General features: G+C 67.0%; 103 protein-coding genes, 1 tRNA gene and 5 pseudogenes (2 of these 109 running past the window's edge). 44 read left to right on the top strand and 65 right to left on the bottom strand.

Annotation, left to right across the window (positions count from 1 at the left end):
• Positions 1-805, top strand: partial view of a DUF808 domain-containing protein gene (locus tag CDOO_RS05290; RefSeq protein WP_018022287.1) — the 3' portion only. The gene continues 182 nt to the left of window position 1, outside the view; 805 of the gene's 987 nt are visible here — the last part of the coding sequence; its start codon lies off the left edge, out of view; the stop codon is at positions 803-805.
• 1 nt (position 806) lies between these two features.
• On the opposite strand, the gene zupT is transcribed toward CDOO_RS05290, so the two are convergent.
• Positions 807-1,607: a zinc transporter ZupT gene (gene zupT / locus CDOO_RS05285; RefSeq protein WP_020384644.1), complete on the bottom strand. Its 801-nt coding sequence runs from the start codon at positions 1,605-1,607 to the stop codon at positions 807-809.
• A 43-nt stretch (positions 1,608-1,650) separates the two neighbouring features.
• Between zupT and lplB the strand changes: the two genes are divergently transcribed.
• Entirely contained in the window at positions 1,651-2,709 is a 1,059-nt protein-coding gene (gene lplB, locus CDOO_RS05280; RefSeq protein WP_018022289.1) for a lipoate-protein ligase small subunit, read from the top strand.
• 11 nt (positions 2,710-2,720) lie between these two features.
• Here lplB and CDOO_RS05275 read toward each other — a convergent pair whose 3' ends face one another.
• Both CDOO_RS05275 and CDOO_RS05270 read right to left on the bottom strand, forming a co-directional pair.
• Positions 2,721-3,644, bottom strand: coding sequence for an AEC family transporter (locus CDOO_RS05275; RefSeq protein WP_018022290.1), 924 nt, complete (start codon positions 3,642-3,644; stop codon positions 2,721-2,723).
• 11 nt (positions 3,645-3,655) lie between these two features.
• Entirely contained in the window at positions 3,656-5,560 is a 1,905-nt protein-coding gene (locus CDOO_RS05270) for a BCCT family transporter (protein WP_018022291.1), read from the bottom strand.
• Between the two features lie 147 nt (positions 5,561-5,707).
• Here CDOO_RS05270 and CDOO_RS05265 point away from each other — a divergent pair, with 147 nt between their 5' ends.
• Together CDOO_RS05265 and CDOO_RS05260 are read left to right on the top strand one after the other, a co-directional pair.
• Complete coding sequence (locus tag CDOO_RS05265) at positions 5,708-8,032, top strand: ATP-binding cassette domain-containing protein (protein ID WP_018022292.1); 2,325 nt, start codon at positions 5,708-5,710, stop codon at positions 8,030-8,032.
• Between the two features lie 4 nt (positions 8,033-8,036).
• Positions 8,037-8,759 carry a hypothetical protein gene (locus CDOO_RS05260; RefSeq protein ID WP_018022293.1) on the top strand — a complete coding sequence of 241 codons (723 nt, stop codon included), beginning with the start codon at positions 8,037-8,039 and terminating at the stop codon, positions 8,757-8,759.
• On the opposite strand, the gene CDOO_RS05255 is transcribed toward CDOO_RS05260, so the two are convergent.
• The 4 genes from CDOO_RS05255 to CDOO_RS05240 all read right to left on the bottom strand — a co-directional run bounded on the left by CDOO_RS05255 (position 8,710) and on the right by CDOO_RS05240 (position 12,431).
• Positions 8,710-9,276 (bottom strand): mismatch-specific DNA-glycosylase, encoded by a 567-nt coding sequence (locus CDOO_RS05255; RefSeq protein WP_018022294.1) that lies wholly within the window; start codon positions 9,274-9,276, stop codon positions 8,710-8,712. The genes CDOO_RS05260 and CDOO_RS05255 overlap by 50 nt on opposite strands.
• Positions 9,276-11,042, bottom strand: a complete 1,767-nt coding sequence (gene selB, locus CDOO_RS05250) for a selenocysteine-specific translation elongation factor (RefSeq protein WP_018022295.1) — start codon at positions 11,040-11,042, stop codon at positions 9,276-9,278. Before selB ends, CDOO_RS05255 begins: the two co-directional genes overlap by 1 nt.
• Positions 11,043-12,320, bottom strand: a complete 1,278-nt coding sequence (selA, locus tag CDOO_RS05245) for an L-seryl-tRNA(Sec) selenium transferase (protein WP_018022296.1) — start codon at positions 12,318-12,320, stop codon at positions 11,043-11,045. It abuts the gene before it with no gap.
• A 16-nt stretch (positions 12,321-12,336) separates the two neighbouring features.
• A tRNA-Sec gene (locus CDOO_RS05240) sits at positions 12,337-12,431 on the bottom strand.
• 37 nt (positions 12,432-12,468) lie between these two features.
• Here CDOO_RS05240 and selD point away from each other — a divergent pair.
• Both selD and CDOO_RS05230 read left to right on the top strand, forming a co-directional pair.
• Positions 12,469-13,464 carry a selenide, water dikinase SelD gene (gene selD, locus CDOO_RS05235; RefSeq protein ID WP_018022297.1) on the top strand — a complete coding sequence of 332 codons (996 nt, stop codon included), beginning with the start codon at positions 12,469-12,471 and terminating at the stop codon, positions 13,462-13,464.
• Positions 13,465-13,621: 157 nt separating this feature from the next.
• A complete protein-coding gene (locus CDOO_RS05230; protein ID WP_018022298.1) occupies positions 13,622-15,043 on the top strand; it encodes a dicarboxylate/amino acid:cation symporter in 1,422 nt (473 codons plus the stop codon).
• Here the strand turns inward: CDOO_RS05230 and CDOO_RS05225 are convergent.
• On the bottom strand, positions 15,040-15,684 hold the full coding sequence (locus CDOO_RS05225; protein WP_018022299.1) for a biliverdin-producing heme oxygenase: 645 nt from the start codon (positions 15,682-15,684) through the stop codon (positions 15,040-15,042). The two genes, CDOO_RS05230 and CDOO_RS05225, sit on opposite strands and share 4 nt — an antisense overlap.
• A 389-nt stretch (positions 15,685-16,073) precedes the next feature.
• On the opposite strand from CDOO_RS05225, the gene CDOO_RS05220 reads away from it, so the two are divergent.
• The 3 genes from CDOO_RS05220 to CDOO_RS05210 all read left to right on the top strand — a co-directional run bounded on the left by CDOO_RS05220 (position 16,074) and on the right by CDOO_RS05210 (position 19,741).
• Positions 16,074-17,495: an IS1380 family transposase gene (locus tag CDOO_RS05220; RefSeq protein ID WP_038573261.1), complete on the top strand. Its 1,422-nt coding sequence runs from the start codon at positions 16,074-16,076 to the stop codon at positions 17,493-17,495.
• 190 nt (positions 17,496-17,685) lie between these two features.
• Positions 17,686-18,969, top strand: a complete 1,284-nt coding sequence (locus CDOO_RS05215) for an NRAMP family divalent metal transporter (RefSeq protein WP_018022678.1) — start codon at positions 17,686-17,688, stop codon at positions 18,967-18,969.
• A gap of 7 nt (positions 18,970-18,976) precedes the next feature.
• Entirely contained in the window at positions 18,977-19,741 is a 765-nt protein-coding gene (locus tag CDOO_RS05210; protein ID WP_026159460.1) for a putative hydro-lyase, read from the top strand.
• A 137-nt stretch (positions 19,742-19,878) separates the two neighbouring features.
• On the opposite strand, the gene CDOO_RS05205 is transcribed toward CDOO_RS05210, so the two are convergent.
• The 3 genes from CDOO_RS05205 to CDOO_RS05195 are packed head-to-tail and all read right to left on the bottom strand — an operon-like array spanning position 19,879 to position 23,580.
• Positions 19,879-20,913 carry an ABC transporter ATP-binding protein gene (locus tag CDOO_RS05205; protein ID WP_018022676.1) on the bottom strand — a complete coding sequence of 345 codons (1,035 nt, stop codon included), beginning with the start codon at positions 20,911-20,913 and terminating at the stop codon, positions 19,879-19,881.
• A gap of 1 nt (position 20,914) precedes the next feature.
• A complete protein-coding gene (locus CDOO_RS05200) occupies positions 20,915-22,522 on the bottom strand; it encodes an ABC transporter permease (protein WP_018022675.1) in 1,608 nt (535 codons plus the stop codon).
• A gap of 11 nt (positions 22,523-22,533) precedes the next feature.
• On the bottom strand, positions 22,534-23,580 hold the full coding sequence (locus CDOO_RS05195) for an ABC transporter substrate-binding protein (RefSeq protein WP_018022674.1): 1,047 nt from the start codon (positions 23,578-23,580) through the stop codon (positions 22,534-22,536).
• Between the two features lie 263 nt (positions 23,581-23,843).
• Here CDOO_RS05195 and CDOO_RS05190 point away from each other — a divergent pair, with 263 nt between their 5' ends.
• Positions 23,844-24,623: a spermidine synthase gene (locus CDOO_RS05190; protein WP_018022673.1), complete on the top strand. Its 780-nt coding sequence runs from the start codon at positions 23,844-23,846 to the stop codon at positions 24,621-24,623.
• A 6-nt stretch (positions 24,624-24,629) separates the two neighbouring features.
• On the opposite strand, the gene CDOO_RS05185 is transcribed toward CDOO_RS05190, so the two are convergent.
• From CDOO_RS05185 to CDOO_RS05175, 3 genes are all read right to left on the bottom strand, one after another.
• On the bottom strand, positions 24,630-25,058 hold the full coding sequence (locus CDOO_RS05185) for a hypothetical protein (RefSeq protein WP_020384671.1): 429 nt from the start codon (positions 25,056-25,058) through the stop codon (positions 24,630-24,632).
• A gap of 178 nt (positions 25,059-25,236) precedes the next feature.
• Complete coding sequence (locus tag CDOO_RS05180; RefSeq protein WP_245616262.1) at positions 25,237-27,402, bottom strand: LamG-like jellyroll fold domain-containing protein; 2,166 nt, start codon at positions 27,400-27,402, stop codon at positions 25,237-25,239.
• A 153-nt stretch (positions 27,403-27,555) separates the two neighbouring features.
• On the bottom strand, positions 27,556-30,906 hold the full coding sequence (locus tag CDOO_RS05175; protein WP_018022670.1) for a proline dehydrogenase family protein: 3,351 nt from the start codon (positions 30,904-30,906) through the stop codon (positions 27,556-27,558).
• A gap of 109 nt (positions 30,907-31,015) precedes the next feature.
• Between CDOO_RS05175 and CDOO_RS05170 the strand changes: the two genes are divergently transcribed.
• The gene (locus CDOO_RS05170) at positions 31,016-31,306 is read left to right on the top strand and encodes a DUF2316 family protein (RefSeq protein WP_018022669.1); all 291 of its coding nucleotides are present in this window, start codon (positions 31,016-31,018) and stop codon (positions 31,304-31,306) included.
• Here CDOO_RS05170 and CDOO_RS05165 read toward each other — a convergent pair.
• The 3 genes from CDOO_RS05165 to CDOO_RS05155 are packed head-to-tail and all read right to left on the bottom strand — an operon-like array spanning position 31,303 to position 34,119.
• On the bottom strand, positions 31,303-32,304 hold the full coding sequence (locus CDOO_RS05165; RefSeq protein ID WP_018022668.1) for an alcohol dehydrogenase catalytic domain-containing protein: 1,002 nt from the start codon (positions 32,302-32,304) through the stop codon (positions 31,303-31,305). The two genes, CDOO_RS05170 and CDOO_RS05165, sit on opposite strands and share 4 nt — an antisense overlap.
• Positions 32,304-32,969, bottom strand: coding sequence for a phosphonatase-like hydrolase (locus CDOO_RS05160; protein WP_018022667.1), 666 nt, complete (start codon positions 32,967-32,969; stop codon positions 32,304-32,306). The genes CDOO_RS05165 and CDOO_RS05160 overlap by 1 nt, the downstream gene beginning before the upstream one ends.
• 28 nt (positions 32,970-32,997) lie before the next feature.
• Positions 32,998-34,119, bottom strand: coding sequence for a TIGR03364 family FAD-dependent oxidoreductase (locus CDOO_RS05155; RefSeq protein WP_018022666.1), 1,122 nt, complete (start codon positions 34,117-34,119; stop codon positions 32,998-33,000).
• Positions 34,120-34,427: 308 nt separating this feature from the next.
• Between CDOO_RS05155 and CDOO_RS05150 the strand changes: the two genes are divergently transcribed.
• Positions 34,428-36,047: a thiamine pyrophosphate-binding protein gene (locus tag CDOO_RS05150; RefSeq protein ID WP_018022665.1), complete on the top strand. Its 1,620-nt coding sequence runs from the start codon at positions 34,428-34,430 to the stop codon at positions 36,045-36,047.
• A 5-nt stretch (positions 36,048-36,052) separates the two neighbouring features.
• On the opposite strand, the pseudogene CDOO_RS05145 reads toward CDOO_RS05150, so the two are convergent.
• Positions 36,053-36,991: pseudogene (locus tag CDOO_RS05145) on the bottom strand (aldehyde dehydrogenase family protein); the annotation flags it as partial.
• Here CDOO_RS05145 and CDOO_RS05140 point away from each other — a divergent pair.
• Positions 36,975-38,240, top strand: a complete 1,266-nt coding sequence (locus CDOO_RS05140) for an FAD-dependent monooxygenase (protein ID WP_425389144.1) — start codon at positions 36,975-36,977, stop codon at positions 38,238-38,240. The pseudogene CDOO_RS05145 and the gene CDOO_RS05140 sit on opposite strands and share 17 nt — an antisense overlap.
• Before the next feature lie 75 nt (positions 38,241-38,315).
• Here the strand turns inward: CDOO_RS05140 and nrfD are convergent, their stop codons facing one another.
• The 4 genes and pseudogenes from nrfD to CDOO_RS05115 form a co-directional block, all read right to left on the bottom strand.
• Positions 38,316-39,416: an NrfD/PsrC family molybdoenzyme membrane anchor subunit gene (gene nrfD, locus CDOO_RS05135; protein ID WP_018022662.1), complete on the bottom strand. Its 1,101-nt coding sequence runs from the start codon at positions 39,414-39,416 to the stop codon at positions 38,316-38,318.
• Positions 39,416-40,423, bottom strand: coding sequence for a 4Fe-4S dicluster domain-containing protein (locus CDOO_RS05130; protein WP_018022661.1), 1,008 nt, complete (start codon positions 40,421-40,423; stop codon positions 39,416-39,418). The genes nrfD and CDOO_RS05130 overlap by 1 nt, the downstream gene beginning before the upstream one ends.
• A gap of 141 nt (positions 40,424-40,564) precedes the next feature.
• Positions 40,565-43,741, bottom strand: a pseudogene (gene fdnG / locus CDOO_RS05125) (formate dehydrogenase-N subunit alpha); the annotation flags it as partial.
• A gap of 111 nt (positions 43,742-43,852) precedes the next feature.
• Entirely contained in the window at positions 43,853-45,415 is a 1,563-nt protein-coding gene (locus CDOO_RS05115; RefSeq protein WP_020384670.1) for an aspartate:alanine exchanger family transporter, read from the bottom strand.
• Positions 45,416-45,550: 135 nt separating this feature from the next.
• Here CDOO_RS05115 and CDOO_RS05110 point away from each other — a divergent pair, with 135 nt between their 5' ends.
• A complete protein-coding gene (locus tag CDOO_RS05110; RefSeq protein ID WP_038573695.1) occupies positions 45,551-46,495 on the top strand; it encodes an alpha/beta hydrolase in 945 nt (314 codons plus the stop codon).
• Here CDOO_RS05110 and CDOO_RS05105 read toward each other — a convergent pair.
• Positions 46,492-47,010, bottom strand: a complete 519-nt coding sequence (locus tag CDOO_RS05105) for a DnaB-like helicase N-terminal domain-containing protein (RefSeq protein ID WP_018022655.1) — start codon at positions 47,008-47,010, stop codon at positions 46,492-46,494. The genes CDOO_RS05110 and CDOO_RS05105 overlap by 4 nt on opposite strands.
• Positions 47,011-47,054: 44 nt before the next feature.
• On the opposite strand from CDOO_RS05105, the gene CDOO_RS05100 reads away from it, so the two are divergent.
• Entirely contained in the window at positions 47,055-48,389 is a 1,335-nt protein-coding gene (locus CDOO_RS05100) for a Fic family protein (RefSeq protein ID WP_018022654.1), read from the top strand.
• Here CDOO_RS05100 and CDOO_RS05095 read toward each other — a convergent pair.
• From CDOO_RS05095 to CDOO_RS05085, 3 genes are all read right to left on the bottom strand, one after another.
• The gene (locus CDOO_RS05095; RefSeq protein ID WP_018022653.1) at positions 48,386-49,273 is read right to left on the bottom strand and encodes an alpha/beta fold hydrolase; all 888 of its coding nucleotides are present in this window, start codon (positions 49,271-49,273) and stop codon (positions 48,386-48,388) included. The genes CDOO_RS05100 and CDOO_RS05095 overlap by 4 nt on opposite strands.
• Positions 49,274-49,362: 89 nt before the next feature.
• The gene (locus CDOO_RS05090; RefSeq protein WP_026159458.1) at positions 49,363-50,802 is read right to left on the bottom strand and encodes a GuaB1 family IMP dehydrogenase-related protein; all 1,440 of its coding nucleotides are present in this window, start codon (positions 50,800-50,802) and stop codon (positions 49,363-49,365) included.
• Positions 50,803-50,870: 68 nt separating this feature from the next.
• Positions 50,871-51,395 (bottom strand): O-acetyl-ADP-ribose deacetylase, encoded by a 525-nt coding sequence (locus CDOO_RS05085; RefSeq protein WP_018022651.1) that lies wholly within the window; start codon positions 51,393-51,395, stop codon positions 50,871-50,873.
• Positions 51,396-51,437: 42 nt separating this feature from the next.
• On the opposite strand from CDOO_RS05085, the gene CDOO_RS05080 reads away from it, so the two are divergent.
• Together CDOO_RS05080 and CDOO_RS05075 are read left to right on the top strand one after the other, a co-directional pair.
• On the top strand, positions 51,438-52,064 hold the full coding sequence (locus tag CDOO_RS05080; RefSeq protein WP_018022650.1) for an MBL fold metallo-hydrolase: 627 nt from the start codon (positions 51,438-51,440) through the stop codon (positions 52,062-52,064).
• Between the two features lie 15 nt (positions 52,065-52,079).
• Positions 52,080-52,634 carry a protein-L-isoaspartate O-methyltransferase family protein gene (locus CDOO_RS05075; protein ID WP_018022649.1) on the top strand — a complete coding sequence of 185 codons (555 nt, stop codon included), beginning with the start codon at positions 52,080-52,082 and terminating at the stop codon, positions 52,632-52,634.
• Here the strand turns inward: CDOO_RS05075 and CDOO_RS13235 are convergent.
• The 7 genes from CDOO_RS13235 to CDOO_RS05040 all read right to left on the bottom strand — a co-directional run bounded on the left by CDOO_RS13235 (position 52,618) and on the right by CDOO_RS05040 (position 58,487).
• Positions 52,618-53,673 (bottom strand): GNAT family N-acetyltransferase, encoded by a 1,056-nt coding sequence (locus tag CDOO_RS13235; protein ID WP_018022648.1) that lies wholly within the window; start codon positions 53,671-53,673, stop codon positions 52,618-52,620. The genes CDOO_RS05075 and CDOO_RS13235 overlap by 17 nt on opposite strands.
• A 93-nt stretch (positions 53,674-53,766) precedes the next feature.
• Positions 53,767-54,270 carry a pyridoxamine 5'-phosphate oxidase family protein gene (locus tag CDOO_RS05065; RefSeq protein WP_018022647.1) on the bottom strand — a complete coding sequence of 168 codons (504 nt, stop codon included), beginning with the start codon at positions 54,268-54,270 and terminating at the stop codon, positions 53,767-53,769.
• A 40-nt stretch (positions 54,271-54,310) separates the two neighbouring features.
• On the bottom strand, positions 54,311-55,240 hold the full coding sequence (locus CDOO_RS05060) for a DMT family transporter (RefSeq protein WP_026159457.1): 930 nt from the start codon (positions 55,238-55,240) through the stop codon (positions 54,311-54,313).
• Positions 55,241-55,331: 91 nt separating this feature from the next.
• Positions 55,332-56,510 carry a PQQ-dependent sugar dehydrogenase gene (locus CDOO_RS05055; protein ID WP_018022645.1) on the bottom strand — a complete coding sequence of 393 codons (1,179 nt, stop codon included), beginning with the start codon at positions 56,508-56,510 and terminating at the stop codon, positions 55,332-55,334.
• A 54-nt stretch (positions 56,511-56,564) separates the two neighbouring features.
• Positions 56,565-57,329: an SDR family NAD(P)-dependent oxidoreductase gene (locus tag CDOO_RS05050; protein ID WP_018022644.1), complete on the bottom strand. Its 765-nt coding sequence runs from the start codon at positions 57,327-57,329 to the stop codon at positions 56,565-56,567.
• A gap of 79 nt (positions 57,330-57,408) precedes the next feature.
• Positions 57,409-57,825 (bottom strand): VOC family protein, encoded by a 417-nt coding sequence (locus CDOO_RS05045; RefSeq protein ID WP_018022643.1) that lies wholly within the window; start codon positions 57,823-57,825, stop codon positions 57,409-57,411.
• A gap of 59 nt (positions 57,826-57,884) precedes the next feature.
• Entirely contained in the window at positions 57,885-58,487 is a 603-nt protein-coding gene (locus CDOO_RS05040; protein WP_018022642.1) for an HhH-GDP family DNA glycosylase, read from the bottom strand.
• An 88-nt stretch (positions 58,488-58,575) separates the two neighbouring features.
• Between CDOO_RS05040 and CDOO_RS05035 the strand changes: the two genes are divergently transcribed.
• Positions 58,576-58,776: a hypothetical protein gene (locus tag CDOO_RS05035; protein WP_018022641.1), complete on the top strand. Its 201-nt coding sequence runs from the start codon at positions 58,576-58,578 to the stop codon at positions 58,774-58,776.
• Positions 58,777-58,817: 41 nt separating this feature from the next.
• Here CDOO_RS05035 and CDOO_RS05030 read toward each other — a convergent pair whose 3' ends face one another.
• Genes CDOO_RS05030 through CDOO_RS05010 form a run of 5 tightly spaced genes read right to left on the bottom strand, consistent with a single transcriptional unit; the run spans position 58,818 to position 64,362 of the window.
• Positions 58,818-60,431 (bottom strand): ABC-F family ATP-binding cassette domain-containing protein, encoded by a 1,614-nt coding sequence (locus tag CDOO_RS05030; protein WP_018022640.1) that lies wholly within the window; start codon positions 60,429-60,431, stop codon positions 58,818-58,820.
• 45 nt (positions 60,432-60,476) lie between these two features.
• The gene (locus CDOO_RS05025) at positions 60,477-62,159 is read right to left on the bottom strand and encodes a cation:proton antiporter (protein ID WP_018022639.1); all 1,683 of its coding nucleotides are present in this window, start codon (positions 62,157-62,159) and stop codon (positions 60,477-60,479) included.
• 46 nt (positions 62,160-62,205) lie between these two features.
• The gene (locus CDOO_RS05020) at positions 62,206-63,027 is read right to left on the bottom strand and encodes an SDR family NAD(P)-dependent oxidoreductase (RefSeq protein WP_018022638.1); all 822 of its coding nucleotides are present in this window, start codon (positions 63,025-63,027) and stop codon (positions 62,206-62,208) included.
• A 22-nt stretch (positions 63,028-63,049) separates the two neighbouring features.
• Positions 63,050-63,754 carry an SCO1664 family protein gene (locus CDOO_RS05015; RefSeq protein ID WP_018022637.1) on the bottom strand — a complete coding sequence of 235 codons (705 nt, stop codon included), beginning with the start codon at positions 63,752-63,754 and terminating at the stop codon, positions 63,050-63,052.
• Positions 63,751-64,362, bottom strand: coding sequence for a histidine phosphatase family protein (locus CDOO_RS05010; protein WP_018022636.1), 612 nt, complete (start codon positions 64,360-64,362; stop codon positions 63,751-63,753). Before CDOO_RS05010 ends, CDOO_RS05015 begins: the two co-directional genes overlap by 4 nt.
• Before the next feature lie 37 nt (positions 64,363-64,399).
• Here CDOO_RS05010 and CDOO_RS05005 point away from each other — a divergent pair, with 37 nt between their 5' ends.
• Complete coding sequence (locus CDOO_RS05005; RefSeq protein WP_018022635.1) at positions 64,400-65,776, top strand: sigma 54-interacting transcriptional regulator; 1,377 nt, start codon at positions 64,400-64,402, stop codon at positions 65,774-65,776.
• Positions 65,777-65,853: 77 nt separating this feature from the next.
• Here the strand turns inward: CDOO_RS05005 and CDOO_RS05000 are convergent, their stop codons facing one another.
• Positions 65,854-66,615, bottom strand: a complete 762-nt coding sequence (locus tag CDOO_RS05000; protein ID WP_018022634.1) for a DUF429 domain-containing protein — start codon at positions 66,613-66,615, stop codon at positions 65,854-65,856.
• A gap of 197 nt (positions 66,616-66,812) precedes the next feature.
• On the opposite strand from CDOO_RS05000, the gene CDOO_RS04995 reads away from it, so the two are divergent.
• Positions 66,813-68,780 (top strand): vWA domain-containing protein, encoded by a 1,968-nt coding sequence (locus CDOO_RS04995; RefSeq protein WP_018022633.1) that lies wholly within the window; start codon positions 66,813-66,815, stop codon positions 68,778-68,780.
• On the opposite strand, the gene CDOO_RS04990 is transcribed toward CDOO_RS04995, so the two are convergent.
• Positions 68,777-69,208: a hypothetical protein gene (locus CDOO_RS04990; protein ID WP_018022632.1), complete on the bottom strand. Its 432-nt coding sequence runs from the start codon at positions 69,206-69,208 to the stop codon at positions 68,777-68,779. The two genes, CDOO_RS04995 and CDOO_RS04990, sit on opposite strands and share 4 nt — an antisense overlap.
• Before the next feature lie 105 nt (positions 69,209-69,313).
• Between CDOO_RS04990 and CDOO_RS04985 the strand changes: the two genes are divergently transcribed.
• Positions 69,314-69,580 carry a hypothetical protein gene (locus tag CDOO_RS04985; RefSeq protein WP_018022631.1) on the top strand — a complete coding sequence of 89 codons (267 nt, stop codon included), beginning with the start codon at positions 69,314-69,316 and terminating at the stop codon, positions 69,578-69,580.
• A gap of 22 nt (positions 69,581-69,602) precedes the next feature.
• On the opposite strand, the gene CDOO_RS04980 is transcribed toward CDOO_RS04985, so the two are convergent.
• Both CDOO_RS04980 and CDOO_RS04975 read right to left on the bottom strand, forming a co-directional pair.
• A complete protein-coding gene (locus CDOO_RS04980; protein WP_018022630.1) occupies positions 69,603-70,565 on the bottom strand; it encodes a hypothetical protein in 963 nt (320 codons plus the stop codon).
• Positions 70,566-71,091: 526 nt separating this feature from the next.
• Positions 71,092-72,033 carry a GlxA family transcriptional regulator gene (locus CDOO_RS04975; protein WP_018022629.1) on the bottom strand — a complete coding sequence of 314 codons (942 nt, stop codon included), beginning with the start codon at positions 72,031-72,033 and terminating at the stop codon, positions 71,092-71,094.
• Positions 72,034-72,140: 107 nt separating this feature from the next.
• On the opposite strand from CDOO_RS04975, the gene CDOO_RS04970 reads away from it, so the two are divergent.
• A complete protein-coding gene (locus CDOO_RS04970) occupies positions 72,141-72,452 on the top strand; it encodes a putative quinol monooxygenase (protein WP_018022628.1) in 312 nt (103 codons plus the stop codon).
• Positions 72,453-73,084: 632 nt separating this feature from the next.
• Positions 73,085-74,410: an ISL3 family transposase gene (locus CDOO_RS04965; RefSeq protein WP_026159455.1), complete on the top strand. Its 1,326-nt coding sequence runs from the start codon at positions 73,085-73,087 to the stop codon at positions 74,408-74,410.
• A 281-nt stretch (positions 74,411-74,691) separates the two neighbouring features.
• Here the strand turns inward: CDOO_RS04965 and CDOO_RS13230 are convergent, their stop codons facing one another.
• Both CDOO_RS13230 and CDOO_RS04955 read right to left on the bottom strand, forming a co-directional pair.
• Entirely contained in the window at positions 74,692-75,330 is a 639-nt protein-coding gene (locus CDOO_RS13230; protein ID WP_018022626.1) for a hypothetical protein, read from the bottom strand.
• A 53-nt stretch (positions 75,331-75,383) separates the two neighbouring features.
• Positions 75,384-75,875: a DedA family protein gene (locus CDOO_RS04955; protein WP_018022625.1), complete on the bottom strand. Its 492-nt coding sequence runs from the start codon at positions 75,873-75,875 to the stop codon at positions 75,384-75,386.
• Positions 75,876-76,012: 137 nt separating this feature from the next.
• Here CDOO_RS04955 and CDOO_RS04950 point away from each other — a divergent pair, with 137 nt between their 5' ends.
• On the top strand, positions 76,013-76,567 hold the full coding sequence (locus CDOO_RS04950; RefSeq protein ID WP_018022624.1) for a DUF488 domain-containing protein: 555 nt from the start codon (positions 76,013-76,015) through the stop codon (positions 76,565-76,567).
• On the opposite strand, the gene CDOO_RS04945 is transcribed toward CDOO_RS04950, so the two are convergent.
• A complete protein-coding gene (locus tag CDOO_RS04945; RefSeq protein ID WP_018022623.1) occupies positions 76,564-77,034 on the bottom strand; it encodes a mycothiol transferase in 471 nt (156 codons plus the stop codon). The two genes, CDOO_RS04950 and CDOO_RS04945, sit on opposite strands and share 4 nt — an antisense overlap.
• A 351-nt stretch (positions 77,035-77,385) precedes the next feature.
• On the opposite strand from CDOO_RS04945, the gene CDOO_RS04940 reads away from it, so the two are divergent.
• Entirely contained in the window at positions 77,386-78,540 is a 1,155-nt protein-coding gene (locus CDOO_RS04940) for a DUF4185 domain-containing protein (protein WP_155861374.1), read from the top strand.
• A gap of 99 nt (positions 78,541-78,639) precedes the next feature.
• Positions 78,640-79,305 (top strand): DUF4230 domain-containing protein, encoded by a 666-nt coding sequence (locus tag CDOO_RS04935; protein ID WP_018022621.1) that lies wholly within the window; start codon positions 78,640-78,642, stop codon positions 79,303-79,305.
• 18 nt (positions 79,306-79,323) lie between these two features.
• Here the strand turns inward: CDOO_RS04935 and CDOO_RS04930 are convergent.
• Positions 79,324-79,803 (bottom strand): annotated as a pseudogene (locus tag CDOO_RS04930) (peptide-methionine (S)-S-oxide reductase).
• A gap of 10 nt (positions 79,804-79,813) precedes the next feature.
• Positions 79,814-80,827, bottom strand: coding sequence for an NADP-dependent oxidoreductase (locus CDOO_RS04925; RefSeq protein ID WP_018022618.1), 1,014 nt, complete (start codon positions 80,825-80,827; stop codon positions 79,814-79,816).
• Positions 80,828-80,939: 112 nt separating this feature from the next.
• Between CDOO_RS04925 and CDOO_RS04920 the strand changes: the two genes are divergently transcribed.
• A complete protein-coding gene (locus tag CDOO_RS04920; RefSeq protein WP_018022617.1) occupies positions 80,940-81,425 on the top strand; it encodes a hypothetical protein in 486 nt (161 codons plus the stop codon).
• Between the two features lie 431 nt (positions 81,426-81,856).
• Here the strand turns inward: CDOO_RS04920 and CDOO_RS04915 are convergent.
• Positions 81,857-82,978: pseudogene (locus tag CDOO_RS04915) on the bottom strand (low temperature requirement protein A).
• 156 nt (positions 82,979-83,134) lie between these two features.
• On the opposite strand from CDOO_RS04915, the gene CDOO_RS04910 reads away from it, so the two are divergent.
• The 3 genes from CDOO_RS04910 to CDOO_RS04900 are packed head-to-tail and all read left to right on the top strand — an operon-like array spanning position 83,135 to position 85,280.
• Positions 83,135-83,596 carry a substrate-binding periplasmic protein gene (locus CDOO_RS04910; RefSeq protein ID WP_018022614.1) on the top strand — a complete coding sequence of 154 codons (462 nt, stop codon included), beginning with the start codon at positions 83,135-83,137 and terminating at the stop codon, positions 83,594-83,596.
• The gene (locus tag CDOO_RS04905) at positions 83,596-84,570 is read left to right on the top strand and encodes a cation diffusion facilitator family transporter (protein ID WP_018022613.1); all 975 of its coding nucleotides are present in this window, start codon (positions 83,596-83,598) and stop codon (positions 84,568-84,570) included. The genes CDOO_RS04910 and CDOO_RS04905 overlap by 1 nt, the downstream gene beginning before the upstream one ends.
• 8 nt (positions 84,571-84,578) lie before the next feature.
• Positions 84,579-85,280: a type 1 glutamine amidotransferase domain-containing protein gene (locus tag CDOO_RS04900; RefSeq protein ID WP_018022612.1), complete on the top strand. Its 702-nt coding sequence runs from the start codon at positions 84,579-84,581 to the stop codon at positions 85,278-85,280.
• On the opposite strand, the gene CDOO_RS04895 is transcribed toward CDOO_RS04900, so the two are convergent.
• From CDOO_RS04895 to CDOO_RS04875, 5 genes are read right to left on the bottom strand one after another with little or no spacing between them, the layout of a single operon-like run.
• Entirely contained in the window at positions 85,259-85,759 is a 501-nt protein-coding gene (locus tag CDOO_RS04895) for a 2'-5' RNA ligase family protein (RefSeq protein WP_018022611.1), read from the bottom strand. The genes CDOO_RS04900 and CDOO_RS04895 overlap by 22 nt on opposite strands.
• Positions 85,756-86,361, bottom strand: a complete 606-nt coding sequence (locus tag CDOO_RS04890) for a hypothetical protein (RefSeq protein ID WP_018022610.1) — start codon at positions 86,359-86,361, stop codon at positions 85,756-85,758. The genes CDOO_RS04895 and CDOO_RS04890 overlap by 4 nt, the downstream gene beginning before the upstream one ends.
• Before the next feature lie 13 nt (positions 86,362-86,374).
• The gene (locus CDOO_RS04885) at positions 86,375-86,581 is read right to left on the bottom strand and encodes a hypothetical protein (protein ID WP_038573318.1); all 207 of its coding nucleotides are present in this window, start codon (positions 86,579-86,581) and stop codon (positions 86,375-86,377) included.
• A gap of 17 nt (positions 86,582-86,598) precedes the next feature.
• Entirely contained in the window at positions 86,599-87,786 is a 1,188-nt protein-coding gene (locus CDOO_RS04880) for a type II toxin-antitoxin system HipA family toxin (RefSeq protein WP_018022609.1), read from the bottom strand.
• A complete protein-coding gene (locus tag CDOO_RS04875) occupies positions 87,783-88,034 on the bottom strand; it encodes a helix-turn-helix domain-containing protein (protein ID WP_018022608.1) in 252 nt (83 codons plus the stop codon). Before CDOO_RS04875 ends, CDOO_RS04880 begins: the two co-directional genes overlap by 4 nt.
• Before the next feature lie 176 nt (positions 88,035-88,210).
• Here CDOO_RS04875 and CDOO_RS04870 point away from each other — a divergent pair, with 176 nt between their 5' ends.
• Complete coding sequence (locus CDOO_RS04870; protein ID WP_038573682.1) at positions 88,211-89,242, top strand: NAD-dependent epimerase/dehydratase family protein; 1,032 nt, start codon at positions 88,211-88,213, stop codon at positions 89,240-89,242.
• Here CDOO_RS04870 and CDOO_RS04865 read toward each other — a convergent pair.
• From CDOO_RS04865 to CDOO_RS04835, 7 genes are all read right to left on the bottom strand, one after another.
• Positions 89,239-90,225 (bottom strand): IS481 family transposase, encoded by a 987-nt coding sequence (locus tag CDOO_RS04865; protein WP_038573315.1) that lies wholly within the window; start codon positions 90,223-90,225, stop codon positions 89,239-89,241. The genes CDOO_RS04870 and CDOO_RS04865 overlap by 4 nt on opposite strands.
• Before the next feature lie 121 nt (positions 90,226-90,346).
• Positions 90,347-90,703 (bottom strand): hypothetical protein, encoded by a 357-nt coding sequence (locus CDOO_RS04860; RefSeq protein WP_018023022.1) that lies wholly within the window; start codon positions 90,701-90,703, stop codon positions 90,347-90,349.
• 12 nt (positions 90,704-90,715) lie between these two features.
• Entirely contained in the window at positions 90,716-90,970 is a 255-nt protein-coding gene (locus CDOO_RS04855; RefSeq protein WP_018023023.1) for a DUF3072 domain-containing protein, read from the bottom strand.
• A gap of 46 nt (positions 90,971-91,016) precedes the next feature.
• Positions 91,017-93,143 (bottom strand): YhgE/Pip domain-containing protein, encoded by a 2,127-nt coding sequence (locus CDOO_RS04850; RefSeq protein ID WP_018023024.1) that lies wholly within the window; start codon positions 93,141-93,143, stop codon positions 91,017-91,019.
• Positions 93,140-95,680 carry a YhgE/Pip domain-containing protein gene (locus CDOO_RS04845; RefSeq protein ID WP_018023025.1) on the bottom strand — a complete coding sequence of 847 codons (2,541 nt, stop codon included), beginning with the start codon at positions 95,678-95,680 and terminating at the stop codon, positions 93,140-93,142. Before CDOO_RS04845 ends, CDOO_RS04850 begins: the two co-directional genes overlap by 4 nt.
• 256 nt (positions 95,681-95,936) lie before the next feature.
• Complete coding sequence (locus tag CDOO_RS04840) at positions 95,937-96,242, bottom strand: helix-turn-helix domain-containing protein (RefSeq protein WP_018023026.1); 306 nt, start codon at positions 96,240-96,242, stop codon at positions 95,937-95,939.
• 5 nt (positions 96,243-96,247) lie between these two features.
• Positions 96,248-96,598, bottom strand: coding sequence for a type II toxin-antitoxin system RelE/ParE family toxin (locus tag CDOO_RS04835; RefSeq protein WP_018023027.1), 351 nt, complete (start codon positions 96,596-96,598; stop codon positions 96,248-96,250).
• Between the two features lie 333 nt (positions 96,599-96,931).
• Here CDOO_RS04835 and CDOO_RS04830 point away from each other — a divergent pair, with 333 nt between their 5' ends.
• The 5 genes and pseudogenes from CDOO_RS04830 (at position 96,932) to CDOO_RS04805 (ending at position 100,886) form a co-directional block, all read left to right on the top strand.
• Complete coding sequence (locus CDOO_RS04830) at positions 96,932-98,449, top strand: molybdopterin-dependent oxidoreductase (protein WP_018023028.1); 1,518 nt, start codon at positions 96,932-96,934, stop codon at positions 98,447-98,449.
• An 8-nt stretch (positions 98,450-98,457) separates the two neighbouring features.
• Positions 98,458-98,703 carry a hypothetical protein gene (locus CDOO_RS04825; protein ID WP_020384702.1) on the top strand — a complete coding sequence of 82 codons (246 nt, stop codon included), beginning with the start codon at positions 98,458-98,460 and terminating at the stop codon, positions 98,701-98,703.
• Positions 98,704-98,714: 11 nt separating this feature from the next.
• Positions 98,715-99,158 carry an RpiB/LacA/LacB family sugar-phosphate isomerase gene (locus CDOO_RS04820; RefSeq protein WP_018023030.1) on the top strand — a complete coding sequence of 148 codons (444 nt, stop codon included), beginning with the start codon at positions 98,715-98,717 and terminating at the stop codon, positions 99,156-99,158.
• Positions 99,159-99,275: 117 nt separating this feature from the next.
• Positions 99,276-99,620: pseudogene (locus CDOO_RS04815) on the top strand (helix-turn-helix domain-containing protein); the annotation flags it as partial.
• Positions 99,621-99,693: 73 nt separating this feature from the next.
• A protein-coding gene (locus CDOO_RS04805) for an IS3 family transposase (RefSeq protein WP_156111866.1) occupies positions 99,694-100,886 on the top strand; the annotation gives its coding sequence in 2 pieces (ribosomal slippage) (positions 99,694-99,978 and positions 99,981-100,886; 1,191 coding nt in all).
• A 319-nt stretch (positions 100,887-101,205) separates the two neighbouring features.
• Here CDOO_RS04805 and CDOO_RS04800 read toward each other — a convergent pair.
• On the bottom strand, positions 101,206-102,627 hold the full coding sequence (locus CDOO_RS04800; protein WP_038573261.1) for an IS1380 family transposase: 1,422 nt from the start codon (positions 102,625-102,627) through the stop codon (positions 101,206-101,208).
• 382 nt (positions 102,628-103,009) lie between these two features.
• Between CDOO_RS04800 and CDOO_RS04795 the strand changes: the two genes are divergently transcribed.
• Positions 103,010-103,903 carry an RCC1 domain-containing protein gene (locus tag CDOO_RS04795; protein WP_018021804.1) on the top strand — a complete coding sequence of 298 codons (894 nt, stop codon included), beginning with the start codon at positions 103,010-103,012 and terminating at the stop codon, positions 103,901-103,903.
• Positions 103,904-104,010: 107 nt separating this feature from the next.
• On the opposite strand, the gene CDOO_RS04790 is transcribed toward CDOO_RS04795, so the two are convergent.
• Positions 104,011-104,499, bottom strand: coding sequence for an HXXEE domain-containing protein (locus CDOO_RS04790; protein ID WP_018021805.1), 489 nt, complete (start codon positions 104,497-104,499; stop codon positions 104,011-104,013).
• A 128-nt stretch (positions 104,500-104,627) separates the two neighbouring features.
• Entirely contained in the window at positions 104,628-105,707 is a 1,080-nt protein-coding gene (ychF, locus tag CDOO_RS04785) for a redox-regulated ATPase YchF (RefSeq protein ID WP_018021806.1), read from the bottom strand.
• 63 nt (positions 105,708-105,770) lie between these two features.
• Here ychF and CDOO_RS04780 point away from each other — a divergent pair, with 63 nt between their 5' ends.
• The 3 genes from CDOO_RS04780 to CDOO_RS04770 are packed head-to-tail and all read left to right on the top strand — an operon-like array spanning position 105,771 to position 108,918.
• Positions 105,771-107,198, top strand: coding sequence for an AI-2E family transporter (locus tag CDOO_RS04780; protein WP_425389149.1), 1,428 nt, complete (start codon positions 105,771-105,773; stop codon positions 107,196-107,198).
• A gap of 36 nt (positions 107,199-107,234) precedes the next feature.
• Positions 107,235-108,314: a DNA recombination protein RmuC gene (locus CDOO_RS04775; RefSeq protein ID WP_020384597.1), complete on the top strand. Its 1,080-nt coding sequence runs from the start codon at positions 107,235-107,237 to the stop codon at positions 108,312-108,314.
• Positions 108,315-108,336: 22 nt separating this feature from the next.
• Complete coding sequence (locus CDOO_RS04770; protein WP_018021809.1) at positions 108,337-108,918, top strand: DUF6542 domain-containing protein; 582 nt, start codon at positions 108,337-108,339, stop codon at positions 108,916-108,918.
• A 52-nt stretch (positions 108,919-108,970) separates the two neighbouring features.
• Here the strand turns inward: CDOO_RS04770 and CDOO_RS04765 are convergent, their stop codons facing one another.
• Positions 108,971-109,936 carry a 4-hydroxy-3-methylbut-2-enyl diphosphate reductase gene (locus tag CDOO_RS04765; protein ID WP_018021810.1) on the bottom strand — a complete coding sequence of 322 codons (966 nt, stop codon included), beginning with the start codon at positions 109,934-109,936 and terminating at the stop codon, positions 108,971-108,973.
• 87 nt (positions 109,937-110,023) lie between these two features.
• On the opposite strand from CDOO_RS04765, the gene xseA reads away from it, so the two are divergent.
• A complete protein-coding gene (gene xseA, locus CDOO_RS04760) occupies positions 110,024-111,274 on the top strand; it encodes an exodeoxyribonuclease VII large subunit (RefSeq protein ID WP_018021811.1) in 1,251 nt (416 codons plus the stop codon).
• A 24-nt stretch (positions 111,275-111,298) separates the two neighbouring features.
• A complete protein-coding gene (locus CDOO_RS04755) occupies positions 111,299-111,559 on the top strand; it encodes an exodeoxyribonuclease VII small subunit (protein ID WP_018021812.1) in 261 nt (86 codons plus the stop codon).
• Between the two features lie 5 nt (positions 111,560-111,564).
• Here CDOO_RS04755 and CDOO_RS04750 read toward each other — a convergent pair whose 3' ends face one another.
• A complete protein-coding gene (locus CDOO_RS04750) occupies positions 111,565-112,131 on the bottom strand; it encodes a DUF4245 domain-containing protein (RefSeq protein ID WP_018021813.1) in 567 nt (188 codons plus the stop codon).
• A 181-nt stretch (positions 112,132-112,312) separates the two neighbouring features.
• Between CDOO_RS04750 and glpX the strand changes: the two genes are divergently transcribed.
• Both glpX and CDOO_RS04740 read left to right on the top strand, forming a co-directional pair.
• On the top strand, positions 112,313-113,329 hold the full coding sequence (glpX, locus tag CDOO_RS04745; protein ID WP_018021814.1) for a class II fructose-bisphosphatase: 1,017 nt from the start codon (positions 112,313-112,315) through the stop codon (positions 113,327-113,329).
• Positions 113,330-113,404: 75 nt separating this feature from the next.
• Positions 113,405-114,242, top strand: partial view of a class II fumarate hydratase gene (locus tag CDOO_RS04740; RefSeq protein WP_018021815.1) — the 5' portion only. 563 nt of this gene lie beyond the right edge of the window; only the first 838 of its 1,401 coding nucleotides appear in the window; its start codon is at positions 113,405-113,407; its stop codon lies off the right edge, out of view.

Genomic DNA, 114,242 nt, shown 5'->3' with positions numbered 1-114,242 from the left:
GCCGATGATCTGGCGCATCACCAAGGGCTCCCTGCGCAACAAACTCATCATCATCCTGCCGATCCTGCTGCTGCTCAGCTGGCTGGCACCGTGGTCGCTCACCCCGATCCTCATGATCGGCGGCACGTACCTCTGCTACGAGGGCGCGCACAAGGTCATCGGCCTGTTCACCGGGCACGGTTCCCACGACACCCCGGTGCAGGAGTCCGGCGAGGAGGCCGAGGACAAGCTCGTCCGCGGCGCCATCACCACCGACCTCATCCTCTCGGCGGAGATCATGGTGATCGCCATGAACGGCATCGTCGAGGAGGCGTTCTGGACCCGGGTGATCGTGCTCATCCTCGTGGCCATCGTCATCACCATCGCCGTCTATGGCGCGGTGGGCCTGCTGGTCAAGCTCGACGACATCGGCCTGGGCATGATCAAACGCGGCAACGCCCCGGGCCTGGGCCGCGGGCTGGTCAAGGCCATGCCTATCATCCTGGGGACCATCGGCATCGTGGGCACCTTCGCCATGCTGTGGGTCGGCGGGCACATCATCGTCCAGGGTGTCGACACCGTGGGCCTGTGGTCCTGGCCGTACGAGACGATCCACCACTGGGAGGAGGCCGCCGGCGGCGGGGCGCTCGGCTGGCTGGTGAACACGGGCGCGTCCCTGGTGGTCGGCCTGCTCTGGGGCCTGGTCGCCTACGCGGTCATCGAAGGGGTCAAGGCACTGCTGCCCGGCAAGAAGGCCGACGGCGAGCACGCCGCCAACGCGGCGGTGGGATCGGGCTCGGGCTCCACCGCGGCCAGCTCGAACTGACTCAGATAAACAGCAGCAGCGACACCGCCATGAGCGCCATTCCGCCGATCAGCCCGTAGATCGCGGTGTGGTGGCTGCCGGATTTCACGGCGGTGGGCAACAGCTCGTCGAGACAGATGAACACCATCACGCCGGCGACCGCGGCGAAGGTCAGCCCCAGCGTGGCCGGGCCCATGAAGGGCATGAGCAGCAGGAATCCGATGAGCGCGCCCGCGGGTTCGGCGAAGCCGGAGAGCGTGGCGATCCAGAAGGCCTTCTTCCGCGAACCGGTGGCCTCGCGGATGGGAACGGCCACGGCGATGCCCTCCGGAATGTTGTGGATGGCGATGGCCACGACGATCGGCAGGGCCACGGAAAGACTGGTGAGGCCGGAGACGAACGTCGCAAAGCCCTCCGGGAAATTGTGGATGGCCAGTGCGATCGCGGTCATTATTCCGGCCTTGGCCATGCGCGCCTGCCGCTCGGCGCCCTCGGTGGTGGACGGCTCGTGGGGATTGATGGATTCGGGAACCAGCCGGTCAATGACCGCGATGACGGCGATGCCCAGGAAGAAGGCCCCGTACGCGGCCCACGTGCCACCCCGCTCGCCCCACTGTCCCGTGAGGTCGTCGAGCCCCTGCGGGAGGATCTCCCCGAAGGAGACAAACAGCATGACGCCCGCCGAGAAACCCAGCGCGCCGGCGAGGAAGTTGCGCCCCGGATGCTGCCGCATGATGCCGATGTAGCCGCCGATGCCGGTGGCCAGGCCCGCGATGAGGGTGAGTGTGAAGGCAAAGAGAACCTGCTGCGGATCGGTCGTCATGCAGCGCATCCTAGTACCCCCTCCGCGGGCTATCGTGGTCCCCATGTCGCACCACTTCGCCATCAAGGTCCCCGGCGGCAAACTCGTCGTCGCCGACCTCGAGACCACCGACGGCCACATCTCCCACGCCAGCATCTCCGGCGACTTCTTCCTCGAGCCGGACGAGGCATACGCGGTGCTCAACGAGGGGTTGCTCGGGGCGTCGACAAGCGAGGACACCGCACAGCTGCAGGCCCGGCTCGATCAGGCCCTCTCGCGTTTCGACGACCTCTCCCTACGTGGTTTCTCCACCCACGACGTCGCCGTCGCCGTGCGCCGCGCACTCACCGGCGCTACCGACTTCACCGACCACTCCTGGGAGGTCATCCACTCCCCCGTGCTGCCCACGCCGGTCAACGTCGCGCTCGACGAGGTGCTCACCCGCCAGGTCGCCGCCGGGGAGCGCGGACCGACGCTGCGGTTCTGGGAATGGGAGGACCGGGCGGTGGTCATCGGCTCGTTCCAGTCCTTCCGCAATGAACTCGAACCCGCGGGCGTGGCGGAGCACGACGTCACCGTGGTGCGGCGCATCTCCGGCGGCGGGGCCATGTTCATGGAGGGCGGCAACTGCGTCACCTACTCGCTCTACCTGCCGGAATCGCTCGTGCGCGGGCTGTCCTACGAGGCGAGCTATGCGTACCTCGACCAGTGGGTGCTCGACGGGCTGAAGGCGCAGGGTGTCAACGCCTGGTACGTGCCCATCAACGACATCACCTCCGACGGCGGCAAGATTGGCGGCGCGGCGCAGAAACGCATCGGTTCCGCGGTGCTGCACCACGTGACCATGAGTTACGACATCGACGCCGACAAGATGGCCGAGGTGCTGCGGGTGGGCAAGGTCAAACTCGCGTCCAAGGGGCTGCGCAGCGCGAAGAAACGTGTCGATCCGCTGCGTCGACAGATCGGTGCCCCGCGCTCCGAGGTCATCGACGGCCTGATTTCGACGTTCACCTCGCGTTACGACGCCTCCCCGGCCGAATTGTCGGACGCCGACCTCTCCGCCGCCCAGGCGCTGGTGGAGGAAAAGTTCGGCACCGAGGAGTGGACGCACCGGGTGCCCTGACGGCTGCGCGCCTAGACCAGCAGCACGGAGATGAGCACCAGCACCGGGAAGGACACCAGCGTGGACACTACCCCGGTGTCGCGCGCCATGGTCTCGGCCGTGCGGAAACGCAGCGCGTAGGTGTAGACGTTCTGCGCGGTCGGCAGCGCGGCGATGACCACCACGGTGAGCAGCGCGTGACCGCCGAGGCCAAACGCGGTGCCCACCCCGAGGGCCACGAGTGGGTGCAGGAGGTTCTTGAACAGCACCGCCAGCCACACGTCCCGGCGCGCGACCTCACCCTTCTGCAGCACCCGGGTGCCGGCCAGCCCCATGCCGAAAACCACCAGGGCGACGGGCACCGCCGCGCCCGCGAGAAGACTGATGGGCTGCTCCACCAGGCTGGGCACGGGAAGGCCGGTGAACAGGACAAACAGCCCCGCGATCGCCGAGAGGATCATGGTGTTCTTCAGCGGGGAGATGACCAGGTTGTGCAGCAGGCTGGGGTTCTTGGAGGTGAGCAGGTCCTGGATCGTCGTAGTCACCGGCGCGTAGAAGGCGACCTGGAAGAGGATGAGCGGAATGGCGGCCGCGGCGTCGCCGAGCACGTAGGCGGCCAACGGGATACCCAGGTTGCCGGCGTTGGCGTAGGAGGCGCAGAGCATGCCCACGAGGGAATCGGCTGGCGAACGACGCAGCACAAGGTAACTGAGGGCGGCGAAGGAGAGGCCGACAAGGAGCGTCGATAAGCCGGTGATGAGAAGGTTGCGCGAGAACAGTTCCGCGGCGGAGCTGTGGGTGACGCGGTCGAAGAGCAGGGCCGGGGTGGCCACGTAGTAGACGAACAGGCCCATGGAGCGGCCCGCGCCCTCCCCGAGCACGCCGGTGCGGCCCAGGACGTAGCCCACGGCGATGACGGCGAAGACGACCACGAAGCCGCTGAGCACGCTCACCATGTTGTGTCCCTCTAGTTGTCTTCCAGGTATTCGCCGGTCTCGTAGTCGAAGGCCACGGGATTGCCGTCCTCGTCGGTGCGGCGGTACCAGCCGGTGTTCTCCTCCGCGGTGGAGTCGAACTCGGCGCCGGCGGCGAACTGGTCACCCTCGGGCGTCTCCTCCACGGTGAGATGGAAGTTGTCACCGTAGCTGGTCACACCCTCGCGCACCGCATTGTAGACCGCGCTCCGGGCGTAGTGCTGCCGGATGACAAACGGGTCGTTGCGCAGCTCGCGCACCAGCGCCACACACTTGGCGAGGATGATGAACGCGAACGGCAACGCGGTGACGGTGATGAAGTTCTGCAGCCCCTGCAGGGCGTTCTGCCCGCCCGAGACGAGAATGACCACGGCGATGCCGGCCATGCAGATCGCCCAGAACGCCGTGACCCACCGCTTCGGCTCGGGGTTGCCCTGCTGGGAGAGCTGGGAGTTGACCAGGGACGCGGAGTCGGCCGTGGTGATGAAGAAGACCGCGAGCATGACGATCACCAGCGGGGCCACAAACTGCGCGCCCGGCAGGTGGTCGAGCACGACAAAGAAGATCTCCTCCGGGGCCGGCAGCGAGTCGGCGGTGCCGTCGGGCGCGATCGTGCCCTCGGTGCGCTGGAGCCAGATGGATGTGCCGCCGAGGATGGTGAAGGCCGTGGTGATGATCGCGGAGGGAATGAACAGCACGCCGAAGATGAACTGGCGGATGGTGCGCCCGCGGGAGATCTTGGCCACGAAGATGCCCACGAACGGTGCCCAGGAGATCCACCAGGCCCAGTAGAAGGTGGTCCAGCTGGACAGGAAGGTCTGCATCTCCTCGCCCTGGCCCATGTTGGCCGAGAGCATCTCCGGCAACGACCCGAGGTAGTCGATGATCACCGCGGGCAGCATGTTGGCCAGGAAGGCGGTGGGGCCGACGACAAAGAAGAACAGGGCCAGGCCCATGGCCAGCACGAGGTTGATGTTGGACAGCCAGCGGATGCCCTTGGCCACCCCGGAGACGGCGGAGAGGATGGTGCCGATGGTGAGCACCACGATGATGCCCAGCGCGAGGGTGTTTCCCTCGGGCGACCAGCCGGACACAACCTCGACGCCGGCGGCGATCTGCAGGGCGCCGATGCCCAGCGTGGCGGCGGTGCCGAACAGCGTGGCGATAATGGCCAGGCCGTCGATGATGCGCGCCGGTGCCGACGTCGATCCGCCCCCGCCGATGAGCGGCATGAGAATCGAGCTCATCAGCGGCACCCGGCCGCGGCGGTAGGAGACGTAGGCGACGGACAGGCCGACGATGGCGTAGATCGCCCAGGCGTTGATGCCCCAGTGCAGGGAGGCCTGCGACATCGCCCCCATGACGGCCTCGTCGCTGGCCGCCTCGTACGCGCCGGGCCGGGGGTTGAGGTAGTACGTCATCGGCTCGAAGGGCCCGAAGAAGATGATGCCGATGCCGATCCCGGCGGCGAAGAGCATCGCCGCCCAGGAGAGCGTGGAGTAGGCGGGTTTGTCGTCGTCAAGCCCCAGCGGGATGTTGCCGTACCGGGACACGGCGAGGACGAGCAGGAACACCAGCAGACCGGCGGCGAGCACGGTGAAGATCCACCCGAGGTTGACCATGACCCACGCCAGCGCCGCCGAGGAGACGTCGAAGACCTGCTGGGGGCGCAGGATTCCCCACGCCACGAAGGCGGCGATGAGCGCGCCCACCACCCCGGTGATCGGCCGGTCCACCCGGTAACGCACCCGCTGGTCGTCGATGGACACGCCGGGGACGACGGCGGGGTGGGTCTCGTGCGGGTACGGCCAGGTGGACACGAACTCCCTGGTGCCCCGGCGGACCCGTTGGCCCGAGCGGCGCAGGATCCCGGCGGTCTCGTTCTCATGGTCGGTCATGGGGGCGGTGACTGCCTCTCATCTATTCAGGATTCTGCATCGAAACGCCCAGTGTCGACCCCTTTTCCCGCCGTGTCCACCTGCCCCACCCGACCGGGCCGCCCGGGAATCGCACTCGCCGACGCGTGCGATCTAGGATCGGGCACCATGAGCTTCGATCCCCATGACGTCATCCGCGTTCGCGGCGCCCGCGTGAATAACCTGCGGGCCGTGGACGTGGACATCCCCAAACGCCAGCTCACGGTGCTCACGGGAGTGTCCGGCTCCGGCAAGTCCTCGCTGGTGTTCGACACCATCGCCGCGGAGTCGCAGCGCCTGATCAACGACACCTACTCCTCCTTCGTCCAGGGGTTCATGCCCTCGCTCGCCCGCCCGGACGTCGACGAGCTCGGCGGTCTGACCACGGCGATCATCGTCGACCAGGCGCCGATGGGCTCCAACCCGCGCTCTACGGTGGGCACCGCGACGGACGCCACCGCCCTGCTGCGGGTGCTCTACTCACGCATCGCCGAGCCTCCCGCGGGCGGGCCGGGCGCGTACTCCTTCAACGTCCCCAGCGTCTCCGGCGGCGGCGCGATCCAGGTGGGCAACCAGAAGAAGGTGGTCAAGGAGTACAAACGCACCGGCGGTATGTGCCCGACCTGCGAGGGCACCGGCCGGGTGTCCGACGTCAAGCTCGAGGAGCTGGTGGACTTCGACCTCTCGCTGGACGACGGCGCTCTGACCATCCCCGGATACAAGACCGGCGGCTGGGGTTACCGGATGTACACGGAATCCGGGTTCTTCCCCGCAGACAAGCCGGTGAAGGACTTCACGGAGAAACAGCGCGAGGATCTTTTCTACAAGGAACCGACGAAGATGAAGATCGCCGGCATCAACATGACCTACGAGGGTCTGGTGCCGCGCATCAAGTCCTCCATGCTGGCCAAGGAACGCTCCGCGATGCAGAAACACATCGGGGAGTTCGTCGACCGCGCCGTCACCTTCGTCGCCTGCCCGGACTGTGAGGGGACCCGCCTGGCCGAACACGCCCGGGTCTCGCTCATCGACGGCAAGTCGATCGCCGACCTCTGCCGCATGGAGGTCTCGGAGCTGGCGGAGTGGTTCGGCGACTTCGAGCACCCGGAGGTGCAGCCGCTGACCGACGCGATCCGGGAGACGCTGGCCAACTTCATCGCCGTGGGCCTGGACTACCTCACCCTGGACCGGCCGACCTCCACGCTCTCCGGCGGCGAGGCGCAGCGCGCGAAGATGATCCGCCACCTCGGCTCGGCGCTGACCGACGTCACCTACGTGTTCGACGAACCCTCCGCCGGCCTGCACCCGGACGACGTCGACCGGATGAACCAGCTGCTGCTGCAGCTGCGGGACAAGTCCAACACCGTGCTCGTGGTGGAGCACAAACCGGAGACCATCGCCATCGCCGACCACGTCATCGACATGGGCCCGGGGGCCGGCACCAACGGCGGCGAGGTCACCTTCACCGGCACCTACGAGGAGCTCACCTCCTCGGACACCGTCACCGGCCGCCACCTCAGCGACAAGGTCGCCGTGAAGGACGAGGTGCGCGAGGCCACCGGGGCGATCGAGGTCCGCGGGGCGGGCCTGAACAACCTCCGCGACGTCGACGTGGACATCCCGCTGGGCGTGCTCACCGCCGTGACCGGCGTGGCGGGGTCGGGCAAGTCCTCGCTCATCAGGGAGATGCCCAAGGACGACACGGTCGTCTACATCGACCAGTCCCCCATCTCCGGCTCGCGGCGCTCCAACCCGGCGACCTACACGGGCGCGCTGGAGCCGATCCGCAAGGCGTTCGCCAAGGAGAACGACGTCAAACCCGCCCTGTTCTCCCCCAACTCCGAGGGCGCGTGCCCGAACTGCAAGGGTGCCGGCGTCGTCTACGTGGACCTGGGGTTCATGCAGGGCACCGACACCCTCTGCGAGGTGTGCGAGGGCCGGCGCTTCGACTCCGCCGTGCTGGACTACACCTTCGGCGGCCGCTCCATCGCCGACGTGCTGGACATGCCGGCCGCCGAGGCCGCCGAATTCTTCACGGACAACAAGGTTCCCGCCGCGGCCAAGATCTGCCGCCGACTCGCCGACGTCGGCCTCAGCTACATCACCCTGGGCCAGCCGCTGACCACCCTGTCCGGCGGCGAGCGCCAGCGCCTCAAGCTGGCCGCGAAGCTCGGGGACAAGGCCGAGGTGGTCATCCTCGACGAACCCACCACCGGCCTGCACCTGGCGGACACCCACGTCCTGCTGGACCTGCTCGACGCCATGGTCGACGCCGGCACCTCCGTCATCGTCATCGAACACAACCTCGCGGTCGTCGCCCACGCCGACCATGTCATCGACCTCGGCCCCGGCGCGGGCTCGGGCGGCGGCGAGATCGTGTTCACCGGCACCCCCCGCGAGCTGGCCGGCGAGGACTCCCCCACCGGCCGCCATCTCGCGGCCTACCTGGGTTAACACCATGGCGCTGCGTACCTACCCCCTGGTCTCCTCCGCACTGGGCAGCTCCCACGCGGTCGAGTTCACCGAGATCGCCCAGGCCGCCGCGTGGGCGCTGGACACGTGGGATCTCCGCGTGACCCTGCGCATGAGCGGGGACGGCTGGCTCGTCCACGGCCCCGGCGGTTACCTCGGGCTGATCCCCACCGCGGTGACCACGCGTTACCCCGATCTCATGCGGGTCTTCCACTCGGGTCTGGCGCCGGGGGCCTCCGCGCGAATCCGGCCCGCCGAGGACGGATCCGGGCGCATGCTCGGGTCGGTGGATCTGCCCGCGCCGCCGTTTGTCGTGCCGGTGGGCCGGGTGGACTCTCCCGTGCTTGGCCAGGGCGGTCGCCTGGAGCTCGACCTCTCCGTGGATGTGGCGGCTCCCGCGCAGGTGCTCGTCGAGCTCGACGCGGTCGGCGACGCGGTGGTGGCCAGATTCCACGGCCGGCTCCTCGGCGCGGTCCACTCCACCCCGGCTTCGCTTCTCGACACCCTCTCCACCCGTCCGTTGGCCGCCCGCGCCTTCGTCGCCGACGGCCGCGCCGCGCTGGACGTCGGGCCGGAGCTCGCGGCCGAGGAGATCCCGGCCCTCAGCGCGCCCGAGCCGCAGATCCTGCGCGTGGGGGCGGCACACGAGTCCTTCCCGCTCATTCCCCTTGATCAGGCGTGGCTGGACTCTCCGGAGAAACGCCGCTGATTCCCGCCGCGTGGGCGATGTCTCCGTAGATGCGTGCGAGGTCCGCGGGTTTGTAGTGCGCGTTGAGGCCGCTGGGGTTCGGCGCGATGAACAGGCGCACGCCCTCCCACGGGCTGTCCTGCTCGCCCATCGCCACGTGGCGGTCCCCCGTGGCCTCGCGCCAGGCGGTGACCCCGAGGACGGCGACGGCCGCGGGCCGCACGCGGTCGATCTTCTCGCTGAGCTCGGCGAATCCCGCGCGTAGCTGCTCCCTGGTCAGCTCGTCGGCGCGCCGGGTGGCTTCGGGCACGATGTTGGTGATGCCGATGCCGCGCTCGTGCAGGTGTGCGCGGTCGGCGGCACTCATCCCGTCGGTGGTGCGGATGCGTCGGTCGACGATCCCCGCGGCCTGCAGCGCGGGCCAGAACCGGTTGCTCGCGCCGGCGAAGTGCGCGCCCACCTCCCCGGAGCGCAGCGAGGGGTTGATGCCCACGAACAGCAGTTTCAGGTCCTCGGGAAAGTCATCGGCGACACGCATCAGCGGACCTCGCGCAGGGAGCCGTCGATACGCCGGGTCAGACCCGCGGTGTCGAGGTGTTCGAGCAGGGGTATCGCTACTCGACGTGTCGTGTCCAGCACCTGCCTGGCGGCGGAGGTGGTGAAGGGCTGGTCGAGTCCGCGCAGGCGGGCCAGGGCGATCCGCGGGGCGTCGGGGAGCAGCACCACGCCGTCTCCGAGGCGCAGGAGCCGCCCGGCGCGCTCGGCCGCGGCGAGTTCCCGGGTGCCCAGGCCGAGCTCCGTCAGGTCATCGGCCTCGGGGGCGGCGAAGGGCACCACACGCAGGCGTTTCTCCAGCGTGGCCACGCCCCGCTCGGCGTCACCGAGGTCGACCGGGCGGCCCGGTCGGCGCAGCACACCGTCACCTTGTTCGAGTTTGGCCGCGGCGACGACGAGCCCGAGCAGGTTCTCGTCCGGGAGATTCAGGGCGGTGAGCGCCGCACCGCGGCTGAGCCCGGGCGACAGCGGCTCCGCCCCGACATGCTCGTCGAGGGCATTGGCCAGCACGTCGCGCCACCGCAGGAGGGTCACGGCGTGCACCCAGAAGTCGCGGAAGGCGACGATGCCCTTCGGCGGGTCCGCGGGCACGTCGATGCCGAGCCGGACGATGTCCGCGCGCCGCATCGCACCCCGGCGGGTGACCTCGTGGGCGGCGTCGCCCGCGGGGTTCATCCCGGCGAGTTCCGTGGCCCGGCGGGCACCCGCCCCGCGGCGGCCAAGCTCTGGCGGGTCGACGTCGAGCACCTGCACCCCGGAGTAGACGCTGCGCTCGCCGGGTTTGCGCAGGACGAGGCGGTCGCCGACCTGCAGCGGCAGGGCGCGGGTGAGAGTGAGGCGGGCGTGGCGGTCACCCAGGCGTCGAAAAGCGGCCTCCACCGCGGCGGTGCCGATGTGGACGACCACCTCGCGCGGGGGGTTGTCGAACCCGGAGCCGGCGACATCGAGCGTGTCGGTGATGATCCAGGCGCCCGGGGTGACCAGGACCTCGCCGCGGGCGATCTGGTCCGCGCTGCGGCCGCGGAGGTTGACGGCCACACGCGCGGCCGGGGTCATGCTGGTGGCCTGTTTCTCCTCGGACTGCAGACCGCGGACCTGCACGGAGACCCCCGACAGGTCCAGGGTGTCGCCGACGCTGACCGTGCCCGCGCCGAGGGTGCCGGTGACGACGGTGCCGGCGCCCCTGATGGAGAAGGAGCGGTCGAGCCAGAGCCGGAGCCGGGCGTCCGGGTCCGGCGTGGGGGCCAGCTCCAACAGTGTGTCCAGCGCGCGGCGCAGGTCGTCCAGGCCCTCCCCCGAGTGCGCGGACACCTCGATGACGGGCGCGTTCTCCAGGGTGGTGCCGGCGACCTCGCGGGCGATCCGGGCGCGGGTCTGCTCCCGCTGCTCCTCATCGGCCCGGTCGGCGCGGGTCATGGCGATGACCACGTCGGTGATACCGAAGGCGTCGACGGCGTCGCGGTGATCGTCGGACTGCTCCTGCCAGCCCTCGTCCGCGGCGACGATGAACATCACCGCGGGTGCGGGGCCGACGCCGGCGAGCATGTTGCCCAGGAACTTCTCGTGGCCGGGGACGTCGACGAACGCAAGGTCCCGGCCGGACGGCAGGGTGGTCCACACAAAACCCAGGTCGATGGTGAGGCCGCGGCGTTTCTCCTCGTCCCAGCGGTCGGGTTCCTGGCCGGTCAGCGCCTTGACCAGCGTGGACTTTCCGTGGTCGACGTGGCCCGCGGTGGCGACGACATACATCTACTTCCCCGCCCTTTGGATCGCGTCCGCGACCTCGCCGTCGCGTGACTCGGGCACGCAGCGCAGGTCCACCAGGCACGCACCGTCGTGGACCCGGGGCAGAACCGCGGGCGTGCCGGTGCGCAGCGCGGGCGCAAGCTCGGCCGGGAGGCGAACGGCGAATCCGGGCAGCGGGTACTCCGGCGCCCCGCCGCCGCCGACCCGGCCGTCGTGGTCGACGACCTCTCCGCCGACCGCCGCGGCCAGTGCCTCGGTGCGGGCGCGATAGCGGGCCGGGTCGAGGTGCAGTGCCGCGGCGACCGGGGTGTCGGGCCCGGCGACGGTCGCCTCCAGTGCGGCGAGGCGCAGCTTGTCCATGCGCAGGGCACGGGCCAGCGGGTGGCGTTTCAGCCGGGCGATGGCGTCCGCCTTACCCAGGAGGATTCCCGCCTGCGGGCCGCCGAGCAGCTTGTCCCCCGAGGCGATGACCACGTCCGCGCCCGCGGTGAGCTGGGCGGCGATGTCGGGTTCGGTGGGCAGGGCGTCGTCGTGTCGCAGCAGCCCCGAGCCGAGGTCCACGATGAGCGGCACGTCCAGCCCGCGCAGCTCCGTCACACCGACGGAGCTGGTGAACCCGGTGATGAGGTAGTTCGAGGGATGCACCTTGAGGATCGCCCCGGTGTCCTCCGAGATCGCGCCTGCGTAGTCCGCCAGGTGTGTGCGGTTGGTGGCGCCGACCTCGCGGAGAGTCACCCGCGCGGACTCGATGAGCTCCGGCAGGCGGAATCCCGCGCCGATCTCGATGAGCTCGCCGCGGGAGATGATCACCTCGCGGTTCTCCGCCAGCGCCGTCGTGGCCAGCAGCAGTGCGGCGGCGCCGTTGTTCACCACCAGCGCGTCCTCCGCCTCGGGCACGGCGGCCAGCAACGCGTCGCGCGCGCCGGCGCCGCGGTTCTTTGACCGCTGCCCCATGGCCAGGTCCATCTCCACGTCGGCGTACCCGGCGGCGTCGATGAGTGCGCGCTGCGCCTGCTCCGAGAGCGGCGCGCGGCCGATGTTGGTGTGGATGATCACGCCGGTGGCGTTGATGACCGGGGTCATCGACGAGGCACGCTCGGGCAGCGAGGCCACGACCTGCGCGGCAACCTCCTCGGGGGCGATCTCCAGGGCGCGGGCACGGGACTGGGCGGCGTCGATAAGCGATCTTTTCCCCGCCTCGGACAGCGCCGCGGCGCGGACCTCCGGGAGGTCCAGCAGCACGTCGGTGCGCGGGATTCTGCGCCGTGGATCGCTCACCATTTACCTCCAGAGATTGTGGCGGAGACGGACGGGAATCGAACCCGCCAAGCCGAGATGCTCGGCTTCACCGGTTTTGAAGACCGGGGCGCCCACCAGGACACGTACGCCTCCGAGCGTGACAATAGCAAAAGCGGTTAGGGTCGAATCCATGAGCGAACTGTTGGACCGGTACAAGATGACCTCGTACGCGCACGGCGGCGGCTGCGCCTGCAAGATCCCGCCGGGCGAGCTGGAGGAGGCCGTGCGCGGCCTGGTCGGGCACGCGGACCCCAATGTCATCGTCGGGCTTGACGACGGCGACGACGCCTCGGCCGTGCGCATCGCCGACGGCCTGGCCGTCATCTCCACGGCGGACTTCTTCACACCCGTGGTCAACAACGCCTACGACTGGGGCCGCATCGCCGCGGCCAACGCGCTGAGCGACGTCTACGCCATGGGCGGGCGCCCCGTCACCGCCATCAACCTGCTCGGCTGGCCCCGCGAGGTGCTGCCCACCGAGCTCATGAGTGAGGTGCTGCGTGGCGGGCTGGACGTGGCCACCCAGGCGGGCATCTCCGTCACCGGCGGGCATTCCATCGACTCCCCCGAGCCGACCTACGGTATGGCCGTCACCGGCGTGGCACATCCGGACAGGCTCATGCGTAACGACGCCGCCGCAGCCGGGCTGCCCATCACCCTCACCAAGCCCATCGGCGTGGGCATCCTCAACAACCGGCATAAGTCCACCGGGGAGGACTTTCCCGAGGCGGTGGAGCAGATGGTCGCACTCAACCGGGAGGCCTCCGAGGCGGCGCTGGCCGCGGGTGTCCGGGCAGCGACGGATGTCACCGGCTTCGGGCTGCTCGGCCACCTGTACAAGATGATGCGTGCCTCCGGGGTGTCGGCCGTGCTCGACTCTTCCGCCGTGCCGGCCCTCGAGGCCGCGGTGTCCTCCATCGCCGAGGGGTTTGTCTCCGGAGGTTCCCAGCGCAACCTCGCATGGGTGCGCCCTCACCTGGTCGCCGAGGGCGTCGCCGAGGAGACACTCATCCTGCTCGCGGACGCGCAGACCTCCGGCGGCCTGCTGGTGGTCGGCGAGGTGCCGGGGTACCCCGTGATCGGCGAGACGGTGGCGGGCGAACCGGGGACGGTGACGGTGCGCTAACCGGGCCACTTCTATACTGGTCGGTCTACTCTCCCCCGCACAGGCCGGTGCGGGGTTACTGGTATCACCTTGCTTTCCCAGGTGATACCTGCCATTATTCGACATGTTCCGCCAGTTTCCTGGCATACCTCTCTGTCTAGAAAGACGAGGAACGGTCATGTCGACCCCCCTCAACACCGAAACTTCCTCCCCTGAGCAGACTGAGCAGACCCGGCATACCCGGCAGTCCCGGCTGCCCGGGTGGCTCACCGGATTCGGCACCCAGGTCACCATCGGCCTGGTCATCGGCCTCGCGCTGGGTTTTCTGGCTCGCGCGCTGGACGCCGACCTGGTCGGCGAGGACACCAGCTGGCTCACCGGGCTGCTCACCTGGGTGGCCTCGGCCTACGTCCAGTTGCTGCGCCTGCTCATCCCGCCGCTGATCTTCACCGCCGTGGTCACCTCGGTGGCCAACCTGCGCAAGGTCACCAACGCCACCCGTCTGGCGGTGTCCACCCTGGTGTGGTTCGCCGTCACCGCGCTGGTGTCCGTGGTCATCGGCATCGTGGTCGCACTGGTCATGCAGCCGGGCAACACCACCTCCGTGAGCGCCGACCAGGCCTCCGAGCCGCACACCATGGGCTCCTGGCTGGGATTCATCGACTCCGTCGTCCCCGTCAACTTCCTGGGCCTGAGCGCCGCCGCCAACTCCGACGGCGACATCAACGTCACGTTCAACGTGCTGCAGATCCTCGTGCTCTCCCTGGCCATCGGCATCGCCGCGGTCAAGGCCGGCAAATCTGCGGAGCCCTTCCTCCACTTCGCCGAGTCCCTGCTCAGCGTCATCCAGGTGGTCCTCTGGTGGATCATTCGCCTGGCACCCATCGGCACGGCGGCCCTCATCGGCCGCGCCGTCTCCACCTACGGCTGGGAGGCCCTGGGTTCCCTCGGTCAGTTCGTCCTGGCCATCTACGTGGGCCTGGCGCTGGTCATGTTCGTGGTCTACCCGGCGGCGCTGGCGTTCTCCGGCATCCCGGTCGGCGGGTTCTTCAAGCGGGTGTGGCCGGTGACGAGCCTGGGCTTCTTCACCCGTTCCTCCATGGGCGTCATGCCCGTCAACCAGCGTGTCGCCGAGCAGTCCATGGGCGTGCCGCGCGAGTACGCCTCCTTTGTCATGCCGCTGGCCGCGACCTCCAAGATGGACGGCTGTGCGTCGGTCTACCCCGCCGTCGCCGCGATCTTTGTCGCCCAGTTCTACGACATCGACCTGAGCCTCACGCACTACCTGCTCATCGTCATCGTCTCGGTCCTCGGCTCCGCCGCCACGGCGGGCACCACCGGCGCCACCGTCATGCTCACCCTCATGCTGTCCACCCTGGGCCTGCCGCTCGCCGGCGTGGGTCTGCTCCTGGCCACCGAGCCGATCATCGACATGGGGCGCACCGCGGTCAACGTCACCGGTCAGTCCGTGGTGGCCACGATCGTGGCCAAGCGCAACGGCATCCTCGATCAGGACACCTGGGACGCGGCCGAGGACGGCGAGGGCGCCCTCGCGCCGAAGGACACCGCCGCCTCGATGACTGAGCGCGCCACCGTCTAGAGCGCCGGCTCCCCGGCGAGGTCCGCGAACACGTCCGAGTTCAGGGCGAAGGCCAGCTCGGCCTCGTCGGTCAGCGCCGCCGCCTGCGCGTCGGTGAGGTCCAGCCCGTCGAGTGCCGCGCGGTAGTCGTCCCGGAAGGGTTTGATCTTTCCCAGTGCGGAGAAGTCGTAGAAGCTCAGGCCCTCGGGCGAGACTCCGTAGAGGCGCTGCATCATCGTCGCGATGACCTGCCCGCCGGCGACGTCGCCCAGGTAGCGCACATAGTGGTGGCCGATCACCCCGATCTCGTCCGCCTCCTCCAGCCGCTCGACGTAGCGCCTCGTGGCCGGCAGCGGCGTGATCTCCTCCCGCCAGCCGGGCCCCAGAAGAAACGCCAGGTCGGTGGCGATCGCGTCTCGACGCTCTAGCCGGGCGTCGTAGATCTGCCCGGCCCAGACGCTCTCACGGTGGCGGCGCATCGCGGCCTCCAGGGCGTCGTAGACGTAGTAGAGCTGCGCCGTCAGAGCGGTGAAAGCCTCTGGCGTAGCGTCGCCGCCGAGCAGACTGGTCATGAAGTCGGAGCCTTCTGCGTGTTCGTGCGCCTGGGCCGGGCACTCGCGGAGACGGATGGACAGCGGTTGTACCAGGGCCGGGGCACACATCACGGGGGTTCCTATTTGAGGTAAGGCTAACTTTAATTGCAGCTCAGCTTAGGGCCGGGAAACTTCCACCGACAAGGACCGCTTTGCAAGATCAATCTAAGGGTCACCCCCGGGCAGGGGATGGCCATGCGGCGCGCCGCCGGGGGCGTTGGGTGGGCGTCGCAAAGCCCCCCGCCCTACCCCCGCACCCCCGTGACCTTTCTTCGATTGTTCAACAATGTCTACACTGGCCGCATTCCATGTGGACCATGACTTAGGTCACTAAACCTTGATCCACCGATGCGAGTATCCGGATCAAGCCGCGCATGAAATGGAAATGCCCCCTCTGAAATGGGAAAATGATGATGTTCTAAGTCAACCAATCCCGCCCAGAAAGGGGCACCTCTCAGGTGCTATTCAACCACACACCCGCGTCTGCGTCCCATTCCTTCGACGATGAGAACCTCACCGCAACCACCGGGCTGGTCCCGATCATGGCACTGGCCCAGAAGGCAGGCCTGCCAGCCCTCGCCGAAGACCGTCTGACCGTGACCACAACCGGGGCGGACAAAGGCGCGAACCCAGCACCGAAACTGGCCACCCTGGTCGCAGGAATGGCTGCCGGGGCCGACTCGATCGATGACATGAACATCGTCCGCCACGGCGGCATGAAACACCTCTTCGACCGCGTTTACGCCCCTTCGACACTGGGCTCGTTCCTCCGCTCGTTCGCCTTCGGCCACGTCAGACAACTCGACGCCATCTCCTCCCGCTTCCTGACCAACCTCAACGCGCACACACCGCTGCTGCCCACGAACCAGGACAGTGCACAGGCGTCAATGATCTTCGTCGATGTCGACGACACCGTCATCGACGTTCACTCCGCGTCGAAGCAGGGAGCCGGGTTCGGCTACCAAGGTAGTCGCGGGCTCAACGCACTATTGGCGACCGCATCGACTGCCAGTTCCGGCCAAATCATCGTCGGTCAACGCCTGCGCAAAGGCTCAACCTCCTCAGCCCGGGGTGCTGACAAATTCGTCTCCGACGCTCTGGCCACCACAACCCGGATCAACTCTGGCACTTCGGTGTTGGTGCGCGCTGATTCGGCATACTACTCATCAGGCGTCGTCAAAGCCGCCCACGACGGCGGGGCTCATGTGTCGATCACGGTACGCATGGACAAAAGGGTCAAAGCAGCGATCGGAATGATCAGCGATGACTCCTGGACTGGCATCGAATACCCCGAAGCGATCTACGACGAAGATTCCGGGGCATGGATTTCGAAGGCCGAAGTCGCTGAGATCCCATTCACCGCGTTCACCTCAAAGAAGAAGGCACTGCAAACGACGGGGCGTCTGGTGGTGAGACGCATCCCGGAACTCAACGAAACAAAACGGGCTGCCGGGCAAGACCCGTTGTTCAACTTGTTCCGGTACCACGCGTTCTTCACCACCGTCGATCAGGATCGTTTCGACACTGTCGCTGCTGATCACATCCATCGCAGACACGCGATCATCGAGCAGATCAATGCGGAGCTGAAGAATGGTGCCCTGGCGCATATGCCCTCCGGGGTGTTCAACGCCAACGCCGCTTGGCTCGCAGTCGCAGCGATCACGCACAACCTGCTGCGGGCTGCTGCCGGAGTCGTTGGTGGACGGATGGGCAAGGTGCGCGCCCAGACGCTGCGAACACGGATCATCAGCGTCCCGGCCCGGATTGCTCACCGGGCTAGGAAACTGATCCTGCATCTGCCGAGAGCCTGGCCGTGGGCGACGGAGTTCTCACGACTCTGGCAATCGGCGTTGGGACCACCCCGGACAGTGTCGATCTGACCAATTCGCCTCTGAAAGGGGGGCCCGAGACCGGAGTTATGGAGGAGCCTCCGGGAAGCTCAGTGTGGAAGAGACCGGTGAGAGACCGGGACACTACCTCCTGCCCGCTCATCGTGTCCGAGCTCAAATTCGAGTGAGCCCCCGGACATCAAGCAGATCGGTGGATCAAGGCTAAAAGACAGGACTCGTGATGAGCGATAACACCACGCCCGGTAGCAGTACCGCGGCCTCCCAGGTGGACGGTGTGGACACCACCACCGACGCCCCCGTGGCCGAGGCGCTGAAGTCAGGAGCCAAGCGCTCCGCGATCTTCGGCGCCATGTTCCTCATGGCCACCAGCGCCATCGGTCCGGGCTTCCTCGCCCAGACCTCCACCTTCACCGCCAAGATGGGCGCGGCCTTCGCCTTCGCCATCCTCGTGTCCATCCTCGTGGACGTGGCCATCCAGCTCAACGTCTGGCGTGTCGTCGGCGTCTCCGGCCTGCGCGCCAACGAGCTGGGCAACCGCGTCCTCCCCGGCCTCGGCTGGGTCATCGCGGTCTTCGTCTTCATCGGCGGCGCCGTGTTCAACATCGGCAACATCGCCGGCACCGGCCTGGGCACCGACGCCATGTTCGGCCTCGACCCGCGCATCGGTGGCGCAGTCTCCGCGGCCATCGCCATCTTCATCTTCCTGTCCAAGCGCGCCGGCGTCGCCGTCGACCGCCTCGTGGTCGCACTCGGCGCCATCATGATCCTGCTCATGCTCTACGTCGCCATCGTCTCCGCTCCCCCGGTCGGTGAGGCCCTCAAGCAGTCCGTCCTCCCGGATGACGTGGACATCACGGTCATCATCACCCTCATCGGCGGCACCGTCGGCGGTTACATCACCTTCGCCGGCGCCCACCGCATGATCGACGCCGGCCTCAGCGGCCCGGAGCACGTCAAGGAAGTCACCCAGGCCTCCGTCCTCGGTGTCATCGTCACCGGCATCATGCGTGTCCTGCTCTTCCTCGCGGTCCTCGGCGTCGTCGCCGGCGGCGTCGTTCTCTCCACGGACAACACCGCAGCGGACGCTTTCCACCACGCAGCCGGTGAGATCGGCCTGCGCCTGTTCGGCCTGGTTCTTTGGGCCGCCGGCCTGACCTCGGTCATCGGCGCGTCGTACACCTCGATCTCCTTCGTCACCACGCAGCAGACCAGCGCTCGTACCCGCAACCTGCTCACCGTCGCGTTCATCACCGTGTGTGCCGTCGTCTACGTCCTCCTCAACCAGGCTCCGCAGGCACTGCTCATCTTCGCCGGCGCGTTCAACGGCCTGATCCTGCCCATCGGCTTCGCCATGGTCCTCTGGGTCGCCACCTTCCGCACTGACCTACTGCGCGGTTACAAGTACCCGAAGTGGCTGATCGTCATCGGTGTCCTGGTCTGGCTGCTGACGCTCTACCTCGGTTACGACGTCTTCTCCACCAACATCGGCAAGCTCTTTAACTAGGACTGACATGACCCCGCTCGAAGCACGCGAGCATTTCCGGACCGAAGCCCGCCCTACAGCGGGCTTTGCCCGTGGATATGCCCAGGCAAACCTCATGATCCTCCCCCGCGAGGACGCCTTCGACTTCCTGTTGTTCGCCCAGCGCAACCCCAAACCCTGCCCGCTGCTCGGCGTGCTCGAACCCGGCCAGGTTTCGTCTGACCTGTTGCAGGGTTCCGACATCCGCGACTGCGTCCCGCGTTACCGCGTGTTCGAGAATGGATCACTTGTCGACGAACCGGTGCAGGTGTTCGATTATTGGCGCGACGACCTGGTCACCTTCATGATCGGCTGCTCCTTCACCTTTGAGGACGCACTGCTGGAGAACGGCGTCCCCGTCGCCCACATCGAAAACGACTGCAACGTGCCCATGTTCCGCACGAACGTGGCCACGGAACCGGCCGGCCAGTTCTCCGGCCCGCTTGTGGTGTCCATGCGGCCTATCCCGGCCGGTCAGGTCGCCGACGCGGTGCGCATCACCTCGCGTTACCCGGCCGTCCACGGCGCACCCGTGCACGTGGGTGATCCTTCCGCGATCGGGATCTCCGACCTCATGTCCCCGGACTACGGCGACGCCGTTCCCATCCCGGACGGCACCATCCCCGTGTTCTGGGCCTGCGGTGTCACGCCGCAGGCGGTGGTGGCTGCGTCGAAGCCGTCGTTCGCCATCACCCACGCCCCGGGCCACATGCTGGTGACCGACGCACGGGATCTCGAGTACCAGGTGCCTTAGCCGGCTGCGGCTCCGGAAAACCAACAGTGAGAAAGCGCAAGCCCTTTTGCAAACCTTCAGCGGTGGTGTGCAAAAGGGTTCGTCCTTTCTCACTTTGTCTTTTCCGCACGTCGTTTCTCTCTGACGGCGACAGCCGGCTACCCCGCATAGACGAGCGGTCGGCGAATCACCAGCCCTACACGCTCCCCTATCTCCGGGCGCCAGTCACTCACCCAGGCGCGGAAGCGGACGCCGGCCGCCTCGACGGTGAGGCTGTACCGGTCGGTCATGAACAGGCTCGAGGTGACCTCGGCGTCGATCGACCCAGGAGTCCCCACCGGGTGGACACTCACACCGGAAGGCAGGACCGCGACCTCGACCCGCTCACCCGAACCCGTGACTATCTCGGATTCCGCGAGCGGCAGGGTGATACCGAGGGAATCGATGGTGACGGAGGGACCGTCGATACGCGCGGGCAGGACGGCGGCGTCGCTGATGAAGCTGGCCACCTCCGCCGTCGTCGGCCGCTGCAACAACTCCTGCGGCGTGGCGATCTGCTGGATCCTCCCGTCACCTAGGACGACGACCCGGTCAGCTATGGCCAGCGCCTCGGCGCGGTCGTGGGTGACATGCACGGTGGTCAACCCCTGCCGACGGCTCAGACCGACTAGCTCGCGTCGCAGGGTGTCTCGGCGAGGCTCGTCGAGGGCGGAGAGTGCTTCGTCGAGAAGCAACACTCTGGGGTGGGTGACCACGGCGCGCGCAAGGGCGACACGCTGCCGCTGTCCGCCGGAGAGGCTGTCGGGCCGGCGATCCTCATAACCTGCGAGTCCCACGAGCTCGAGGGCGTCAGAAACTGTCTTGGCGATCTCGCCGCGGGGTACGCCCGCCCGTTTGAGCGGGTAGGCGACATTGCCGGCCACGCTCATGTGCGGCCAGACTGCGTGCTGTTGGAACACCATGCCGAGGTGCCGTTTCTCCGGCGGGACACGAGTCATATCCTGCCCGTCGATGGCCAGCCGGCCCGAGGACGGGGTGAGGAAACCCGCGATGGTACGTAGCAGCGTGGTCTTGCCAGAGCCGGATGGACCGACGAGCACGACAAATTCCTCGGCAGCAACGTCGAGGTTGATCCCGCCGAGTCCGACAGTGCCGTCGGGGAAGGTGACCGAGAGGTCTTCGAGGGTGATCACGTCACTTGCTCCTTACGGGAGATTTCGGCGCCCGGACGGTCAGCGCAAGCGCCACGACCCCAATGAGGGCGAACATGAGAGAGAGCGCGGAGGCCTGGTTATAGTTGCCGGCCTGCTGGAGGTTGAACACCTGCACTCCCAGGGTGGTGGAACCGGGGGCGACCAGCAGCACGGACACGGTCAGCTCGCGGACCGCGGTCACGGCGACGAGCACCGCTCCAGAGACGGCGGCGGGGACGGCCATGGCGCCGGTGGTCTCCACGAGAGCACGCAACCGTCCAGCACCGGAGATCTGCGCGGCCTCCTCCACCGCCACCGGTGTCTGACGCAGCGGCGCGCGCACGGCCTGCAGGACCAGGGCGGTGAAAGCACACACGTACGCCAGGAGGATCAGCCACCGCGTGTTGTAGAGATCGGTGTAGCGGCCGAGGATGAGCCAACCGACACCGATGATGAGCCCGGGGACCGCGGTGGGCAGTAGCACCACGAGTGTCATCGGGGTATTGGACCACGAGCGAGTGCGTGTCACGAGCAGGCCTATTACCCACCCGAGCACCCCACACAGGATCATCGCGCCGCCCGCGAGCATCGCCGAATTGGTGAACCCCTCGATCACCCGCGGATTACTCACCGAGCGGGTGAAGTTGTCCAGACTGATGTTCCCCAGCGTGAAGGGTACGCCGGGCGCGGGCAACAACGCGCGGTACGCCAGCCCCAGGATCGGGCCGACGGTGACACCGAGCGCGAGGGCCCAGGAGACGGCGGTCACGGGGATACGCCCCGCCCCGAGCCGGAATCGCGCACTCACGCCCGTGTCCTCCAGGCTTGTCGACGCCCGCAGGGAAACCACGTGGTCCGCGATGACCGCTCCGATTCCGAGCAGGAGGAGAACCACGCCGATCGTCGACGCGACCTGGAGTGGATTGGCCACGGTTGCCGAATCGACGAAGCGGTAGACCATCGTGGCCAGGGTCTCGAAACCCGCAGGAGAGCCAATGATCGCCGGGATTCCGAAGTCTGCGAGGTTGGCCACAGCCGTCAATGTGAAAGCGCTCAGCACGGCGGGCCGCAGCAGCGGCAGGGTCACCGTCCACAGCACCCGCGCTGCGCCGGCTCCGGCAACCTGCGCCGCCTGCTCCAGGTCAGAAGGGATCTGCCGCAGCGCCGCCGCGATGATGACGTACACGATCGGATAGGAGTGCACCGTGAGCAGGAACGTCACCCCGTCACCGCCGTAGATGTTCCAGATCTCCGTACCGAAGAAACGGTTGACGCCTTGATTGGTGCCGAAGAGCTGGAGCCACGCAATCGCACCGACGAATGGTGGGATGAGTAGTGGCGACAGCAGGAAGAGTCGCAACCCCCAGGAACCGCCGACATCGGTGCGGTCCACGAGGATCGCCACCGCCGTTCCCACTATCACGGCTCCGACAGCCGAGATCACCGTCGTGAACAGGGAGTTAGACGTCGCCTGGCCCAGCCCCTGGTTCAGCAGAACGGGGATCTGGTTTCCGCCCAGGGCGAGACTGACCACCAGGGAGAGCGGCGCGATGAACAGGCCGGTGACGATGAGCCAGGTGCCGAGCCGGAGAGAGAGGATGGACTTCACGAAACGCGGGGTCAGCGCACAGCGTTCTGGAACTTCTCGACAGCCTCAGCCTGGCCCTTGGTGATGGCGTCCAGGTCGAGGTCCATGAGCTTGGTGTCGGAGAGTTCGGGCGCGCCGTCCGGGGTGCCCACGTCCTCACGGACCGGCAGGTAGTTCTGCTCGACAGCCAGTTCCTGGCCCTTCTCTGAGAGCAGGAAGTTGATGTACAGCGCGGCCGCGTCCTTCTGGTCGGAGTCCGCGAAGATGGCCGCCGGCTCGGTGATGTACGGGGCTCCATCCTCGGGATAGATGACCTCGACGGGCGATCCGGCCGCAGCCAGGTCACGGACGAGGTAGTCGACGACCACTCCGAGCGGGTGCCCGCCGCCGGCGATCTCCTGCGAGGTCGGGCCGTTGGACTGTGCGATCATCGGCTGGTTCTCACCGAGCGCATTGAGCCACTCTTCTCCGAGGTCATCGTTGTCGAGCCATGCCGAAGCGTTGAAGGCGGCAGCGCCGGAAACAGCCGGGTCGGGCATGACGATCTGACCGCGGTACTGCGGGTCAGCGAGGTCTTCCCAGGACCCGGGCAGGCGATCCTGCTCCATTACATCGGTGTTGTACGCAATGACGGTGGGGATGATGCGGGTGCCAACGTAGTAGTTGTCCTCGCTGATTGCCTCGTCGATGACATCGTCGGTGTCCACGCCCTCGAGCTCGGCCAGGTCATCCTCGGCAACGTACTTCTCGAAAGTCGGGGCATCCGCGGCCCACAGAATGTCCGCCTCGATCTCACCCGTCTCCTTCTCCGTGGCGATGCGCGCGTTGAGGTCACCCGTTCCGGCACGGAACACCTCGACATTGATATCCGGGTTCTCCTCCATGAAGGCCGCATTGATCTCGTCGACCTTCTCCTCGGGCTCCGAGGTGTAGACCGTGAGGGTGACCTGCTCGTCCGCCGCAGCCTCGGTCGAGGTCGAAGTGGTCTCTTCGGCTGGCTCCGAGCATGCCGTCAGCAGGACGGCGGCGGCTCCTGCAGAGACTGCGGAAAAGAGCGAGCGACGGGTGAGACGAGACATGTTTCTCCTTAGCGGGGACGCAGGGGATTTCGACAGTTCAATCTTTCGCATCATCACACAACTGCTTGCTCATTGATATAGCTCCCCCTCCATGACCTGCGGATTTGCCGTGGAGTTTCTCCAAAATTCATCCAGGTTTAGCGTTCGGTTCGCTACTGTGTGATTCGTGTCTCTACGGTGTCTCCGGACAGAAAACTGTCAGTGAGAAAAGGGCCCGCCCTTTCTCACTTTGTCTTTTCCACGCTCAACTACACTCCCGTCACATGCCCCGCGCCGACAAACCCCGCGCCCCCAAAGCGCGTATCGAGGGCACCTACGACATCGACACCGGGACCGCCCGCGTCGCCGCCGACCCCGAGCGCGACGGCGCCTACGTCCTCGAGGTCAACGGTGTCCCGTCCTCGCACATCATCCTCGGCGCGCCCCGGGTTCTCACCTTCGAGTACATGTCCTGGGTGGTCGCGGCGATCAAGTCCCAGCCCGCGCAGCCGCAATCCATCGTCCATCTCGGCGGGGCGGCGTGTGCCCTGGCCCGCTACTTTGCGGACGTCTACCCGGCCTCCCGCAACACGGTCATCGAACTCGATGGAAAGCTCGCTGCCTATGTCCGCGAGTGGTTCGACATCCCCGCCTCGGTGGAGATCGTCGTCGCAGAGGCGCGCTCGGCCACCCACGCGCTGCACCCGCGCGGGTCAGACGTGATCATCCGCGACGTCTTCGCCGGCGGCACCACTCCCCCGCACCTGGTCACGGTCGAATTCCTCCAGGCCGCGTACGACGCCGCCGGCCTCTACCTGGCCAACTGCGGCGCGTTTCCCGGCCTGCAGTCCACCCGGCGCGAACTCGCGGGAATGCTCGAGGTCTTCGCCCACGTCGCGGTCATCTCCGAACCGGCGATCCTCGCGGGCGAGAAATACGGCAATCTCGTCATGATCGGCTCCGACAGTCCCCTCCCGCTAATCGACGTCCCCGCCCCGGCCGCCGTCAAATACACCGAGTGGGTACGCGACCTGGTCGGGAACGCCCGGCCCTACCGTGACTAGAGACGACTAGCCGAACGGCCCTTCCCGCAGCACCCCGGCGTCACGCGCATCCTCGAGCGTGAACGACTCGTACCCCACCAGGTATTCGGGGTCGGACTTGCGGTACTCCCACAGCCACCCCGTGCACATGTTCTTCAGGTCTCCGACATCCTCCATGGGCATGACGTGGCGGACCTGCGCCTCACCCAGGTCGGACACGGCACGGCGCAGGTTGTCGACCCACTCTTGCGCGGGCTCGGCCGGGACCGTGCCGTCGGCGATGTCCGCCTCAATGGCGTCGGCCTCGGCCCCGGCATCGAGGTTGCGGTAGACGCTGCACTGGTAGACGTCCCACGCCCGCCCCTTGTCCTCCTCGTTCTCGAACTCAGCGGTCCCACACGCGGCGAGCACGAGAGGGAGGGGAAGAAACAGCGCCACGGCACGAATCGTTGACATCCCTCCACCTTAAAGGTCAGCCTCAGATCCGAGTTCCTGGACCCCAGAGCCATCGGGCACGCGGCCGTCGCGACGCAAGGCGATCTCCTCACCGACATCCGCAACCGGATCCAGGCGCTCCTGCCGTAGGAGAAACAGCGATGGCCCCCTCCCAGGAGGGGGCCATCGTTGTGCTCTGTTAGAAGCGAATGCCGAACTTCTCCAGCTGCTCCCGGACCTGGTTCAGCAGCGCCGGGTTCAGCGCCAGCGCGCCACCGAGCGCTGCGGCGAGACCGAGGACAGCGACGAGGACGCCGCCGCCGAAGGACGAGCCAGACGATCCGGAGGAACCGGAAGAGCCGTTATCGCCGGAGCCGTCATGAGTGCGCGCCGTGAGCCACTGATCCGGTGCGAGCGCTCCGTGGGTGATGCGGGTCTCCCCGATCGAACCGTTCCAGGGGTTGGCGGGATCGCCGTCCCACATGGTCGCGCCCATGAGCCACGGATCCTTCGCAGTGGCCAGGCCGGAGGCGTCGAGAACATCACGCAGAATCGGTGCGCCGTTGACGAACATCTCCACGGTGTCCTCCTCGGGGTCGTTGACGATGGCGACGTGCAACCACTCGTCCTTCGGCACCTCGTGCGACCAGTTGGAGGCGCCCTCGGTCTGGCCCTCCGTGGCGACGGCCGACCACTGGAGCTCGCGTAGCGACGACACCGCCAACGTGGCCGGCGGCTCGGAGGCCTCCGCCTCGACACCGATCTCGCCGCGTGAACCCTCCCGGGCTATCGCTCCCATCCAGTGGTTGTCGCCGTCGAAGCTGTCGTCGATGCGGATGAAGGTCTCGAAGGTGTAGCCGTCCTCGAAGGTCTCCTCGTTCACCACGGCGTCGGAGGCGGTCTCGAACCAGTTGAGGCGTTTCGACTCGCTGTCGACATTGCGCCAGTTCAGCGAGCCGGCATCGGAGGAGAGCTCGTGGGTGTCGTCGGAGTACGTGACGTCATCCTCCTGCGCACCCGAGGCACCGCGCGTGTTCAGCTCCGCGCGCTTCATGTCGTTGCCGTGGCCGGAGACGTCCGGGATGACGGTGCCCACGCCGGCGGTGTCGCCGTCGGTCAGGCGCTTGCCGTCGGCGGTCGCCTGCCCCGGTCGCCAGTGCGCGGCGGTGTTGTCCACCTTGGGGTAGTCCTGCTCGTCGACGGGCAGCTGACCAGACTCGATCGTGGGCGGTACGTACCCGGTGGACACGATCTCGCGGGCGAGGGCCGAGTAGTCCGGATCGTCGGCGTCGCCGGCCTCCCACTCCGGGGCGAAGCCTTCAAAGCGCTCCTCGAAGGAGAACGGGATGGTCCACGAGTCCGTCTTGCCCTCGGGGATGAGGTGGTCGAACTGGTTGAGGCTCTCCTGCGGCTTCTCGGCGACCCAGGGAGACAGCGCCGTCATGCCCAGCTCGTTGCCGGTCAGGTCGAACTCGATGAGCCCGAGCAGGCCGTTTCCGCCCTGGTAGGCCATCTGGTAATCCTGCAGGACGTTGACCACGTCGTGGCCTTTCTCGTTCTGCTCGATGACGTAGCCAGCACCGTGGTGGTGCCCGCCAAGCGTCATGAACACCTGGTCGTTGGGCGCGACCAGCTGATCGAAGAGTTTCCGGCCGTAGCTCTCGGAGAGGAAGACGTCACCGTCGGCGTCGATGTTCGTGACCTCGTGCGAGGTGAGGATGGTGGGCAGATCCTCGTGCGTGTCCAGCACCTTCTGCGCCCAGGCAAGGGTTTCGTCGTCGGCACGCCAGGCCAGTGCGAGGACGAGGTACTGCTGCCCCTCGGCCTCGAAGATGTGGTACTCGGACTCCTGGTTGTAGCGGTCCTGACGCTCCTGGAAGGTCTCGTTCTGGGCGGCGCGCTCGGCGGAGAACGTCTGGCTGAACGGGGAGACAGCCTCGCCGTTGACCGCCAGGTCGTGGTTGCCCGGGAGAATGGAGTAGTTGGCGCCGCCCTCCTCCATGATCTTCATGGCCCGGTCCGCCACGCCCCACTCGGGAGTGACGTAGGACTGATCGACCACGTCGCCCAGGTGGGTGGTGAAGGGGATGTTCAGCGCGTCCTGGTTGTCCACGATGAACTGCGCCTGCGACTCGAAGGGCTGCGAGCCGTAACGCTGCTCGTATAGGTTCCCGGTCTCCTCCGTGCCGTAGCGGGAATAGAACTGCGTGTCGGGCAGGACGCCGAGGGTGAACCGGGAACCCAGGTCTCCCCCGGCCTCCGCAGCCTGGGTGGGAACGGGGACCTGGAGGACGAGGGAGGAGCCGACAAGGGTGGCGACGACTGTACGGCTGCGGCGGTGGCCGCTCAGCCGGGGATTCTGCACGTTCAAGGGGGAACCTTCACAAGGAGTTCAGAGACGGACATGACATGCCGCGGGAGAAACCCGCTGACAGCAGAATCCTATGATTCTGACATGTCCTTCTCATGAACCCCAGGTGATGATCGCCCTACAGTTTCCGGCGCGCAGCCGCCCGCGTTATCCCACCTTGCCGATGTTGCGCAGCACGCCGAATCGGTGGGAGGTCATGGACACGGCCTGCTCCAGGAGCAGGTGCAGCAGCTCGCGGCGGCCGTCGGCAAGCACGGGGCCGTCGATGATGACGGAGCCGTTGTCGGCCGCGGCCTGGTAGAGCGACTCCGGCACCGTGCCCAGGGCACGGACGCGGCTGCTCGGGCGGTCGGCGAGCTCGGCCTCGAAGTCCTCGTCGGACTGCACGGTGATGGGCCAGACCGACTCGGTCTCGACCGGGGAGGTGAACTCCAGCTCGGTGCCGGTGAGCACGGAGCCGAGGTGCAGGCGCAGGACGTCGCGAAGCTCCCATCCCTCACCGAGGCGCACCGACAGCGGGGTCAGCAGCGGGCGGTAACGGAAGATGTTGCGCTCGCTGGCCAGCGCGGTGCGGTCGTGGTCGATGCCGAACTCGCTGCGCCAGGCCACGGCGTCGAGCTCGACGGCGCGGTGCAGCCAGGTGGCGTCCTCTGCGGAGAGGTGGGTCTCCACCTCGCGCAGCACGCGGGCCACCCGCGGCTCGACGGTGACGTTGACGGGTGCAAGCTCACCGTCGACCCAGGTGCCCTGCTGGGCCACGTAGTTCGGGCCGCCGGCCTTGGCGCCGGTGCCGATGGCGGAGTTCTTCCAGCCGCCGAAGGACTGGCGCTGGACGATCGCGCCGGTGATGCCGCGGTTGACGTAGGCGTTGCCCACCTCCACGGTGTCGATCCACTGGGAGATCTCGTCGTCGTCGAGCGAGTGGATGCCGCCGGTGAGGCCGAAGCCGGTGGAGTTCTGCCACTCGATGGCCTCGTCGAGATCCTTGGCGTGCATGATGCCCAGGACGGGGCCGAAGCACTCGTGGGTGTGGTACCAGGAGCCGGGCTTGACGCCGTCGCGCACGCCCGGGGTCCAGAACTTGCCCTCCTCGTCGAGCTTCTCGGGCTTGATCAGCCACTTCTCACCGGAATCGAGCTGGGTCAGACCGCGCTGGAGCTTCTCCTCCGGCGGGCCGATGAGGCCGTTCATGGTGGTGGAGATCTCGGTGCCCGGGCCGACGCGCAGGGTGCGCACGGCGTCGAGAAGCTGGTTGCGGAAGCGGTCGGTCGAACCCATCGAACCGACAAGGATGATGAGCGAGGCCGCGGAACACTTCTGGCCCGCGTGGCCGAAGGCCGAGTGCAGGATGTCCTGCGCGGCGAGGTCGGGGTCGGCGGCCGGGGTGACGATGATGGCGTTCTTGCCCGAGGTCTCCGCGTTGAGTTTCATGTGCGGGTCCCAGGAGCGGAAGATCGCGGCGGTCTCGGATGCACCGGTGAGGATGACCGAGTCGGCCGCGGTGATCAGTGCCTTACCGGCGTCACTCTCGTCGGCGCGGATGAGCTGGAGCAGGTCCGTCGAGACGCCGTGGGCCGCAAGTCCGCGGTGGATCGCGGCGACGGCGACCTCGGCACACAGCACCACCTGGGGCGCCGGCTTGATGATCGCCGAGGAGCCCGCGGCCAGGGCCGAGAGCATGCCGCCGGTGGGGATGGCCACGGGGAAGTTCCACGGCGGGATGACGGCCACGAGCTCGTGCGGGGTGAACCGGTCGTCGAGCTGGCGGGCGGACTGCGCGTAGTAGACGGCGAAGTCGATGGCCTCGGAGACCTCGGGGTCGGACTGGTCCACGGTCTTGCCGGCCTCGAAGGCCATGGCGCTGATGAGCTCGCCGCGCGCGTTGGCCAGCTCGTCGGCGACGGTCTCCAGGACGTCGGCGCGCTCGTCGCCGGACAGCGCGGCCCAGTCCCGTGCGGCCGCACGGGCCTTATCGACGCCCGCCTGCACCTCGGCCACGTCCGTGACCTCGGTGGACGTGGCCTCGCCGGGATCGTTCTCCAGCAGCTCCAGTGCCCACCGGCGGTTGGGTTCCAGGGACGGGTCGGTGTCCGGCTCGTTGTGGAAGCCGTCCTTCGGCGCCTGTCGGCCCGACTCGTCCAGGCGGTTCTGCGTGCGGTTGGCACCGAGGAAGACGCGGTCGGCGTCCTCGATCGACTTGCGGAAGCGGTCCTCCTGGCTGGCCATCGCCTCCTCGCCGGCGGCGAAGTGTGCGTACATGAAGTTCTGCTCGGCGGAGTTCTCCTCCAGGCGACGCACGAGGTAGCTCACGGCGACGTCGAAGTCCTCGGCGCGCACGACCGGGGTGTAGAGGATCAGCGAACCGAAGGCCTTGTGCACCTCCTCCTGCTGACCGGGGCTCATGCCCTGGAGCATCTCGGCGTCGACCTGGCGCATGACGCCGCGCGCATCGGCGAGCACGTACGCGAGCGACAGCGTGTAGAGGTTGTGGCTGGCCACGCCCACACGCAGGATGTCGGCGTACTCCTCGCCCAGCACCATGTCGAGCAGGTGCAGGTAGTTGGCGTCCACCTCGGCCTTGGTGCGGTAGGGCGCCTGCGCCCAGCCGTGCACCTCGGCGTCAACCTTCTCCATGGAGAGGTTCGCACCCTTGACCAGACGGACCTTGATGGGCGCTCCGCCCTCCGCGGCGCGCTGCTTGGCGAAGGCCATGAGCTGCTCCAGCGCCCCAGCCGCGTCGGGCAGGTAGGCCTGCAGGACGATGCCGGCCTCGTAGCCGGTGAACTCGTCCTCGCTGATGAGCTCGGTGAACAGGCGCAGCGTCAGGTCGAGGTCCTTGTACTCCTCCATGTCCAGGTTGATGAAGGTGCGCGGGCTGCTGTCGCGTGCGATGCGGTAGAGCGGGCGCAGCTGTGCCTTGAGGCGCTCGAGCGAGCCTTCCTCGTCGTAGTGGTTGAGCTGCGCACAGAGGCTGGAGGCCTTGACGGAGACGTAGGTGACCTTGGGGTTGCGGATCAGCTCGGCCGTGCGCTCGGCGCGGGAGGCTGCCTCGTCGTCGCCCAGCACTGCCTCGCCGAGAAGGTTGATGTTGAGGTGGGTCTTCTTCTCCTTGGCGTTGTCCAGGAGCTTGGACAGGCTGTCGCCGTCGGCGTCGAGCACGAGGTGTCCGACCATCTGGCGCATGCGTGCGCGGGCCAGGGGGACGACGATCGACGGCGCGATGCGACCGGCCAGCGCACCGATGTTGAACAGGCCGCGGTTGACCGTTCCCAGGAACTCCGGCGCGGCGGGCATCTTGCGCAGCTCGGCCGCGGCGACCTTGTTGTCCTCCGGGCGGGCGACGCGGTCGACGAAGTCCATGGTGAAGTCGACGCCGTTGGGGTCCTGGAGGAGCCCGCCCAGCTGCCGCGCAGCCTGGTTGGCCGCGCTGTCCTCCACCTCCAGCCACGTGTTCGCAAGTGTTACCGCGCGGTCGGTGTACTGGTTCAGTGATGTCATTAGGTGGGGTTCTCCAGACAAGAGGTGAAATTGATCAACAATTTTGTTGTGACACCGCCACTTTACATCCATATTCTGTGATGTAGTACCCGCCAGGAAAGGAATAATTTTGTCGCTCTCACCAGACCAGCAGAGGCGCACCGCGGAAGAGATCCAGGCCAACGCCCGCGCGGCCGGACTCTCCCACGCGGAGTTCCGCCGGCGCACCGGCCTGTCCCAGCCGCGTTTCGACGCCGCCCTCAACGTCACCGCGGGCGACCCCGCCGACGTCTGGCTTCTGCGCGATGTCGCCGAGACCGCCGCGCGGAAGGCCGACGCGCCGCTGACCAGCTATTCCGTGCTCACCGAGTCGGCCAGACGGCAGGCTGCCGGCTGGTTCGGCGTCGGCGACAACCGCTAGGACCGACAGTCCACCAGCACCCGCGCACCGACCGGTTCGGTGAACACCTCCGGCAGCTCCGCGAGGCTGACCCGCCTTCCGAAGATGTGGTCCCAGGGCAGGCTGTCGCCGTGGCGATCGAGGAAACTGACCGCCTGCCCGAGGTGGCGGGGTTCGTAGTTGTGCACGCCGGTGACGGTGCGCCACCCCCGCACCACCCATTCCGGGTCGAGCATCACTCCGGGGCCGGGGGCCACGGCACCAGCCAACACCGCCACTCCCCCGACGGCGAGCGCGTCCAGGCAGGCCTGCGTTCCGGCGCTGCTGCCGGAGAGCTCGAAGCTGACGTCGACCAGCTCCCCGGAGGCGACGTCCACCACCTCGTCCGCCAGGCCGCGCACTGCCTCCCGGGCACCCGGCGCCGGGTCGCAGGCGATGATCCGGCGCGCCCCGTCGGCCCTAGCCGCGGCCACGGCGGTGATTCCCAGCATGCCCAGTCCGGTGACCAGCACCGACTTATCCCGCAGGTCTCCCGCGGTCTCGACCATCGCCATGACGGTGGCCACCGCGCAGCCCGCGGTGGAGGCCCGCTCGGAGCTGAGTTCGGGCGGCACCTCCACGACCTCGACGCCGGCCGGCAGGTGGATGTGGGTGGCGTAGGTCCCGGACCAGGGCCAGGATCCGTCGAAGGATTCGTGCCCGACCTTCTGCACCCGCTCGCACTTGGCGCTCAGGCCTCGGCGGCACATCACACACTCGTGGCAGACCGAGGTCACGGAGAACACCACCCGCTGGCCCGGTTCGATCCCGGCGCGACGACTCTCGGCCACGACACCGACCCCCTCGTGCCCGAGGACGGACGGGCAGGCACCCGGTCGGCGACCGGAGACGGTGTGGCGGTCGGAACCGCAGACGGTGGCGACCTCGAGCTCGACGAGCACCTCGCCCGCCCCGAGCTCGGGGACAGTCGCCTCGGCGACCGCGAACTCGGCTCCCCCGAGCCACACCTGCGCGCGCATCAGTTGAGCAGCGAGGGAAGATCCGCCGCCGAGCGCAGGACATGATCCGCGCCGAGCTCGGAGAACTGCTGCTCGCTGAGGTGCCCGGTGAGGACTCCCACCGAGGTCACCCCGGCGCGCTGGGCGGAGACGACGTCCGCGGACGTGTCGCCGACGCTGATGACCTCGGCCGCGTCGGTGATGTCGAGCTCCGCCATGGCCTTCTGGATCATGAACGGCTCCGGGCGGCCGGTCTCGACCTCGTCGCCGGCGACGGAGGCGTCGATCGTCTCCCCGACGCTCCACCCCATGTTCCGCAGGATCAGGTCGGTGATCTCCCGGGAGAACCCGGTGGTGAGTGCCACCTTGACCCCGGCGTCGCGAAGCGAGGCCAGCATCTCCTCGATGCCGTCGAGCGGCGTCGGCGGCTGCTCGGTGTAGGTGCGGGCGAGTTCCTCGCGGAACCACTGCCAGGCCTTGTCCACCGTGGCGTCGGAGTAGTCCACGCCGCCGACCTCGAGAAGGTGGCGGATCGCCCACTTCTTCTCGGTGCCCATGTAGTTCTGGAACTCGTTGTCGGTGTAGTCCGCGCCCTCACGCTCGGTGGCCTCGCGCAGGACGCGGTACACCTCGTCGCGGTCGTTGATGGTCGTGCCTGCCATGTCGAAGATTGCCAGCTTGTACATGAGTGTCTGTCTCTTTCTGTAGGGAGGCTCAGAAGCCTGAGATGGTCTCGCCGCGCAGCGCCAGGTCCGCGACGCCGAAGGACAGGGTCATGCCGATGCCCGAGGTCACCACGGCAACCGTGGTCCGGGCGTCCGGGTGCTCGAGCACGAGGTTGGTGCCCGCACTGTCGGCGTACTGGCCCTTCCAGCGCTGCAGCACCCGGGGCTCGTCGATGCCGAGCACGGCCGTGGACCGGTCGATGAGCAGATCTGCCACGTCCTCGGAGATGAAGGGTTCGGTGTGATCGGCGTAGTGGTGGGAGTCGCCGACGAAGATGCCCTGCTCCGTGCCGGTCATCATGAGGTTGGCGATGACATCCACCAGCCCCGGTTCCCGCCGGGCGAGCTCCTCGCGCAGCTCGGGGACGCTGGGCATGGCGGCGATGCCGTCGTAGCGCGCCATCGACGTGCCGGTGAGCACAGCGAGGTCGGCGGGAATGCGGGCGGGGCGTTCGATGAGCGCCATGGCGAGTTCACACACCCGGACCTCGTGCCGCTCCGCCAGCTCGGGGAACAGTGCCAGGAGTTTGTAACCCGGCGCGGCGATGACCCGGTCCGCGTGGAAGTCGCCGCGGACGGTGGCGACGGTGCCGTCCGCGATGCCGGTGACCTGCGTGTTCCAGGTGAACTCGACGCCGTCGGCCGCGAGGTACCGCGCTATGGCCGGCGCCGCTTCCCGGGGATCGACCCGCACGTCCAGCGGCAGGTGCGCACCACCCAGTGCGTCGAGCCCGGGGTTGCCGATCCCGGCGGCCACCTCCTCCCGGCCGAGAAGCTTGACCAGGTCGTCCCCGCGGTGCTCGGCGAACTCGGCGAGGACCTGGAGCTCGATCTCGGAGGTGGCCGGAAGCCACGTGCCGGACTCCTTCGCCCAGAAGCCCGCCTGCTGCGCGGCGCGGAGCCAGCCTTCGCGGGCGACCCGCGCCACGGGCTGGATCACGTCGGCCTGCGCGGTGAAACAGGCGTGGCCGAAGTTCTGGATGGAGCTGCCCACCGGCCGGTCGGCGGCGTCGATGACCCGCACCGACTGCCCCTGTTCCCGGGCGAGAAATGCGCTGGCCAGGCCGATGATTCCGGCGCCGACGACGATGAGGTCAGTGTGTTCAGTCACGATCCCAGGATGGCGACGCCGCGGCCGAGAGTCCACCTGGTCACGAACAAATTCAGGCAAATTCAATGATTGTTCATGTGGTCGAAGCGTGGGTGACCACCACGGTGCCCGCGCCCCGTCGCGCCGGTCGGCTATCATCGACGTGTCCGGCATCACAGTTGATCGCCGTTGCTCGAAAAATGGGCACTAGACCTGGCCTTCCGCCCCCGTCGGAGACCAACAACTCCATTCGGGTCTTCGCCGGTAACCCGGCGCCTCGGTTGAGACATATACGTCTGTATCACTCGACCCCGAACAGGACCTCCGACATGAACCCCCGCGTCTCCGACATCATCGCGTCCGCGCTCATCCGCCACATCGACACCTTCTTCGGTCTCATGGGCAACGGCAACGCCTGGCTGTGCAACGCCCTGGAAGAGTCCGGCCACGGCATCGTGCCCGTGCGCCACGAGGTGGCCACGGTCGCCGCCGCCGACGCCTATCACCGCGTCACCGGCCGACTTGCCGCCGCGACCACCACGTACGGCCCCGGCTACACCAACACCGTCACCGCGCTTGCCGAGGCGGCCATGGCCAGGACCCCCCTGGTCTTCGTGGTCGGTTCCGCCCCCACCACCGGCCACCGCCCCTGGGACGTCGACCAGGCCGGGATCGCCGCGGCCGTCGGGGCGCCCACGTTCACCGTCTCCGCCGATGATGCCGGCACGGTCACCATCCGGGCCGTCGCCCACGCCCTTGCCGAGCGCGTCCCCGTCGTGCTCGCCGTGCCCTACGACGTCGGGGCGGTGCCCGCCACCGAGGATGGCCAGGTAATTCCCGATCTCCCCACTCCCCCGCACCCGCCCGAGCTCTCCGCCGCGGATGCCACCACCATCGCCGGGATGCTTCGCGACGCCCGTCGCCCCCTCATCCTCGCGGGGCGCGGCGCGAAGAGTGCCTCGGCGCAACTCCGCGTGCTCGCCGGGACGCTCGGGGCGGACGTGGCCACGTCCGCCCCGGCACGTGGCCTGTTTGAGGGCGGTTCGGGCTACCGCGACCTGGGGGTATGCGGGGGCTTCGCCACTGAGTTCGCCGCGCAGCAGATCCACGCGGCCGACGTGGTGCTGGTCGTCGGCGCCGGCCTGAACCAGTTCACCATGGCCTTCGGCGGCGCCTTCCACCCGGACGCGACGGTGGTGCAGATAGATCTCGCCAATGCCGCCACCCACGCCCGCGTGGATGAGTTCTTTCGGGCGTGCTCCTCCCAGGCCGTCCGGGAGATCACCGTTCGGCTCGGGGACGTGGATCGGCCGCGCGTCGATAAGCCTTCCGTGCCGGAGCCTGCCCGCCCCGAGGGTGACGCCCTCGCGCCCGACGGTCGGCTGGATCCGCGCAGCCTCATGGTGCGGCTCAACCGCATCCTGCCGAAGGACAAACTGGTCGCCTCCGACGGCGGGCACTTCATCGGCTGGGCGAACATGTACTTCGACCTGCCCGCGGCCGACTCGATCAACCTGCTGGGCACGGCGTTCCAGTCCATTGGGCTGGGTTTCCCCACTGGCGTCGGGGTGGCCGCGGCCGCCGGCGAGCGCCTGACGGTCCTGGTCACCGGGGACGGCGGCGGCCTCATGGGATTCGCGGACGCGGAGAGTTTTGTGCGCACCGCGCATCGTGGAGTGGTGATCGTCTTCAACGACGCCGCCTACGGGGCGGAGATCCACCAGTACGCCACGAAGGGTCTGCGCGAGGAGCCCATGCTCATCCCCGAGGTGGACTTCGCCGGGTTGTTCCGGGCGCTGGGCGCGAAGGCCGACGTCATCCGGAGGCTCGAGGATCTCGCAGCCTTCGAGCAGTGGGTGCAGACCGGCAGCCGGGGAACCTACGTCCTCGACTGCCAGGTGTCCCCGCAGATCATCGCCCCGTGGATGTGCGAGGTCGCCGGGCTCTAAAAGCGCTACCCGTTGATCACCTGCGGCACGCCGAGCGACTTCAGGCCCGCCTCGCCGAACTCGACGCCGTAGCCCGACTGCTTGATCCCGCCGAAGGGGATGCGCGGGTCGACGCCGCCGTGGCTGTTGATCCACACGGTGCCGGCCTCGATGCGGGTCGCCACCTCGCGGGCACGGTCGCGGTCACCCGACCACACGGAGGCGCCGAGACCGACCTCGAGGGAGTTGGCCATGGCGATGGCGTCCTCCAGGTCCGAGTAACGCACGATGGGCAGCGCGGGGCCGAACTGCTCCTCCACCACCAGCGGGTTCTGCGGGTCGATGTCGGAGATGAGTGTCGTGGGGAAGAAGTACCCGGGGGCGTCGTAGTCCGGGTCGCCGCCCAGCAGGACGGTGGCGCCGGAGTCCTTGGCGGCGGTGACCAGCTTGTCCACGATGTCGAACTGCATCTGGTTCTGCAACGGGCCGAGAACGTTGGACTCGTTCATGCCTGGGCCCATGGGCATGTTCACCGCCAGGCCGGCCAGCTCGGCGCACACCTCGTCGTAGACGGAGTCGTGCACGTAGAGGCGTTTGAGGGCGGCGCAGGTCTGTCCCGTGTTGATGAAGGCACCCCAGAAGAGTCCCTCGGCGATGGCCTTGGGATCGACGTCGTCAAGCACGATGCCCGCATCGTTGCCGCCGAGCTTCAGCGTGACACGTTTGACCGTGTCAGCCGCGGATTCCGCGATCTTGCGCCCCGTCGCCGTGGAGCCGGTGAACATGATCTTGCCCACCGCCTCGTGCGTGCTCAGCGCCGCGCCGACCTCGCCGCCGCCGGAGACGACGCTCAGCACACCCTCGGGCAGCACGGTGTTGAGCACCTCCACCAGCCCCATCACGGACAGCGGGGTGTACTCGGAGGGTTTGACCACCACGGCGTTGCCCATGCGCAGCGCGTTGGCGGGTTTGAGCACCATCGGGCGCAAGCTCTCCGGGGACAAGGCCAACCAGGCCTGGGGGGTCATGGACATGGTCGTGGACACCGACTTCCCCGACTGGCGCACCAAGTGCTCCATCCACTCTAAGGCGGGTTCCATCCTGCACATCCCGCGCGAGGGCGGTTTCCTCTGCCGCATCTACGTCGACCTGGGCCAGGTTCTCGAGGACGACAACGGGCGCATCCGCGAGACCCCGGTGAAGAAGGTCATCGCCAAGGCGAACGAGATCTACCACCCGTACAGCATCGACGTGAAGGACGTGGCCTGGAGCTCGGTCTACGAGGTGGGCCACCGGCTGGTCGACGCCTTTGACAACTCGAACCCGGACAACCCGGACCATCATCCCCACGTCTTCCTCACCGGCGACGCCTGCCACACCCACTCCGCGAAGGCCGGCCAGGGCATGAACGTGTCCATGCAGGACGGCTTCAACATCGGCTGGAAGCTCGGCGCGGTCCTCTCCGGCCAGGCGAGTGAGAAACTCCTGCTCACCTACCACGGGGAGCGTCAGCCGGCGGCGCAGAACCTCATCAACTTCGACAAGCAGTGGTCCACCCTCATGGCCACTCCCCCGGAGCTGCTCGAGGATCCGCAGGCGGTGGAGAAGTTCTACGTCTCCGCCGAGGAGTTCGCCGCGGGCATGCTCACCACCTACGAGCAGAACCTCATCGTCGGAGACACCACCCACCAGGATCTGGCCACGGGTTTCCCCGTGGGCCGGCGGTTCAAGTCCCACAAGGCCATGAGGCGTTGCGACGCCGTGGTCACCCACATCGGTCACGAGCACGTCGCCGACGGCCGGTGGCGCATCTACGCCTTCGCCGACTCCCCCGCCCCGGGCGAGCCGTCAAAGATGACCGCGTGGGCCGACTGGATGAAGACCGACGACGCCTCCCCGCTGCGCCGGTTCACGCCGGCCGAGGGTGACGACAACGCCGTCTTCGACATCAAGGGCATCTACCGCCAGGGACACCACGACTTCGAGCTCTTCGACGCCCCGGACGTGTTCTTCCCCCGGATGGGCACCCTGTCGCTGACCTCCTACGAAAACGTCTACGCGGCGCTGCCCGGCGAGGACATCTTCGCGGGCCGGGGCATCTCCCGGGACGGCGCCGTCGTCGTCGTCCGCCCCGACCAGTACGTCGCGGCCGTCCTCCCCCTGGAGGACACGGCCGGGCTCTCGGAATTCTTCGACCGGTTCCTCAGGGAGTAGCACTAGAACACGGAAACAGCGGAGGGTCATGATGGCAGTTCTTCACTGCCGCCATGACCCTCCTCTGCGTATTCGCTAACCGACGGTCGTAATCGAGTCCCCGAGCTGACCCCGCGATCGCCTCTCGGCCAGGCGGCGTTTCTGCGGTTCGATGACGTACTTCGGATCCTTGGTGGAGTTCAATCCGGCCTCGAGCACGCCGAAGCGGGTCAGCGCCGAGGCGGTCACCATCGTCGCGCCAGAGAGCACGGCGACGCCCCGGTTCTTCCCGCCCAGAGCGGCGCCGATCCCGCCGCCGATGGTCAGCCATTCGGCCGCCTTGAGCAGCTTGCCGGGGGTTCCCGTGCGGTAGGGCTCATGGGAGATCTCATCCATCTGCCGGTGCATGGCCTGGGTGACCACCACCTCACCGAGGGCGCCGGTCACCGCGAGTGCGCGGGCCGGGCCGGCCTCGCTGGTGCTCGTGGTGATCATGGCCAGCCCGCCCGCGGCCGCGGATCCGGAGCTGACGAAGAGGAACGGCAGGTGCCTGCGGGCCTCGTTCCACGCCGGGACCGAGGTGTCGCCGAAGAGCACGGCGGTGTACACCGCCAGCGGGGCACCGAGGATTCCGGCCAGCGCGCCGAACGGGGTCGCGGTCCGGGGAAGGATCTCCCGCACCGGTGCCGGCAGCGGCGCCTTCTCCCCGGTGAGTTTGTCCAGCTCCGGCAGCGAGGCCACCGCGGCCGAGGACGCAAACGCCATGAGCAGCCACGATCCCCAGCTCATGGGCGAGGACGCCTTGAACACGCGGAACATGTTCAACGCGCGGGTGGGCCGGCCGAGGTCGGCGATCAGTGCCAGCGAACCTGCGGCGGCCGCGCCGATCGAGGCGATGCGGGTGTTCCGACGCAGTTCCTGCCTACCGGTGATCTCGGCACCGACGGCCAGGAGCGAGGAGCCACCCGCCACGCCGCCGAGGAAGAGATAGACGGCGATGGGCCATTCCCACGGCGGGGCCTTGACCACGGGTTTTCCGTAGTAGGACTCGAACTCGATGTTCGGGACCATGCGCTCCTCGCGGGAGCCGTCCGTGGCTCCCCCGCCCGGCCGGTCGCGGCGTCGCTTGCGCCCGCCTCCGGTGCGTCGGCGTTCCTCGCGCGGCGGGCGGTAGCTGTCAAAGTCCTGCGCTGGCATCAGTTCTTGGCTCCCAGGAAGAAGGCGGCGGCAGCGGCGACCGCCATGCCGCCGGCGGCGAGCGCGGCGCTGCGCAGCATTTCGGGCAGGTCGCGGGTGGGCACGTGCGGGTCCGGCGGGAGGCCGTAGACCTCGGGCTCGTCGAGCAGCAGGAAGATCGACCCCGTGCCGCCGACCCCGTCGGCGGCGTTGGCCCCGTAGAGCCTGGCCTCGGTGCGGCCCTGCGCGTGCAGCTCCTTCACCCGGGCCTCGGCCCGGGCCAGCATCTCCTCGTGGGTGCCGAACTGGATGGACTCCGTCGGGCAGGCCTTCTGGCACGACGGGGTCAGGCCGTCCTCGAGGCGGTCGAAACACATGGTGCACTTCTGGGCGACGCCGATGTTCTTGATGGGGGCCTTCTCGCCCTCGGTGAAGTCCTCGCCCTCGCGGGTGTCGCGCTTGAGGATGGAACCGTCGTCACGCCTCTCGATGACACCGAACGGGCATCCCGCGACACACGTGCCGCAACCGTTGCACACGTTGTCCTGGACGACGACGGTGCCGTGCTCGGTGCGAAAGAGCGCACCGGTCGGGCAGACGTCGAGGCAGCCGGCGTTGGTGCAGTGTTTGCACACGTCGGAGGACATCAGCCAGCGGAAGTCCGGGGTGTCGTAGGTCGTCTCCCCGATGTCGATGCTGGTGGTGAGATCGTTCTCCGGCTCCCTGCCCGGGAGGGTGGGCATGCCCAGGCCGACGAGCTTGCGACCGGACTCCCGGGCCTGCTCGATCTGCTCCTGGTCCTGCTCGATGAAGGCGACGTGACGCCACGTGGACGCGCCCAGGGCACTGGTGTTGTCGTAGGAGTCGCCGGTCAGGCCGAAGTTGTCCGCGGGGAGGCGGTTCCATTCCTTGCAGGCGACCTCGCAGGCCTTGCAGCCGATGCACACCGAGGTGTCGGTGAAGAACGACTTCCGGGAGTCCTCGGAATAGCCGAGGTGGCCGGGTGATTCTGTCAGCACGTTGGCCATTTACAGTTCTCCGCTCTGTTGCTGCTTCGTGGAGTCGACGTCGTCCGCGTCGTCCTCGCTCGGGCCGGAACCGGTCTTGAGTTCCGGCGATCCGGCGACGCCGCCGGCATGGCCGTGGGCACCCTCGTCGGGGAGGAAGTCCGTGAGCAGTTCGTTGCCGGAGTCCTCGGTGAGCTGGGCCTTGGCCTGGTACTGCTCCACCAGTTCCTCCCGCTGCGCCCCCTGCGGTCGACGACCGGCGAGGATGGTGCAGGCGCCGACCTTAGACGCCTGGATGGACGTGTTCGCGTCCAGCGTGATGCCCAGCAGGTCGTTCGGGGAGTCACCGGTGGCCACGGCGTAGGGGCCGTTGCCGAAGTGGAACGGGAGTCCGATGCTGTGGTAGTCGATGCCGTTGATGGTCATCATCGGGATGCGCTCGGTGACCAGCACGCGGGCCTCGATGGCACCGCGCGGGGACACGATCGTCGCCCAGCCACCGTTCTCCAGACCCTGCATCTCCGCGAGTTCCGGCGACACCTCGCAGAAGAGCTCCGGCTGGAGCTCGGCGAGGAACGGCAGGGAGCGCGACATCGCGCCGGAGGTGTAGTGCTCGGTCAGCCGGTAGGTGTTGAACACGAACGGGTAGACGTCCGAGCCGCGGGCACCGGGGGCCGGGCGCGACAGGTTGTGGTTGCCCTTGAAGATCAGCCGCGTCGGGGACTGCTGCTGCTCGTAGAGGATGTTGCTGACGGGCGACTCCTGCGGTTCGTAGTGCGTCGGCAACGGGCCGTCGACCATGCCGGTCGGGGCGAAGAGCCAGCCCTTGCCGTCCGACTGCATGATGAAGGCGTCGTTGGAGTCCAGCGCCTGCGGACCCACGGATCCCCGCTCCGGGCAGGTGCCCGGGGCCAGCTTCGCGGGGAAGTCCGGCACGTCAGGGCCGGTCCACTTGCCCTGCTCCTCGTCCCACCAGATCAGCCTCTTGCGCTCCGACCACGGTTGGCCCTCGGGGTCCGCGGAGGCACGGTTGTAGAGGATGCGGCGGTTCATCGGCCACGCCCAGCCCCAGTCGAGTGCCAGGTAATCCTGCTCCTGGCCGGGGCGTTTGTTGGCCGAGCGGTTGACCCCGCCCGCGTAGACGCCGGAGTAGATCCAGCAGCCGCTGGCGGTGGAGCCGTCAGCCTCGAGCTCGCCGAAGCCGTTGAGCAGTTCCCCGGCCTTGTCCCCCGTGAGGTGACGGCCGTTGATCTCCTGGAGGACGTCGGCGGCGCTGATGTCGCCCTTCTCATCCTCCGGGTAGTCCCAGGTGATGTGCTGCAGCGGCCAGTCGCGGGGGTCGGTGGAGTCCTTGACCCGGTCCTTGATCCGCTTGCCCAGCTGGTAGAAGAAGTCCAGCTCGCTGATCGCGTCGCCCGGGGGCTCCTTGGCCTGGAAGCGCCACTGCAGCATGCGGGAGGTCTGGGTGAACGTGCCGGACTTCTCCACATGGTTTGCGGCGGGCATGTAGAAGACCTCGGTGTCGATGTCCTCGGTGGTGAGCTCGCCGGAGAGGACCTCCGGGGAATCCTTCCAGAAGGTCGCCGTCTCGATGAGCTGGAAGTCGCGCACGACCAGCCACTTGAGTTTGGCCAGCCCGGTGCGCTGGAGGTAGCCGTTGGACTGGGCCACGGCCGGGTTCTGGCCGAACACCAGGTAGCCGTCGACTTCACCCTTATGCATCTTCTGCAGCGTGTGATAGGTCGAGGCGGGGCCGGTGAGTTTGGGCATGGCCTGGTAGGCCCACTCATTGTCCTCGGTGGCGGCGTCGCCGAAGTAGGCCTTCATGAAGGAGACCGCGTACCTGTCGCCGTGCTGCCAGAAACCACGCTGGTGTTTGTTGGCGACCGACCCGAGGTAGTCCTCCCACGTCTTCTCCTCCGCGGTGGGCATGGGCAGGTAACCCGGGAGCACGTGGAACAGGGTCGGGATGTCGGTGGAACCCTGGATGGAGGCGTGGCCGCGCAGCGCCATGATGCCGGAGCCGGGGCGGCCGACGTTGCCCATGAGCAGCTGCAGGATGGCGCAGGCGCGGATGAACTGCGCACCGAGGGTGTGCTGGGTCCAGCCCAGGGCGTAGGCGAACACCGTGGTGCGCTCACGCCCGGAGTTCTCGGCGATGGAACGCGCGAGGTACTCGAAGTCCTCCGGCGAAATGCCGCAGGTTTCCTCGACCACCTCGGGGGTGTAGCGCGAGTAGTGGCGTTTGAGGATCTGGAACACACAGTTGGGATCCTGCAGGCTGAGGTCCTGCGCGAACTGCCAGTCCTCGGGTGCGGTCTCCTCGGCGAACTTGTACTGCCAGGAGTCCCGGTCGTACTTCCCGGTCTCCGGGTCATAGCCGGAGAAGAGTCCCCCGAGGTCCTCGGTGTCCTGAAACTCGTCGTTGATGATCGTCGCGGCGTTGGTGTAGTTGATCACGTAGTCGTGGAACCACAGGTCGTTGTCGATCATGTACTTGATCAGCGCGCCGAAGAGCACGACGTCGCTGCCGCCGCGGATGCCGATGAACTTGTCGGCCACCGCGGAGGTACGAGTGAAGCGGGGGTCGACGTGGATGACCCGCGCGCCCCTCTTCTTGGCCTCCATCACCCACTGGAATCCCACCGGGTGAGCCTCGGCCATGTTGGAACCCTGAATGACGATGCAGTCAGCGTTCGCCATGTCGGGCAGGGGTTGCGTTGCGCCGCCGCGTCCGAACGAGGACCCCAGACTGGGGACCGTGGCGGAGTGTCATATTCGCGCCTGGTTCTCGAGCTGTATCGCGCCCGAGGCGGTGAACAGCTTCTTGATGAGGTAGTTCTCCTCGTTGTCCAGCGTCGCCCCGCCCAGACCGGCGATGCCGAAGGTGCGGTTGACGGTGCGACCGTGCTTATCGACGTCCTCCCAGCCATTTCGCCGGGCCTCGATCCACCGGTCGGCGATCATGTCCATCGCCGACTCATGGTCGAGCTTCACCCATTCCGTGGAACGGGGTGCGCGGTAGAGGATGTCGGTGACCCTCGTCTCGGAGTTGACCAGCTGCTCCGATGCCGAGCCCTTGGGGCACAGTCGGCCACGCGAGACCGGGGAATCGGGGTCGCCCTCGATCTGGATGACCTTCTCGTCCTTGACGTAGACGAGCTGGCCGCACCCGACGGCGCAGTAGGGGCACACGCTCTGGACGACCCGGTCCGCCTCGGCGGTACGCGGCTGCATGGTGCGGTACTTCTCGGACTCGGTGTTCTTGTCGCGGGCGAAGACGTCGCCCGATGTCAGCTGGCGGAGGACCGGCCAGTCAAGGGATAACTTTCGCGGCATGATCGACACCCTATCGGAGTTTTTGGAGAGCGGGGAAGTCGGCGGGAAACTCGTCGAAAAGTGTTTCTCCGAGTTTAGGGTTGCCTAACAGAAACTACGTGGGGTGCCAGCTCACACGAGCATGAAGGGCACCACGAGGATCTTGAGGATCAGCGCGATGGCGAACGTCGCCGAATAGCCGGCCATGATCCGGGAGTCCGAGGAGTTCTGCAGCGCGTACTGCAAGACCGCGGGCTGGCCCAGCTGGCCGGACACCGCGCCGCTGGAGCGCTGCGCGGACTGGCCGAGGAAGTACCCGCCGATGAGCACGCTTCCGCAGCCGACGAGGGCGATGATCGCCGCCAGCACGATGGTGATCAGTCCGTCGAGGGAGAACGCGGTGGAGGCGAAAGCGGGTCCGGAGGCCACGCCCACCGCGGCGAGGAAGAGCATGAGCCCGAGCTGGCGGACCGAGAAGTTGGCGCTCATGGGCAGCTGCCAGGCGAATCGACCCGTGCGGTGCAGCGCGCCGAGGATGAGGCCGATGATGAGCGGGCCGCCGGCGGCGCCGAGGGCGAAGGACGCCCCGCCCGGGAGCGGGATGGGCACGATGGCGAGGGCGAAACCCGCCGCCAGCCCGAGCGCGGTGGCGACCCAGTCCAGCGACGACGCGGTCTGCACGGAGTTGCCGAAGAAGTTCTCCACCGACTGCTGCCGGGCGGTGGGGTGCACCACCTCGACGATGTCTCCCGAGGCGAGGTGGGTGTCCTCGGTGGCGAGGACCCGCTCGTCGCCACGCCGGACCCGCAGGATCTGCGCGCCGTGGTTGCGGAAGAGCGGGAGATTGCCCACCGTGTTGCCGGCGAGATCCTGGTTGGACAGGGTGTAACGCTGGACGGTCAGGCGAGGGTTGCGCAGCCCCTGGGACGGGAGGCGCTCGCCCACGAGGTCGACGAACTCGTCCTGGTCCGCGCGGTCGATCATGACGTAGATGATGTCACCGGGCTGGAGGTCATAGGTGTTTCCCACGACCTCGTAGCGACGACCCCGCGAGACCGTGCCCACGACGAACCGGCCGTCGAGTTTTTCGCGGAGCTCGGTGGAGGAGACGGGACGGTCGACCCTCACGAAGATGCCCCGCAGCTGGGCGTCGGAGTCCCCCGCCTGGTCCCGGCCGGCCTTCCATGTCCGGTTGACCGTGAACAGCACGAGGATGATGGCCACCACGATGCCCGTGGGGTAGCCGATGGAGTAACCCACGGCGGGGAGATCGGAACCCGTCTGTTCCTGGACGAGCGAGAGCGACGGCGTCGAGGTCATCGCCCCGGCGAACGTGCCCACCGCCATCTCCCGCGAGACCCCGAGCAACGCTCCCGCGCCGACGGCCGTGACCGCAGCGAGCAGGACCGCCACCGCGTTGACCGCCATGAGCCAGAACTGGCTGCGGATGTTGCGGAAGAAGGCCTCGCCGGCCTCCAGGCCGAGCAGGTAGACGAACAACCCCAGACCGAGGCTCTGCAGCAACCCGAGCTCGGCGTCCGGGGGCGCGATGAAGGCGCCGACCGCGAGGCCGACGAACAGCGCGCCCGCCGCGCCGAACTGGATGGGTCCGAACTTGATGGCGCCGAAGGCCGTGCCCAGGGCGATGACAACGAACATGGTGATGAGGGTGTTGTCGCTGAGTATGTCGATCACGCCGGCCAACTATAGTCATACGTTTATCCATTCCGCTCACCGAGCTCTCGCCGCCCGCCCACGGGGCGTCCGGGAAAACTATGCTGAGGGCGATAGCGACAACCCGTGCCCGACCTCAAGGAGATTTCGCCCACCATGGCCGACAAAGAACCCCTCCACCCACAGATCGCCGACGCCGTGCAGCAGACCCCCGCGGCGGGCGACACCCCTCCCGAGGTCGACGCCGCACGCGCCGCCGGGCAGGAGCGGGTGCCGGACGTCGACAAGCGGGAGCCGCAGCTCGGCCTGGTCCAGGACGTCACCGCGGTGACCGACGTGGGCGAGGTGCCCGTGCGCATCTACGCCGATGACGCCACCGCCGGTCGCTACGGCGTCATCGTCTACGTGCACGGAGGAGCCTTCTTCTCCGGGTCCGTGGACACCCACGACCACGTCGCCCGCGCACTGGCCAAGGAGACCGGCAAGAAGGTCATCTCGGTCGACTACTCCCTCGCCCCCGAGGCACGGTTCCCCACCGCCATCGAGCAGATCTTCGGCGTGCTGAAGTGGATCGTGCAGCATGACGTGGAGCTCAAGTGGGACGAGGAGGTCCTCGCTCTCGCCGGCGACGCGGCGGGTGCCAACCTCGTCGCGGCCGTCACCTTCGTGGCCAAGGACTCGCACTTCCGCCGGATCACCCACCAGATCCTCTACTACCCCGCCGTGGACCTGGACTTCGACGAGGAGCGCTACGACTCCCTGAAGGAGAACGCCGAGGGGTACGGCCTGGAGACCAAGGAGCTCGCCGCGGCGACCTCCTTCTACGTCAAAAACGGTGCCGATCCCGCCGACCCGCTCGTCTCCCCCATCAAACGTAAGGATCTCCGCGGGCTACCCACCGCCCTGGTGATCACGGCGGGTTACGACCCCCTCCGCGACGAGGGCATCGCCTACGCCCAGCGCCTATCGGAGGCCGGCGTGGACGTCACCCACGTACGTTTCGAGAGCGCCAACCACGGCTTCGTGGCCCAGTTCTCGTGGATCGACGAGTTCTACGACGTCTTCCGCACCACCGCGAAGTTCCTGCGCCGCAAGGCCTAACCGCGCAGCGACTGCCGCCGCTCCCACGCCCGGCGCTGTTTCCTGCCCTCCTCGAGCATCAGCTCGAAGAGCCGGGCCTCGGGGGCCGTCTCGCCCGCATGGGTGAGCTCCGCGGCGGTGCGTTGGAAGAAACGTCGATACGAGGCGCCGAGCACCTGGTCGGCGTAGGACAGCACCGTGCCCGGCGCGGTTCGCAGCGTGCTCAGCGAGACCAGCATCGGCCCGGCGATCTGCCGGTCGATCGCGCTGTCGCTGCCCTGTTCCAGGAGCCAGCTGCGTATCGACGCCGCGTCAGCCCTCCGCCCCGCCGACCTCACCGCCACCACGGCCGCGAAGATCGCCCCGTAGTTGGTGTTGTTGAAGTCACCGGCGTCCAGCACCCCGCAGACGCGGTCGGCCCCTTCGTCCGGCGTCGGCGCCCACATGAGCGCGCAGAGCAGCATCGCCTCGGGATCCAGCATGAGCTGGTAGTAGGCGTCGTTCTCACCCTCGGGATCGGGGCCGTGGTCGGTCATGGGATCTGAGCCTACTGCGCTGACGCTCCCCTATCATCGACCTGGTGAGCACATACCAGCCCTTCCCCTCTTTCGAGCACTGGCGCACCATGGCCAACGGCCACGAGGCCTTCGACCGATATGCCGAGCAATTCCGTGCGCTCGGTGACGATGTCCGGGGCGCGCCGGTCGACAAACTCAAACGCGAGGCAGCGGTGGACACCAACGCCGTCGAGGGGATCTATTCCACCGACCGCGGGTTCACCCGCACCGTTGCCGAGCAGTCCTTCGGCTGGGAATCTGCCATGACGGAAAAGGGTGACCACGTTCGCCCGGCCTTTGACGACGTCCTGGCGAGTTTTGACTACGTACTCGACGTCGCTACCGCCCGCAGGCCACTCACGGAAGCGCTCATCCGCGAGCTTCACCAAGCCGTCGCGGCCAGTCAGTCCGACCATGAAGTACTCACCGTTGCCGGACCCCAGCGCCAGGCACTGGCTCATGGTCAGTACAAAACCATGCCAAATTCACCTACCCGCCCTGACGGCACGATCCATGCCTACGCCTCGGTGGACGACACGCCGCTGGAGATGGCGCGGTTGGTCAAAGAATGCTCCACGTCCGAGTTCGATCGGGCGCATCCGGTGGAGCAGGCCTCCTACATTCATTTCGCGTTTGTCTGCGTCCACCCTTTCGCGGACGGCAATGGCCGCGTCTCCCGCCAGCTGGCCAGCATCTATCTTCTACGTGACCCGGGTATTCCACTGGTGTTGTTCGCCGATCAGCGCACTGGATACCTCGATGCCCTCGAGGCCGCCGATGCCGGAAACGCGCGGCCGTTCATCGACTTTATCGAGCAGCGCGCCATCGATTCGATGATGACGGTTCTGGAAAGCGCCGTCCCCCACAAGGGTGCCGGAACAACTCTTGCCGAATTGGATGCTCAGGAACGCTCCCGAACGCCGGACGAGTTGGCTGGCCCCGCCCTGAGGCTGGCTGACGCAGTATTCACGGAGCTAGAAAGTCAGGTCTCCTCACTCCCGCAACAGCCGCTGACATCGCAATGCTTCAGGGGATTCATCGGTGAAGCTCCACGCCCCGCCGCCGGATACGACCTCGTCGGGGAGGAATCAACGACCTGGAACGTTTCTTTTCAGTCGCAGTTTCCCAGCATTATCCAGATCGTCAACTGCGCGGTTACCGCCTCCACAGCACCGGCCGCCGGCTACCCGACGTTCATCGTCATCGGTACCTCAGCGATCCGCCCGATGGAGATCTTCCTCCGGGATGTCGAGCCGACACTCTCTGCCAGTTTGATAACTCGGATTTCCCGCTGGTGCGAGGTCCTGCTGGCAGAACTTGCGGAACGGGCGACTGCGGAATACCGCCAGAAGCGCTAGACCCCGATCTCTCCCACGAACGCCTCGAGCCGGTCCACCACGGCAACCGGCTGCCGGGCCCAGCGGTTGTGCCCGAGATCGCCCTCGAACTGCTCGATGCGCACGTCCGCGGCGGGCAGGTTCTCCGCCATGGCCTCGCAGGAGGCGATGGGGCAGTCGTCGTCGTTGTTGTACCGGGTCAGCAGGATCGGCACGACGATCTTCTTCTGCTCCTCCGGGTAGTCCATGTCGGCCCCAGAAAGTTTGTCCAGCTTGTTGGTCCAGGAGAAGCGTGACCATTCCGCCATGTGCGGGTCGGCCTGCCGGCCGTATCCGGCGATGTCCTTGCCGGCGATGGTGCCGGGCCAGTAACCCAGCACCTTGCTCACCACCCGCATGAAGAGTGACCCGTACCGGACCCGGTTGCGGGTGGGGTTGGTGAAGGCCGGGTAGTGCGGGGATCCGGAGCCCACGCCGTACATCGCCACAACCCCCAGCTCCCGGGCTTCCGGGCGGGCGAGGAACACGGTGGCGATCTGCCCGCCCATCGAGTGGCAGAACAGCACGGTGGGGTGATCCTCCGGCAGGCCGAGCTCCTGCTTCACCGCACGGATCGTCAGCGGGTAGTCCTGCGCGGCCATGTCGTGGTATCCCCAGCGCTGGGAACGCTCCGGGTGGGCGGTGTTCTCACCCTGTCCACGCAGCTCACCGCAGACGGCGGGAAATCCCCGCGCCGCAAGCTCCTCCACCAGGGGGCGATAGTAGGACGCGCCGACTCCCAGCCCGGGCCAGACCACGATGAGCGGGCGGGCGGACGGGTCCGCCGGGCGGTGCACCGTCAGCGCGGAGACAGATCCGTCGGGCAGGGCGACCTCGACTACGGAGGTGGTTACTTCGGCGCTCATGGCGGGGGCCTTTCCTACGGGTGTTCCTGAAACTGTTTCTGAAACGACAAAGAGCCAAGTTACGCCATCGGCCGCCGCCGCGGAGGGTTTTAGCGCGTCGGCCGCGGCTTGCCCTCGGCGTAACCCGCCGCGGACTGGATGCCCACGACCGCACGCTCCTCGAAGGCCTCGACCGAGTCCGCGCCGGCGTAGGTGAAGGAGGACCGCACGCCGGAGACGATGGAGTCCACCAGGTCCTCCACTCCCCCGCGGCCGGGCTGGAGGTAGATCTTCGCCGAGGAGATGCCCTCCTCGAACATCTCGCGGCGGGCCTTCTCGAAGGCTTCGGTGGCCGTGTTGCGGTTCTCCACCGCGCGGTGGGAGGCCATGCCGAAGGACTCCTTGTACTCCCGGCCGTCGCCGTCGCGCAGGAGGTCACCGGGCGACTCGTAGGTGCCGGCGAACCACGAGCCGATCATGACGTTGGAGGCACCGGCCGCGAGAGCCAGGGCCACGTCGCGGGGGTTGCGCACGCCGCCGTCGGCCCAGACGTGTTTGCCGTACTTCTTCGCCTCGGCCGCGCACTCGAGAACCGCCGAGAACTGCGGGCGGCCCACGCCCGTCTGCATGCGGGTCGTGCACATGGCACCCGGGCCGACGCCGACCTTGATGATGTCCGCGCCGGCCTCGATGAGGTCGCGCACGCCTTCCGGGGTGACCACGTTGCCCGCGGCGACGGGGACGCCCGGGTTGAGCTCGCGCACCGTGCGCAGGGCGTCGATCATCGCCCGCTGGTGCCCGTGGGCCGTGTCGATGACGAGGACGTCCGCACCGGCGTCGAGAAGCGTCCGAGCCCGGCCGGCGACGTCACCGTTGACGCCGATGGCGGCGCCGATGCGCAGGCGGCCGGAGCCGTCGACCGCCGGGGTGTACAGGGAGTCGCGCAGCGCACCGGCGCGGGTGAGCACGCCGAGGAGCTGGCCGTCCTCGCTGACCACGGGGGCCAGCTTGCGCGAGGCCGCGTTGAGCTGCTCGAAGGCCTGGCGGGGTTCGATGCCCGCGGGCAGGGTGAACAGCGACGGGGACATGAGGTCGCCGACCTGGGCGAAGTTGTCCGCACCCTCGAGGTCACGCGCGGTGATCATGCCCACGGGACGCGACGTCTCCGGGTCGACGACGACCGCGGCACCGTGCGCGCGCTTGGGCAGGAGGTTGCGGGTGTACCCGGCGGTGTGGTGGGGCTTGACGGTGATCGGGGTGTCGTAGAGCAGGTGCGCGGACTTCACCTGGTTGATCGTCTCGGCGACGAACTCCGCGGGGACGTCCTGCGGGATGATGGCGATGCCGCCGCGGCGGGCGATCGTCTCCGCCATGCGGCGCCCCGCAACGGCGGTCATGTTGGCCACGACCAGCGGGATGGTCGTGCCGGTGCCGTCGTTGGTCGCGAGGTTGACCGACATGCGCGACCCCACCTCGGACATCGAGGGGACGAGGAAGATGTCGTCGTAGGTCAGGTCGTGCTCGGGCTGCTGATCGTTGAGAAAACGCATGGGGCCGATAATACGGGCATCGACCGGCACAAACGGAATGAGCCGCTCCATCCCGGGCGGCGGCGCTCCTAGCTCGCCGCCAACGCCTCCCCGAAGGCCGCCGCCGCGCGTTCGTCGAACGCGTAGAACGTCACCGTATCGATGTCCCCGCCCACCTCGGCCGCCATGGACCGCACGGTCTCCACCGCGATGCGGGTGGCGTCGTCCATCGGCCACCCGTAGACCCCCGCGGAGATCGCGGGGAAGGCCACGCTGCGGGCGCCGACACGCCGCGCCTCCCGCAGGGACTCCCGGTAACACGATGCCAGCACGTCCGAGTGGTCGATGGTCTTGGCATGCACCGGCCCGACGGTGTGGATGACCCACTCTGCGTCGAGGTTTCCGGCCTCCGTGGCCACGGCCTCCCCGCGCGGCAGCCCGTCCGGGTAGAGCTCGGCACGCGCCTTCTTGCACGCGGCGAGCAGTTCCGGCCCGGCGGCCCGGTGGATCGCTCCGTCGACACCTCCCCCACCCATGAGTGAGGAATTTGCCGCGTTGACCACGGCGTCGACACGCGCGGTGGTGATGTCTCCCTGCGTCACAGTGATGTCCATGCCCACCACGCTACGTGGAGGAAGTTGGCACAATGGGAAGGCATGAAGATCACCCGACGAATCCACTCCTGCGTAGAAATCTCCGACGGCGACACCACGGTCGTGCTCGACCCCGGCGGCTTCGGCACCCCGGACAACCTCGCCGAGGTCGACGCCGTCCTCATCACCCACATCCACCCCGATCACGTCGACGCGGACGCGCTCACCGCCGCCCGCGCCACCAACCCCGAGCTGCGGATCTACGGCCCGGAGGGGTTGAGGGAGCTTATCGACGCCGACTACAACGTGGTCGCCGACGGTGACACCTTCTCGCTGGGCTCACTCAACGTCGAGGTCCGCGAGACCCCGCACGAGAAGATCATCAACTCCAAGGAGCTGCCGGAGAACCTCGGATACCTCTTCAACGACACGGTGCTGCATCCCGGCGACTCGATGGCGGCGATCCCGGACATGGAGGTTGTACTGGTGCCGATCAGTGGGCCGTGGCTGCGCATGCTCATGGTCGACGAATACCTCGCGGCCCACCGGCCGAAGCGGTTCATCGGCGTGCACGACGGGGTCGACAACGACAACGGCCTCACGCTCCGGGGCGGGCTGCTCCGCCAGCTCGCCAAGGACCACGGGGTGGAGTACCTGCCGCTCAAGCCGGGCGAGTCGGTCGAGGTCTAGCGGGGCCGCACGAGCGTGAAGGTCTCCGAAGCTTTCGCCGCCGTCGACCGTCGCGAGTTCCTCCTGCCCGAGCACGTCGAGCACTACGGCGTCGACGCGCCGCTGTCCATCGGCCACGGGCAGACGAACTCGCAGCCGCGCACCGTCGCCGACATGCTCACGCTCCTCGATGTCCGCCCCGGCCACCGGGTCCTCGACATCGGCGCTGGTTCGGGGTGGTCCACCGCACTGCTGGCTACGCTCACCGGGCCCGAGGGCGCCGTGCTCGGGGTCGAACTCGTGCCTGAGCTAGTCACGTTCGGCAGCGCGAACCTGGCCAAGTTCGACTTCCCCCACGCCTCCATCAGGCAGGCAACGGACGACGTCTATGGCCTCCCCGCCGAAGCGCCCTTCGACCGGATCCTCGTCTCCGCGCAGCCGCGGGAGCTCCCCGAGGAGCTGGTCGAGCAGCTGCATCCCGACGGAGTCATGGTCATCCCGGTCGCGGGGACGATGCTCCGGGTGCTTGCCGACGGCTCGGCCACTAGACACGGGCTGTACCGGTTCGTCCCGCTCAAGCCTCGACGCTAGCCTCCCAGATTCCCTGCGCGGCCACCGCCCTTCCGCCGAGGCGCTCATTGATGGCCCTCATCCAGGAATTCTCGCTGGCGTTGGAGGTGAGAATGCGCCGGATGTGTGGGCTTGTCTCCGCGAGCTGAACGAGGTTGGCGTGCTTCATCGCCAGTCCCAGCCCGTGGCCGCGGTGTTCCTCGGCGACGTGTGTATCCGACTGTTCTGCAGCCTCTCCCCCGGCCGCCGAGTGCCTGAGTTCCGTGTAGCCGGCCAGCTCTCCGGTGCGCTTATCGACGGCCACCGTCCGCAGCATCACCCTCCCGGCCTCGGCGGCCCGTCGGTCGGCGCGCCTGATCCGCTCCGAGTCCCACTGCTCGACCTCCGTCTGCTGGTCGCCCTGCGGGATGTCGACGCTCATGGACGTGCGCAACACGACGAGGCCGTCCATGAACCGCTCCGGCGTCGCTCCCACCCAGGACTCGGTGTGGTACCCCTCGTCCGTCCTGGTACCGGCGACACTCGTCAGCGCTTCGTCGACGTCGATGGAGTAGATGATCTCGATCTGCGAGAGCTCGAAACCGTGCTCACCCAGCAGGTCGGTACAACTCGTCCGCCGCACCGCGCCCGTTCCTGTCTCCGGCGCGATCTCCCCGCCTTCGAGCGTCGCGGGCTCCAACCAGGTGAACTTGTCTCGGCCCTCCTCCGTCGCTAGCCGCTTGAGTTCCGGCCACATCTGGCGGAGCACCTCACCTTTCTCGAGACCGGGGCGAACCCGGGACTCCAGGTGCATGCGGTCGGTGTTGTCGCGGACGGGCAGGGCGGTAAGGATGAACCCGGCCAGCTCACCGTTGGTCCCCACGGCCGTGATGAGGACGCCACGCGCGGCCGCCTCGTCGGAGGTGAATGTCGCCATGAATTCCGGCGTGGGCACCAGATCTGCGAAACCGTAAGAGTCCTCGTCGGATTTCACCCACAGTGCTGCTGCCTCGCGGGCCGTGCGGCTCGGGGTGTCCGGGGTGCCTAGGTTTCGGTGAATGGTCACGTCAAACGTGGTCATGAAGAAACACTAGCCGTTGCCGGCGGGGCTCCGGAGCGGGCGCACGAGGCGATCGACTACTGTGCGCAGGATTCGCGGCCGGCGGTCAGTGCTCTACGGGGTCTCTATGCTGCGTTCCCAGCCCATCTCGGTCCTCTCATAGCGAATCCGGGTGTTTTCCTGCTTCGCGGTCGACTGCCAGAACTCCACATGTATCGGGTCGACCCGCCAGGCCTGCGCGTACTCCCCGATCGGGATCGGGGTTGCCTCGCCGCGGATGCGGACCGCGCGAATCTGTGGCTGCCACCAGAAGTTCAGCGCGGCCGCCGGGTTCGCCGTCAGTTGGGCCGCCTTGGCGCTGGCCTTGCCGGTGATGAACGTCCACCCGTTCTCATCCACGGACTGGAGGTCGACCATGCGGGCGTCAGGCAGCCCGTCGGCGTCGACGGTCGCCACGGTCATGGCCTTCGCCTCGGGGACGCCTGCGTCGACGGCCTCCCGGAACCACCGGGCGAACAGCTCGCGCGGCTCTTCCGGGAGCAGATCAAGGTCGATTGTCGGCGGGGTGCCCGTCAGCTGTGGGAGGCTGCCAAGAAAGTCAGAGCTGAGATTGGTCATAACCACCACGCTAACAGGGGCGTCGGCGGCCCGGGCGGGTTTAGACGATCCGAATCAGCACGACTCCCACCAGGATGACCACCAGTCCCACCACCTGCGTCCACTGCGGCCGGCGCCGCGGGCTGCCGAGGAGCCCGAAGGTGTCGATGAGCACGCTGCCGGTCATCATGCCCAGCAACAGCACCACCACCGTGGCTCCCGTGCCGATGACCGGCGCGAGAAACGCGCCGGCGAACACGATGATCGAGCCCAGCACCCCGCCGATCCACATCCACGCGGGGTTGCGTGCCTGACCGTCCGGCACCCGGAAACGAAACGGCGTGCGGGTCAGCAACACCAGCAGCAGGGTCGCCGCACCCGTGGCGAAGGAGAACAGCGCGGCGGCCACGGCGGATCCGAGTTCGCCACCGAGGCGGCCGTTGACCGCCGTCTGCGTCGCGGCGGCCAGTCCCATGGCGCCCCCCATGAGTCGCCACAGCCACAGAGCAGGTTCGCCCTTCCGGTCAGCCGGGGATTGGGCCCGGCTCTGGAACACATTGACCACGAGCAACACGCCCAGCAACACCGCGAGCCCACCAGCAATGCGGCTCACGCTGAGCGGTACGACCGCTGAGCCGAAGATCCCGAAGGCGTCGATGGCCAGACCCATGAGCACCTGACCCGCGATCGGCAGGACCACGGTCTGCACCCCACCGATGCGCGGAAACAGCAGGATGTTTCCCGTGAGCACAAAAACCCCGAGCATGCCGCCGATGAACGTCCACCACGGACTGCCCGCCGCCAGCCCCAGCTCGGGATAGGCACGCCCGGTGGCCACGAGCGTCGCGGCCGCCAGCGCCACCGTTCCCACAGTAAAAGAGAGCAAGGACGCCAGCAGCGGTGAGCCGACGCTCAATCGCAGCCGGGTATTCACCGACGTCTGCACCGGCAGACACGCGCCCGCCAACACCCCGAACAACACGGCCAACATTGTGTTCCTGCCTTCCTCGCACGGCGAAGCCTACGCCCCGGCCCGGGGAGCAAGGTGGGCTGTCCAGACGTCTGGACAGAATCTGCGGTTCCTACTGAGGCCTGAGTTCGCGCAGCCGCCCGTCGGCACCGTCCTCGAGGATCCAGACCGCGCCGTCGGGCGCGACCTCGACCTCGCGAATACGTGCTCCGGCATCCCACGACTCCGGGGTGCCCGTGTCTTCGCCCGCAATGGGCACCCGGACGAGCGTCTGCCCCGACAGGCCGCCGAGCAGGGCGCTGCCCTGCCAGCCCGGGAAGAGAGTGCCCTGGTAGATGGCCAGGTTGGCCGGGGAGATCGACGGATCCCAGTACGCCTTCGGGGCGCGGAAGCCGTCGCCCGCCGCGTGGTCCGGGATGGGGGTCCCGTCGTAGTTGTCGCCCATGGACACCTTCGGCCAGCCGTAGTTCCCGCCCGGCTCGATGAGGTTGAGTTCGTCGCCACCGCGCGGTCCCATTTCGCTGGCCCAGACCGATCCACCGGGGCCCTCAGCAATGCCCAGGATATTGCGGTGGCCCATTGAATAGAACTCCGCTGCCACGCCGCCCCGGTCGTACCAGGGGTTCCCTTCGGCCGGCTCGCCATCGAGGGTGAGCCGGAGGATCTTGCCCAGGTTGGTGGCCATGCTCTGCGCCGGCGCACCCTTCTGACGCTCCCCCGAGGTGACAAAGAGGTGATCGCCCTGGATGAGCAGCCGGAGGGAGAAGTGGCCGTCGCCGGTCGAGGGAGCCTGCTCCCAGATCACGTCGACATCGCTGAGCGATGCCGTCTGAGTATCCAGCCGGGCGGTGGCCACCACGCCCTGCGAACCCTGGGCGTGGGGCCGTGCCCAGGAGAGATAGACGGTGCCGTCGGTGTCAAAGGTCGGGCCCGGGATGAGGTCGAAGAGCCCGGCCTTGCCCACGTCGTAGACCTCGGGGACGCCGGTCACCTCCGTGACTTCGTCCGTCTCCGTGTCGTACAACCTGATCGCGCCTGCGCGTTCGGTGACCGCCAGATAGTGGGTGCCCGGAAGGAAGGACATGGCCCAGCCCTCGTTGAAGGAACCGTGCTCGGTGACGACGAAGGATTCGCTGAGGTCGGGTGCGGTGGTCCCGGGAAGGGAGCTTCCGGAGGACAGCCGCGGCAGCGACGACCCGGAGGACAGATCCGCCGCCGACGCCACCTGCCCAGCGGCGAGAAGGGTCAACGACGTGGCGGTTGCGAGGACAGCGGGAAGGTGGCGGCGCATGCTGCCGAGATTATCAGCGCTGCGCCGCAGCGGGAATGCTTTTCTGCCGGTCGGCTATCCCGCCGCCCAGCCACCGTCGACGGGAATGATCGCGCCGTTGACGTTGCTGGCTGCCGGGGACAGGAGGAACACGATGGCCGCCGCGGTCTCCTCGGGCCGTGCGTTGCGGATGGCGGAGTCGTGGATCGGCTTGAGAATCCCGAGGCCCGCGGAGGGATCGATGCCTGCGGGATCGATCGAGCTCATGATGTTGGTGTCCACACCCCCGGGCGCCACGAGGTTGCACCGGACATTTTCCCGGCCGTAGGTGTACGCCGTGTTTTTGGTCAGCCCGGCGAGGGCGTGCTTCGAGGCCGTGTAGGCGGCGCCCGCAGCCGCGCCGCGTATCGACGCCGCAGAACCCACGTTGACGATCGCCCCGCCACCGTTCTCCCGCATCACGGGCAGCACCGCGCGGGTGAGCATGAACGGAGCGGTGACGTTGATGTTCAGGCAGCGCTGCCAGATGGCGTCGTCGGTGCCCTGCGCCCCGGCGAACTGGTCCATGACGCCTGCGTTGTTCACCAGGGCGATACTGCCTGCGCCGGCTGCGGCCACCAGCTCGTCCACCACGGCCTGATCGGTGATGTCGCCGACGACCGCCTCCGCCGCTCCCCCGGCCGCCCGGATCTCCTCCGCGACCGTGGTGGCCGAGTCCGCGATGTCGGCGACGATCACGCGCCCACCACGGGCGGCGACCTGGTGGGCGACCTGACGGCCGATCCCCGATCCACCTCCGGTGACAATGACGCTGGTTCCGGTGAAATCCTTCTCGGCCATGACGGGCTCCTCGTGTGCGGGTTCCGGTGCACCTTCCACGGTAATCCCCGACCCGGGCCCTGTCAGGGTCTACGGCGAACTAACTGGTGGAGAAGGACCACATCACACGGAACTTGTCGAAGACGGAGCCGTAGAAGTCACCCCAGGGAGCCTGCTCGAAGGGCATTCCCACCTCGCCGCCGGCGTCGACGATCTTGGCGATGAGCTCGCGGCCCTCCTCCGGGGAATCCACGGTGACCAGCAGAGAGTAGGCGGTGCCCTCGACCGGGTAGGTGTTCTCCGGATCCATGGAGTCCCCACCGGCGATCGATCCACCGGGGAAGTTCAGGGTGGCGTGGGCGACGGCGTTCGGGTCCGGCTCGAAGGGCATGCCCTCCATGGGCTGATCGGCGTACTTGAGGATGTTCAGCTCGCCGCCGAAGACCTCGTGCCAGTGGGTGAAGGCCTCGGCCGTCTGGCCGGGCAGGGAGATGTAGGCGGACACACGTGTGGTCATGATCGGGGGTTCCTGTCTGCTGGTTTGTTGGTCGCCGCCGATCCTAGTGCGGTCGGCCGCTATCCGGCCGTCTTGTCCAGGGCGACGCGCACCAGCGCCGCGGCCAGGCGCGGGAGATCCTCCGGGTCGACGAGTTCGGCGAGGTCGTCGGCGGACTCGGGCAGGCCCAACTTCTTCGCGCCTTCGATGGCTTTCTTGTCAAAGACCGGCGCGACCTCCGGCCATATGCCCTGCACCTCGCGGAGGAACATGTCGGCGCAGGCCGGGCCGACGCCGTCGAATTTCTGCAGCTTCTTGGCCACGTCCGGTCCCCGCAGCTCACGCAGGTCGCCGTCGTACTCGTCCGTGAGCACCCGGGCGAGTTTCTTCAGGTAGGTGGTGGAACTTTCGTCGTAACGCGCGTACCCCGCGCGCCCGAACGCCGAAAGGAACGTCGACCGCGGGGCGGACAAGACCTTCTCGGGGGTGCCCAGGCCCTGTTTGTTCAGCTCCCGGAGGGCGGCCACGGCGATATCGGCGGAGATCGGTTTGGCCTGGAGCATGCACAGCGTGAGCAGGCGAAACAGCGCGGACGGCTCGTCGCGCACCGTGATGTGCGCCTGTTCGGCGAAGGTCTCGCCACGTTCCTCCAGCAGCTTTCGGACGGTGTCTCGGTCACTCATGGGCCACAACCCTACGTCCATTCCGCCGCGCGCAAAAAGGCGTAGAGTCGACCGACACATACCCACTCGATGAAGGAGGACATCTCAGATGAGCAACTTCCCGTCCGACCCGAACTACGACTCCACCAACAGCCCCAACGTTGTCCCGGAGAACGACGACGACCTCCTCGCCCAGGACACCGGTTCCTACCCCGGCACCGGCGAAGAGGCCCCGGAGAACGAGGACGAGCTGGTCGACGAGCAGGGCGAGGAATCCTTCCCCGCCAGCGATCCGCCGGCCACCTACTAGGCCCAGACCGCCCGCCACCTCATCCGAGGTGGCGGGTTTTTCTATCGCTCGGTGACCTGCCCAGCCTCGACCCGCAGGTGCCGGTCCAGACGCACGGATTCCAGCATCCGGCGGTCGTGCGTGACCAGCAGCAGCGTGCCGTCGAAGGTCTCCAGCGCTTTCTCCAGCTGCTCGATGGCGGGCAGGTCGAGGTGGTTGGTGGGCTCGTCGAGCACCAGCAGGTTGATGCCGCGGGCCTGGAGCAGCGCCAGCCCGGCGCGGGTGCGCTCCCCCGGCGAGAGGTCATCCACGCTGCGGTTGACGTGGTCCGCCCCGAGACCGAACTTGGCCAGCAGGGTGCGCACCTCACTCTCCGTGGAGTCGGGCACCTGCTCCGCGAACACCTCCGCCAGCGCACGGTCACCCGCCAGCACCTCCCTAGCCTGGTCGATCTCGCCGACGACAACCCCGGCGCCCAGGGCCGACTCGTCCAGCAGCGCGCGCAGCAGCGTCGACTTCCCGGCCCCGTTGGGGCCGGTGATCCCGACCCGTTCCCCGGCGTTGATCTGCAGTGACACCGGCCCCAGGGTGAAGGTTTCCTGCTTAACGACGGTCGCGTTCAACGTGGACACCACCGTGCCCGAGCGGGGTGCCTGCGCGATGTGGAAGTCCAGCACCCATTCCTTCCGGGGCTCGGCCACCTCCTCCAGCCGGGCGATGCGGCTCTCCATCTGCCGGACCTTCTGCGCCTGTTTCTCGCTGGAGTCCTGGGCGGCCTTCCTGCGCAGCTTGTCGTTGTCCGGCGCGGCCTTGATGGCGTTGCGCACCCCCTTGCTGCTCCACTCCCGCTGGGTGCGGGCGCGGGAGACCAGGTCGGCCTTCTTGTCGGCGAACTCCTCGTAGCGCTCCCGGGCATGCGCGCGGAGCACGGCCCGCTCCTGCAGGTAGGACTCGTAACCGCCGCCGTAGACCCGGGTGGAGTTCTGGGCGAGGTCGAGCTCGAGGACGGTGGTGACGCAGCGGGCAAGGAACTCACGGTCGTGGCTGACCAGCACCACTCCCCCGCGGAGGCTGCGGACGAATTCCTCGAGGCGTTCCAGGCCGTCCAGATCAAGGTCGTTGGTGGGCTCGTCGAGAAGCACGATGTCGAAACGTGAGAGCAGCAGCGCCGCCAGGCCCACCCGCGCCGCCTGCCCGCCGGAGAGCGCCGTCATGGGTGTCGACTGCGGTAGGTCGAAGCCGAGGTCGGCGAGCACCGCGGGGATGCGGTCCTCGAGGTCCGCCGCGCCGCTGGCGAGCCACCGGTCGAGCGCGACGGCGTAGGCGTCGTCGGCCTCACGGGAAGTTCCGAGGTGTCCGGCCGTCTCCTCCATCTCCGTGGTGGCTTCCGTGCAGCCGGTACGCCGGGCGATGTAGTCGGCGACGCTCTCGCCGTCGACCCGCTCGTGTTCCTGGGGCAGCCAGCCCACGAAGGCGTCCGCCGGGGAAAGAGACACGCTCCCCACCAACGGTGTCGCGGCGCCCGCCAGCAGGGAGAGCAGCGTGGATTTGCCGGCACCGTTGGCACCGACGACGCCGATGACGTCGCCGGTGGTGACCGTGAGGTCGAGGGATTCAAAGAGGGTGCGGTGGCCGAAGCCTCCGGCCAGGTCCCGGGCCACGAGCGTCGCTGTCATGGGTGCCATCCTTGCAGACCGGGGCGAGGCACCCCGTCCACGGTGTCAGTGCTGCGTGCGGTCCTCATCCACGGTGCCCGGTTCCAGCTCCCGGTTTTTCCGGCTGGCGAGGTACTGCATCTTGCGCTCATGCACCATCTCGGAAATGTCCTCACCGGCGCCCCGGGGACCCGGCCCGCCCGCGGCGATGAGCATGCGGTCGATGTCCGCCAGGACCTCGTCGACGTACGCCGGGTTGATGCCCGGCTCGGCGCGGGCCTTGAGCATCTCCGCCTCTGCGGCCTTGAGCGCGTCGATGCGGGCCATCTGGGACTTGGCGCGCATCTTCTCGAGCTTCTCCCGGCGCTCCTGGTAACCCTGCGGGTCGATCTCCTCCTGGATGAGCTGCTGGTCCATCCAGTGCTGGACGGCCTCGAGCTGCTCGGGTGGCAGTTCCCTGGCCTTGGCGATGACCGCGTTCTGCGCGGCCTCTCGGGCGCGCACGTTGAGCAGGGCGACGGCGCGGTCGCCGGCGGCGTCGGGTCCGCTGTCGAGGTCGAGGACCCCGACCAGCCAGGGCAGCAGGAGGCCGGGGATGACCATCGTGCACACCAGAACGGTGAGGGCGATGACCGTCAGTTCATGGTGGAAGTCGAACGCCCCGGCGGGGATGGACAGCACCAGCGCGAGCGTGACCAGCCCGCGCATTCCCGACCAGGCCATGAGCAGCACCTCCTGCATGCGCAGCGGCGCGCTGGAGATCTTCCCCTTGGCCACGTTGAGGCGATAGATCACCCACATCCAGGCGAAACGCACCGCAAACGCCACGGCAGAGAGCACCACGCCCACCAGCACGGCGTGCCACAGCTCCGACCCGACCGTCTCGATGGCGGAGCGGAAGGACAGGCCGATGAGGCCGAAGGCGACGCCGGTGAAGAGCATCTCCACGGTCTCCCAGAACGAGTGTCCGGAGAGCCGGTCCTCCGAGGTCACGGTGGCCCGGGAGTGCATCTCCACCGCGGCGATGACGATGGCGATGACGCCGGACGCGTGGATCTCCTCCGCGAGGATGTAGACGGCGAAGGGGATCACCCAGGTCAACGCGTTGCGTGCGGCATGGTCGGCGACGTGGTCGATGAACCAGGCGGAGACCCGCCCGACGATCAGGCCCAGCAGCACCGCTGCCACGGACGAGTACACAAATTCCACGAATCCGCGCCCGATGTCCACGTGTGAACCCGCGAGCAGGGCGGACAGTGCGGCGTGGAAGGTGACGATGGATGCCGCGTCGTTGAACAGGCCCTCCGTCTGCAGCGTGCCGGTGATGCGGCGGGGAATCCCGGCTGGGCCGGCGACGGCGTCGACCGCCACGGGATCCGGCGGCGCCAGCGCCGCGGCCAGGACGATCGCGGCGGCGATGCCGATGCCCGGGAGCATGATCAGCGCGGTCCCGGTGAGCGCGGCGATGGTGAGGAACACCAGCACGATGGACATGGACCAGATGACACTCGACTGGGCCTTGATCATTCCCCAGCTCGTGCGCCTGGCCAGCGACCACAGCAGGGGCGGCAGGAAGATGGGCAGCATGAGGTCGGCCGGGATCTGCCAGTCCGGGACCCCCGGAATGAACAGCGCCGGGGCGACCACAACGGTCAGCAGCGCCGGCCACGGCAATCCGAAGCGATCACCGAGCGCGGCGACGATGACGGTGGCCAGCAGAAGGCCGATGAGCATGAAGAGATAGGTCACGGCGTGTATCCGATGGTCGAGGGGAAAGAGGGGGTTGCGGAGAAGTCTATATCCGTTGCCGCGCCGACACGGAGCCCGAACGCGCGAACATCGCCCGCTGAATCGGCCGGGGCATCACGCCGACCAGCCGCATGAGGGCCCGGTAGCCGCGCCCCGGCCAGACCAGGGCCTCACCGCGTTCCAGTCCGTCCACCGCCTCGATCGCGCAGCGCTTCGCATCGATGACCATGAACGCGGGCACCTGGGAATCCAACCCCGCCTCCGCACCGGCGGCCACGTCGAACCCGGTGGGCACGGGCCCGGGCGCGACCTCGGTGACGGTGACGGGAGTGCCGGTGAGGTCGAGTCGGAGGTTGGCGCAGAACCCGGCGAGTGCATGTTTGGTGGTGGCGTAGGTGGTGGACATGGGCATGTGGGTGTATCCGCTGCCGGAGCTGATGATCATCAGGGCCCCACGACGGCGCGCGATCATCCCCGGCAGCAGCCCGTGGACGAGCTGGAGCACGGAGGTGAGGTTGACCTGGACCATCGACGCGATTCGCGACCACTCCGAGCGGTCGAAGAGCACGTGGTCACCGAACCCGGCGCCCAGGCAGAGGATGTCCACGGGGTCGGCGGCGATGTCCTCGACGAGAGCCGCAGCCGCGACCGGGTCCGCCAGGTCGACGGGCCGCACCTGGACCTCGAGTCCCGGGCGGGCGAGTTCCGTGGCCAGCGCGCGGAGCTCCGCCTCCCGGCGCGCGACGATCACCAGCCGCGCCACACCCCGGCGGGCGAGCTCCCGGCAGATCTCCCGCCCGATCCCGGAGGAGGCCCCGGTGACGAGGGCGGAGGAACCGGCGATGCGTGTCTGCTGTTTGCGGGCCATGATGGATAGTTTACTATCTATTTCACACCAGCGGCCAGGGATACTGATAGTCCGCCCACGGCCGTGGCAGGAACGGCAGCCGCACCATCCGGTCGGCGCGGCGCTGCAGCAGCTCGGCCTCTTCGTCGCTGAGCAGCGCGGTGACCTCCGCCGGGATGTCGCGGGCGAAACGTTCCAGGTCCGCCTGCAGCTCCGGGGCGATCTCCTCCTCCTGGAAGTCCCAGATCACCGTGCGCAGCCTCGTCGCCGGGTTGAAACACAGCCCGTGGTCGATGCCCCAGATCCGGCCGGACTCGTCCTGCAGGACATGGCCGGACTTCCGGTCGGTGTTGTTGATGAGAAAGTCGAAGACCGCGATTCGGCGCAGCTGATCGTGGGTGTCGGGATGGTCGTCGAAAAGCGTGAAATAGTGCTCACCGTTGAGGTCGAGGAACCACTGCAGCGAGCCCACACCGGCGGGCGCGTCCTCGCGGATGACGGTCGGCGGGACGACGTGCCAGCCCAGATGCTCGCTGACCAGGAACGCTGCCCGCTCGCGCACGTGCAGGCCCGGTGGGAAATCATGCAGAGGCTGCTCCCCTGCCTGGGGTTTGTAGATGGCCCAGCCGTACTCGTCGCCGAGGGTGAGGTCCGCGGCGAGGACGAAGTTGCTGGACTCCGCGATCTGGCCGACCAGGCCGATGGTGCCGTCGGACAGCAGGCGGAGCTCGCGGTCGAAGCCGCTCACACGACATCTCCGGAGGTCGAGTTGCGGCGCAGGACTTCTGCGTTGCCGGAGGCGTCGATACGCACCGCGGAGATCGACGCCGGATCGGCGCTGATGCTCTGGAACCGGTCCAGCTCCAGGCCCTCGAAGCTGGTCAGCGCCGCCTTGATGGGGTCAGCGTGGCTGAAGCAGGCGATCGTCTCACCCGGGTGGCGCGCGGCGAGATCACGCACGCCGCACACGATGCGCTCCTGCATCTCCACAAAGCTCTCGCCGCCGGGGAAACGGAACTCGGACGGGCGCTGCTGAACCGTCCTCCACTCCTCCAGCCGGGAGAGCTCCGAGAGATTCGCGCCGGTCCACTCGCCGAAGTCGCACTCGAGCAGCGGCTCGCACACACGCGCCTCCAGCCGGAAGAGGCCGGCCGTGGGCGCCGCGGTCTCCCGCGTGCGCTCCAGGGGCGAGACGTAAACGGCCGCGAGATCGAGGGGGTCGAGCCGCTTGGCCACCTCGCGTGCCTGCTCCTGGCCCTTCTCGCTGAGGTGCAGCCCCGGCGCGCGACCGGGCAGCACCTGGCCGGTCGTCGGGGTGAGGCCGTGGCGGATGAGCAGTACCAGAGTGTCATTCATCACCGCCGAGCCTACGCCCGCTGTTAGTCTCGGGGAGGTGACTTCCACGCCTGACATCCACACCCTCGGAGAGCTCCGCGCCTCCGGCCACGTCTACCGCCCGCTGCGCGAGGAGCTGCGCGAGAACCTCCTGGCCAAGCTCGCCAGCGGGGAAAACCCCTGGCCCGGGCTGCACGGGCTGGAGAACACCGTCATCCCGCAGGTGGAGCGCGCGCTCATCGCCGGCCACGACATCGTGCTGCTCGGCGAGCGCGGCCAGGGCAAGACCCGACTGCTGCGCACCATGACCTCGCTTCTCGACGACTTCTCCCCCATCGTCGCCGGCACCGAACTGCGGGAACACCCCTTCGCCCCGGTCACCGACGCCACCCGCCGGCGCATCGCCGACGAGGGAGACGCGCTGGAGATCGCGTGGCTCGCCCGCGAGGACCGCTACACCGAGAAACTGGCCACGCCGGACACGTCCGTCGCCGACCTCATCGGCGACGTCGATCCCATGCGGGTGGCCGAGGGCCGCCGACTCGGCGACCCCGAGACCATCCACTACGGCCTCATCCCGCGCTCCAACCGCGGCATCGTGGCCATCAACGAGCTGCCCGACCTCGCCGAGCGCATCCAGGTGTCCATGCTCAACGTCATGGAAGAGCGCGACGTGCAGATCCGTGGATACACGCTGCGGCTGCCGCTCGACGTGCTGGTCGTCGCCTCCGCCAACCCGGAGGACTACACCAACCGCGGGCGCATCATCACCCCGCTCAAGGACCGCTTTGGCGCCGAGGTGCGCACGCACTACCCGCTCGCGCTGGAGGACGAGATCGCCGTCATCCGCCAGGAGGCGACGCTGTCCGCCGAGGTCCCCGAGGTGCTGCTGGAGATTCTCGCCCGCTTCACCCGCGGGCTGCGGGAATCCTCCGCGGTGAACCAGCGCTCCGGCGTCTCCGCACGTTTCGCCATCGCCGGCGCTGAGACCGTCGCCGCTGCCGCCCGCCGGCGCGCCGCCGTCCGTGGAGAGTCCGCGGCCGTGGCCCGGTTGGTCGACCTCGAGGCCGCCGTCGACGTGCTCGGCGGCAAGATCGAGTTCGAGCCCGGCGAGGAAGGCCGCGAATGGGAGATCCTCGAGTACCTCCTGCGCGCCGCCACCGCGGAGGCCGTCCGGCCCAGGTTGCGTGGGATCGACATGTCACCGCTCATCGAGGCACTCGACGGCACCACCACCGTCTCCACCGGCGAGGATGTCACCGCCGACGAGTTCCTGGCCAACCTTCCCGATCTGGGCGACGCCACGCTCTACGACGACCTCGCCTCCGCGTTCGGCGGCTCGCGAGCCTCGGCCGTCGAGCTGGGATTCGAGGCCCTGTACCTATCGCGCAAGATCGCCAAGGACTCGGGCGACGGCGAAACCATCTACGGGTAGTTGTTGCTTCACCGGGCTGGCGGGCTGACAGCTATCTCCGCCAGCCCTTCTTTTCCCGCTGACCCCGGCTGATTCACTCAATCCACGTTGGGCAAGTGAATCCACCCCTCGACCATCGCATCAGCCTGTTGCTCCCGGGAGGGGCGGATAGTCCTCCCCTGCGAAGATTCCCGCGCCACCAACGCGGCGATGATCGCATCCAACACATCGTCCGATTGAACGGCCAGCGCACGGAAGCCGTTCCATTCCAGGCTCGGCCACCGTTCCTCGACCTGCCCCACGAGCTCGTCCCGCGCGGTTGCGTTCGCCGTCTTCTTGTACCGGCGATGAATCAAGTGCCAGGATTTCAGCGCCGCCGCCGGGTAGACCTCACATACCCGCCCCGTGCCATTGCGGGAGCAATCGAGCCCGCTCGCCCGTAAACGCGCCTCCAGCGCTGACCACCTCATCGCCGGGTATGCAATGCGATCTGTGGAGACGCTCAGCGGCGTGAGGCCCAGCCTCGAATGCACAAACATATCCGTCCGGCGCAGAGCCATCGATCGTCGCCAGTCCGGGCCCGTCGTCTTAGGAACCTCGACAGAACCCGCTGCATGCGAAGCGATGTGTTCCACAAAAGGCCTCGGCCAACCGAACGGCACGTCTACCCCGGCTTTCTGGGATTCCTCCACAAGCTTGACGATGTGGTCGTCGTCCGCCCCAAGAAGTGCGTGGTGGACGACCAGTCGCTCGCCCGCGTGCTCCTCCCGAATGACCGCAACTCCGGTTCGTTTCGGGTCGGATGCCAGATCGATGCCTGCGAAAGAAATAGAGCCGCTGGGCCGCGCCTGTGTGCTCATCTGTCATCTTCTCCAGCATTGGTCAGTACCGGTGAACCGGTAGCAGTGGGAAACTTCGGGGCTGTGTTTAGCTCTCACCACGTCAGAATTCACCAGGAGTCTAGCGTCCGATAGTGCCTGGGAAATCTATATCTGCAGAGATTGGGTGATCAAGTTACTCTGGCCGATTACGTACACCCCCGGCTAGGAGATACACCATGGCCAACGCTCATTCCTCCGGTTCCCGCCGCTCCCGCTACGCCCGCTACTCCGGCGGGCCGGATCCGCTCACCCCTCCCGTCGACCTCACTGACGCGCTCGACGCCATCTCCCGCGACGTCATGGAGGGTTACTCCCCCGAGCAGGCCCTGCAGGAGTACCTGCGCCGCGGCGGCATGAACCGCGAGGGTTACGACGACCTCATGCGCCGCCTCGCCGAGCGCCGCCGCGAACTACTGGAGCGCCACAACCTCACCGGCACGCTGCAGGAGGCGAAGAAGCTTCTCGACGACGCGGTGCTTGCCGAGCGTGGCCAGCTCGCCCGCGACGTCATGATGGACGACACCGACCGCTCCCTGCGCGAGATGCAGATGACCAACCTGCCCGACTCCACGGCCACGGCGGTGCGCGAGCTTGCCGACTACGACTGGCAGTCCACCGATGCGCGGGAGAAGTTCGAGGCCATCAAGGATCTGCTCGGCCGGGAGATTCTGGAGCAGCGCTTCGCCGGCATGAAGCAGGCCCTGGCGGGTGCCACCGACGAGGACCGCGCCGCGGTTTCCGAGATGCTGCGTGACCTCAATGACCTGCTGGGCAAGCACCGCCGTGGCGAGGACACCGAGCAGGACTTCGCCGACTTCATGGCGGAGCACGGCGAGCAGTTCCCCGAGAATCCGGCGAACATCGACGAACTCATCGACACGATGGCCCAGCGTTCCGCCGCCGCGCAGCGCATGCTCAACTCCATGACCGAGGAGCAGCGCCGCGAGCTCATGGAGCTCTCCGCGCAGGCCTTCGGCTCCCCGGAACTCATGGCCCAGCTCGGCGAGCTCGACGCGAACCTGCGCGGCGCCCGCCCGGACCTGGACTGGTGGGGATCGGAGAACTTCTCCGGCGATCAGGGGCTCGGGCTGGGCGACGGCGCCGGCGCGGTGCAGGACCTCGCGGATCTCGACTCTCTCACCGACCAGCTCAGCCGCTCGCACCCGGCGGACATCGACCTGGACATGCTTCGGCGAACGCTCGGCGAAGAGGCCGCGGTCTCCGCGCAGACGCTTGCGGACATCGAGAAGGCGATGCGCTCCAGCGGCCTGCTGCGTCGCGACGCCGACGGCTCCCTGCGCCTATCCCCCGAAGCCATGCGTCGCCTGGGGAAGACTCTCCTCCAGGACGCCTCCGCCCAGCTCAGCCGAGGTTCCCGGGACTCCCGGCTGACCGGCGCACTCGGCGAACCCACCGGTGCCACCCGCGCATGGGAATTCGGCGACACCCAGACCTGGGACGTCACCCGGTCGATCACCAACGCTCTCCAGCGCAGCGCCGCCGAGGGACTCGACACGTCCGAAGGAGTGCGTATCGACGTCCGCGATGTCGAGATCACCGAGACCGAGACACGTACCTCCTCCGCGGTCGCGCTACTGGTGGACACCTCGTTCTCCATGGCCTCCGAGGGCAGGTGGGTGCCCATGAAACGCACCTCTCTCGCGCTGCACCACCTCGTGTCCACCCGTTTCCGGGGCGACGAGCTCGCGTTGATCACCTTCGGCCGCCGCGCCATGACGATGGACATCGACGAACTCACCGCGCTGGCCCCGGTGTACGAACAGGGCACCAACCTCCATCACGCCCTACTGCTGGCCGAGCAGTTTTTCGCCCGCCATCCCGGGATGGAACCCACACTTCTCATCGTCACCGACGGTGAGCCCACCGCCCACCTCGATCCGCACGGCGAGGCATTCTTCGACTGGCCGTCCAGCCCGGAGACGATCAGCAGGACGGTCACCCAGCTCGACCGGGTGACCCGGCGCGGGGTGAAGACAACCTTCTTCCAGCTCGGCGACGACCCCGGCCTCCGCCACTTCCTGGAGCAGCTGGCCTCCCGCGTGGGCGGGAAGCTGGAGAACCCGGAGCTCGACGATCTGGGCTCGGCTGTGCTGAGCGACTATCTGCGCTCGAGGGGCCGCTAACCGCGCCAGTACCTCCGGAAAGCCGTGTCGTAGACCTCGGCGAACTCCGCCGGGCTCAACCCCCGGACACCGGGCAGGAACAGCCGGGTCGGCTCGCTTCCCGGGAATCTGGGAACCAGCAGGGCCCGTTCACTGTCGCTGAGGTGATCGCGCAGGTAGTCGCGCCCCTTCCACGTGAGCGGGATGACCCAGCGCGTGACCAGCTCCTGCCTGTCTCTCTCCTCGATCTTTTTGCGCTCGGCGGGCTGCAGACCCTCCCACGGGATCGGGGCGAAGCCGGCGAGGGCTAGGCCATAGGCGTCGATAAGCACTTTTCGACGCTGCATCCGAGGGCGCGGCGCGTGCAGTTGAGGCTGACTGAGGAAGGATTCATTCTTCGCACTCCCCGGCAGGATGGCCACCTCAGATTCGAGAACATCGTGACGCACGGGCGAGCACCCAACTCTGGGGAACAGTACTTATTTCCGCAGGTTTTCCATTTCTCGGATGTTCGACCGCTCGCGGCGGAACCCCACAAGAAATTTGCTCATGCAATGGTATTCGACGCCCTGGTGGTACCCACCCGCGCTGTCTCAGTGGGCCGCGCGTTGACGTCAACGCAGTATCCCGACGACCGGGCCGGAGGTTCCGCCTGGGTGGAGAACGTGTGCTTCCTCCCGGAGGACTACGAGAAGAACTGGCAGTACGGGGAAATCGAGCGTCTGCTCCGCACGCACCGGCCCGACCTCGCCATTCCTCTCGACGAGACCCCGGTTCCGCTGCTTAAGCAGTCTTTACCATCCTCCCCTGGCGACTATTGATGAGTCCCCGCACTGCATCCCCCTACGACGACAACGAGCTACTTCCCGCGGAGCTTCCCAGACCAGAGCTCAGAGAGCTGCTGTCGACACTTCCCTGGTTATCGGGCTGTCCGAAGCGGATCGGTGCCACGTGGCGGTCGCAGAGATCATCGACGCCACTGACGAAACGAATCGCCGGGTTCTCCAGAAGGTGGAACGTTTCCGTGTAGTTGAAACCCCCGTGCGCTGATTCCACGTCGGCACCGATCCGGAACGGTTCCTTGGTTTCGCCGGTCGCTGCGCACTTCCTTTCTCCACGCAGCCCGTTGAGGTCAAAGTTCGCCGAAGCGATGGCCGGGCTGCCATCCTCGGCGATCGGATCAGTTAGCCCAGTGGTGGCCACATCGCGGTACTCGAGCAGCGACATGCAGTCGTCGGCAGGATTACCGGAGGGGCCCGCTTCGTCGAAACAGCGCCACGCCTTCTCGACTCGGACCGGAACGTAGAAGGTCGCGGGGTTCTGCTCTTCGGGGAACACCGCGGTGTCGACGTCCGCCTCGATCCGGAACGTGGTGACTCCGCCCACGGGCGCATCAAGCAGGTAGTAGTGCAGGGGCGTAAAGGGCTGCGCCGAACTGAATATCTGGGGGTCCGCGCCCTGGTCCTCGTAGTGGAATTCCCGGGTGCCGTCGTCGTACTGTGCGCTCGTCGGAGCAAGCGCCCTGCTCCCCGCGACCGCACGCTGCTCACCGATCTTGCGCGAACCCGTGCCGGAGGCGTTGGGAATTCCGGTGTACGAGAACGACACGTTGTCCGTGTATTGCTCCGGGAGCGTGACCAGGTATCCCCACGACGTCTGAACGCGGTTGCTCGAGGTCACTGCCCGTACGGACACATCCCAGGCGACCCGGACTGTGTCACCGTGGTTGACAGCCGGCGGCTTCGAGAGGGTCGACGAGACCTTCGACCCATTGACGGCAATGACGTGCCCGGGCTCGATGTTCACGCCGGCCAGCTAATCAACGTTGGCGGTGTCGTCGTCAGCTCTGGCGGCCGGCGACGCTAATCCCGCGGTAGTGAGGGCAAGGACCAGTGCTGCTGCCACGGCTGCCCCCTTCTTCAGCATTGACATGAACCCGGCTCTTCCCAGATGAGGGTGTAGGTCGGCCGGGCGCGTCGGTCCGCAGATAGACGTCGAGATCTCCCGACGATGGAGGTTCCTACGCCATCCATCCGAAAGACCTCGACGTGACCGACACTACCCCGCCGGCCGGCTTCGGCCGCCCTGACCTGACCGCCTTCGCGTCTTATCCCAATCGGCTCTGATCGGGTCTGCTGATCCTCTCGACGAGAACGCAGCGACATCACAGCCACCCAACCCCGACCGTCCGCGAAGCCGGGACACGTCACATGGCCTGTGCTGCGGGCGTGTCGAGCGGGTCGTCCAGGGGCGACGCGGGAGCGTCGACGCGACGTGCTGAGAGGTGGTTCCAGTCGAGCACTAGCACACCGGCTACAGGCATTGCGATAGGTCAGGAACGGCGTCGCTCCCTACGCAGGAGGGAGCGCAGAGTCTCGGCGTTCGCGTAGCCGACCCGTAGCGCGATCTCGGCGGAGGTGAGGTCCGTGGTTGCTGAGAGGTGCCGAGCTCGTTCGATGCGAAGCCGTTGGACGAAGCCGAGCGGAGTGAGGTTGAGCGCCGCACGGACTCGTCGTTCGAGGGTGCGCCGGCTGGTGCCGAGCGACTGCGCGACGAAGGCGACGTTGAACGGTTCGTCCAGGCGGGCGCGCACGAAGCGTTCGAACTCGACGACGATCGGGTCCTCGTGCCGGAGATGTTCGTAGGCGACGAAGGCCGCCTGCGACGGGCGCTCGTCGATGATGAGGAGCTTGGCGACATGTTGGGCCAGGTCGGGGCTGATCGATCGCACGAGTGAGAGCGCGAGGTCGATGTGGGCGAACGCGGCGCCGGCGGTGACGAGGTTCCCGTCGACCACGACCATGGTGTCGAGATCGAGGGCGACGGTCGGATAGCGCTTCAGGAACTCCGGCCCCAGGAACCAGCTGGTCGTCGCCCGCCGATGATGCATCCGTCCGGTCTCGGCGACAGCGAACACGCCGGTGCACGCCGCGGCGATCCGGGTGGTCGCCTCGTCGAGGCGCCCGAGCGAGGCGATGACCGAACGAGCATCTCGGCTCTGGAGGACGTCGTTGGTAGCGGCGGCCGTAAGGGTTCCAAGCGCAGGGACGACGACCACGTCGAACTCTCCGGACTCCGACAGCGGCTGGTCCACCGACAGGGTCATCGATGCCGTCGTGGTCACTCGCCGTTTCGGTCCGAGGATGGCGAGTTCGATCGGGTCGATCCGCGGGTCGACATCGCCGCGAGCTCCGTCGGCCACCCGCACGATGTCGATGATCGACGCAATAGCCGAACCGAAGCAGCCGTCGATCGCGATCAGTCCGATACGCATGACGTAAACAATAGCAATACTGCCGTATACGCCACTCCCCACCGGCCCTCGCTCGTGATACGCTGAACTCGTCCCACGAAGAACCCCGACACCTAGGAGAGTCCCTCATGTCCACACCCGCATCACTCCCGTATGCCTTCGTCGCCAAGATCGTCGCGGCCGATGGACAGCACGACGCGCTCGCCGATCTGCTCGCCGGCGCTGTCGCACTCGCCAACGAAGAAGTAGGAACGATTGTCTGGTTCGCGGTCAGGACCCACGCCGACACCTTCTGGATCTTCGATGCATTCCCCGACGAGGCCGCTCGCGACGCCCACGCCAACGGCGCCATCATCGCAGCCCTGATGGACAACCAGCACCTCCTCAGCGCAGCACCCGAGATCCTGGCGGCCGACGTCCTCGCGTCCAAGCTCCCGTAGTCCGCCAACGCACGAGACGATCGCGCCCCGCCGAGCCGTCGCCAGGTCGCTACGCAACGCCATGCTGCGTTGCCGAGCGGTGCGAGGCCTATCGGCACACGGACAGGATGCCGGCCGCGAGCGCTCAGCCGGCGAGGGGTCCGTCGCAGAGGAGAGCGACGTCGGTGTCGGGCAGAGCCGTGAGGCCAGCGCATCGCGCGACCACCAGAACCAAACCGCCCCTGACCTGCGTTTCCGCAGGTCAGGGGCTGTTCGCCGGAGCCGCCTGTCGGAATCGAACCGACGACCTAATCACGTCGGCTTTGCGTCTATCGCTTGATGCGCCCACTAGGCGAACGAGCCGCTGACCTGCGCAAACGCCGAGCGTGGGGGACGCCGCCATCCGGTGGCGGCCGACGACGACCGACCAGTACCGACCGTTTCACCGGAGCTTGCGGCGGCGTCGAAGCCGAGCAAGCTCCATTCCTTTAGCTCACCGCGCCCTCCTCCTCGCCGGTCCCGTCATCGTCGAAGACGTTTCAGGGGTCTTCTCAGATGACGGTGTAGGTCGGCCGGGCGCGTCGGTCCGCAGATAGACGTCGAGATCTCCCGACGATGGAGGTTCCTACGCCATCCATCCGAAAGTCCCCGACGTGACCGACACTACCCCGCCGGCCGGCTTCGGCCGCCCTGACCTGACCGCCTTCGCTCGACTCGACGGCCTCGGTCTGAGCTTGACCGGACGACGACTTGAACCGGATCGTGCGGTCCTCGCGTGCCGCGTGGTGGAACCAAATCAGTGGTGCCGACGGTGCGGCAGCGAAGGCGCTGCTCGTGACACCGTGATCCGGCGGTTGGCCCACGAGCCGCTGGGCTGGCGACCGACCGTGCTGGAAGTTGTAGTGCGCCGCTACCGCTGTGCCGACTGCGGACACGTGTGGCGCCAAGACACCAGCGCCGCGGCGGAGCCACGCGCGAAGCTCTCGCGCACCGGGCTGCGGTGGGCGCTGGAAGGGATCGTGGTCGCACACCTCACCGTCGCCCGTGTCGCCGAGGGACTCGGGGTCGCGTGGGACACCGCCAACAACGCGGTCCTGGCTGAAGGCAAGCGGCTGCTGATCAACGACCCCACGCGGTTTGAGGGCGTGAAGGTCATTGGCGTCGATGAGCACGTCTGGCGCCACACCAGGCGTGGCGACAAGTACGTCACCGTGATCATCGACCTCACCCCGGTCCGCGATGGGGCCGGCCCAGCAAGGCTGCTGGACATGGTCGAGGGCCGGTCGAAGGCGGCGTTCAAGACCTGGCTCGCCGACCGCGACGACGCCTTCCGTGACGCGGTCGAGGTGGTCGCGATGGACGGCTTCACCGGGTTCAAGACCGCCGCTGCAGAGGAGATCCCGGACGCGGTCACGGTGATGGATCCCTTCCACGTCGTGCGCCTGGCCGGTGACGCCCTCGACAGGTGCCGGCGCCGGGTCCAACTCGCGATCCACGGGCACCGTGGGTTCAGGGACGACCCGCTCTACAAGTCGCGGCGCACGCTGCACACCGGCGCGGACCTGCTCACCGAGAAGCAGAGCCACAGGCTACGCGCGCTGTTCGTTGATGACGCTCACGTCGAGGTCGAGGCGACCTGGGGTGTTTACCAGCGCATGATCGCCGCCTATCGCCACGAGGACCGGCAACGTGGCCGCGAGCGCATGGAGAAGCTGATCACCGACCTCAGCGCCGGCATCCCCAAGGTGCTCACCGAGCTCACCACCCTGGGCCGGACCCTGGAGAAGCGAGCCGCTGACGTGCTCGCCTACTTCGAACGACCCGGCACCAGCAACGGGCCGACCGAGGCGCTCAACGAACGGCTCGAACACCTGCGCGGCTCCGCACTCGGGTTCCGCAACCTGACCAACTACATCGCCCGAAGCCTGCTCGAGACCGGCGGCTTCAGACCCCAACTCCTACACCCCCGATTGGGATGAGCCATGAACCCACCCCTTCGATTGAGCGATACTTTTGCCACACAAATCTCAAGGCAGGCGGGAGCAGATTTTATTCAGTCGTCCAACAATTCACCCCGCGGTTACCCCCCACCCGGTTCAGCTTTGCGACGTCGCGTACCACCCACTCGCCTCAGCCAAGGGCGACCCCGTTTTTCAACAGGACATTCAGCACGACCATCGCCGCAGCACCGACCAGGAATACCCACGGGGCCGAGGGCAGCCGAGGGGGCGTTCGGGGCACGTCAAGACGCGGGGCCCAGCTAATCGACATGGGCGCGAACACCCCGAGAGAGACGCTGTTGGCCATTCCCGCAATCTGCTCCCCCCGTGGTGACCGTCAACTCCGAGACGCTGAGCTGGAGCAGGTTGAGGGCGGCGAGCACGACCGAGCCGATGATCCACGGCACAAATGCCGTCGCCCGAATCCGACCAATCTCAGGGCCGGCGAGCCGCGCAACGTGCGGGGCAAAACGACGGGCGACGAGGATCATTCCAGCGATACCCACGCCGCAGGCGACAAACGCGCACCACCTGGGCAGATCCAGTCGCTCGACGACGATGGCGGTATCGCCGGCTCCGAACGGGGTGATGATCAGGTACGTGACCGCCTCCTGCAGTGAGGCGAAGGCGGTCCAGAGCCACAGCAGGTGGCCGATGCCGGGCGCAGCAGGCCTGGGCAGCAGCGCCAGCAATGCCAGCCCGAACACCAGCGAGAACACCGGCCCGGCGGCCGCGGTTATGGCCGCGTTGACGCCGGTCAGCCAGTGGGCGCATTCGTGAAGGAAGAGGGCCAGTAGAGCGGCGAGAATGAAGGCGGCGGTGTGGGTGGTCCAGGTGGCTCGGATTGATGACGAGTTCGCACGCGGAGCCGTTGGCCCCGCTGCGGGCGCAGAGGTCATGCCGCGGAGAATACGCCGGAAGCCAGCTGGGCACCGGGCGGATAGTCCGCGAGCTAGGCCCGCACTGCGGCCTGTCGGCCGCGGCGTCGAAAAGCGATGACCGCCCCGACCGCGATCAACGCCACAATGAGCACGGCGAGCGGCCACCAGTCGCCCGCCAGGGCACTGATCATCCCGGCCCAGGCGGCGAATCCGATGGTGCTGTAGATCGTCGCCCATGCCGCCGCGCCGGGGACCTGAGCGATGCTGAAACGCGCCCAGCCCAGGTGTGTCAGGCCCGCGGTGATGATGATGGCTGACTGCAGACCGACGGTGAGGTACGCGAGCGGGATGGCCAGGGGGCCGATGGTGTCGAGAAGTTGGCGGGCCCGGCGGGTGTCCATCTGGTTGATCCGGTCGCGGGTGCGCCGCCACCAACCGGGGCCGGCGCTTCCCCGCAGGGCCCCCGAGCGCACGCCGCGCCCGATCCAGTACGTCGCCTGGCCTCGGAAGGTGGCGCCGAGGTACAGCAGAACCCAGATCACCCAGAACGGGTAGCCCTCCATCACGCCTCCCTCCATCCTCGTGAATTAGGTACACCTTAGTAGCTGAGCGTCCACACTATCGACGCGCCGGCTCCCGGTCAATCACGCTCCCGTCCGGGCAGCAATGACCCACAAGTGCCGTGGGTAGAGTGGCCCGCATGAGCCGAAAAGCGAATCCCATCTACACCGTCGGCCACTCGAATCATGATCTCGACGTCTTCGTCGGGATGCTCACCGAGGCGGGTGTGACCTCGCTTACCGACGTGCGCAAGCTACCCGGTTCCACGAAATACTCGCACTTCAATGACGACGTGCTGGCGAAGGAACTCCCCGAGGCAGGCATCTCCTATCGCCGGATCGAGGGGTTGACGGGGCGTCGAAAAGTGTCCAAGACCGTACCCTTCGAGGTCAACGCCAACTGGCGCGTGCGCAGCTTCCACAACTACGCCGACCACGCCCTGGGGGACGAATTCGCCGAGGCCTTGGACGACCTGCGCGGGGAGGCCGCCGAGCACACCACGGCGTTCTTCTGCTCGGAGGCGGTGTGGTGGCGGTGCCACCGGCGCATCATCGCCGACCACCTCCTCGCCGCGGGCGAGGAGGTCCGTCACCTCATGGGACCGGGCCAGGTCACTGAGGCGACGTACAACGAGGGTGCGGTCGTGGGCGAGGACCGCAAGGTCCGTTACCCCGCCCTCGACGAGACCGATTAGGCCCGCTCGGCGGCCACCAGGTCGCGCGTGACCTCCGCGTGGCCGAGGTGCTGGCAGAGCTCCTCGAAGACATGCAGGAGGACGCTGTGGCAGGTCGCGATCCAGAACGCATCCCGATTAGTGAAGACATTTGCGGGCGCGAGCTCCGGGTCGGCCTGCGCCACGTCGGCGATGAACGCCGCCCGGGTATCGGCCGCGAGCTCCCGAAGCTCACTCACGGGGCTGACCGCGGTGAACTCGGCGTCTCGGTCGCGGAAGACCTCCACCCCGAGGTTCACGGTGGATGACCACTTGCGCATCATTCTGCAGCAGTGCGTGAGCAGCTGCGCCATGGAATTGCCACCGGGCAGGGGCGGCGCGGTATTGGCCGCCTCACCACCCATGCCGGTCACCAGATCCACCAGCGCGTCGAACTTCTCCAGAATGAAGGTCTCCAGCGCCGAACCCGACGCATCCGCCGTTGCCATGCGCCACAGACTAGGCCACCGGGATGCGTCGCGCTCGCCGCCTGATACCTGTGCTCCACCCGACAGCGATCTGTCAGGCGCATTGCCCCACCCGGTGATAAAGTTTAGAAGTTCGTGCGTCTCGGCACGGCGCACACCCCCGCTCCAGGAGAATCCCCTGCTGTGAAGAAAACCGCCCTCGCCCTCACGTTCGCCCTGTCCAGCAGCCTGATCGCCGCCCCGGTTGCCGTGGCACAGTCGTCGCTGCCCAACCTGTCCTCCGGTTTCTCCTCAAACGGCCGCGATCCGGAAACGCCCACCCAGCCCAGCAACCCGCGACCGGACGAGGTCAGCGAGGGCCTCGACGTCAACATCGTGGGCGATGTTCTCGGTCCCGGCATCTCCAACCAGGTGGGATTCCTCTCCGGTGACCTGGGCACGATGGTGAAGGTCGGAGTCGGCGAAGAGTTCGCCATCATCTTCGGCGACTCCTTCCGCGGTCTCACCGTTGGCCAGGGAGAGTGGCTCAGTCCCGTCGGCGTGGTCGCCGTGAAGGACCCCGATGGACGCATCCGCATCCTACGCCCGCTCAACTCCGGCGACAGGGTCGAGCAGCTGATCAAGTACCGGCACAATTCCGACGGCCTGACCCTCCTGCCCTCCGACGTGATCAACATCAACGGCACGCTCTACCTCCACGCGATGTGGAACGAGGGGCTGGGCAACGTGCTGCGCGAGGAGATCTTCAAGTCCACCAACAACGGCCAGACCTGGCAGCCCGTGCAGACCATCCCCGCGAACTACCTCGGCGGCAAGGGCGAGCTGGTCAGCTGGGAGCAGGGCCCGGACGGCTACATCTACATGGTCTCCACATCCTTCCTGCGCAAGGACGACGTCTATCTCACCCGCTTCCGCCCCGAGGACATCGGCAACTACAAGGTGTGGGAGCACCTCTCCTTCGACGGCGCCGAGCCGGTGTGGGGTAGCGAGTACGAGCCGGCCCTGGGCACCAACGTGCGCGCCGGAGAGATGAACCTGCGCTACATCGACGGCCACTGGGTGCTGGCCATGTTCAACGAGCAGCGCCTCGCCATCGAGGTCCGCATCTCCGAGGACATCGCCCGCGACTGGAATGCGATCACACCCGCGGACGTCGCCGTCCACGGTTACGGAGGGTGGGGCGACCCGCAGACCCCGGACAACTTCTCGCAGCTCTACGGCGGGTACATCGTGCCGGGATCCACCATCGCCAACATGGACCTGGTGATCTCGCAGTGGAACACCTCAGACGACTCCCGCTACATGTCCACGCAGTTCAACGTCAAGGGCCTGGACAAGTTCTTCGGCATCACCCAGAACAACCTGCGCTCTCGCTCCTTCGGCCCGGCGCAGGACAACCTGGGCAACCAGGGCGTCATCCTGGTCGACGAGACCGCCGGCGTGGATGCCGCGGTCCAGGAGCAGCTCGCCCTGGAGCGCATTGCCGAGGATTCAACGGAACTCGTCATCGTTCCGCTGGATCAGTAGGCGTGAGTTGACCGGGGTCGGAGCAGCGGTTGCTGCCGGCCCCGCCCGCCCCGATCCTGCCCACCCGTATCCAACCATCACCGCCCCAGGAGTACCGCCATGAGTTCCGCCCTCCCCGTCATTTCCAAACGTCGATCCCGCGGTCGTCTCGTGGCCGGCATCATCGCAGGTCTGCTCCTGGGGCTCGTCCTCGCCGTGGTCGGGCTTGTCCTTTTCGGCTCCCGATTCTTGCCCTCGATCGTCCAGTCCGGCGAGCGTGAGATCACCTCCGACACGATTCAGAGCTCCTTCGAGTCGATCGCGGAGCTGTCGGTGGAGGAGTACAACTTCACCAACATCGGGCGCTTCACCGAGGACAACAGCCGGGTCTTCGGCCTGAATGTGCCGTTCACGGGGAGCATGTTCCTCATCACCTACGACGGCACAGTGAAGGCCGGCCTGCGCGACTTCACCGCCGTGGACGTCAACGTCGACGATGCGGCACAGACCATCACGCTCACGCTCCCGCGTACGGAGGTCCTCTCCTCCACCATCGACCCCAACTCGGTCGAGCAGTACGACCAGTCGTTCAACCCCATCAACCAGATCCAGGTGTCGGACATGGCCGAGTTCCTGGCCACCGAGGAGTCCCGCGCCGAACAGACCGCCGTGGACAACGGCCTCCTCGATCGTGCGGAGTCCCGCACCGAGGAGCTGCTCACCCGGCACGTGGAGGCGTTCTCCGAGGGCAGCAACCTGGCGAACTACTCCGTCGAGGTGAAGTAGCCCCGCGAAGTCAGCTGGTCAGCGGTACCTGTTCAGCAGTTCCGCCGGCAGATGGCAGGTATCCTCCGGGCAGCGTCGTAGCCGGTGCTGGTGCTCCTCGGCGCTGCGCACGTAGCCCCGTAGCTCCCCCACCTCAACGGCAATGCGCTCCCGGTCCTCCCGTGCGTTGATGAACGCCCGAGTCTCTTCCAGGTGCGCGGGATCCCGCGAATACACCCCGGTCCGGTACTTCTCCCCCACATCCGGGCCCTGCCGGTTCACCGCCTACGGGTCGATGATCTCGAAGAGCTGCGCCACCAGCTCCGCCACGCTGGTTTTTTGCGGGTCAAACCGGGTTCGCACACACTCCGCGTACCCGTCGTAGGGCCCTTCCAGCGACGATGCCGCACCGTTGGCGCGTCCCGCCTCGGTCTCCACGACCCCGGGCAGCGTATCGACGAACGCCTGCACACCCCACAGACAACCGCCCGCGAGATAGATCTCCTCCGTCTGAGTCATGCGGGCCATGCTAGGCCACCTCGACGATCACCTTTCCCTTGGAGTGCCGGGATTCCAGCTGCTCGAAGGCCTTCGACCACTCCTCAAGCGCGTAGGTCGAGTCCGTGGTGAGCGTGAGCTTTCCGGCGTCCACCAGCGCGGACAGCTCCGCGAGCTCGGCGCCGTCCGGGTGCATGAAGAAGTATTCGTAGCTGGCCTGCGCCTTCCGCGCGAGGGAACACGCCTTCCGGCTCTGAAGCTTCTCGACGATCGCCACCAGCCACCTCCGCCGCGGAACCGCCATGGGTACGAGACTTCCCGGTGACGGCGGCCCAGCGATGCTGACCACGCGCCCGCCCGCTTCGATGACGTTGAAGAGGTCATTCATGTCGTCGCCGCCGACGAGGTCGAAAATCTTGTTGTAAGTCCGCCCGGCCTCCGAGACCTTCTGCTCGCGGTAGTTGATCACGTGGTCGGCGCCCGCATTCCGAACCGGACCCTCCCCCTGGGGCGAGGCCGTAACGGTGACCTCGGCGCTCTGGAGCTTGGCCAGCTGGATGGCGTACAGTCCCACTCCGCCTGCCGCACCCGTGATGAGCAGGCGGTCGCCGGGCTGCACGTCGAGGTGCTCAGTCCCTAGTGCCTGACGGGCTGTGAGGCCGGCGAGGGGTAGGCCGGCGGCGTCGATGAGCGAGGCCTTTTCCGGGGCCCGCGCCACAAACGAGGCCTCGGTGACCACGTACTCCGCGAGGCCCCCGAGTTCGGACTTTCCCAGCCGCGCGATGACGTTCTCGCCGCGCTCGAACCCGGTCACGCCGTCACCGAGGGCGTCGATGGTTCCGCTGACCTCGTTGCCGGCGACTTTGGGGAAGTCGTAGGGGTGCAGCATCTTGAGCCCGCCCTCGCGCTGCACTGAGTCCACGGGATTCAGGCCCGCGGCGACGACGCGGATGCGCACCTGGCCGGGCTGCGGTTCGGGGATGGACAGGCTCTCCAGGGAGTAGACCTCGGGGCCGCCGTAATTGTTGAATGTCAGTGATTTCATGTCTGGTGCAACCTCCGGGGGCGGGGTTGTTATTCCTTGCCGCTGCTCCATCCGGTCTGCGCCGGGTTGCGAAGTGGCTGCGGGGAGCGGCGATACGCGATATTTTGAATCCATGAGCGACTTCACTGGAACGTGGCGTCTGATCGGCTACAGCCCCTTCGACGAGACCGTTTCGCCGCTGATCCCCGAGGAGGCCTGGGAGGAGGACGCCGAGGGGGCCGCGTCCGCTCCCGAGGAGGCGTGTGAGCGCTACCTCGACAAACTGCCGACCGACATCCCGGAGTTCGAGGACATGACCACCCGCGAGCTGACCATCCACCCCGACGAGCGCTTCACGGAATTGGGCGTTCTCGACGAGGAAACCGTCACGTTCCAGCAGCCGGACCCGTGGGTGGGCAAGCCCTTCGACGGTCAGGTCGACACCTCGGGCGACTTCGCCGTCCTCATCGCCGACGGCATCGACCGGCACGCACTCACCCAGGAACTGCAGGTCACCGACTCACTCCAGCTTATCGACGGCCACCTCGTCCGCTGCCAGTCCATCATCTCCGACCAGGTCGATCCGGGCCGTTGCTGGCTGCGCTACGAGCGGGTTTAGCTCCGCACTCGGCAGGCGGAGTGTCGAAGAGCCCCAGCTACTCGACGCTCGTTCCAACCCGCACACAAAGACCTACCGAAACCCCCTCCCGACCCCTCCGGAACCGCACTCGGTAGGTCTTTAGATCCGCGCCTGGCAGGCGCTCCTCCCAACCCGTACACAAAGACCTACCGAAACCCTCTCCCGACCCCTCCGGAACCTAATTCGGTAGGTCATTAGATCCGCGCCTGGCAGGCGGAGCGTCACCCGCACACAAAGACCTACCGAAACCCCGTCCTGATCCCTCCGAAACCTCACTCGGTAGGTCATGAGATCCGCGCCGGCAGGCGAAGCGTCGAAGAGCCCCAGCTACTCGACGCTCGTTCCAACCCGCACACAAAGACCTACCGAAACCCCCTCCCGACCCCTCCGGAACCGCACTCGGTAGGTCTTTAGATCCGCGCGGGCCTCCGCCAGACCAGTACGGCCACGGTCGCCGCGAGGATCAGCGCAGTCAGGGCGAACGGAACCGGGATCAGCGGATCGACCAGCACCAAAAGCGCAGCCACCGGGACCACAACGTTGACCACCCGATCAGCATTCGGACGAATAGCCAGCAGCCAGATCCCCAGCACAAAAACTGCAACCGGGATGGTGAAGGCGAAGGAGGCCCAGGGTTGGTGCAGCGCGCTGTGCCCGGTGAGGATGTCGATCTCCACCTCGATGCCCACGGAGAAAGCGCCAGCGGCGGCGAAGATGAAGTAGTGGCCGTAGCCGTAGGCCAGGGAGTCGGCGAGCGAGCCGATGGCGTGGTGGTGCGGCGGCCAGAAGTAGATCCACCAGAGGGCGGCCGTCGAGAGGAACGCGAGGACGGCCAAGCCGACGAGCGAGCCGATCTGTTCCCCGGTCTCCAGCGCCTCGAAGATCGCGTTCGCCGAGGCCAGCAGGCTCTCACCCAGCAGGATCAGGGTGAACAGGCCGTAACGCTCGGTGATGTGGTGCGGGTGCCAGGGGGTGGATCCCGTGCGCTCCGAGACCACCGGAACCGCAAGCTCGGCGACAATCAACAGCACAAGGGAGACGGTGAACGCCGGCCCCGGAAGCAGCAGCGAGACGACCCAGAGAACCTGCACCAGGGTGATTCCACCCGCATAGGTCAGCGCGGCCCGTCGAGAAGCCCCCGTCCCGCGGGACGCGCGCAGCCACTGGGCGACGAGCGCGAGGCGCATGATCACGTAGCCGAAGTACAGCAACGTGTAGCTGTGGTCCTCGAAGACCGCCGGGATGCCCGCGGCCAGGACCAACACGCCGGCCATCTGGAGGAAGGTGAGCACGCGGTAGAGCTAGTCGACGGTGTCAAACGAGGTGGCGAACCAGGTGAAGTTCATCCACGCCCACCAGATGCTGAAGAAAACGACCGTATAGTTCGCGATCCCCTCCCCCACGTGCCCCTCGGCGAGCGCGTGGTGCAGCTGGGCGGAGGCGACGCTCACGGCGACCACGAAGACGAGGTCGAAGAACAGCTCGAGCGACGACGCTGCCCTCCCCGGCTCCTCGGGATCGCGGGGTCGCATGGGCGTGAGACGCAGGCGTGAAGTCATGTCGAGGGCCTTCTTGTTCGGCAGATGTCATGGGCCCGCGACGGCGTCGTCACTCGCGTCGACCGGCGCGGATATCGTAACCCCAGATTTCCTCCGCAAAAACCTCCGGCCCGGGATAAACTCCCACGCATGATCACAGCCCGGCGTCGCTTATCGACGCTCGTTCTCACACCCTGCATCCTCGCACTCTCCGCCTGCGGATCCATCCCCGCGGACAGCGCCGGAACGCTGGACCGCACCCGCGGTGGCACGCTCGTCGTCGGCGTCTCCGAGAACGAGCCCTGGACGGATGTCGATGACTCGACCGGGGAGGTCTCCGGTTCGGAGGCCGAGCTCATCGAGGGTTTCGCGGAGTCCATCGACGCGGGCGTCGAGTGGGTGCCGGGCTCGGAGAGTGTGCTGGCGGAGCAGATCAAGGAGGGTGAGCTCGACGTCATCATCGGTGGCCTGACCAAGAAGTCTCCCTGGTCGTCACACATGGCGTTGACCCGGCCCTACACCGACAACAACGTCATGGGCGTGCAGATGGGCGAGAACGAACTGCAGGTGGCGCTCGAGCGTTACCTCGCCGAGGAAAGCGGGGAGATCTGATGTCCCACGAACGTGAGACCGGTGCGGGTCGGAGGGGCCACGCGCTCCCCGAGGAGCAGCAGGATCTGCTGCGCCGGGCCAAGCGCCTGGAGTGGATCTCCATCGTCGTGCTCGCCATCACGGTGGCCACGGTCGGTGTGGTGACGGGCCAGTCCCAGGCCATGCGCGCGGCGTGGCTGGAGGATCTGCTGTCCTTCCTGCCGCCCATCGCGTTCCTCGTGGCCACCCGCTTCATCGACCGCCCGGCCGACCCTGAGCACCCCTACGGCCACCACCGCTCCATCGGCGTGGCGCATCTCGTCGCTGCGACTGCCCTGCTCATCATGGGTTCCTTCCTCATCTATCACTCGGTCGTGGGACTGATCGAGGGTGAGCGGCCGCCGATCGGCATAGTCGTGATCTTCGGCCATGCCATCTGGCTGGGCTGGCTGATGATCGCCGTCATGGCGGCTTCGGGTGTGGCCCCGGTGATCCTCGGCCGGATGAAGATGAAACTTGCCGAGCCCCTGCACGACAAGGTGCTCTTCGCCGACGCCGACATGAACAAGGCCGACTGGTCCACCGCGGTGGCCACCATCGTCGGTGTCCTGGGCATCGGGGTCGGGCTGTGGTGGATGGACGCGGTGGCGGCGATCGTGGTGGCGGCGTCCATCGTCAAGGACGGGGTAACCAACCTGCGCGGGGCGATCGGCGACCTCACGGACATCCGCGCCACCACGCTCAAGGCGAAACCCCACCCGCTCATCGCGGAGGTGGAGCGGGTGGCCGGCGAGTGCGCCTGGGTCGACATCGCCGCCGCCCGGGTGCGCGATCAGGGCCACCTCTTCCACGCCGAGGTTTTTGTGGTTCCTTCCACTGATCCGACGGTGGCGCAGGTCGAAGCGCTGCAGGAGAAGCTGCAGAACCTGGACTGGAAGCTGCACGACGTGATCATCACCCCGTCGAGTGAAATCCCGTCGTACCTGGTGCCATAATCGGCCCCATGACCCGCATTCTTCATGTTGTCACCAATGTCTCCCACTTCGACGACCCCACCGACCCCACCGGCCTGTGGCTCTCCGAGCTCACGCACGCCTGGGACGTCTTCGCCGAGCAGGGTTACGAGCAGACCATCGTCAGCCCCCTGGGCGGCTACGTCCCGCTGGAACCCCGCTCGCTCTCCTTCCCCTTCTATGACGATTCCGCGCAGGACTGGTACACCGACCCCGACCGGATGGCGCTGCTGGGCACCACGCTGAGCCCGGCGGATGTCGATCCGTCGGACTTCGACGCCATCTACTTCACCGGCGGCCACGCCGCCATGTACGACTTCCCCGACAACCCCGGCCTCCAGCAGCTCGCCCGCTCGATGTGGGAGCAGGGCGGCATCGTCTCCTCGGTGTGCCATGGTTACTGCGGACTGTTGAACGTGCAGCTCAGTGATGGATCGTCGCTTATCGACGCCCGCTCGCTCACCGGATTCTCCTGGCCCGAGGAGATCGTCGCCGGGGTGGCCAAGAAGGTTCCCTACAACGTCGAGGAGGCCGCCAAGGAGCGCGGCGCGCGCTACGAGAAGACCCCGATCCCCTTCACCGCGCACGTCGTCACCGACGGCCGGCTGGTCACCGGCCAGAACCCGGGCTCGGCGAAGAAGACCGCCGAGCGGGTGGTCGAGATCCTGAATCAGTCCGCGAGCAGGGTGTAGGTTTCCCGGCGCGGTCGCCACAGCCCCGCCCGCACGGCCCTGATCTCCCGGAATGTCGACGGGGTGAGCTCGTCCAGCGCCCGGAGGTAGTCGGGGATAATCTCCCTGGGCAGTCGCAGACCGACCGTGAGGTGCGGCGTCCACGTGTGCCCGCGGCCGTCGGGGTTGGCGGCGCTGATTGCGCGCGCCGCGGCGGAGAGGTCGTCCGGGGCGTCGAGAAGCCAGGCGACGGTCTGCTTGCGTTTGATGCCGAAGATGACCGTTCCCACCCTGGCCAGCGTGGCGGGGACAACCTCCGGGAGGAGCTGACCTGCGAGTTGGGTCGCGTCCGGGTGCATGGCCGGGGAAAACGTCACGGTCACGTGCGGGTGCTGGTGCTGCTCGGGGAAACCCCGGCGGTGAAGCTCCGCGAACACCTCGCGGACCATGTCCTCGTCCTCCTGCGCCAGGTGCAGCAGGATATTGTCGGGCGAGCTCATGCTGGGGCGTAGCGATCGTGGGCGGCGTTGTAGACCTCCATGAACTCCCGCGCCTTGAGGCCTTTCACCCCGGGCACGAAGAGGAAGATCAGCGAATCCGTGGTGTGGTCAGGGACGAGTGCCTTGCGCTGCTTCTCGGTCAATTGCTGGTCGAGCATCCTCGAGCCGGCCAAGGTGAGCGCGATGACGTCGCGTGTGACATCCGATTCGGCGTACTTGAGCCGGACCTTCTTCCTTTCGGCCAGCTGGAGGCACCACCAGGGGATCGGCCCATGGCCACAAAGGGTGAGGCCACGTTCGTCGATAAGCACTGGTTGGCGCTGAACTCGGCGGTGGTGCCAACTCTGCACCACCAGACTTCCCACCCCATACAGCAGCCCCGCAGACGCGAGGCAGAGGGCGGCCGCCTTGAGCATCTGCATGCGGGTATCCGTCTCCTGAAAGATCGTTCCGAACGATCCGAGAAAGAACAGGATCGCGAACGGAAAGGCGACATAGCCCGTGAGCCGGTCGCGGGTGGACCAGCCCGTGCTCCTACCCGCGAAGGAGACCCTGCCCGTGTAGTACAGCGTTTCTAGCGCCTTGTTCCTGGCTGCACTCACGGCTATACCACACTCAACACCGTGAACCGGCGCTCGCGGGCGCGCTCGGAGACGCGATCGAAACGCGCGGCCAGACCCGCGCGTCGGGGTTCGCGAGTGCCGCCGCCGTGAGGGTGCCGGTGGTGTCTCCTACGACGAGGATGCGCTGGGCAGGGTCGAATTCTCGGGCCGTGCGCAGGATGACCCGCTCGATCTGGTCGGGCTCTGGTGGGGCGATCACGGGTCTGACTGTATCAACTAGAGCCGATCCGCCAGCTCCGCCCGGCGATGCCGCAGTTCGCGCTCGGCGTGGGTAAGGGGCGATCCTATGGACGGCAACTCCCCAAGGTTGACGGAGCTTGCAGCGCTCAACGCCTCCTTCAGCGCGGACCTGGCAGCACCCGGGGGCAGGCCGATCTCCTCGGTGAGTTCCTCCCAGTGCCGCGCGCGAATCCTGCTGGTCCTGCCGGCGACGGGCAGAGCCATCCTGTCGTCGCCGTAGAGGAGGGTGCAGGGGACGTCGAACACGGGGGCAATCCTCCAGCGTTCGTCCTGACCCTGGAGCACCGCGACGTTTTTCGCGTGCAGGTCGCCGTTCCCGGTCAGCCAGGCGTAGGCGAACTGGATGAAGAGCTGCCGACTGGCGATGAGCGGCGCGGAACAGATTTCGGCTAGCCCGGAGATGACGTCCGAGGTATCGACCGCATACTTCCTCGCTGGCAGCACATCCAAAGCCTGCGCCCCATCCTCCATCGCCAGCCGATCCCAGTGCCGCCCTTTTCCCGGCACCCGGTCAAACCTCCTGGCCAGAAGGCCAGGAAGTCCGTATGCATCCCGCACGATCCGCGCCGCACTGACCTCCATCCTGAGTGACCGCGCGGCCTCAAGGTGCAGGACCTCGTTGGCCACCAGGTGCGGATGTTCCGGCGGATCGATCTTGAGAGTCGCCGGACCCTGAATCGTTCCCACCGGCTGAGTGATCATCGAGGCCGAAGCTTTCGCCTGCACGCCGGGGAGTCCGTGTCGATCGGCCAGGCCAGTCAATGCGCGGAAGTCCAGCGGGTCGGAGTCGAAGTCGACCATAGGTGGAACCGGATCGATGGGCTCTCCCGCGGCAACGACCTGGACATCGCCGGGCGTGTCCGTTCCGATGGCCAGGAGCAGCGACAGCTCGTCGTCGTAGGACGTCTTCACCTCGTCGCGCAGGACAGTCAACCGGTGCCCCTCGGGCAACAGGCCAGCGAAAAAGGCTGGGACTCCCCCGCCCGGTCGTTGGACCGGCTCGGCAGAGACCGGAAGAGTGCTGGCCACCGGAGCTCCGGCGAAGTCCTCGAGATAGGCGAAGGAGACCTCTCCCGAATCACTCCGGGTCAGAGTCGCAGCGCGTCGGCCGTTTTTGTACACGTCCGCCCGGTCAGTCGCGCGGAAGCGACTGTGATCGGTCATCCGCGCACCTCCAGTTCGAGGCCCAGAACCTTCAGCGTGGCCAACACTGCCCCGATCCCGGGAGTGCCGGTCCCCTTCTCGATATCACGCAGCGTCCGGTCGGAGATTCCCACCAGCTCGGCCAGCTGCTGCTGGGTGAGTGCATAGTTTTTCCGCATGGCGCGCATGGCCTCGCCGATACGACGCGCTTCGGCGGCGACGGTGGCGGCAGTTGCTCCTGCATCAGTGCCGTGGCTTCGGCCGGGCATTTCGGAAGAATCCTTCGGATCGACGGGAATTCGTTCCCACCTTGACGCCCGGGAGTATTAAACGGAAGCTTTCTTCCGCTTAAGAGTTCTCCGCACGGTACACACCCTCCCTAGCCCGTTTCGGAAGAATAGCTCCGATGTGCACCGGACAACACCACTGGTGGCACGATAACCACATGACAACCTCCCAGACCATCCTGGTCACCGGCGGTTCCGGCTTCATCGCCGGTCACTTCATCCTCCAGTTCGCCGAACGCGGGTTCCCTATCCGCGCCACCATCTGTTCCCTGGCCAAGGAGCAGCAGGTCCGCGGCACCCTCTCCGCCGCCGGGCTGCCCGACACCGCCGACCTCACCTTCGTCGCTGCGGACCTCACCGACGACGCCGGCTGGGCCGAGGCCTGCGCGGGAGTCGACACCGTCCTCCACGTCGCCAGCCCGGTCATGCCGGGGCACGTGAAAAACGAGGACGACGTGATCACACCCGCCCGCGAGGGAACGCTGCGAGTCCTGCGCGCCGCGATCGGGGCCGGTCTACGACGCGTCGTGCTCACCTCCGCCTTCCACGCCATCGGCTTCGGCCATCCCCGAGGCATCACCCGCTTCACCGATGACATGTGGTCGCCCCTCAACGGCCCCGGCATGGACGCCTACGGCCGCAGCAAGGTGCTCGCCGAGCGCGCTGCCTGGGATTTCGCCGCAGAGACCGGCCTCGAGCTCACGTCCATGTGCCCCGTCGCGGTCATGGGTCCGATCATGGGCCGCTCCATCACAGGCTCGAACCAGATGATCCTGGGCATGCTCACGGGAAAGATGCCGGTGATCGCCAACGTCGCCGTGCCGACCATCGACGTCGGCGATGTCGCGGCCGCCCACGTCGCGGCGATCAACACCCCCGAGGCCGCCGGGAAACGTTTCCTGCTCTCTGACGGCCAGGACGCGATCCCACTGCGCGAGATCTCCGCCCTCCTACGCTCCAGATTCGGCGACGCCGCCGCGAAGGCCCCGACCCGGGCGCTGCCGGACTGGCTGGTCAAGGCTCTGGCGCGCGTGGTTCCGCCCATGCGCGAGATCGCCCCCGATCTCGGCCGCGTGAAGCAGCCCTCCAACGAGCGCGCCCGCGAGGTGCTGGGCTTCGACCCCCGCCCGGCGCGCGAGGCCGTCACGGATGCCGCCGCCAGCAGGATCGACGCCGGCCTGACCCGCTAGCTGTACTGACCGGGGAGGTTAGTTAACCGGGTGATCGGTGGCTGACCTCCGCACGCGGAATGGGGTCGGTGGTGATTGTAATCATGCAACCACCGACCCAACGTGTTTCTGCGTTCCTGCTCCGACAGGTAATGCCGGGCATAGGCCCACCCGTCGGTCAGGGTGCGATGAAACCGCTCAATCTTGCCATTGGTCTGCGGCCGGTACGGCCTGGTCCACTTCGGGGTGATCCCCACATCCCTGCAGGTCTGCTGCCATAGTTTCGACCGGTAGGCAGCACCGTTGTCACTGATCACCCGCTCCACGGTGATTCCACGCTGATCGAACCAGGCTGTGGCCCGTTGCAGTACCCCGACCGCGGTGACCGCTTTCTCGTCGTCGTGGATCTCGGCGTAAGCCACCCTCGAGTGATCATCGATGACGGTGTGGACGAAACAGTGCCCCATCAACGGCTCGTGATAGCGGTTGCGGGGTTTGCCCGGGGTTGCAGCCCGGTGGCGATCGCCCTGGCGCTTGCCGACGTATCGCCATCCACCACCGTCAGGGATGTTGCCGAACTTGGTGACATCGACATGGATCAGTTGGCCGGGACGGTCGTGTTCGTATCGGCGCACCGGCTCGCCGGTGGCCCGGTCGGTATACGACAGGCGATGGAGTTGACACCGTTTCAGGATCTGGTGCGCGGTCGAGGGGGCGATCCCGCACAAAGCGGCCAGCTGCACAGGCCCGAGGCGTTTACGCAGACGAAGTGACACCACCCGCTTGACCACGTGCAGGGGTGTCTTGTTCGGGCTGGTGTGCGGTCGGGAGGAGCGATCCTGCATGGTTTCGCCGGCGCGGTAGCGCTCGGCCCAGCGTTTGACGGTGGGCCAGGAGCACTGGAACCGGGCGGCAACCTCGGAGATGGGATGACCGTCGTCGACGACGAGCTTGGCGACTTTCAGACGGTGACGGGGGGTCAGGGCTGCGTTAGCATGAGACATCGAAGACCTCTTGTGTGGCTGGGTTGGATTAGAGCACTTCCCATTCCACACGGGAGGTCTTCGTCATGTCACCGGATCACACAGATCCGACCAACGTCTCCGGTCAGTACAGCTAGCCGTCTCAGCCCGGGGCTCTCGTGGCCGGGAGTTCCTGCCACGTCAGCCGCACGTCGTCCGGGGCAGCGCGCAGCGCCTCCACCAGGTCGTCTGCGGCGCTGAGCACGGAATCAAACCCGTCCTCCCCAGCCGAGCCGAGGATGATGCGCCACTGCTCGCCCGGCTCATCACCGGACACTTCCACGTAGTATCCGCCGCGGTAGTAGACCCCGTCTGCGCTCTCGTCCCGGGTCAGCGTGGCTAGAAACTCGGGCACGGCATCCCCCGCGGCGGAAACCGTCGCGGCCATCCGGACCAGGGTGGATACGTCGAAAGGCCAGTCCGCGAACCACGCGTCGCTCGGTCGGAACTCGGGGACCACAGGTTTCGCAGGCTAGTTCTGGCCACCCTGCAGGCGGTCGATGTGCTTGGACGCCTCAGCCTTGGTGAGGTCAGCGGGCAGCTCCTCGCCGGCCTCCTTAGCCAGGGTGTCCAGGTAGGACTTCTGGGACTCGGTCATGGGGTCATCGCCGCTGACCCACTCGGAGGGGTCTTTCTCCAGCTGCGAATCCTGCGCGTCGCCGGTGGCACCGATGGTTTCCTGGTCGTCGGGGAACTGGTTCTGGGTGTTGTCGGTCATGTCGGCCATGGTAGCGCTTCTCGACGCCTCCCCCAGCCACTCGCCGCCAGGGGCCCTAGATCATCACCTTGGTCGATTCGATGGCCTCGGTGGTCTTGCGGTTGTAGGACTCGAGAAGTGGCCCGAGCAGCAGCCCGATGAGCAGGGCCGGGATGGCGAACAACAGGAGGATCCCGAGCTCGCGGAAAAGATCCGCCTGGTAGATGCCCGCGATGGCCGAGCGCATCGCGTCGATGGAGTAGGTCGCCGGCAGCCAGGGGCTGACGTTCTGGAACCACTGCGGCAGCAGTGGCAGCGGGTAGGAACCACCAGCGCCGGAAACCTGGATGACCAGCAGGAACACCGCCAGCGCCTTGCCCACGCTGCCGAAGGTGCGGATGAGTGAGTAGAGGATGAGCATGAACACCTGCGAGACCACCCAAGCGGTGAGCAGCAGCAGGAACGGGTGCGCGGGCTGGATCTGCACAAAGACGATGAGGCTGAGCGTAGCCAGGGTGCTCTGCGCGAGACCCAGCAGCGAGAAGATGCCGAAGCGCCCGAAGAACTCCTCGAACCGGGAGAAACCGTCGCCGCTCGCACCGGTGCGGATGAGCACCGAGGCCAGGAGCGCTCCCACCCAGAGCGAGAGGGTGAGATACAGCGGCGCCATGCCGGTGCCGAAGCTCACCACGGGGAAGATCTCCTGCCGCTCCACGGCGACCGGGGAGGACAGGTGGGTCGCCAGCGCCTCCGGGTCGTTGCCGATCAGCTCCGCCACCTTGGAGAAGTCGCCGGTCTCCCCCGCCGTTTCCAGCTCCGCGCTCAGTTCACGGAAGCGCCGGGCGTCGTCGTCGAGACGCACAGCCAGCGCGGACGTGGCGTCACGGGCGTTCACCAAGGACTCGGTGAGCGAGCCGGGCGACTCCTCTAGGAGCGTGCCGGCGCGGTCTAGGTCGCCCCGGACCACGGACACGTCCTGACGCAGGGTATCCAGGGACGCGCCCAGACCCTCGAACTGCGGCTGGAGGTCCTGCTCGTAGGCGGTGGCCGCGTCGCTGACCGCCGTGCGCGCGAGGTCGACGGCGTCACGGCTGTTCTGCCGGGAGGCCTGGCTCGTGGCGTTGCCGGCGGCGATGTCGTCCGCCGAGGCGAGGAGGTTGTCCTCCAGGTTCTGGCTGCGCGCGACGGCGGTGTCGAGCACGCCGACCGCGGCCTCGGTGCCGGGCACCGCGGCGACGTTGTCCCGCAAGGCGCGCAGCGACGCGGTCTGCTGGCCGACGCGGGTGCCCAAGGTCCGGTAGGTCTCGGCGGCGCTCTCGCTGGTGGCGTCGGCGCTGGTGAAGAGGGCGTCGATACGCGAGCCCACCACACCGTAGCTGTCGGCCGTTCCCCGCAGGCCCGCGGACAATGCGGTCGCGGTACCGGCGAGTGAGGAGTCGAGGTCACCCGTGGCCGCGACGTCGGGGCTGTCGGCGACGCTGGTCCCGGCGGCGTCGATGATGTTGCCCGCACCCTCGACCAGGGTGAGGCTGGAGTCGATGACCCCGGTGAAGGAGCGAGCGGTCTCCGCGCCCGAGGACAGGCGCGTGCTCGTGTCCGCCACCCGGGCCTGCACACGTTGGAGAGCCGCCTGAGTGTCGCCGCTGCCCAGATACTCGGACAGGGAATCCACCACGCCCAGGCCGACGTTGGCCACCACCTCGGTGAAGGCCGCGTTGATCTGCGAGGTGACCCCCTGCGCGCCCTGCTCGGCGACGATGGGGGTGAGCGCGTTGAGTTTCTCGTTGGTGTAGAGATCGATCTCCGCCGGCTCCGCGCTCGCGGTGTAGAAGGTGAGCAGGTCGGTGCTGAAGGTGGGCGGCAGGACGATCGCCGCGTAGTACTCACCGGAGCGGGTGCCCTCGATGGCGTCGTCTTCGTGGGTGATCACCCAGTCGATCTGCTCGTTGCGCGAGAGTTCGGAGAGCACCTGGTCGCCGAGGTTGATCTCCATCTGCACCAGGTCGCTGTCGTAGCCCTCGTCGGTGCTCGCCACGGCGATCTGCAGATTGCTGGTGTTGCCGAAGGGGTTCCAGCTGGCCAGGACGTTGAAGGAGGAGAAGATCATGGGGATGACGGCCAGGCTGAAGAACATCAGCGCCGTCATGACGTTGGTGCGGACCCGGTGCAGGTCGTCGCGGAAGATCGTCCAGATGCCGCTCATGCCTTCACCTCATTGCCTTCGCGGGCGCTCGCGCGCAGCTCACTCTCACTCAGTTCCGCGAGTTCCCGGGCGCGGGCGAAGCTCAGCCGGGTGTACTCGGTGAAGGCGATACCGCCCGCAAGCAGGAGGAACCACAGGCAGAGCAGCCCGAACAGCACCGTCTTCTGCTCGGGGAAGAGCCCGGCCAGCCCACCGAGGAGGACCACGCCGAGCACACCGAAGGCGATGATCGACCGCAGGATCGTGGAGTAGTGGTCGCGCAGCGTCTTCCACCGCCGGTCCACCGAGTCGCGGAACTCGTCCCGGTCGCGCAGCGCGTGCACGATGTCCACCAGCCGGTAGCCGGAGCCGACGACCTGGACCTGGTCGCTGATGACCAGGCCGCCCTCAGCGAGCTGCGCGTTGACCGTGCGTTTGACACTGGACAGTCCACGGCGCGCCACCATCCCGGTGAAGAAGGCCACCACGCCCATGAGCATGAGGATCGCCAGCTGGAGTAAGTAGTGGTGGCCATAGAACCCGCCGATGGTCTCGCGCAGTGCGTTGATGCCGTGGGTGAACGGGAGCAGCGGGTAGATCGCCTGGAAGAAGTCGGGTGTCATCTCGATGGGATAGAGCCCAGACGCGCCGGGGATCTGGATGAAGGCCAGGACCACGGCGATCACCGTGCCCATGTTGCCCAGCGCGGAGACCAGCCCGTAGACGATGGCCAGGTACGCCTGCCCGATGATCACACACGAGAGCACAAACACGGGGGCGTTGACCGTCTGCACGCCGAGCAGCAGATCACCGACGGCGACGACGAGCCCCTGCCCCACCGCGAGCAGCCCGAGCAGGAGGTAGCGGCCCAGGTACGCCCCGGAAACGGTCACGCGTCGGAGGCCGGCGGTCTCGACCTCGGTGCGGAAAATGAGCATGATCATGAACGCGCCCACCCACAGCGAGAGGTTGGTGAACAGCGCCGCCATCTGCGAGCCGTAGGAGTTGACCGGGAAGACGGCGTTCTCCGTCACCTCGGTGGGTGAGGCGAAGAACCGGCTTATCGACGCTGAGTCCAACGAGTCAACCTCGCGCAGCACCCCGTCCTGCGACGCGGAGGTGAGCAGCGCGACATCCGACTGCGCGGTACCCAGGCTGTCCTCAATTCCGGCCAGGTCCTCACCGAAGCTGGCCAGCACCGCGGTGGAGGAATCGATCTGGGTGCGGACGCCGTCGAGAAGCGAGACCGATTCCCGGAGGATGATCTGCTGCCCGGAGAGCGTTCCCGCGAAGCTGCCGGCGGTGGTGTTGACCCGGTTGACGGCCGCGTTGAGGGCGGGCAGTCCGCGGAGGGTCTCCTGGACGCCGCGAGCGGAATCTCGCGTATCGACGGTCGCGTCCGCCAACGCCTGCGCCGCATCGTCGACCGCGGCGGTCGTCGCCGCCGCGTCGGAGTTGAGCGCACCGAGGTCGTCGACCAGCTGCTGGCTGGTGGCGTTGCGGTCCTGCAGTCCCGTCAGCGCCTCCTGCAGCGGGGCGGCCGCGGCCGGGCTGAGGATCCCGGAGTCGAGCAGCCCCTGGACCTGATCGATGGCCGCTCCGGTCTGGCCGACGACATTCTGCGCCTCGCGGGTGGCGGAGTCGATGCCCGCGCTGGCCCGCTGGAGCTCACCGGTGACCGAGGTGACGGCGTTGTTGGCCTCGACCGTGCCGTCAGCGAGCGAGGTCGTTCCCTCGACGTAGGCCTCCGTGGCCGTGTCGGCGAACTTCGTGGTCTCACGCTGCACGTCGGTCATGATCGACTGGACACGCACCAGGGTGTCCTGGGCGTCCGCGAGCGTCGTGTCGGCGGAGCGCAGGCTGTCCTGCGCCGCGGCGATCGCGGGGTCGGCGCCGTTGAGGCTGGCCTGGATCCGCTGGATCTCCGCCTGTGCGTCAGCGACGGTTCCCGCGGCCTCGGCGAAACCGCCCTCCGCGTTGGTGCCGGCAGACTCGAGGCGGTCGCCGAGCTCGCCTCCGGAGTTGCTCAGCTCCGTGGTGACGGCCTCTGCCACCACCTGCTTGAGGGTGGAGTTGATCTGCGTGTCCACACCGCTGGCGCCCTGATTGGTGATCTGCGGGCCGATAGCGCTGAGTTTCTCGTTGACCTGGTAGATCAGTGCTGGCTGGGTATACGGCGGATCGAAGATGCTGACGATGCCCGCCGAGAAATCCTCCGGAACGATGATCGTGGCGTAGACGTCGCCGCTGCGCACCGCGTCATCCGCCGCCGCGCGGTCCATCACCTGCCAGCCGAGCCCGTCATTCTGCTCCAGCTGGGAGACAAGCTGCTCACCCACGTCCAGCGGTCCGGTGAGCTCGGAGTTCGCCCCCTCGTCCTCGTTGACCACGGCGATGGCGATGTTGCTGGTGTTGCCGTACGGATCCCAGAACGCGGCGATGTTGAACCAGGCGTACAGGGCCGGGAGGATCATCACCCCGACGACCACGATCCACACCTTGGGCGTGCCCGCGATCCGGCGTAGATCCCGGGTAAGAATTGTCCAGATGGTGTTCACCGTGGGGAGCCTATCACCGTTAGCTCATGGGTCCGAAGGGTTTGTCGAGGGGTTTCGGGGCCGCTGTTTCTGCATTGCGACGACCTCCCGGCGGCCGAGCAGACTCTCGATTCCGAACCCTTCGCCCCTGCCGGACCCTCGGCGGACGATTGTTATGAGTGAACTCGAGCGGTTGTCGGCCCGAACGAAAAGGCCTACCGAGGGGCCGTTTCGGGCCCTTCCGAGCTGTGTTCGGTGGTCGTTTCCGTCGGGCAGGTCAGGCGACCTGGATCCGTTGATTCCCCATCACGTATTCGAGGGTCAGCTCGCCACCGACCGCCTCCACATAACTACGAATCGTGCCGACCTTCGCGTTGTTCAGATCGCCGCGTTCGATCTTGGACACCTGACGCTGACCGACGCCGATCCGCTCCGCCAACTGCGCCTGCGTCAGGCCCGCCTGCTCGCGGAGTTTGCGCAGGTGAAACGCGCGCACCTCTGCGAGGAGTCGATCTTTGTGGGCCTCGACCCGCCCACGGTCAACCGGGTGATCAACGAGAAAATCATTGAGTGTCTTTGCCATTACCGTCACAATCCTTTCAGTGTGTCCAGGTGCTGGTCGAACAAGTCGTCGGCCCTCGGGAGATTTTGTTTGTACCAGCGTTTCCAGTTGCCCGATTTATCTCCGGCAACCAGCATGATCGCTGTGCGCTCGGGATCGAAGGCAAACAAGACACGCAACTCGGACCGGCCGCTGGACCCGGGCCTGAGTTCCTTCATGTTTTTGTGCCGAGACCCCACCAAGGTGTCAACGAGTGGTCGCCCAAGCTGCGGGCCTCGGCTTTCCAACAATTCAAGGGCCGCAATCACCTGTTCGCGTGAACCTTCATCCAGGGAAATGAGCCAGTCTTCGACGAGCTCGACATCGACGGTCCACACACGACCAACTGTAGACCCTGCATGGTCTGTCGACAAGGGTGTTTCTGAACCAAACTCAGGGGCACCACCGAGCGAGCTAGCCATCCAAGCCACCCGCGGACGCACCTGGCAGTAACCAACTCCCCCCACGTGAGTGACCGCCATTCCACGTCGCTTCGAACCCGACCGCAAGTGACCCTCCGCCGGCCTATTCCTGCCGCAAATGCGCTTCGAAACGTCGCGGACAAACCAGGTGATATGTACCACGGTTATTTCCGTAAATAATGCTAAAAACGCACGTAGAAGCATTGCACGGGTGTTAGGCTTTGGGTACCTCCAGAAGAAGGAAACGTCATGGATATTGACTTCCCGCTGTGGCTCCGAGCCGCACACCTGTTGAACTTCATCCTCATCGGCATGCTGTTGCGTTCGGGCTGGGAGATACTGTCCTCCCTCCCCCGCCTGTGGTGGCGTAACGACTGCGCCCCGGGCACGGAGTGGCTCAAGTTCACCAAACGTGAGCTGCCCAAAGAAGAAGGCGTCTACACCTCGTTGATGGACGAGAAATCGATGCACCCCGCCCTCGCCTTGCCCGGTCGGGAGAACGTCGGGCTGGGACGCCACTGGCACGGGGTGTCGGTGATGCTCTGGGTCCTCAACGGCCTCGTGTACGTCATCCTGCTCTTCGTCACCGGCCTGTGGCGCCGCATCATTCCGACCTCGTGGGACGTCATCCCCGAGTCCTTCGAGACCCTGAAGGTGTACCTCAGCCTCGAGGTCCCCGGCATCGAGCACTTCACGCCTTACGATTCACTGCAGATGCTGGGCTACACCTTCGTCATCTTCATCCTGGCCCCCTTCATGATCCTCACCGGTGTCGCCATGTCCCCCGCGATCCGGGCCCGCTTCCCCTGGTACGTCAAGATGTTCGGCGGGCACCAGGGCGCTCGCTCGCTGCACTTCATCGCCATGGTGCTGATGACCGGCTTCATCGTCATGCACGTCGGACTGGTCTTCCTCGTCCACCCCGACTACAACCTGCCGCACATTGTCTTCGGTGATGTGGACAACGCCCGATTCGCCCAGGCCTTTGTCATCGTGGTGGCGACCGTCGTCGCGGTGATCCTGTTCTGGATCGCCCTGAGCTACTGGACCCTCGCCGACCGCGCCCGCGCGCACTCGATCCTGACAGGGTTCACCGAGATCGGCCGCAAGATCTTCCTCAACGGCCTGCGTCCGCGCAGCGCCCGGCAGGGAAGCTTCACCGAGAAGGACATCTCGGAGTTCCACTGGACCAACGGCCTGCCCCCGACCAAGGACGAATCCGAGGAGTGGGTGGCCGCCCGCGACAACGACTGGAAGGATCTGACGATCACCGTCGGCGATGACCTCAGCGGAAACTCCAGGGAGCTGACGATCGAAGACCTCCGTGCGCTGCCGCGCCACAGCTACATCGCCACCCACACGTGCATGCAGGGTTGGTCGGCAACCTCGGAGTGGACCGGTGCGAAGCTGACGGACATCCTCGCCCTCCTCGGCCCCAAGCCCGAAGGTGCGCGTTACGTGCTCATCGACTCCTACGGCCTGGCCCAGAAGATGTACGACAACCGCGCCCGCGAACCGTTCTACTCCGTGATCGACCTGGAGACACTCAACGAGGAAGACTCCATCCTGGCGTACGAGCGCAACGGCCACGATCTGGACATCCACCTGGGCGCGCCCGCCCGCGCGCGCGTCGAGTCGAACCACGGCTACAAGATGGTCAAGTGGGTGCGATCTATTCGATGGATCGCGGACTACAAGGAGTACGGTGATGGCCGTGGCGGAACCCGAGAGGACTCTGCCCTGCAGGCTTTCAACGGACGAATTTAAGGATGCTCATGGCCGACCACATCGTAGAAACCACTGTGCCCGTGACGGGCGTGGAGACAGAACAGGACGTCGTCAAGTGCCTCCAGTCGCTCTACGATGAGTTCGCCCGACTCGGCCTCGGGCAGGCGACCTTCGAGATCACCGATGAACACACGGTGCTCTACATCAAACACAAGGACTCGATCGAGCCCGATCTTGAGGCCGTCGACCACGCGCTGCGCGCGGCCGGCGACTATTCGATAGCAAATACGTAAGGGAGAACCACGTGCGCATCGTCATCGGAGCCCCGGCTAACGGAGCAGAACTCAAGCAGGCCGTGCTGGAGAAGCTCCAGCAGGACCCGCGGGTCAGCGAGGTCGTCGACCTGTCGCGTGACGAGGCCACGTACCCCGAGGTTTCCTTTCAGGTCGCCGAGGCGATCGCCGAGGGCCGGTTCGACCGGGGCATTCTGATCTGCGGGACGGGCATCGGAACCGCCATTGCCGCCAACAAGGTCGCGGGCATCCGCGCGGCCACCGCGCACCAGATCGTCGGCGTGCGGGGCGCCGTGGAGAACTACGACGCTCAGATCCTGTGTTTCGGGCAGAACGTCATCGCCCCCGCCGCGGCCTCCGCGCTTATCGACGTGTGGCTCGACGCCCGCCACGACCCAGCCGGCAGCTACGCGCCGAAGCTCGTCGAGATCGCCGAGCGCGAGGCCCGGGCTTGAGTTAGCTGTACTGACCGGAGACGTTGGTCGGATCTGTGTGATCCGGTGACATGACGAAGACCTCCCGTGTGGAATGGGAAGTGCTCTAATCCAACCCAGCCACACAAGAGGTCTTCGATGTCTCATGCTAACGCAGCCCTGACCCCCCGTCACCGTCTGAAAGTCGCCAAGCTCGTCGTCGACGACGGTCATCCCATCTCCGAGGTTGCCGCCCGGTTCCAGTGCTCCTGGCCCACCGTCAAACGCTGGGCCGAGCGCTACCGCGCCGGCGAAACCATGCAGGATCGCTCCTCCCGACCGCACACCAGCCCGAACAAGACACCCCTGCACGTGGTCAAGCGGGTGGTGTCACTTCGTCTGCGTAAACGCCTCGGGCCTGTGCAGCTGGCCGCTTTGTGCGGGATCGCCCCCTCGACCGCGCACCAGATCCTGAAACGGTGTCAACTCCATCGCCTGTCGTATACGGGTCTGCTGCATGGATAGGTGACATCTGATCTGGCTTGCCTGGGAAGGCCGGCCTGGAAGGATGATCGTCATGACCAAGCCCTATCCCCAGGAGTTCCGCGACGATGTCGTGCGCGTCGCGAGAAACCGTGAGCCCGGAGTGACGATCGAGCAGATCGCGAAAGACGTCGGGGTCCACCCGATGACGCTCACGAAGTGGATGCGCCGCGCCGAGAGTGACGAGGGCACCACGCCCGGCCAGTCACGGACCGAGGCGGCGCAGATCCGCGAGCTGACGAAGCGCAACCGGCTCCTCGAGCAGGAGAACGAGGTGCTGCGGCGTGCGGCGGCGTATCTGTCGCAGGCGAACCTGCCGTCAAAAGGTTCTACCCGCTCGTGACAGAGCTCGCCGCCGCAGGGATCCCTGTGACGGTGACGTGTCGGGTGCTCAAGCTCTCCCGCCAGCCCTACTACCGGTGGCTGGCTGACCCCGTCACCCCGAACGAGGTGGTCGAGGCGTATCGCGCGAACGCGCTGTTCGACGCCCACAAGGATGACCCCGAGTTTGGGCACCGCCTCCTCGCCGACGAAGCACGCGATGTGGGTGAGCCGATGGCCGACCGGACCGCGTGGCGGATCACATCGAGCAATGGCTGGTGGTCCGTGTTCGGGAAGAAACGGGCCAAGAACGGGAAGAATCCTGGTCCGCCCGCCCATGACGATCTCTGCGCCGTGGTCGATGAGCATGGTCGCACCCGGCATGTGTTCGCTGCGACGCGGGCGAATGAACTCTGGCTCGTGGACATCACGGAACACGGAACCGCGGAAGGCAAGCTCTACTGCTGTGCGATCAAAGACGCCTTCAGCCGGCGCATCGTCGGGTACTCCATCGACTCCAGGATGAAGTCCCGCCTGGCTGTCCAAGCACTTGAGAACGCGGTCCAGATGCGCGGTGACGTCGTCGGTTGCGTGGTCCATTCGGACAGAGGATCTCAATTTCGAAGCCGGAAGTTCCTGCGTGCTCTGGCCGGCCACGACATGGTCGGTTCTATGGGCAGGGTGGGTTCGAGCGGCGACAATGCTGCGATGGAATCGTTCTTCTCTCTCCTGCAGAAGAACGTCCTTGATCGGGGTTCCTGGATCACGCGTGAGCAACTGAGGATCGCGATCGTGACCTGGATCGAGAGGACCTATCACCGCCGACGACGGCAGGCCCGTCTGGGACGTTTGACCCCGATCGAATTCGAGGCCATCATGACCAAGGACGTCGCCCTCGCGGCGTGACTAACAACTGTCACCTAAACGTGCAGCAGACCCCTACGCTGCAACTCGTACGCGTAGTACTTCGCTTGGTAGTCCGTGAGCAACGAAGTCATCGAGCCTCTTGTCGGTAGCTCTATTGAGAAAATGAAGCTGTTCCCTTACCCCTAAACCTTGATCCACCGATCTGCTTGATGTCCGGGGGCTCACTCGAATTTGAGCTCGGACACGATGAGCGGGCAGGAGGTAGTGTCCCGGTCTCTCACCGGTCTCTTCCACACTGAGCTTCCCGGAGGCTCCTCCATAACTCCGGTCTCGGGCCCCCCTTTCAGAGGCGAATTGGTCAGATCGACACTGTCCGGGGTGGTCCCAACGCCGATTGCCAGAGTCGTGAGAACTCCGTCGCCCACGGCCAGGCTCTCGGCAGGTGCAGGATCAGTTTCCTAGCCCGGTGAGCAATCCGGGCCGGGACGCTGATGATCCGTGTTCGCAGCGTCTGGGCGCGCACCTTGCCCATCCGTCCACCAACGACTCCGGCAGCAGCCCGCAGCAGGTTGTGCGTGATCGCTGCGACTGCGAGCCAAGCGGCGTTGGCGTTGAACACCCCGGAGGGCATATGCGCCAGGGCACCATTCTTCAGCTCCGCATTGATCTGCTCGATGATCGCGTGTCTGCGATGGATGTGATCAGCAGCGACAGTGTCGAAACGATCCTGATCGACGGTGGTGAAGAACGCGTGGTACCGGAACAAGTTGAACAACGGGTCTTGCCCGGCAGCCCGTTTTGTTTCGTTGAGTTCCGGGATGCGTCTCACCACCAGACGCCCCGTCGTTTGCAGTGCCTTCTTCTTTGAGGTGAACGCGGTGAATGGGATCTCAGCGACTTCGGCCTTCGAAATCCATGCCCCGGAATCTTCGTCGTAGATCGCTTCGGGGTATTCGATGCCAGTCCAGGAGTCATCGCTGATCATTCCGATCGCTGCTTTGACCCTTTTGTCCATGCGTACCGTGATCGACACATGAGCCCCGCCGTCGTGGGCGGCTTTGACGACGCCTGATGAGTAGTATGCCGAATCAGCGCGCACCAACACCGAAGTGCCAGAGTTGATCCGGGTTGTGGTGGCCAGAGCGTCGGAGACGAATTTGTCAGCACCCCGGGCTGAGGAGGTTGAGCCTTTGCGCAGGCGTTGACCGACGATGATTTGGCCGGAACTGGCAGTCGATGCGGTCGCCAATAGTGCGTTGAGCCCGCGACTACCTTGGTAGCCGAACCCGGCTCCCTGCTTCGACGCGGAGTGAACGTCGATGACGGTGTCGTCGACATCGACGAAGATCATTGACGCCTGTGCACTGTCCTGGTTCGTGGGCAGCAGCGGTGTGTGCGCGTTGAGGTTGGTCAGGAAGCGGGAGGAGATGGCGTCGAGTTGTCTGACGTGGCCGAAGGCGAACGAGCGGAGGAACGAGCCCAGTGTCGAAGGGGCGTAAACGCGGTCGAAGAGGTGTTTCATGCCGCCGTGGCGGACGATGTTCATGTCATCGATCGAGTCGGCCCCGGCAGCCATTCCTGCGACCAGGGTGGCCAGTTTCGGTGCTGGGTTCGCGCCTTTGTCCGCCCCGGTTGTGGTCACGGTCAGACGGTCTTCGGCGAGGGCTGGCAGGCCTGCCTTCTGGGCCAGTGCCATGATCGGGACCAGCCCGGTGGTTGCGGTGAGGTTCTCATCGTCGAAGGAATGGGACGCAGACGCGGGTGTGTGGTTGAATAGCACCTGAGAGGTGCCCCTTTCTGGGCGGGATTGGTTGACTTAGAACATCATCATTTTCCCATTTCAGAGGGGGCATTTCCATTTCATGCGCGGCTTGATCCGGATACTCGCATCGGTGGATCAAGGCTAAACATTAAACCGAAACTCAACCACATTCCGTAGCCGAATCACCTTTGGAGAGCTATGCCCATAGGTCGGTGCTCGCTCACCGTCCCTCCGGCGCTCACATGTGGGAGATCGGGACGATCACAAGCTCTCGAACGACTGCGAGCACCAGAGCTGTCACTACGGTCGCGGGAGTGCTGGAGCTCGTCCGAGTTCCGAGGTCGGTAGCCTTGCCACGTCGCGCTGGGGCCACGAGACGGGCGTTGCCGCAACGACTGGTATGACGGTCTACGATCAGGTGGCGACGAGAACCGCGGAGGAGGTCCACGTGCGCACCGTACTTGCGGCCGGGAACCGGCACTCAGTGCTGCGACGCGAGGACGGGACCGTGATTGCCACTGGCAACAATCAAGCCGGCGAGTGTGACGTCCTACCCTGGTCCGACGTCATCGCCGTAGCCGCTGGCAGCGTCCACACGGCCCGCAATACCGGGAAGTCTCACACAGTGGGGCTCCGAGCCGATGGGACTGCACTTGCTACCGGCTGGAGCGACGCCGGGCAGACCGCCGTCACGCAGTGGCGCGAGATCACGGCAATAGCCGCCGGCTGGAGGACCACCGTGGGGCTACGTGCCGACGGATCGGTCGTCGCCACCGGTCGCACCGCGGAAGGACAGTGTGACGTGCAGTTGTGGAGCGGGATCGTCGCGATCGCGTGCGGCGACTGGCACACAGTCGCAGTTCGACGCGACGGCACAGCCCTCGCAACTGGCAACAATCAGCGAGGGCAGACCGACGTCGCCCGGTGGACACACGTGTCCGGGGTCTCTGCCGGCTACCTGCACACCGTCGGCTTACACGAAGACGGCACCGTCGTCGCCGTCGGCGACGACAGCAGAGGCCAGTGCGAGGTGTCATCGTGGAGAAGCATCACCTCAGTGGCGGCCGGCTCCGTCCATACGCTCGCGCTGAGCCAGACCGGAAGGGTCTTCGGAACGGGCGACAACCAGTTCGGCCAGTGCGATGTCCAGTCATGGACCGGCATCACAGCGATCGCAGCCGGAGCGAGACACTCGCTTGGGCTGCGCGCCGACGGAACAGTCGTGGCTGCGGGCGACCACACCGAGCAGCAATGCAATGTCAACGCCTGGGCCACTCGACCACAGATGAACTGAAGTCCAGCGTGCCCGGTGATCGGCCGTCGATCACACGTTGAACCTAAACTCCACCACGTCGCCGCACATACCAACCTCACACGACATGCCGTTTCTTGCTTTTCCGGTCAGTTCTTGGCCGCGGACACCCGACGGATCAGTCGTGCGACCACCTGGCATACCAGGGCGGCGGGCAGGAGCAATGCGACGCCGTTGACCGTGTCCCGAAACCGCAGCTCGCACCCGTCCCGCTGGAGTTCTCGACGTGCCATGAGTGCCCCGGGAAGCATGATCGGCAAAGCCGTCACAACTCCGGCGGTGTAACCACGCTGCGCGACTGAAGCGCCGAGGTGAGTCACGACGTGGGCTTCCAGCCCGGCAACGACTGCCCGATAGATCGCCGACTTACCGGTAGAGCGCCCGCCGCAGCCACACGCCACCGCCACCAGAATTCCCATCAGACCCACGGCGATCCACGATTGCTGCGGCGTGATTCTGAGTTGTTCTATACCAGTGCGATCCACGAGACGATCGCAGGATGCAGGAAACGCGAACGCCTCTTCGAGGTCGTGGATTACCCACGCCGCAAAAAGTGCAGTCGGCCCCTTCCAACTCACAATTCAGCCTTTCCCTCACGCATCCCACCCCGATGAATCTGCTGGCAGACGCACACGCCCACCAGCATCATTTCACAGCCGACAGAGTGTTTGAGGCCATGCGATCGAGAGGTTGAACCGGAACTCGATTAAACGTTGAAGCGGAATTCCACCACGTCGCCATCACTCATGACGTAGTCCTTACCCTCCTGCCGAACCTTTCCGGCAGACTTCGCCTCAGCCATCGAACCAGCAGCGTCCAGGTCATCAAACGACACAATCTCTGCCTTGATGAAGCCCTTTTCAAAGTCCGTGTGGATCACGCCGGCAGCCTGCGGCGCGGTGTCGCCCTGGTGGATCGTCCAGGCGCGCGACTCCTTCGGCCCGGCGGTCAGATAGGTCTGCAGGCCGAGCGTCGCAAAGCCAGCCTTAGCCAGCGTCGCCAGACCCGGCTCCGTCTGCCCCACTGATTCGAGCAGCTCGAGGGCCTCGTCCTCGTCAAGCTCGAGCAGCTCGGTCTCCGTCTGCGCGTCCAGGAACACACACTCCGCGGGCGCGACCATCGCAGCCAGCTCAGCGCGGCGTTCAGGAGAAGTCAGCACAGCCTCATCCGAGTTGAACACGTAGAGGAACGGCTTGGCGGTCATCAGGTGCAAGTCACGCAGCTTCCCAAGATCCACGTCCGAAGAAGCCGAGAACAGCGTCCGGTCATCCTCCAGCACGGCCTGCGCTTTCTGCACCTCGGCCACAACCTCGGTCAGAGACTTGTCCTTGCGCGCGTCCTTCTCCAGACGCGGCAGGGCCTTCTCAATGGTCTGCAGGTCGGCGAGGATCAGCTCGGTGTTGATCACGGAGATGTCCACGGCCGGGTCGACGCGGCCCTCGACGTGGATGACGTTGTCGTCGGTAAAAGCGCGTACGACCTGGCAGATGGCGTCTGCCTCGCGGATGTTCGCGAGGAAGGCGTTGCCCATGCCCTCACCCTCGGAGGCGCCCTTGACGATCCCCGCGATGTCTACAAACGACACCGTCGCGGGCAGGATGCGCTCGGAGCCGAAGATCTCGGCGAGGCGGCCCAGGCGGGCGTCAGGAAGCTCGACGAGGCCGACGTTGGGCTCGATCGTGGCGAACGGGTAGTTGGCCGCCAGGACGTCGTTACGGGTCAGGGCGTTGAACAGGGTGGACTTGCCAACATTGGGCAGGCCGACGATTCCAAGAGTAAGGCTCACAATCGGCCATGCTATCCCACCACAGGCCCACCCCTTGCCCCGAGTACCCGTTCGTGGGGCAATATAGACCGCGTGACTGACTCCCCCGACGAAACCCAGCCGGGCCCGACCGCCGCATCGCAGCCGGATGTCGACGACCTGAGGCTCTACGACGCCCAACACGACCAAATCGACCGCTCCGTCGTCGTGGCCAACTGGCTCAAGCAGGTGGCCCTGTGGGCGGTGCGGCTGCTGGTCATCGCGCTCGCGGGCTACGTGACAGTCAAATTCATGGGCCAGTTCTGGTCCGGCGTTCTGCCGGTGCTGCTCGCCCTGATCGTGTGCACGGTGCTCGCTCCCCCGACCACGTGGATGCGCCGGCACGGCTTCCCGTCGGTTCTCGCGGCGATCCTGTCGGTGCTCGCATTCTTCGGTGTCGTAGGCGGGCTCATCGCGCTCATCGCCCCCAACGTGGTCAACCAGTCCCAGTTGCTCTACCTGCAGGCTCTCGAGGGAATCCAGCGCCTCCAGCTGTGGGCCCAGGGCCCGCCGATGGAACTGGACAGCGACGATCTCAACGAGGTGGTCAATGACATCGTCAGCTGGATCCAGGGCCAGGCCGGCGACATCGCCGGCGGCGTGGTCAGCGGCATCTCCACGGCGACATCCCTGGTGGTCACCCTCTTCATGGTGCTGGTCCTGGTGATCTTCTTCCTCAAGGACGGCCACCGCTTCCTCCCCTGGCTTCGCGACGTCCTCGGCCACCGCGCCGGCTGGCACGCCACCGAGGTGCTCACCCGATCGTGGGGAACCCTCGGCGGGTACGTCCGCGCGCAGGCCATCGTCTCGGCCATCGACGCGTTCTTCATCGGCCTCGGTCTCTGGGCGATCGGCGTGCCCATGGCACTGACGCTGGCGATCATCACCTTCATCGCCGGCTTCATCCCCTACGTCGGCGCCGTGTCCGCCGGCGCGATGGCGGTGCTGGTCGCGCTGGTGTCGCTGGGCTTCAAGCAGGCGATTCTCGTACTCATTCTCATCATCGCCGTCCAGCAGCTCGAGGGGAACATCCTCTCCCCCATCCTCCAGTCGCGGGCGATGTCGCTGCACCCGGTGATCATCCTCGTGGTGGTTGTCGTCGGTGGCGGCCTCTTCGGCATCATGGGCGCGTTCCTCGCCGTCCCCGTCACCGCCGTGCTGGCCGTGGTCATGCGTTATCTCATCGACATGACCGCCATCCATGCGGGCGAAAAGACCTCCGAGGAGATCGAATGGGAGACGCCGGAGGGCCGGGCGATCGGCCAGCTTGGCGACGAACAGGGCCGCGCCATGCGTGAGCAGTGGCGTGAAAATCACCTGCAGTTCGATGACATCACCGTGCCCGTAGAGGAGGACCCCTCGCCCGCCCCGGCCAAGGCCGAGCCCGGCCAGCACTTCGCCCGCGGTCGCCGCGCCGCACAGCGGGGAAGCGAACTGTTCGACCGCACGATCGGTGGATTACGGCGTCGATAAGCGCCGGTGTCCACGCCGTGTGACACAGTGACGGCCATGGTTTCTTTCTTTCTCGCCCTCTTCATCGGCCTGGCATTGGGCGTGGTCATCGGCTGGTTGTGGCGCTCGGCGCGCACGCCGGAGACCCCCGACACCGAGGCGATCGAGTTCGTGCGCCAGCTCGCACCGCTGGAGTCCGCGGTGGACAAACTCGGCGGGCAGCTGAGCTCCCTGGAGAAGGACAGCGCGAGCACCTACTCCGCGCTGGTCAGCCAGGTGCAGGCGATGACCCGGACCTCGTCGAAGCTCACCGACCGCACGGACAAGCTCGTCACCGCACTGCGCGCGCCGCAGATTCGCGGCCGCTGGGGAGAGATGCAGCTGGAGCGGGTCGTCGAGCTCGGCGGGATGGTGCGCCACTGCGACTTCGACACCCAGGTCTCCACCCGTCTCGGTGACAGGGTGCTGCGCCCAGACCTGGTGGTGCGGCTCTCCGGGGGCCGGCAGCTCATCGTCGACGCCAAGGTGCCCTTCACCGCGTACCTCGACGCCATGGAGACCGAGGACCCGGAGGAGCAGGCCGCCTACATGCGCCGCCACGCCCACCTGCTGCGCACGCATGTCACGCAGCTCTCGGACAAAAACTACATGGACGCGTTCTCTCCCACCCCGGAGTTCGTGGTCGCCTTCGTGCCCGCGGACCCGTTCCTCGATGCCGCGCTCACCGTCGACCCCGAGCTGCTGGACTACGCCTTCTCCCGCAACATCGTGGTGGCCACGCCCTCAACCCTGTTCGCGCTGTTCCGGACGGTCGCACTGGGTTGGCAACAGGAGGACATCGCCGACAAGGCGCACGAGATCCAACGCCTCGGCCGGGAACTGCACCAGCGCCTGCACAACTTCGGCGAGCACTACTCGCGCATCGGCAAAAACCTGGAGAAGGCGGTCGACGCCTACAACTCCACCCTCGGCTCGCTGGACTCACGGGTGATGGTCACGGCCCGCAAGCTCGCGGACATGGACATCTCCACCCGCGCTCGGCACGACGCTCCACCCGTCGACCCCGTAACCGCCCGCGCGCGGCAGATTCCGGACTATTTGCACGGCTCGGCAGAGTCAAAGAAAGAATGGGATTAGCCGGACGCTAGACTTTTACTTTGTGTCAGCAATAGTCGCAGAGCGCCATTCCCGGAACCGGGGCCGATTCACCGGCCTACCGACCTGGTCGGCGATCGCCGTCGTTGCTGCGGCCCTCATCACCGGACTGCTGCTCAGCCTCGCCCTCCAGGGTGTCGGGCTGCCCTTCCTGTGGTGCTTTGTGGTGGCGTCGGTGATCGTCACCCTGCTGGTCAACCCCCGCGGCCTGTTCCTCACCGTGGCCTCGCTCCCGCTACTGTTCGGCCTCGCGCTGCCCGCCGCGTCCTGGGCCGTCGAACGCTCCCTCGCCACCGAGGGAACCCCGCTGATGTCGCGCACCACCGCGCTGATCACGGTCTACCCGCTCACCCAGTACTTTCCCTGGCTGGCGATCACCACCGCGCTGTGCGCGGTCATCGCGGTGATCCGGGTCGTGCTGCTGCGCCGGCGCACCACTCAGCAGGAACGCACCGCGCGCGACCAGCGCGAGCGCCTGGACGCCTCCAACCGCCGCAACCGTAGCCTCTCCACCTCCGCGCGCCGCCGCTCCGAGCAGCTCACCGTCCAGGAACTGCTGGAACGAAACCAGTCGCGGGGACGCTGAAACCCCCCCCGCTGAGAGCGAGGGGTTGGGATGGGCGTCGAGAAGCGGAGAACTACTTGGTGCGTGCCGGGCGCAGCTCGCGCGGCAGGGAGAAGTTGACCGTCTCCGTGGCTGTGGTGACCGTCTCGACGTCGCCGAAACCACGCTGCTCCAGCTGCTCGAGAACGTCGCGCACGAGGATCTCCGGCACCGACGCGCCCGAGGTGACGCCGACCGTGGAGACACCGTCGAACCACAAGTCCTCGATCTGGTTGGCGTAGTCCACCAGGTAGGAGGTCTTCGCTCCGTAGTCCAGGGCGACCTCGACGAGGCGCTTCGAGTTGGACGAGTTCTGCGAACCCACCACGATGACCAGGTCACACTTGTCCGCGATCTCGCGCACCACGTGCTGGCGGTTCTGCGTGGCGTAGCAGATGTCATCGGACGGCGGGTCCTGCAGATGCGAAAAACGTTTCTTCAGCTCGTCGACGATCACCATGGTCTCGTCCACCGAGAGGGTCGTCTGCGAGAGCCAGACCAGTTTCTCGTTCATGAGGAACTCCGGCAGCTCCGCGACACTGTTGACGTTGTCCACCACGAAGGTGACGTCCGGCGCCTCACCCGCGGTGCCCTCGACCTCCTCGTGGCCGACGTGGCCCACGAGCAGGATGTAGTGGCCGTCGCGGTCGAAACGTGTGGCCTCCTTGTGCACCTTGGTCACCAGCGGGCAGGTCGCGTCGATGGTCATGAGGTTGCGGGAATCCGCCAGCTCACGCGCGGCCGGGGACACCCCGTGCGCGGAGAAGACCATGTTGGAACCCTCGGGAACCTCGTCGGCCTCGTTGACGAAGATGACACCCTTGTTGGAGAGGGTCTCCACGACGTACTTGTTGTGCACGATCTCCTTGCGCACGTAGATGGGCGCGCCGTACTTCTCCAGCGACTTCTCCACCGTCTCCACCGCGCGGTCGACGCCGGCACAGTACCCGCGGGGCGCTGCGAGCAGTACTTTCTTTTCTCGGTCAATCGTGTCAGGCATGGAACCCAGAGTAACCAACAGGAGTCCGAAACCATAGACTAGGTGGGCCAGCGACCGAGCTGGATCTAACGGAGAGGTGCATCACACGTGGCAGCACAGAAACAGGGCGCCAACTCGGCGGAGACCGCCTGGCCCGTGCGCAGGGTCAACGAGTCCGTCAAGGGCTGGATCGACCGCCTCGGATGGCTGTGGGTCGAGGGCCAGCTCACGCAGATCAACATGAAACCCTCGTGGAAGCTCAGCTACCTCACGCTGCGCGACACCGAGATCGAACAGTCCATCTCCCTCACATGCCCCACGGACGTGCTCCGGTCCATGACGACCCCGCTTCGCGACGGCGACCGGGTCATCATCCACGGCAAACCCAGCTACTACCCCGGTCGCGGCACGTTCTCCCTCTCCGTCTCGGAGATCCGCCACGTCGGTGTCGGTGAGTTGCTCGCGCGCATCGAGACTCTGCGGCGCACCCTTGCTGCCGAGGGGCTCTTCGACCCCGCCCGCAAGCGCCGCCTGCCGTACCTGCCCAACAAGGTCGGGCTCATCACCGGCCGCGGTTCCGCCGCCGAGCGCGACGTGCTCGCCGTGGCGCAGTCGCGCTGGCCGGACGTGCAGTTCCGGGTGATCAACACCGCGGTCCAGGGTGCGAACGCCGTCCCCGAGGTGATCCAGGCGCTGCAGCAGCTCGACGCCGACCCCGAGGTCGACGTGATCATCATCGCGCGCGGTGGCGGTTCCGTGGAGGACCTCCTGCCGTTCTCGGAGGAATCGCTCCAGCGCGCTGTCGCCGCCGCGGGCACCCCGGTGGTCTCCGCCATCGGCCATGAGCCCGACAACCCGGTGCTGGACAACGTCGCCGACCTGCGCGCCGCCACCCCGACGGATGCGGCCAAGAAGGTCGTGCCCGACGTGGCCGAGGAGCGGCTCATTCTCTCCCAGGCCCGCTCGCGCATGGCTGGCGCGCTGCGTGGTTGGGTGCGCCGCGAGCAGCAGGGGCTGGACTCGCTGCGCTCCCGGCCTGTCCTGGCCGACCCGATGCGCCCCATCACCCAGCGCCGCGAGGAACTCGATCGCGCGATGTCCCTCATTCGACGCGACGTGCGATACCTGCTCAGCGGGGAGACCGCGGCCATCTCCGCGCTGCGCGGGCAGATCGCCACCCTCGGTCCCTCGGCCACCCTGGCCCGCGGCTACTCCGTGGTCCAGGTACTGCCCCGCGACGGCTCCGAGCCCGAGGTCGTCACCTCGATCACCCAGTCCCCGCCCGGTTCCCAGCTACGCATCCGCGTGGGCGACGGATCCATCACCGCCGCGGCCATGGCCGCCACCGCTTCCAACTAACTTCCAACGTCAAGGAGAAACACGATGAGCGAGAACACCGTCGGCACCGGCCAGGTCCGCGAAGACAGCTTCACCCCGGTCGAGGAACTGAGCTACGAGCAGTCGCGCGACGAGCTCGTGGAGATCGTCAAAATTCTCGAGCTTGGCCAGATGGGCCTCGACGAGTCCCTGAAGTACTGGGAGCGCGGCGAGGCCCTAGCCAAGCGCTGCGAGGATCACCTGGACGGCGCGTCCCGGCGCGTCGAGGACGCGCTCTCGCGCACCGAGGCGCAGCAGGAGAACTAGGAGGCCTAAGCCGCCGGGGCGCCGCGCAGCGTCGCGGAGACGAGCTCGCGGAACTCGTCATCGGAGGCCGAACCACTGATGAGATAGGTGACCCCGTCTCGGGTGAAGGCCCAGATGTCCCGGACGTCGCCCTCGTCGGAGTGGAAGACACGCACCTCGGTGCGCTCGACGTCCTCGGTGCGCACCTGCTCGCGTGGGTCGGCGTCCACGTCGCGGACGGCGTCGTCAAGCGGAACATCCGTCTGGGTCAACTGGAGGAATCCCTCGTCGCCGGTGACGTACCCCACGACCGGAGCCTGGGCATCTCCCACCGCGCTACGACGGGCGGAGTTCGCCGTCCAGCCCTCCGGCTCGGCGGGGACGACGAGCGGGAATGCGCTGTTGTTGGCCTCCATGCCGAGGAACGCCTGCTCGTCCACCTCGGTGACGGCCCCACCGTCGGCGGTCCCGGGATTGTAGGAACAGAGCCCGGTGGGAAGCACCACGGCGATCATGATGAGGACGATGACGGCCATGGAGATGGTCATGTCTCGACCGTCCTGGAAAATGCGGGGTTTCTGCTCGTTAGCCACGGTGTTCAGTATGTCACGGCCCTCCAGGGGGCGAGGATTACCCCCGCAGAGGCAAATCCCTCAACCGTCACCGGCGCAAGAAGTGCAACAATGGGTGGGAAAGTACGCTGTTTTGCCCCGGTTCACCCACCCGTAACCGGGGTCAGCTCACCGAATCGCCCGCCCAGGAAGGCCCCCACACATGACTACCCAAGAATTCGTCCGCCCCGACCGCAACCTGGCCATGGAGCTGGTCCGGGTGACCGAGGCCGCCGCCCTGGCCTCCGGCCGCTGGGTAGGACGCGGCCAGAAGGAGAAGGGCGACGGGGCCGCCGTGGACGCCATGCGTCAGCTCATCAACTCCGTGGAGATGAAGGGTGTCGTCGTCATCGGCGAGGGCGAGAAGGACGAGGCCCCGATGCTGTTCAACGGTGAAGAGGTCGGCACCGGCGAGGGCGCCGAGGTGGACATCGCTGTGGACCCCGTCGACGGCACCACCCTCATGGCCGAGGGCCGCCCCAACGCCATCGCCGTCATCGCCGCCGCCGACCGCGGCTCCATGTACGACCCCTCCGCAGTGTTCTACATGAACAAGATCGCTGTCGGCCCCGAGGCCGCCGGCGCCATCGACATTCAGGCGCCCGTCGACCACAACATCAACGCCGTGGCCAAGGCCAAGGGCATCGACCCCGACGAGGTCGTCGTGGTCGTACTCGACCGCCCCCGCCACAAAGAGCTCATCGCCGACATCCGCCGCGCTGGCGCCAAGGTGCGGCTCATCTCGGACGGTGACGTCGCCGGTGCCGTCGCCGCCGCCCAGGCCTCAAGCATGAACTCCGTGGACATCATGATGGGCATCGGCGGAACGCCCGAGGGCATCATCACCGCCTGCGCCATGAAGTGCATGGGCGGAGAGATCCAGGGCATGCTCGCCCCCAAGGATGACGCGGAGCGTGCCAAGGCCCGCAACGCCGGCCTCGAACTGGACATCGTGCTCACCACCCATGACCTCGTCTCCTCGGACAACTGCTACTTCGCCGCCACCGGCGTCACCAACGGCGACATGCTCCGCGGCGTCTCCTACCGCGCCAACGGTGCGACGACCCGCTCCCTGGTCATGCGCTCGAAGTCCGGCACCATCCGCCACGTCGAGTCCGAGCACAAGCTGGCCAAGCTGCGCGAATTCTCCGTGGTCGACTACTCCGAGCCCACCCTCTAGAAATTCTCCCCCCGGGTGGGCCATTCACCCGTGGCACAATGAGAAGCACACCGACGAAACAACGAAAGGTCTTGTATGTCTGAGCAGGAATACCGCATCGAAAAAGACACCATGGGCGAGGTCAAGGTCCCCAAGGACGCGCTCTGGCGTGCGCAGACCCAGCGCGCCGTGCAGAACTTCCCCATCTCCGGCCGCCCGCTGGAGTCCGCGCAGATCCGCGCCATGGGCCTGCTCAAGGCCGCCTGCGCCCAGGTGAACAAGGACTCCGGCGCGCTCGACGCCACCAAGGCTGACGCGATCATCGCCGCTGGCAAGGCCATCGCCGAGGGCACCTACGACGAGTCCTTCCCCATCGACGTCTTCCAGACCGGCTCCGGCACCTCGTCGAACATGAACACCAACGAGGTCATCGCCTCCCTGGCCAAGCAGGACGGCGTGGACATCCACCCGAACGACGACGTCAACATGGGCCAGTCCTCCAACGACACCTTCCCCACCGCCACGCACGTCGCGGCAACCGAGGCTGCGGTCAACGACCTCATCCCGGGCCTCAAGGTGCTGCACGAGTCCCTGCAGAAGAAGTCTGAGGAGTTCGCCGACGCCGTCAAGGCCGGCCGGACCCACCTCATGGACGCCGTCCCCGTCACCCTCGGACAGGAGTTCGGCGGCTACGCCCGCCAGATCGAGCTCGGCATCGAGCGCATCGAGGCCACCCTGCCGCGTCTGGGTGAGCTGGCCATCGGCGGCACCGCCGCCGGCACTGGCCTGAACACCTCCGCCGACTTCGGCGGCAAGGTCACCGAGGAGCTGAAGAAGCTCACCGGTGTCCAGCAGCTCTCCGAGGCCAAGAACCACTTCGAGGCGCAGGCCGCCCGTGACGCGCTCGTGGAGTTCTCCGGCGCCATGCGTGTCG

This window comes from Corynebacterium doosanense CAU 212 = DSM 45436, from assembly GCF_000767055.1.
Taxonomy (GTDB): Bacteria; Actinomycetota; Actinomycetes; order Mycobacteriales; family Mycobacteriaceae; genus Corynebacterium; species Corynebacterium doosanense.
Note: the sequence above shows the minus strand (reverse complement) of the source record. Positions and strands in the feature narration are given on the sequence as shown.

Coding starts and splice junctions, on each gene's coding strand:
- zupT (WP_020384644.1), bottom strand. CDS start 1,607: ATGACGACCGATCCGCAGCAGGTTCTCTTTGCCTTCACACTCACCCTC.
- lplB (WP_018022289.1), top strand. CDS start 1,651: ATGTCGCACCACTTCGCCATCAAGGTCCCCGGCGGCAAACTCGTCGTC.
- CDOO_RS05275 (WP_018022290.1), bottom strand. CDS start 3,644: ATGGTGAGCGTGCTCAGCGGCTTCGTGGTCGTCTTCGCCGTCATCGCC.
- CDOO_RS05270 (WP_018022291.1), bottom strand. CDS start 5,560: ATGACCGACCATGAGAACGAGACCGCCGGGATCCTGCGCCGCTCGGGC.
- CDOO_RS05265 (WP_018022292.1), top strand. CDS start 5,708: ATGAGCTTCGATCCCCATGACGTCATCCGCGTTCGCGGCGCCCGCGTG.
- CDOO_RS05260 (WP_018022293.1), top strand. CDS start 8,037: ATGGCGCTGCGTACCTACCCCCTGGTCTCCTCCGCACTGGGCAGCTCC.
- CDOO_RS05255 (WP_018022294.1), bottom strand. CDS start 9,276: ATGCGTGTCGCCGATGACTTTCCCGAGGACCTGAAACTGCTGTTCGTG.
- selB (WP_018022295.1), bottom strand. CDS start 11,042: ATGTATGTCGTCGCCACCGCGGGCCACGTCGACCACGGAAAGTCCACG.
- selA (WP_018022296.1), bottom strand. CDS start 12,320: ATGGTGAGCGATCCACGGCGCAGAATCCCGCGCACCGACGTGCTGCTG.
- selD (WP_018022297.1), top strand. CDS start 12,469: ATGAGCGAACTGTTGGACCGGTACAAGATGACCTCGTACGCGCACGGC.
- CDOO_RS05230 (WP_018022298.1), top strand. CDS start 13,622: ATGTCGACCCCCCTCAACACCGAAACTTCCTCCCCTGAGCAGACTGAG.
- CDOO_RS05225 (WP_018022299.1), bottom strand. CDS start 15,684: ATGTGTGCCCCGGCCCTGGTACAACCGCTGTCCATCCGTCTCCGCGAG.
- CDOO_RS05215 (WP_018022678.1), top strand. CDS start 17,686: ATGAGCGATAACACCACGCCCGGTAGCAGTACCGCGGCCTCCCAGGTG.
- CDOO_RS05210 (WP_026159460.1), top strand. CDS start 18,977: ATGACCCCGCTCGAAGCACGCGAGCATTTCCGGACCGAAGCCCGCCCT.
- CDOO_RS05195 (WP_018022674.1), bottom strand. CDS start 23,580: ATGTCTCGTCTCACCCGTCGCTCGCTCTTTTCCGCAGTCTCTGCAGGA.
- CDOO_RS05190 (WP_018022673.1), top strand. CDS start 23,844: ATGCCCCGCGCCGACAAACCCCGCGCCCCCAAAGCGCGTATCGAGGGC.
- CDOO_RS05185 (WP_020384671.1), bottom strand. CDS start 25,058: ATGTCAACGATTCGTGCCGTGGCGCTGTTTCTTCCCCTCCCTCTCGTG.
- CDOO_RS05175 (WP_018022670.1), bottom strand. CDS start 30,906: ATGACATCACTGAACCAGTACACCGACCGCGCGGTAACACTTGCGAAC.
- CDOO_RS05165 (WP_018022668.1), bottom strand. CDS start 32,304: ATGCGCGCGCAGGTGTGGCTCGGGGGAGCCGAGTTCGCGGTCGCCGAG.
- CDOO_RS05160 (WP_018022667.1), bottom strand. CDS start 32,969: ATGTACAAGCTGGCAATCTTCGACATGGCAGGCACGACCATCAACGAC.
- CDOO_RS05150 (WP_018022665.1), top strand. CDS start 34,428: ATGAACCCCCGCGTCTCCGACATCATCGCGTCCGCGCTCATCCGCCAC.
- CDOO_RS05140 (WP_425389144.1), top strand. CDS start 36,975: ATGCGCAGCGCGTTGGCGGGTTTGAGCACCATCGGGCGCAAGCTCTCC.
- nrfD (WP_018022662.1), bottom strand. CDS start 39,416: ATGCCAGCGCAGGACTTTGACAGCTACCGCCCGCCGCGCGAGGAACGC.
- CDOO_RS05130 (WP_018022661.1), bottom strand. CDS start 40,423: ATGGCCAACGTGCTGACAGAATCACCCGGCCACCTCGGCTATTCCGAG.
- CDOO_RS05110 (WP_038573695.1), top strand. CDS start 45,551: ATGGCCGACAAAGAACCCCTCCACCCACAGATCGCCGACGCCGTGCAG.
- CDOO_RS05105 (WP_018022655.1), bottom strand. CDS start 47,010: ATGACCGACCACGGCCCCGATCCCGAGGGTGAGAACGACGCCTACTAC.
- CDOO_RS05095 (WP_018022653.1), bottom strand. CDS start 49,273: ATGAGCGCCGAAGTAACCACCTCCGTAGTCGAGGTCGCCCTGCCCGAC.
- CDOO_RS05090 (WP_026159458.1), bottom strand. CDS start 50,802: ATGCGTTTTCTCAACGATCAGCAGCCCGAGCACGACCTGACCTACGAC.
- CDOO_RS05085 (WP_018022651.1), bottom strand. CDS start 51,395: ATGGACATCACTGTGACGCAGGGAGACATCACCACCGCGCGTGTCGAC.
- CDOO_RS05080 (WP_018022650.1), top strand. CDS start 51,438: ATGAAGATCACCCGACGAATCCACTCCTGCGTAGAAATCTCCGACGGC.
- CDOO_RS13235 (WP_018022648.1), bottom strand. CDS start 53,673: ATGACCACGTTTGACGTGACCATTCACCGAAACCTAGGCACCCCGGAC.
- CDOO_RS05065 (WP_018022647.1), bottom strand. CDS start 54,270: ATGACCAATCTCAGCTCTGACTTTCTTGGCAGCCTCCCACAGCTGACG.
- CDOO_RS05060 (WP_026159457.1), bottom strand. CDS start 55,240: ATGTTGGCCGTGTTGTTCGGGGTGTTGGCGGGCGCGTGTCTGCCGGTG.
- CDOO_RS05055 (WP_018022645.1), bottom strand. CDS start 56,510: ATGCGCCGCCACCTTCCCGCTGTCCTCGCAACCGCCACGTCGTTGACC.
- CDOO_RS05050 (WP_018022644.1), bottom strand. CDS start 57,329: ATGGCCGAGAAGGATTTCACCGGAACCAGCGTCATTGTCACCGGAGGT.
- CDOO_RS05045 (WP_018022643.1), bottom strand. CDS start 57,825: ATGACCACACGTGTGTCCGCCTACATCTCCCTGCCCGGCCAGACGGCC.
- CDOO_RS05040 (WP_018022642.1), bottom strand. CDS start 58,487: ATGAGTGACCGAGACACCGTCCGAAAGCTGCTGGAGGAACGTGGCGAG.
- CDOO_RS05035 (WP_018022641.1), top strand. CDS start 58,576: ATGAGCAACTTCCCGTCCGACCCGAACTACGACTCCACCAACAGCCCC.
- CDOO_RS05030 (WP_018022640.1), bottom strand. CDS start 60,431: ATGACAGCGACGCTCGTGGCCCGGGACCTGGCCGGAGGCTTCGGCCAC.
- CDOO_RS05020 (WP_018022638.1), bottom strand. CDS start 63,027: ATGGCCCGCAAACAGCAGACACGCATCGCCGGTTCCTCCGCCCTCGTC.
- CDOO_RS05010 (WP_018022636.1), bottom strand. CDS start 64,362: ATGAATGACACTCTGGTACTGCTCATCCGCCACGGCCTCACCCCGACG.
- CDOO_RS05000 (WP_018022634.1), bottom strand. CDS start 66,615: ATGAGCACACAGGCGCGGCCCAGCGGCTCTATTTCTTTCGCAGGCATC.
- CDOO_RS04995 (WP_018022633.1), top strand. CDS start 66,813: ATGGCCAACGCTCATTCCTCCGGTTCCCGCCGCTCCCGCTACGCCCGC.
- CDOO_RS04985 (WP_018022631.1), top strand. CDS start 69,314: ATGGTATTCGACGCCCTGGTGGTACCCACCCGCGCTGTCTCAGTGGGC.
- CDOO_RS04975 (WP_018022629.1), bottom strand. CDS start 72,033: ATGCGTATCGGACTGATCGCGATCGACGGCTGCTTCGGTTCGGCTATT.
- CDOO_RS04970 (WP_018022628.1), top strand. CDS start 72,141: ATGTCCACACCCGCATCACTCCCGTATGCCTTCGTCGCCAAGATCGTC.
- CDOO_RS13230 (WP_018022626.1), bottom strand. CDS start 75,330: ATGACCTCTGCGCCCGCAGCGGGGCCAACGGCTCCGCGTGCGAACTCG.
- CDOO_RS04955 (WP_018022625.1), bottom strand. CDS start 75,875: ATGGAGGGCTACCCGTTCTGGGTGATCTGGGTTCTGCTGTACCTCGGC.
- CDOO_RS04950 (WP_018022624.1), top strand. CDS start 76,013: ATGAGCCGAAAAGCGAATCCCATCTACACCGTCGGCCACTCGAATCAT.
- CDOO_RS04945 (WP_018022623.1), bottom strand. CDS start 77,034: ATGGCAACGGCGGATGCGTCGGGTTCGGCGCTGGAGACCTTCATTCTG.
- CDOO_RS04935 (WP_018022621.1), top strand. CDS start 78,640: ATGAGTTCCGCCCTCCCCGTCATTTCCAAACGTCGATCCCGCGGTCGT.
- CDOO_RS04925 (WP_018022618.1), bottom strand. CDS start 80,827: ATGAAATCACTGACATTCAACAATTACGGCGGCCCCGAGGTCTACTCC.
- CDOO_RS04920 (WP_018022617.1), top strand. CDS start 80,940: ATGAGCGACTTCACTGGAACGTGGCGTCTGATCGGCTACAGCCCCTTC.
- CDOO_RS04910 (WP_018022614.1), top strand. CDS start 83,135: ATGATCACAGCCCGGCGTCGCTTATCGACGCTCGTTCTCACACCCTGC.
- CDOO_RS04905 (WP_018022613.1), top strand. CDS start 83,596: ATGTCCCACGAACGTGAGACCGGTGCGGGTCGGAGGGGCCACGCGCTC.
- CDOO_RS04900 (WP_018022612.1), top strand. CDS start 84,579: ATGACCCGCATTCTTCATGTTGTCACCAATGTCTCCCACTTCGACGAC.
- CDOO_RS04895 (WP_018022611.1), bottom strand. CDS start 85,759: ATGAGCTCGCCCGACAATATCCTGCTGCACCTGGCGCAGGAGGACGAG.
- CDOO_RS04880 (WP_018022609.1), bottom strand. CDS start 87,786: ATGACCGATCACAGTCGCTTCCGCGCGACTGACCGGGCGGACGTGTAC.
- CDOO_RS04875 (WP_018022608.1), bottom strand. CDS start 88,034: ATGCCCGGCCGAAGCCACGGCACTGATGCAGGAGCAACTGCCGCCACC.
- CDOO_RS04870 (WP_038573682.1), top strand. CDS start 88,211: ATGACAACCTCCCAGACCATCCTGGTCACCGGCGGTTCCGGCTTCATC.
- CDOO_RS04865 (WP_038573315.1), bottom strand. CDS start 90,225: ATGTCTCATGCTAACGCAGCCCTGACCCCCCGTCACCGTCTGAAAGTC.
- CDOO_RS04855 (WP_018023023.1), bottom strand. CDS start 90,970: ATGGCCGACATGACCGACAACACCCAGAACCAGTTCCCCGACGACCAG.
- CDOO_RS04850 (WP_018023024.1), bottom strand. CDS start 93,143: ATGAGCGGCATCTGGACGATCTTCCGCGACGACCTGCACCGGGTCCGC.
- CDOO_RS04840 (WP_018023026.1), bottom strand. CDS start 96,242: ATGGCAAAGACACTCAATGATTTTCTCGTTGATCACCCGGTTGACCGT.
- CDOO_RS04830 (WP_018023028.1), top strand. CDS start 96,932: ATGGATATTGACTTCCCGCTGTGGCTCCGAGCCGCACACCTGTTGAAC.
- CDOO_RS04825 (WP_020384702.1), top strand. CDS start 98,458: ATGGCCGACCACATCGTAGAAACCACTGTGCCCGTGACGGGCGTGGAG.
- CDOO_RS04795 (WP_018021804.1), top strand. CDS start 103,010: ATGACGGTCTACGATCAGGTGGCGACGAGAACCGCGGAGGAGGTCCAC.
- CDOO_RS04775 (WP_020384597.1), top strand. CDS start 107,235: ATGGTTTCTTTCTTTCTCGCCCTCTTCATCGGCCTGGCATTGGGCGTG.
- CDOO_RS04765 (WP_018021810.1), bottom strand. CDS start 109,936: ATGCCTGACACGATTGACCGAGAAAAGAAAGTACTGCTCGCAGCGCCC.
- CDOO_RS04755 (WP_018021812.1), top strand. CDS start 111,299: ATGAGCGAGAACACCGTCGGCACCGGCCAGGTCCGCGAAGACAGCTTC.
- glpX (WP_018021814.1), top strand. CDS start 112,313: ATGACTACCCAAGAATTCGTCCGCCCCGACCGCAACCTGGCCATGGAG.